Below are 113057 nucleotides of genomic sequence, written 5' to 3' on the forward strand. Positions count from 1 at the left end.
GTTGTTGTGGCGCCAGCGTTCAAAATGAACCCCTTTGGGGTTTTGCCGCATAAACAGGTAATTTTCGAAATCCGCGTTATCAGACCCCGGACCAAAGCGTTTCAAATGCGCTTCGCCCCCGGCATGAAATTCGGTTTCTTCTGCAGTTACGTTGCAGCAAGGGCATGTGAGGACAAGCATTACGCGGCTCCTGTCAGGGTGTCAGACATGCAAAAGGCGGACGCCGTGAAGCGCCCGCCTGAAGCAGATGTGATGTTGGTTGGTTTATTCAGCAACAGCCGGAGCTGCGGGATCGACCGCTGGAGCGCTTTCAAGCGTTGCGGGTGCTGCCCCTTCTTCGCCTTCGGGCACTGTGCCGCTACCGATGAAGGACAGAACAAAGATGAAGGCCGCAAGGACAAGCACTGCCACCAGAAGGCCTTTGGCGCTGATGCCTTCGCTGCGGGAGATGTTTGAGTTCGTGTAATCGGACATTTGACGTTCTCCTGTGTTGAGACCGTCATCAAACCACCTGTCCCCCCGCACTCAACCTTGAGCGTGTGAAAACGTGAAATCCGGCGAAGGATGGCGCAAAACGCGGTTTGCGCTGCGCCGATCCTTGCCGGATTTTCTACTTTTGGCTGTGTTCGGCGATTATTTGCCTGACACGTCGTCTGCTGCGCCTTCGATGCTGATGTTGACGCCACCGCGCCTGCCATCAGCGCCTGGAAACATGAACCACGCAAGTACCGCGACCACGACGACAAGAGCCCCCACAACAAAGGCCAAACCGCTGTTGCCGCCTGACGTGCTTGTTGCTGTTGTGTATGTTGCTGTTTCGTCTGACATTGCGTGTCTCCTTCGATTTCTTGTGTCGAAAAGAGAACCCGCGCAGGCACCGAATGGTTCCAAGTTTTTTCTTGGCGATCAACCGAACCCTGCGCTACAGATGTGTCAATCAAAGTTGACACAAGGAATTTGTCATGAGCAAAGAAATGGGTGCCGTTGCCGTCTTTGGCGCGATAATTGTAGTCGCTGTCATCATGCTGTTGCTGGAACGGCGCGGCATGGCCAAGCGCAAGGCTGCGCGCGGTGGCCGCGACATCGACGTCAGCAATCTGATCGCTTTTGGCAGTGCTGCAGGCGAAGGGGAAAAGACCCGAACACCCAACTGATCCTGCCAAATCCATGACGGTTTTCATTAGTGCGCAACCCCGGCCGCGACGCTTTCGTCGATGAAGCGGCCTTCGATAAAGCGCTCCATTCCAAATTCATCCGTCAAAGGCGAATGTCCCTTGGCCATCAGTTCTGCCATGGCCCAGCCAGACCCCGGGATCGCCTTGAACCCGCCTGTCCCCCAACCGCAGTTGATGAACACGCCGTCCACTGGCGTTTTCGACAAGATCGGGGACCGGTCGCCCGTCACATCCACAATCCCGCCCCACTGGCGCAGCATCTTCAGGCGCGACAGCATCGGGAAGGTTTCGTTCAGCGCGCGCACGGTTTCTTCCACATGATGGAAAGATCCGCGCTGGGTGTAGTTGTTGTAGCCGTCCGTGCCGCCCCCGATGACCATTTCGCCTTTATCGGATTGCGACAGGTAGCCGTGCACGGTGTTGGCCATGATGACCACATCCATCGCGGGCTTGATCGGTTCAGACACAAGCGCCTGAAGCGCCACAGATTCCAGCGGCAAGCGGAAGCCCGCCTTAGCCGCAAGATCACCCGAGTGGCCTGCAACCACGATCCCAAGCTTGTCGCAATCAATCGCGCCTTTGGTGGTATCGACGCCAACGACCTTGCCACCTTCGCGGCGGATTGCGGTGACTTCGCATTGCTGGATCACGTCCATGCCCATGTCGGAACAGGCCCGTGCATAGCCCCAAGCCACCGCATCGTGACGCGCCGTGCCGCCACGCGCTTGCCATAAGCCGCCCAACACAGGATAGCGCGGACCATCAAGGTTGATGATCGAACACAGCTCTTTCACCTTTTGTGGTCCGATCCATTCGGTTTGAACACCTTGCAACGCGTTGGCATGGGCCGTGCGTTGATAGCCACGCACCTCGTGGTGGGTTTGCGCCAGCATGATGACACCACGCGGGCTGAACATCACGTTGTAGTTCAGGTCCTGAGACATGGTTTCGTATAGCGACCGCGACTTTTCATAAAGCGCGGCAGACGGATCTTGCAGATAGTTTGATCGGATGATGGTAGTGTTGCGGCCCGTATTACCGCCGCCCAACCAGCCTTTTTCAAGGATCGCCACATTGGTGATGCCGAAATTCTTGCCCAGATAATACGCTGTGGCCAACCCGTGGCCACCGGCCCCGATGATGATCGCGTCATATTTCTTTTTGGGTTCGGGGGCGCGCCACGCACGTTCCCATCCTGTGTGGTAACGAACGGCCTCACGGGCGATAGCAAAGGCGGAATAGCGTTTCATTTACAAAGCTCCGAATGTGGTCCGAATGTCGGTCGTATTTGGGGTCGGACGGGACTGCGCAGGCAGATGTCATGGATTCGCAAACCGCCCCGACGTTGTGCCTGTTCTGGGTGAGATACCATAAAAACAGGATACCCACCGCGGCACTTTCATGCAGTTTTGCGACAGGACAGTCAATTGGGCGTCATCTGGTGGTCCGTGCGCCCAATTGCCCCTTTTTCTGGCAGCCATAGAAGGCTACATCGGAGAGAATATCGAAAGGGGCGCTATGTTGTTCTGGATTATCACTGGCGGGCTTACATTAAGCGTCGTGGCCTTGTTGTCATTGGCCTTTATGCGGGCCCGTGTCCCGGGCGCCGATGCGGCCACATTCGACGTGCAGGTCTACCGCGATCAACTGGCGGAAGTTGACCGTGATCTGGCACGCGGAGTGTTATCAGAACCAGACGCCACACGCGTGCGCACTGAAGTGTCGCGGCGCATCCTGACCGCCGATGCGACCAAAGCGAACGCGTCAGTCAGCACCGCAGGCGGTGCGCCATTTGTGGCAAGTGTTCTGGTGGCGCTGGCTGTCACTGGCGGCGCGTTCGGGCTGTATCTTCAAATCGGCGCACCGGGATATGGCGATCTGGCTTTGAAAGACCGCATTGAAATGGCAGAAAGCCTGCGTGCGGACCGTCCTGCCCAGCAAGAGGCCGAAGACAGTCTGGCCAGCACACCCGCACTGCAAAATGCGGCGCCCGACTATGTGGCGCTGGTGGAAAAACTGCGCCTGACCGTGGCGCAGCGTCCCGATGATCTGCAAGGCAACGTGCTTTTGGCACGCTCAGAGGCCAATTTGGGCAATTACGCTGCTGCCCACCGCGCCCAGGAAACTGTGCTGCGCCTTAAGGGCAGTTCAGCCACGATTGACGATATCACAGACTACGCGGATATGATGATCCTGGCCGCTGGCGGGTATGTTTCCCCGGAAGCGGAGCGTGTTTTGCAAGTGGCTTTGACACAGGATGCAGGCAACGGCACAGCGCGGTATTACTGGGGTTTGATGAACGCACAAACAGGACGTCCCGATGTTGCATTCCGGATTTGGGATCAGCAATTGCGGGCCGGACCACCTGATGCCCCATGGATCGCGCCGATTTTGCAGCAGATCGAAGACATGGCCGCAAGATCCGGCGTCAACTACCAAATCCCGACAGTCGGTGACGGCGTGACGCGTGGCCCCTCAGCGGATGATATCGAAGCTGCGGGCGACATGACCGGCGCCGAGCGAATGGAGATGATCGAAGGCATGGTCGAGGGCCTGTCAGAACGGCTGGCCAGCGAAGGCGGCACACCTCAGGAATGGGCGCAACTGATCGGGGCCTTGGGCGTCTTGGGTCGCACACAACAAGCGCGGGCCGTTTACGACAATGGTGTCGAAGTGTTCAAAGAGGACCCTGCCGCACTTGATTTGCTGAACCGCGCAGGCGAACGGGTCAATGTGGCCGAATGATCTATGATGACGTCACAGACTTTGCGGGTATTTTGCCGCCCATGCGCCCGTTGATCGGTCTGGATTTGGGCACTGTCACAATCGGTTTGGCCGTCTCCGATACCTTTTTGGGCATCGCCACACCGCTTGAAACAATCAAACGCAAAAAGTTCGGTGTAGACGCCGAAAAGCTGCTGGCAGTCATGAAGGCCCGTGACATCGGGGGGCTGGTGTTGGGACTGCCGCGCAATATGGATGGCTCTGAGGGGCCGCGGTGCCAATCCACACGCGCTTTTGCCCGCAATCTGGAAAAACTGTGGGCCGGGCCAATCACCTATTGGGACGAACGTCTCAGCACCGTTGCCGCAGAACGTGCATTGCTTGAGGCGGATACGTCACGCAAACGTCGCGCCGAGGTCATTGATCATGTGGCTGCGGGATATATCTTGCAAGGACTGTTGGATCGTTTGGGCGTTTTGCGCCGTGAAGGAAATTAGATGACTGTACCGGTGTGGACACGCAAAGAAATCGAAAGCCCGTGCATCCAGATCTGCGTGGTGCATCCCGAAACGCGCTTGTGCACCGGTTGCGCACGTTCCATCGATGAAATCACCCAATGGTCAAAGATGAGCGCCGAGGCCCGAAGCCAGATTATGGCTGAATTGCCCCTGCGCGAAGCGGCCCCCAAAGGCCGACGCGGCGGACGTGCAGCGCGTTTGAAACGATAACCGGGCGGAAACTTTATAAGTTTCCGGTACGTTTTCTTTTCAAGAAAACGATCCTCCCAGCCAGTCGCGGCCGTCGCTGTAAGCGGGCCGGAAAAACGCAATCGCGCGGTGCGTTTCGTTTACCGTGCTGGCGTCGGATGCCCAGACCTCTGTACCGTGTAATGCAAAGCGGTGTATCAACGCCGCCTGCCCCACAGTCATCGTCAGCGGTACCATTTCGCATGTTTCGAACACATGACGCCGCGCGTTTTGGTAGGCTTCTGTCACGTCCACTTGCCCCGGATTACGCCCGCCAATTGCGTCTTTCAACGCACGCTGCATAATCACATGACTGCCCCGCCACACCACAGTTGGGGCGGCTGCGCAATCATGCAACGGAATACCCAGAATATAGGCGTGTAGTTCTTGTGCGAAGCGACGCTTGTGCACCCCCACAGGCAGCAAACCATCCACATGCGCCGCCTTGCGCGTGATCCTGAAACGGTGATTGCCGGGGCTTTCGTCTGCGCCTTGCAGCGGATAGCCCGGATAGACCACGGACAATTGTGCGCGGTGCAAAGCCATATCAGGCACGTGTGCCTGCCACGGCCCCGTCAGCGGCACACCGTCCACCGTCCCTGCGTCGTCATTGGGAAGCGCGTCCAACCCGACAAACCAAGTGCGGCCATGGCGCAACTGGTCCTGTGGCACAGACCGGTCACTGTGCACATCCGGAACATGCCCATAAGCCGTTTGCGCCCAACGCTGAACTCCTGCGTCGTGGCCAAACACAACAAATCCGTCACGTTGCATCATCCAAAGAACGCCTTTCGTATCATATTCAAAGCCACCAGTACCAAAAACACACCAAATGCGCGTTTCAACGGCTTGGGGTCCATTGCATGGGCCAATTTCACGCCCCACGGGGCTGTGATCAGGGTCATGGCAATAATGATGCCGAAGGCCACCAAATTGACTGCGCCGATCGTCAAGGGCGGCACGGCCATTGCCATGTCCACAAACAAGAACCCGACAACCGCAGGCACCGCGATCACCACACCGAAACCGGCAGCCGTGGCCACGGCGCGGTGGATTGGAGTGTTAAACAGTGTCATCACCGGCACCCCGAAGCTGCCCCCGCCAATGCCCATAAGGACCGACATAAAGCCCAGTACAGGGGACAAGACCATGCGCAAAGGCCCACGCGGCATCGCATCTGCCAAACGCCAGTCTGCGCGTCCGAAGGTCATGTACAGCCCCACGATCAGTGCCAAAACGCCAAAGATAATCTGCAAGGTGACGGATCGCAGCTGCGCCACGACCAGCATCCCGATCACCGCCCCCACAACAATCCCCGGCGCCCACGTCCGCAAAATGTCCCAATCCACAGCGCCCTTTCTATTGTGGCTGTGAACAGAGCGCACCGAAGTCACGATAATCGTGGCAAGCGACGTCGCCAAGCACATCTGCATCAATTGCGGACCATCGTATCCAAGCGTTTGAAATGCATAGAAAAACGCAGGCACCAAAACGATCCCTCCGCCCACGCCAAGCAATCCGGCCAGCACGCCCGCAAACGCACCAATCCCCAACAAAAGCAGTGTCATTTGAAGCAGCAAAACGGTCTCAGGCATTGCTTTGTTCCTTTTCGCTTAACGCGTCTTCGGCATTTTGGATCACGGTCTGGACCTGCGCCAAGGCAGCTTCCACGACTTCAGGGCCCGCACCGGGTTTGTGCGCTTCTTCTGACAATATGCGCCGCCACAACCGTGCCCCGGGACGCCCTGCAAACAAGCCAAGCATATGCCGTGTTACCTGATTGAGACGCCCCCCCGCGCCCAGATGGCTTTCAATGTAGGGCAACATTTGCAGCACTGCATCTTGGGCTGTGGTCTGTGTATCTGCGCCATAAATGCGCTGGTCCGCGGTGCCCAAAATATCAGTGGGCTGGTGGTAGGCTGTGCGCCCGATCATCACCCCGTCCAATCCAGCATCCAGAAAACCCTGCGCCGCATCCAGACTTTCGATGCCGCCATTCACAGAGATATGCAAGTTCGGAAACAACCCTTTCATCCTGTGCACCAGATCGTAGTCCAGCGGCGGAATATCCCTGTTTTCCTTTGGCGACAAACCTTGCAGCCATGCTTTGCGGGCGTGGATTGTCACGCGTTCGCACCCTGCCGCCACGATCCGCGCCAAAAACTCTGGCAGCACATATTCGGGGTCTTGGTCGTCTACGCCAATACGGCACTTTACGGTGACTTCGATGTCCACGGCCGCACGCATTTCTGACACACATGCCGCCACCCGTGCGGGGTCTTTCATCAAGACAGCACCAAACGTGCCTGATTGCACACGATCCGACGGGCAGCCTACGTTCAGGTTTATCTCGTCATACCCCCGCGCCTGCCCCAGTTTGGCAGCCTGCGCCAGTTCTTGCGGATCAGATCCGCCAAGCTGCAAGGCCACGGGATGTTCTGCCGCGTCGAATTCCAACAACCGCAACGCGCCCCCACGCACCAAAGCCGCAGACGTCACCATTTCCGTATACAGCAATGTGTCCGCGCTGAGCAGTCTGTGCAGATAACGACAATGCCTGTCCGTCCAGTCCATCATAGGCGCCACAGAAAGGCGGGCATGATGGTGTAAATTATATCTTTTATGTTCAGACACTTACGGACCCGCGAATTAAAAGTTCGATAGGATGTGTAATTAGTGGAAAATTCGACCGACAACAATAGGCAGGGGGAAACCCGTGCGCGTGCGCAGCGCTTCGGCAAGGGAGTGTCAAAAGACGCTGTCGCAAATTGAAAAATGCCAACATTTGTGCGCCCCTGTTGAAGCATGATACAGCACCCCCACCACGCAAGCCTGCAACACTAGGGTGTTACGCCAATGATCTCTTACGTCACAGTCGGTGTCGAGGACATGGATCGCGCAAAGCGGTTCTATTCTGCATTTCTTCCCGCCTTGGGCTACGGGCTGGAAGAAGGACCAGAGGGCTTAAGCTTTGCCTTGCCCGTGCCCGAAGGACAGCGCCCCGTTTTGCCTGACTTTTACGTCAAACCAACGTTCAACGGACAGCCCGCCACTGCGGGAAACGGCACGATGGTAGCGTTTGAAGCCCGCAATCAGGCCCAAGTCCGCGATCTGCATGCGGCGGCTGTTGACGCGGGTGGGACCGACGAAGGTCAACCTGGATTTCGCGCATCTTACGGGCCACATTTCTACGTCAGCTATCTGCGGGATCCACAGGGCAACAAAATAGCGGTTTTTTCATGTGATCCGAACGAAGCGGGGCGCGACGGGTGATGCGTAGCCAGTAACGAGTGATACTCGCTTCTGTGGGAACAGCTTGGAAGAACGGCGCATCTGTGCACATAGTCCGCCACACTGTCAGCCTTCACTTTATTCCCCGAAAGGACACCCCATGAGCGCATTTGACGAAGACCTATTTTTGACCGGTTTGGAGCAACGCAAAGCCACCTTGGGTGCGGCCTATGTTGAAAACAATCTGGCAGCGGCAGATGACTTCACACGCCCCTTTCAAGAAGCCATGACAGCATGGTGCTGGGGCTTTGGCTGGGGGGATGATGTGATTGATGCAAAGACGCGGTCGATGATGAATCTGTCGATGATCGGGGCCTTGGGCAAGATGACCGAATGGGAATTGCATTGCCGTGGCGCGATCAACAACGGTGTCACCAAGGAAGAAATTCGCGCAATCATTCATGTCATCGCTATCTATTGTGGTGTCCCGCAGGGTCTGGAGTGCTTTCGTGCTGCAAAGAAGGTTCTGGAAGAACAATCAAAGACTTAACATCATAAATCCACTCAAGACCTGACCACCAAACGAGGCAACGTCGATCTTCATACAAAATTAGTGATTTACCAAACTGCACTTCAGGTTGTAGCTTTGGGGTATATTGAGATTTTTTATTAAAAGGTGATGTTGCCATGAGTGCAGATATTGAACTGGCTGAATTTATCTCGAACCTGCGGGCGGAACTGGAAACCGCTTTGGCCGCATCAAGTGATGCCGAAGTGCGCTTTATTCCAAAAACGCTTGATCTGGAACTGTCAGTGGTCGCTGAAAAATCAGCAGAAGCCAGCGGCAAAATCAGTTTCAAGATTTTCTCGGTGGGCGCAGAAGCAGGCGGGGGCGGTACACTCAGCAACGCTTCGACCCAGACCATTAAACTGTCATTGGAACCTGTAGGCAAAGACGGCGAACAGATCTTTATCACCAGCTCAGGCAGCACCACACTTTAAGGGGCGTGCTGTGAAACGGATCCGGCAACACACAGTTCAGTTACGCCACCCCGGCGGTGGCGTAGGGACAGGTGCGCTTGTCGGGGAAGGGCTGATCCTGACGGCGCTGCACTGTGTCTTCCCGATGGAAGATGGCGCACCCCTGCCGGACATCGTTCCCCAAAACGTCCCCTGCCCTCAGGTCCGTCTCATTGCGGATCTGGCGTCTGCATTGGGTGAAATGCCAGACCTGATGAACTTTGATTTTCGCCGCATAAATGTGCCCCAGTTTGTGGCCCACCCGGGTGCGGCCTTTCACGACTGTACATTGGTCTGGCCACCGGCTGGCGCACAGATGCCCAATGTTGATGTGGCAATCTTAAAAATGACGCCGGACGCAATGGCACAATCGAACGCTGCAAATGCAGCGCTCTCGTTCAAAATCGGGGCTGCTGAGGGTCAGGAAATGACGTTGGTTGGCGAAGGTTTCCCTGATTTCGCAACCATTCATCTGGGCCCGAACGCTTTGGATTTCCGCGAGGTCTACAATCTGTTCGGTGCCACACGCAGCACCCGGGGCGTGTTTTCGGGAATGCAGATGAATGTGCAAAGCGCGCAGCCCGAAAACGTGCGCGATTGGGCCGGTTTGTCAGGCACCGTCTTGTGGCAAGACAACATCGGGCAACCTTTGGAATTGATCGGCGTCGTCAGCAACACCAAATCGCGCATCCGTCAAAACAACGCGTTGTATTTCACCAGCTTGTCGCAATTGAAAAGTGACCCCGTATTTTGGGATGTGCTAGGCAGAACCATCGACGACACACAAAACACACCCCCGAACCCGGCAGAACAGCTGATCACCTTTGACCGCACCATGCCCCGGCACTTTTTAAGCGAATGGATGCGTCAGGATTTGGCGATGCCTGCCCGCGATAACCGCCGCGATACGGACACCGAACAATTGGCGCCCTTGGTGGTTGTATTGACCGGACACAATGTCGACGAACTGAACCTGTTTGTGTCCTCGGCCTTGCATGAGATGGAAAGAAGCGTGGGCTTTGCAATGGGGGCCGAGGCCCCGACCCTCAGCGTGCGGTACTTGCCCGGTGCGCCCCCCGACACGGCCCTGCAAGCGGCCCTGCTGGCATGGGGGCGTGGCTTGGGGTTGCACGAACCGGGGCAAATTCCCGATCCCAACGCCATCGCCCGTGCACTTGAGGACGAAACCCAGCCACAAGTTGTGGTGATGGAACACATCGACACCGACATTTCTGAGAGCTGTTTGGCGGTCTTGCGCCAAGTTTTGACAGTGTTCAGCAGCGTCCGCCCATCTGTCTTGACCGGCCGCACGCCGCCTGTTCTATTTTTGGCCTTTTCAAAGGGGCGCGACAAACTGGGCGTGGATGAAGGCTTTCAGGCCGGTGCGCTGTTTGATGACAAAATCAACGCTTTGCCTGCGGTTCTTTCAGACTTGAAAGCAGAGTTTCCAAGACTGAACTGGAGCCCGGATTTTGACCTTTGTGTCCCCCAATGCACGCATTTCGACATGGCGGATTGGCTCGACGCCCTAGAAGACGCGGGCCTGCGCGTGTCCGGGCGTCTGCGTATGAAAATCGAAGACCGAACGCTTAATCAGGACATGTTTCCAATGTATTTCGCACGCCATCTGATCAACGAAACCTTCAGCACGGACATCGACGAATAGGAGCCTCAAAATGACAGACAACTCACTGGCCAATCTGTTGATATCCGGTGTTGCGGGACTGACCCGCGATTTGATCGATACTTTACCCGTGGCCTGGCGCCATCGTCCGCGCACAAACAATGGCTACGACTTTGACGATGATCAGCTTGTCACAGCCTCGAAAGCCGCGATGCTGTTGTCGCAGCCTTTGATCCTTGCGGGCGAACCCGGCGTCGGCAAAACATCCTTTGCACGGGCTTTGGCGCATAAACTAGAGCTGCCGTTTTTACCCCCCATTCACGTAAAATCCACCACGTCCGGAATGGATTTGTTTTATTCCTTCAACGAAGTGGCCCGCTTTCGCGATGCGTCCAATCCCAGCAGCACGGCAGGATTGCTGGACTATGTGGTTTTGTCCAGTTTGGGCCGCGCCATCGTTTTGTCCGCAGGCCCGGACGCAGTGGTCCGATTAACCGACAAAGGCCCCGATGCCTTGTTTGGGGGCGCATATCACGGATTGGAATCCTCGCAAGAGGTCACACTGGGCCAGCTTTTCGCTTATGTCTTTCGTGACGCAGGCGATGTCAGCCACCCCCAACGCAGCATCGTTTTGGTCGATGAACTGGACAAGGCGCCGCGCGATGCGCCCAATGATGTTCTGGCCGAATTCGAAGACATGCGCTTTACCATCTCAGAGCTTGGCATCACCTTGCAGGCCGCCCCCGAAACCTTTCCTGTTGTGCTTATCACCTCTAACTCAGAACGCAGTTTCCCGGACGCGTTTTTGCGCCGCAGTGTGTTCCACTGGATTGAAACCCCGACGGATGCGCGATTGTGCCGGATCATCGCAAGCGCGTCCGCCGCCGATGGCACCTTGTCCCCTTCAGACCCGTTGGTCACATCTGCCGTCGATTATTTCATGATGATCCGCAAAACCATCGAGAACAAAAAACCCTCTACAGCAGAACTGATTTCCTTTGTCTCCGCCCTTGCGACCGCTGGTGTGCAGCCCACGGAAACCATCAGCGACGCCCACCCGAAAGTGCGTGCTTTCAAAGGTATTTTGATGAAGACCCGTATTGATCTTGAGGCGGAATAGACAGGTGACCTTGGGACTTTCCATATGACGGAAACGGCCGAAACCCTTGCTTTGGCCACACGCCACGCATCACAGCGGAAGCAGCCGCTGCCGCAAGGCTGGGATCTGGATATCATCGTGGCCCGTTTGCGCGAAGCCGGCGTCACCATCAGTCTGGACCGACACACCCGCGCCCACGCATTGTTTGCGCAATTGCATGACATTGGCGTGCAAATGACCCCGAATGAAGCCACAAACTGGCTGGTCAGTGTGCTCTGCGCCGCCCGCGAAGACGCCGCTATTCTGCGCAGTTTGCTACAGCCTGTCCCTGTTTCCAAACCTCCAAAAGTTGACGTTGGCACAGTCGTAAGCTGGGCAAGCCGCAAACAGATTTTGCGCTTTGCCGTGATTGCGGTCGGGGTGGTTCTGGTAATGGGTGGTCTTCTGTTAAGTTTGGGCAATTTGGCAGATATTACCCCCGCAGATAAAACCACCATAACCGAGCCCGGTCTTGCAGTTCCACAAGGGGCACAAACCGATGTCGTGGACGGCACCATCTTTGTGACGGATCGCGCCGACCTGCCCCATGAGAGGGTGTTGCGCTTTGCAATCGGGCGCATTTTGCAGCCCCTGTATCTGATGTTGCCGTTCTTGCTTGTGGCTTGGTTTGTGCTGGCTGGCCGCCGTGCGCAACGTGCGGCTTTGACCCGTAAAACCGAATTGGGCCGCGAATTCCAAAACATGGCCGTTCCAGCGCGGGACTTGGCCCTGTCGCGCACTCCGCATTTGCGGTGGGCGATGGAACGCTTCAAAGCGCCACGATTGGAACAGGGCAAAAGGTTGGATATGCGCGCCACTGTGGCCGCCGCCACAAAACGCCCCGGCCAGTTGGAAGTGTCCTATCTGGATGAACGTCGCAACACCGAGTATCTGCTTTTAGCCGAAGGGCGATCTGTAAACGCGCACCGGCGCCTTGTAATCCGCCGCATTCAACAGCGGTTGCAAGCCAATGATACCTCTTATGCCCAATATGATCTGGGGGCGGCTGTGGACAAGGCCGTTTTCGCCGAAGGAAAACGTGACGGACCACGGCAGGAGGCCTTGTCACAAGTCTTGAAACGGTATCGCGGGGGGCGCTTGATCCTGTTCGGCACAGCGCATGATATCTTGGCCCGCCAACGCCGCGCATCCGATGCAACCCGTATCGACGCCATGGTGGAAGACTATCAGATTGTCATGGCTTTCATTCCCGTGCCCAAAGGCCGGTGGGGCCGGTCCGAGCGGATGCTGAAGGCGATGGGTGTCACCCTGTTCGAGGCCAGCGATGCAGGCGTCGTGGCGGCAGGCCGGGCGCTGGACGCATTTTCCAACGATGGCCAAATGCCCAAAACCCGCATCTACCAAAAACGCGACGACCGCTTTTTGGCGTCCTTGCGCATCAATGCGCCGCGTTACCTGTCCGACGTCGCACCCAGCCCGCAAGAAACCGATGATCTGGTCCGCCAGATTTTTGGCTATCTGGGCAGTCGGGACGGCGTGACCCTATGTGCGGCCCTCGCGGCGGTGCCCAGTTTCAACAACGACATGGTGCTGTATCTAAGCGGTGAAGTCCTGGGGCGTCCGCTGGATGACGATCTGTCCATGCGCCTTGCAGGGCTGCCATGGATGGACAATCACCGCTTTCCCGATTGGCTGCGTCTTGCGATTTTGCGGCACACCCCGAAACAGACAAAAGATGCCTTGCGCGAACAGCTGGCCTTGATGTTTGCCGGACTGATGGAGCAATCAAACGAAAGCTACAGCGACACCACTGTCTCAATCCTGAAATCCTTGAACTACCTCGACACAGTCAAGGACCGTCTGGGAATGGGCGCAGGCCTTGTGGCCGGAGAAGGCGTATTTTTGCGATTTCTGGATGATGATCTGACCGAAGACAACGCGCTCGATCAAGACATCGGCGACATCAAAATGCACATCACAAACACACGCCTTATGGCGGGCTTTGGCATCGTGGCATTAGGGGCTGTATTGCACACCCAGATCAAGGATGCATTGGCGACCATGTCCTTTGTGACGCCCACATCTTTGACGGGTATGATTGATACCGTATGGCCCCCCTTGTTGCTGATGGTCCAGGTTCTGGGCATCGCGGCCCTTAAAGCGGGTGATCCGATCCTGACCCGGCGGCGCTGGTTGCTTTGGCCGGGATCTGTTCTGGTCTACTTGGCGGCTGTATTCACCGTTGTTTTTGTTCAAGATTACCTTGCAGGCAATGAGGTCGCGGATTGGGACGCCAGCACATTCGCGTGGTTGCCCATTTTGACATTGATGACCCTGCCCGCGGTCACATTGGCCTGCCATGTGGCTTGGGACCAACAGGCAAAACATGCACAAAGGCTACCCAGTTATCCCAACGCGCACGGGCGCACGCATATCGTGTTGATTGTTTTGGTTGTGCTGATCATTCTTCAAGTCAGCGGCGGTATGGATTTGATCACCCATCAAGGCAGTTTGCCCGACGATCTAGCATTCCATATTATCACAAACGCCATTTTTGGGAGCTATTTTGCAGCCGCCGTGGTTGCAGTCTTTGTCGTGCAGAATGAGCACGTTCAAACCATCCAGCGCAACGCCCGACGCGGCATGTTGCGCAATGCGGGCGCGATGATTGCACAGGTCGCCATCGCCAGCAGTGTCATTTTGATCGCCGTAATTTTTTGCATAACTCTTGTAGAACAAAACCAGGATTTTTTTGGCGGGTTCAACATTATCTCCGGTCTGTCTATGATTATCTGGGCCATACTTCTTGCAACAGCCGCCCTAAGCCGCGCGGGCCTGTGGCGACTGGTCGTTATACATGCCGCTTTGACAGTTGGGTCTTTGGTTGTCACGCACCCGCTGTCCGACTTCATCATCGAGTTTTCAAACACGTCGGACCTTTTGGCTGATCTTTCGTTCTTGTTTTGCGCCTTTGGCCTGCTTGGGATCGCGCTGTTTGTCGATGGGCTGATTGCGGGCCCCGTCAATAGCTATATCAGCCGTGTTTTCCCGCAATATGCGCAGGTCGCATCATGAGCGATCCTTTAGCCTCCAGCGCACAAGACACCAAATACGAAAAACGCAAAACGCCGAACCCCGAACCGGTCAATAAACCAGACCCAACCCCTGACCCCAAGCCAGCACGCCCGAAACGTGCACCGAACCACAACGCATGGACACGCGCGTATCTGGACACGCCCGCCCTGCTTTTGTTGCTATATCCCCTCTGGCTAGGTGCTGAGAGGTATCTGGGTCTGACATTAAACCTGTCCATATTGACGCTGGCAGCAAGTGCCATAGCGGGACGTCGCTGGGGGTTGCGCGCCCTGCCTGCGCTGATGGTGCTAGGCATGCCATTTTTGCTGGGCTGGACGCAATCAACCGTCAGCACCGTGGTCACAACCGGCGAATTCTGGACAATTGCCGCAATGGTTCTGGTGTTCCGTCTGACAAGCGTTCCGGAAGCGTTTGGGGAAATCTCGAACCGTCGCTGGACCCCGACAGACTGGATAATCCTGTTGGCCCTTTGTGTCGCTGGCTCTGTGACCACCAAGGCCTTCAGCATCGACGATGTTTTGCTTTTGGAACAATTGGACGCGGAACAGGTGTTCAAGGCGGTCATCCACCTGCGCCCTGAATCCAATCTGCTGCCTGTTCTGATGATTGTTCTGGGCATGTTACAAGCGCCCCGCTGGCCCGTTATGGCCTGCCTGACCGCAGGATTGATCTGTGCCGTTGCATTGTCCCCGTTTTGGCCTGTACCCACAAGCTATGCCGTTTATCTCACTGCCTTTCCCGGTCTTTGGCCGTCCGATTTTCTGACACTGGTACTGATCTTTCTCGCAACGCACAAAGTCATACAGCTGCGCCGCACCCACCAGACCAATACGTCACACAGGATGTATTTGCTGGTGATGCAGTATCTTCTGGTGCCTGCTTTGTTCTTGATGTGCATAGGGTTCGAATTCACTGTAAATCTGGCGCAATCACAACGCCCGTTCTGGACCTTTGGCAAAGATGTGTCCGGCCCCTTTGTCCAGTTCTGGACCGTTTTCGCAGCGACCCTTTTGGTCATGACATCTTCCCAACGCAGACCCGTGTTTTCCGTGATCTTGATGTCGGTGCAAGCCGCCGCGCTGCTGGTTGTTTTGTTTTTCATCGAAGGGTTGTTACCATCCGGAAATACATGGACCTCTCGAACCATCACGACACTGGTGCAACAAGCGTCCATCTTTTTTGGCACCGGTTTCGACTTGGCAGACTTGGGCCCCACGACCATTTTTTCCATCAGCGACGTATTTTCCATCAGGTGGCGCCCGCACATGCCTTTGGCTGATCTGGCGTTTGCGGCAGTTTTGCAAGCGGTGGGCGTTGTTTGGGCCTACAGGGCGTGGGGGACGTTTTCGACAGGGTTTGTAGCGCCTGCGCAGGGCACAGAAACAGTGCCGCCGGGGGGATATTTGCACGGCCTAATCGGATCCGCATTCGGGTGGTTGGCCATTGGCGTTGTGGTTTTCAATCTGACGTTTGTGGGTGTCGCCAATTGGTTCATTGAAAATGCGGAAGATATCGAAGCTGTTGAACTGGTGTCGCAGTCACAGTTGGAGGATCAGCTGACCCGTTTCAACGACGTCGTGTCCTTGGTCCGGGAAATTCAGCAATCGACATCCAAGGGGGATACGCAGGCGATAGACTTCGAAGACGTCATAAAAGTCTTCAAAAGCAACCTTGAGCGGATCGGCGCAAGTCAAACTGCCTTGCAAGATGCGCAAATCGAACCAGTACGCAACAGTGTTATGCGCAGCCTGAACAGCTTTTACGAGCTCAACGAGTTACTTTTAGAGCAGCTTGAGGATCTCGTTAACCAAGAAATAGAACGGCTGAATTTGTATCCCGGACAGCGTTCCGCAGATTGACGCACCCTACAATTACTTCAAACATAAAATATTAAAGCTTGAAGTGAATCGCCCATCTTCCTATCATCTTGAAAACAGCACCCTAGATAGATGAAAGTGGCTTAACATGCGCATCGCTTGCCTTGGTGGCGGACCTGCCGGCCTGTATTTCGCAATCTCGATGAAGCTGCGCGACCCGGCCTGCGAGGTTGTGGTTCTGGAACGCAACCGCGCCGATGACACCTTCGGGTGGGGCGTTGTCTTGTCGGATGAAACGCTTGGAAACCTACATGCCAACGATCCCGTAAGTGCCGCAACCATCCGGACACATTTCGCCTATTGGGACGATGTCGCGACGCTTCATATGGGGCAAAAAATGCTGTCTACGGGCCACGGGTTTTGTGGCATCGGGCGCAAACGCCTTTTGATAATTTTGCAAGAACGCGCCATTGAGCTGGGTGTCGACCTGCGATTTGAAACCGAAGTCGGGGCAGCCTCTGACTATATGCAGGACTTCGACGTGGTTGTGGCTTGCGACGGGTTGAATTCGAAAACGCGGCTGGAATTTGCCGACACATTCAAACCCGACATCGACACGCGGCTGTGCCCTTTTGTCTGGCTGGGCACACATCAAAAGTTCGATGACGCCTTCACTTTCATCTTCGAGCAAACGGACAAAGGTTGGGTGTGGGCGCATGCCTATCAATTCGACGATGACACCGCGACCTTCATCGTCGAATGCAGCCAAGCCACCTATGATGCCTACGGCTTTGCCGATTTGTCCCAACACGACAGCATCGCCATTTGCGAAGAGATCTTCAAAGACCACTTGGGCGGACACGCCCTAATGACCAACGCCAACCACATTCGTGGTTCAGCCTGGATCAAATTCCCCCGCGTGTTGTGCGAAACCTGGAGCCACCACAACGTCGTTTTGATGGGCGATGCAGCAGCGACCGCGCATTTTTCCATCGGATCGGGCACAAAGCTGGCATTGGAAAGCGCCATCAGTCTGGCCGAACACCTGCACAACAGCCCCACCCGCGCGGAGGCTTTCGCCGCTTACGAAGACAGCCGCCGCCTTGAGGTGTTGCGCCTGCAATCGGCGGCGCGCAATTCGGTGGAATGGTTTGAAGATGTCGAACGCTATCTGCATCTGGACCCTGTGCAACTGAACTATTCCTTGCTGACGCGCAGCCAACGCATCAGCCACGAAAACCTGCGTGCACGCGATCCCAACTGGTTGGCGTCCGCCGAAAAGTGGTTTCAGGATCAAGCGGGTGCGCCCCCTTCGACCCCACCGCGCGCGCCCATGTTCGCCCCCTTCCAGCTGCGCGATATGCGCCTGAAAAACCGCGTGGTTGTGTCCCCTATGGCGCAATACAAAGCCACAGACGGCACCCCCGGCGACTGGCATCTGATCCACTACGGCGAACGTGCCAAGGGCGGCGCAGGGTTGGTCTATACCGAAATGACCTGCACATCGGCCAACGGGCGGATAACACCGGGATGCCCGGGCCTTTACGCCCCCGAACATGAAAAAGGATGGGCGCGACTGGTTGATTTCGTCCACTCTGAGACCGACGCCAAGATCTGTTGCCAGATCGGCCACGCCGGGCGCAAAGGGTCTACAAACATCGGTTGGGAAGGCATGGACACGCCGCTTGAACATGGAAACTGGCCGCTTCTGTCCGCCTCTGCCCTTCCATGGAGCGTCGCCAATGCCACCCCCCGCGCCATGACCCGTGCAGATATGGACAGCGTGACAGCCGAATTTGTGGCGGCGGCGCAAATGGCGGATCGCGCGGGCTTCGACATGATCGAATTGCACGCGGCACACGGCTATCTGATCTCGTCATTCATCTCGCCCCTGTCGAACATCCGCGAAGATGCGTACGGCGGCAGCTTGGACAATCGCATGCGGTACCCGCTTGAGGTGTATGACGCCATGCGCAAAGTCTGGCCAGCCGCCAAGCCTATGTCCGTGCGTATTTCGGCCAATGATTGGGCAGGAGACGACGGTTTGACGCCGCAAGATGCCGTGGCCGTGGCAAAGATGTTTCAGGACGCAGGCGCCGACATCATTGATGTGTCAGCGGGGCAAACCTCGATCCAAGGGCAGCCAGTGTATGGCCGCATGTTCCAAACACCGTTTTCGGACCGTATTCGCAACGAAGCGGGTATTAAAACCATGGCCGTTGGTAACATTTTCGAAGCCGACCATGTCAATTCGATCCTGATGGCGGGGCGTGCCGATCTGGTCTGTCTTGGGCGTCCGCATCTGGCCGACCCCTATTGGACCTTGCGCACAGCAACAGACCTTGGTGACCGGCACGCGACATGGCCCCTACCCTACGAGGCCGGCCGCGATCAGGCATGGCGTCTGGCGGACAAACAAACTGAAACGGGAGGCACAAGATGAAACGGGTTTTGGTGACGGGCGGCGGGTCAGGCATCGGGCGCGGGCTGGCACAGGCCTTTGCGGATGCAGGCCATGCCGTGACAATAACGGGACGTCGCGCAGACGCATTGACCGAAACCGCCACCGGGCGCGACATGACGTGTATCACAGCGGATGTCTGCGACGAAACCGCCATTGATGCGCTGTTTGAACAGCCTTTCGACATCGTGGTTGCCAACGCAGGCATGGGCCGCGCAGCCCCCTTGACCGACGTGTCACTGGATGACTGGAACCAGACGTTGGCCGTCAATCTGACCGGCACCTTCCTGACATTTCGCGGGGCCTTGCGCACAATGAAGGCAGGCGGGCGATTGATTGCCATTGCATCCACTGCCGGATTGCAAGGCGGTCCTCGCATCGGGGCCTATTGCGCCTCAAAACACGGCGTCATCGGCCTTGTGCGTTCCGTCGCTCAGGAAGTGGCCAGCGCAGGCATCACCTGCAATGCGGTCTGCCCGGGCTTTGTGGAAACCGACATGGCCAAAGCCGCAGTTGCATCTGTGATGCAGGCGCGTGGCGTTGACGAAGCTCGCGCCACAAAGATGGTGGTGTCGGGCAACCCGATGGGGCGTATGATCGACGTGGACGAAGTGGTGTCTGCCGCACTTTATCTGGCCTCGGACGGGGCATCCAGCATCAACGGACATGCATTAAGCGTGTCAGGAGGCGAGATATGAACAAAACCCGACCCGAAACCGACACAGATCCTGCATCAAAAGAACGCTTGCGTCTTTGGCTTCGCTTTCTGAAAGCCAGCCGCGCCATCGAAGCGCAATTGCGTGAAAACCTGCGGGTGGAATTTGCCTCGACCCTGCCGCGTTTTGATTTGATGGCGGCCCTCAGCCGCTATGAAGACGGTCTGAAGATGAGCCAGCTTTCAGGCGTTTTGAAAGTGTCCAACGGCAATGTGACCGGCATTGTGGATCGCTTGGCCGAAGACGGCATGATTGTGCGTGTGCCCGTCCCCGGTGATCGCCGCGCCACATTGGTGCGATTGACCACACGGGGCCACGAAGAATTCGCCATTCAGGCCGCCGCCCACGAGACATGGATCAACGATATGTTGGTAGATTTTTCAGGTCAGGAGGCACGCGACATTGCTGGCCGGCTTGAGCAGCTCGACACCAGCCTACAGGAGAAAACCAAATGACCATGCGCACCGACGTCGAACACTTCAGCTGCACTTTGCAAGACGGCATCGCCACGGTCAAACTGGATCGCCCCGACCGCAAGAACCCGCTGACCTTTGACAGCTATGCAGAACTGCGCGACTGGTTTCGCGATCTGGTTTATGCGGATGATGTGAACGCAGTGGTGTTTGCATCCAATGGCGGCAATTTCAGCTCTGGTGGGGATGTGCACGACATCATCGGCCCCCTCACCAAAATGTCCATGAAAGAGCTTTTGACCTTCACCCGCATGACAGGCGATTTGGTCAAGGCCATCGTGAACTGCGGCAAACCCGTGATCGCAGCTGTTGACGGCGTCTGCGTGGGGGCTGGCGCCATCATCGCCATGTGCTGCGATCTGCGCGTGGCCACCCCTGCCGCCAAATGCGCGTTCCTGTTTACGCGCGTGGGTCTTGCGGGATGTGACATGGGGGCCTGCGCGATCCTACCCCGCATCATAGGCCAAGGCCGCGCCGCTGAACTTTTGTATACCGGTCGGTCCATGACCGCCGACGAAGGGGCGGCTTGGGGGTTCTACAACAAACTTGTGGACGCGCCAGCGCTTGAGACGGAGTCTCAGGCTTTGGCAGCGCGTATTGCATCTGGTCCCAATTTTGCCAACATGATGACCAAAACGATGCTGGCGCAAGAATGGTCGATGTCCATCGAACAAGCCATCGAGGCGGAAGCCCAAGCGCAGGCGATCTGTATGCAGACCGCCGATTTTGAACGCGCCTACACCGCCTTTGTGTCCAAAGAAAAACCGGTATTCGAGGGCACCTGATGGCAGACAAAACCTTTCTGAACTGGCCGTTTTTCGAAGACCGGCACCGCGATCTGGCCCAGCGCCTTGATGCTTGGGCCGCAAACAATCTGGCCGGTATAGACCATACTGATACGGACGCCGCCTGCGCCGCCCTGGTCGCGGCTTTGGGCGATGGCGGGTGGTTGAACTTTGCAGCTGTTGATCCCGACAGCGCCGCGCCGCTGGACGTGCGCAGCCTGTGTTTGATCCGCGAAACGCTGGCGCGCCATGACGGCTTGGCCGACTTCGCCTTTGCCATGCAAGGGTTGGGCACCGGCGCGATTTCACTGTTCGGCACCGATGACCAAAAGCGGCAATGGTTGCCACGCGTGCGCAGCGGTGCTGCTGTGTCAGCCTTTGCGCTGACAGAACCGCAATCAGGGTCAGATGTCGCGAACTCTACCATGACAGCCGTTCAGGATGGCGAGACCTATGTGTTGAACGGAGAAAAAACCTGGATTTCCAACGGCGGGATTGCGGATCTCTACACCACATTCGTGCGCACAAGTGACGGCCCCGGCGCCAAGGGGCTATCGGCCTTTATTGTACCCGCCGACACCGCGGGCCTGACTGTGGCAGAGCGTCTGGACACCATCGCCCCGCATCCCCTTGCCACGCTGCGCTTTGACAATGTGCGTGTGTCTGCATCCGCCATGCTGGGCCACAGCGGCGACGGCTTCAAAATAGCGATGGCAGTTCTGGATGTGTTTCGCTCAACCGTTGCTGCAGCCGCACTTGGGTTTGCGCGCCGCGCCTTGGACGAGGCGCTGACCCGCGTCACCACACGCCATGTTCAGGGCGCACCTTTGTTTGATTTGCAAATGGTGCAAGGTCACATCGCAGACATGGCAATGGACGTCGATGCCAGCGCCTTGCTGGTCTACCGCGCGGCCTGGACCAAAGATGCAGGTGCGCCGCGCATCACCCGCGAGGCCGCAATGGCCAAACTGTTTTCCACCGATCAAGCCCAAAAGGTCATCGACAAGGCTGTGCAATTACATGGTGGCGATGGTGTCCGGTCCGGTCAAACCGTCGAGAAACTGTACCGCGAAATCCGTGCCTTGCGCATCTACGAGGGCGCGTCCGATGTTCAACGCGTCATTATCGCCCGTCAAACGCTTGGCGCACACACCTAGCGACACCCCGCCCTTAGGAGAAGCCTCATGTCTGGACGAACCGCACATATCGATACCTTTGCGCGTGACAACTTGCCCCCGGCTGACAGGATGCCGGACTTTTTGCTGGACGGGTTCGATTACCCTGACCGATTGAACGCAGGCGTCGAGTTGACGGATGCCATGGTGCACAAGGGATATGGCGACCATACCGCGTTGATCGGCAACGGCAGGCGGCGCACCTACAAAGAGTTAACGGATTGGACCAACCGTCTGGCGCATACTCTGGTCGATGATCTGGGCCTGAAACCCGGCAACCGCGTGTTGATCCGGTCGGCCAACAATCCCGCCATGGTCGCCTGCTGGCTGGCCGCCACCAAAGCAGGTGCCGTCGTGATCAACACCATGCCCATGCTGCGTGCCGCTGAGCTGGTGCAGATCGTTGAAAAGGCGGAAATCACTCACGCCCTCTGTGACACACGCCTGATGGACGAAATGACCAAATGCGCTGACCAATGTCCGCATTTGGTCCGCGTGACGGGCTTTGACGGCACGTCGAACCATGATGCGGAACTGGACCGTTTGGCCTTGGAAAAGCCTGTGCAATACAGTGCTGTGGCCACTGCGTCGGATGATGTGGCTTTGCTGGGGTTCACTTCTGGCACAACGGGTGCGCCCAAGGCCACGATGCACTTTCACCGCGATCTGCTGATTGTGGCGGACGGATACGCCGCGGAAGTTCTGAAAGTCGATGCGCAAGACGTCTTTGTTGGCTCACCCCCTTTGGCCTTTACCTTCGGGTTGGGGGGACTGGCCATTTTTCCACTGCGCTTCGGGGCGACAGCGACCCTGCTTGAAGACGCATCGCCGCCCAACATGGTCGAGATCATCCAAAAGTACAAAGCCACCGTGTGTTTCACGGCCCCCACCGCCTACCGCGCGATGTTGGCGGCGATGGATGCAGGCGCCGATCTGTCCAGCCTACGCGCAGCTGTTTCTGCGGGTGAAACCCTACCTGCGCCCGTGTATCAGGACTGGATTGCAAAAACCGGCAAACCCATGCTGGACGGCATAGGTGCCACAGAGATGTTGCACATCTTCATTTCCAACCGTTTTGACGACCACAAACAAGCCTGCACCGGCCGTGTTGTGATGGGATATGAAGCTAAAATCGTGGATGATGCAGGTGCGCCCGTGCCTTTCGGAACGCCCGGCCGTCTGGCGGTGCGCGGCCCAACGGGGTGCCGCTATCTGAACGACGACCGGCAAGCGGGCTACGTGAAAGACGGCTGGAACATCACCGGCGACACCTTCACGATGGATGCCATGGGGTACTTGTATTTCGCCGCACGCAACGACGATATGATTGTCAGCGCAGGTTACAATATTGCAGGCCCCGAAGTGGAAGCCGCTTTGTTGTCGCATGAAGCTGTCGCGGAATGTGCCGTCATTGGCGCGGCCGACGATGCGCGTGGCATGATCGTGCAAGCCCATGTTGTTCTGGCCGCACACACCCCGTCACCACAGATGGTCCAAGCGCTGCAAGACCATGTCAAAGCAACAATTGCGCCTTACAAATACCCCCGCAGCGTTGTGTTTTGCGACGCGCTTCCCAAAACACAAACCGGTAAGATCCAGCGTTTCCTGCTGAAACAACCGGCCCCTGTCACCCAAGTAAAGCACTGATTTTTCATGGTGTTCTCCATCCCTCAAAAAGTGCTTTTCAAGCACTGTGATCCCGCCGGACTGGTGTTTTATCCGCGCTACTTCGAGATGATAAATGATCTGATCGAAACCTTCTTCGACCATGTCGGATATCCCTTTGAAACGCTGCATGGTGCCTATGCTGTGCCCACTGTCCAGATCGATGTGACTTTTCCCGCCCCCAGCAGACATGGCGATCATCTGGAACTGGCCCTGCAAATACACCGTCTGGGCACCACCAGCGTGACGTTCGAATGTCGCGCAACAGCCAGCGACAGATTACGCTTTGAGGGCACATCGACCCTTGTCCACATCACCAAAGATGGACAGCCCACACCTTGGCCCACCACAACACGCGCGGCATTTACCCCCTATATCCGGAGCACAACATGACTGCCAAAAACATTCACCCCGAAGGCTGGGCGCCGGCCAAAGGCTATGCAAACGGCATGCTGGCACGCGATGGCACGTTGTATATCGGTGGCCAGATCGGTTGGACCGCCGAAAAGCAATTCGCGTCACATGATTTTATCGGCCAGATGGAACAGGCCCTGCGCAATATTGTGGCCATCGTGGAAGCTGCAGGCGGATCGGTGACAGACATCACGCGGTTGACGTGGTTTGTGATCGACAAAGCAGAATACGCTGCACGGCAACGCGAAGTCGGCGACGTCTACCGCCGCGTCCTTGGTAGACATTTCCCGGCCATGTCGATGTTGGTTGTGGCGGGATTGGTCGAAGATGATGCCTTGCTGGAAATCGAAGCCACAGCCTTTGTTGGAACAGCACCGTCGAACGCCCTGCCCTAGGCTCAGAACCCTTTTGGTCACATTTGAAAACAGGTTTTCCATGCCGCCCTTTATGCCTTAGGCTCAGTGGAAATGGAGACCGAGATGACCAAAAAGCTGACGTCCTCAAAGCGGACCAAGATACGCAGTTTTGTCGCCAACACGGATTTCCAACGCCTCGACGACTATTTGCAAAAACTGGACCGCAGCACCGTTGATGTCGCGGGTGTGCCTTTCCAAATTCTGGACTGGGTTCTTTCTGACCATGGTCTTTCCGACTGGACCAGCTTATCCGCGTTTGGAAAATTCACATCCGGTGCCCAACCCCGTTTGTTCGCGGCCATTTTGCAAGATCTACAAAACACCGCACCAACAGAGTTGGTTGCGATTTCAAGGGATGCAGACGCGCACCCAATGACACGTTTCGAGGCCATGGGATGGGCCGTCTACTGTCAGCATGGTGCGCATACGTCGAAAGCTGGCGCCAGCGCGGCAAAGGGGGCGGACGTTTTTCAATTCTGGGACCAAGACGCGCCCCCCGCAGATGTCGCGGGCGCCATTCAGGAATGGCGAGGCTGTTCAAAAACTCATCACTTGTATTCGGATGTATCCGCCGCCGCCTATATTCGGGAATATTTCGGGGCCTCTGCAGCGTCGGAATTCGCGGCGCTGGATCATCCGGCACTTCGATCAGATGTATTTCGGCTGTATCGGCTGGCGCAAGACGGTGGGCTGTATTGCGATGCGGACAGCTACCCGCAATTTGCAGCAGCCGGTTTTGCGGGCCAAGAGGTCGGCGACACATGGGCCGCGTCCATGACCAGATACCCGAACTGCGCTGCAATCAACGGCTTTATGGCGGCCCCCGCGAAATCCCCGTTCATTGAAATGTATCTGGATCAGGTTTTGCGCAACATCAAAGACGCCAGAGTGCGTGGGATTTTCTGGCTTTCTGGCCCCGGTGCACTGACGACGCTTTTGTTTGAAAAACGCGGCGCGTTGGATGTTAAACTGCTTCCATATGGCGCGTTAACAACCAACTACTTCAAGCAATTCGATGCGTCTTACAAAACGACGCCAAAAAATTGGCGGGTGTTCGAACACAACCAGGGCATCGGGAACAAACAAGGATTACAAATCGCTTTGAAACAGGCAGATCATCCAAGTGACAAGAACGGCGACGGCGAAAAACTGCGACGCGCGGCACGACACAGCTTTGAGGTACTGACACCGCGTATCGGACAAGATGCGACACCTTACAAATGCACTCAGGAATGGTTGAAAAACGATCCAAACAGGTTGCATATATTGCAGCGCTACGATGCCACGAACGCTAAAACCTTGATGCTGAAACACGCGGCCCGCCCAATGGACGAGGCTGCATTTTCAGACATTCTGACAGCGCATAATCTTGCCCAAACCGCACTTGAAACATCCCCCGTTGCAGGTGTCCCAAAAATATTGGTGCAAGACGCATCCCGCCAATCCTACGTGATGGAATACATCCCCGGAGACACAGTTCTGTCTTTGTGTCGCGAACAAGAAGACCACACCGCGGCCCTGAAAAAAGTAGGGGCATGGCTGGCCGCCTATCACAAAGGCACGTTTCAGGAGGAAAGAACATTTCAGCCCAAGTTTATGGCCCAACATGTGTTGCACTTGGCCGGTCAGCTGGAGCGTGGGGAAAGAAACATAGACGGAAAGAAACGCTTTATTGAATTGGCAATGCAGCTTCAGGACCATGTGCCTGCTGCTTCGGGACACACGACAAAAATTGCAGCAAAGCACGGCGACCTGAACATCCACAATTTGATGATTGCGGGGCAAAAAACCTATGCAATGGATTTTCTGGGCATCAGCTATGCCCCCGTGGCCTATGACATCGCACGGGTCCTTTTAAGTTATGTGCAGATGGTTGGGGACGTGGATCAAATCCCAAACGGCCAGATTGTTCCCCCCGACATTACGCAAGCCTTCTGGTCAGGGTATGATTTTATCGATCAAGACGATCCCTCTGTTCAATTTCTACAGAAGACCCAAATATTGATGGACTGGAACCGTATGCCCCGCAACAAAAGCCTAGATCGCGAAATCCGCTTTGCGCGTTTGAAAAAAATCGCGCGGCGTGCGTTTGGCTCTGCAAAGCCGGACCGCCCGACATAAAGACCACCACCGTTTTGCACATCAATACACATCTCTTTGATAACGATGTGCTTTTCGCAACGCGTCTAAATAAGCCTTTGCCGCATCTGCGTCCAGTTTCTCGTATTCTGCGACAACACGGTGGATCGCGGCATCAACGTCGGCCGCCATCCGAAGTGCATCACCGCAGACGTAAATCGCCGCCCCGCGGTCAAGCCATGCGAAAAAAGCGGCACCATCCAGTTCGATCAAATGTTGCACATAACATTTGTGATCAGTGTCACGCGACCACGCCAAGCTGAGTGTATTAAGGTGACCGTTCGCGTCCCAGGCCTCTAGCGCGTCTTTGTAAAAGTAGTCATTGGCTGCGTGTTGATCACCGAAGAACAACCAGTTTTCTGCGGTCACACCACGGGCCTCACGATCTTTGCAGAAACGCGTGAAACGGTGCGATGCCAGTGCCCGGCCCGATCATGATCATGATCATGATCAAAGGGACAGTATCATCATCCAGCAGGTGAAAATGGGGGGCTTTGTGCACATAAACGCCCACGGCGCCACCCACTTGCAGACGACCGGCCAGATAGGTCGATGTCACGCCTTTGCCTTTGCGCCCGTTGTGGGTTTAATGCATTTCGCCGATCGTCAAAGGCACCTCGTCGGGGTGTTTCTGGGGGCTAGAGGAAATCGAATAAAGGCGGGGTTGTAGCGTGCGCGACCCGTCGATCAGGCTTTGTGCGGTTAGGTCTGTCAGATGCGGGATCAGAACCGTTTGCCAGACGGTCAACCGGATGTCGTTGCGGCCATGCACCATCGCGATCCGCCCCAAACTGCGCATTTGATCACAAGACAGACGCCCCGTTTCCAGCGCAATCCCTGCGTATTCGAAACGTGCATCAGATTGTGGGTGCACACCATCCCGGTTTCGCATGTGAGGTCGCGGTGCCCCGAAATACCCTCCAGCCCGATACGGCAGTAAATCCCCGGATCAACCGGCGCGTCTTTACCCACTTTGACGGCTTGGAACGCGATGTCATTACGGCGGGTGTGCGGGGCAAGGTTGATCAATTCGACCGGATCAAACCCCGCTGCGGGGGAAGTCGTCAGATTGCGTTCGGAATCCGCGCCGGACCCTTGGCACGACAGTCCCGCTTCGGTCAGCGCATCCATCACGTTCAGCACATCTTTGGGTGCGATTTCACGCACCTGAAGGTTTCCGCGCGTTGTCACATGGGCATGGCTTGGGCCATAGGTGTCGGCAATCTCAGCCATCGCCTGCATCTGATCGCCACGCATCTGGCAGGCAGGCAGGCGCAGACGGATCATATACCCTCGGCTTGCGGGTTCGACATTGAAAAACCCAAGGTGGCGCAGCAAGAACTGATCCAGACCCGTCGCGATTTCATTGCGCACGGTCAGGTCCAGCTTTGTCAACGCCGACATCAGGCAGGCAATTGGGTCCTGCGTGAACCCGTTGTCTGTCTGTTCCGTCACCAGATCACCACGCATTATATGCAAGGTATTTCCCAGACAGTTCAATCTTCACCCGAGCGCCTTTGTCATGTTTGACCCGTGCCACGGACATCTCGAAATCAATAGCCGACATAATTCCATTGCCAAATTCTTCTTCAATCAGCGCCTTAAGGGTCGGGGCATATACGCCAACAATTTCATAGAAACGGTAAATACATGGATCGTTGGGCATTGCCGGTGTCGGGTCCTTTGCGCACTTCAATTGAAATTCCTGCCAATGCCGCCGGGACAATCATGCAGGGTGCTGACACAATCGGTTTCGAAATCGCCACATGCGGCAAACCGTCGTCACAAAAGCTGGACTATCGCGCTTTGTCATCTCGGGATCAGGCACCAACGTTTGTGCATCTGTCGCAACTTAAAGGCCGCTCGCTTTCGGTTGTGGCCGGGCGCTTTGCTGAACAAATCCGAAAATTATACGCGCAGCCGTGACATCGTCCACATCACACTCGCCCATTCAAAGAAAGCGTTTGGATCGTTTTGTCACTGGGTTGAACTGGGTTGGGCTTTGGCCCCTCGCGTTTTGCTATTCAGTGTTCAACAAAGCGATCACCGCATTCTTACTCAGCCTCTTTTCGCACCGGAAAGCAAATGCTTGGCGGTCGTGGTGTTGCGATATGGACGCTGCACACAGCGCTCACATCTCATCCTCTAGGTCAAAGATTGGGTCAAGAACCAGAACCAGCCGCGTCTCGCCTGACCCTTCAATCGGAGGCGAGCGGTGCAACACCCCTGTGGGTGTTTGCTGCGGCCATAACGCGCCACGCAACAGGATCGGTGCACCGGTTGGAACCGTGTGAATAACGTCAGGGTCTGCGTGTTCCCTAGAGGTGCCATATTGCGTGCCGGTGCCGCGGTAAGTGCACACCAGCCGCGCCGTGATGGCATCAACATGGAACTTGCGGCAGGCATTGGTCGTGACACGGTCCAAACGCAAGCGCATGTAACTGACGTCCATTATATCGCGGAACCGGTGCACTAGCCCTGCGATGTCATTGATAAGGTGTTGACGATGCGCAGAATTTTCCATGCCAGCATCACAGCAGGCGTTCAATACGGCAGCCCGCACGTCTTGCGTTTGCACGACCATGCGCGTGGACGGCAAATGATCAGGTTCTAACCCGTCGATCCACGCCTGAAAGGGACTTGGCATGTCGCGCTGCCAGATCACGCCCGCACACTCCGGGTGGGTTAGCATGTTCAGGTCTTGGGGGTTTTGCACGACACCAATCCCGGCGGTGCCGTTTGGCAAAACCTTTTGTAAAAATGTCATGCTGCCCGCTCATTCATGCGCCATTGGGGAAAGGGATCGGGGAAGTCCGGCAAACGATCAGGCGATGACGCCACATCCTTAGACACAAGCGCCCCATCAAGGTTCGCTTTCAGCTCCGCCCAATTGATACCTGCACCGATGAACACAAGTTCTTGTCGACGGTCCCCCCATGGCTCTTGCCAGTGTTGGGTCATGTAGTTTTGCACACTGTCTTGCGGCGGCCAGCTTTCTTTTGGCACAGAAGCCCACCACGTTCCCAAGGGCTTGATGGACGACAAGGCCCCCGCCAACGAAAATTCCACCACCCATTTCGGACGCGTCGCAATCCAGAAATGCCCTTTGGCACGGATCACGCCTGGCAGGTCGCCGTTCAAAACCTCTAGGATCTTTTCTGGCTCAAACGGTCTGCGGGCACGGTAAACAAATGAGGCAACCCCGTATTCTTCGGTCTCGGGGACGTGGTCGGCAAATCCGTAAAGCTCTTTTGCCCACATCGGGTGATCATGGGCCTTTTCAAAGTCAAAAAGCCCCGTATCCAAAATCGCATCCGCAGGAACATCAGAATGATTGGCTTCGATGATACGCGCATCTGCGTTCAAGCTGCGAATGATCTGACGTGCGGCTTCAACTTGGTGGGGTTCCGCGTCGGCAACTTTGTTCAGAACCACAACATCGGCAAATTCAATTTGTTCCACCAGCAAATTGACCAATGTGCGTTCATCGTCTTCGCCCAAAGTTTCACCGCGATCACTTAGAAAATCGTGGCTGGAATAGTCGCGCAAAAGGTTCACAGCGTCCACAACAGTCACCATCGTATCCAGCCTAGAGACATCGGACAGGCTTTGCCCGTCTTCGTCCCGAAAATCAAAAGTGGCCGCAACGGGCAAGGGTTCAGAGATACCGGTGGACTCGATAAGCAAATAGTCAAAGCGGTCCTCGGCCGCCAGACGTCGCACCTCGGCCAACAGATCATCGCGCAGCGTGCAACAGATGCACCCGTTCGACATTTCGACAAGGGTTTCATCCGTGCGGCTCAGTTCCGTGTCTGCACGCACAAGGTCCGCGTCGATGTTCACTTCGGACATATCATTGACAATCACCGCAACACGCCGGCCATCGCGATTGTTCAAAACCCGGTTCAAAAGCGTCGTTTTTCCCGCGCCCAGAAAGCCGGACAAGACAGTGACAGGTAGTTTTTTAGTCATGGTTGGATTTCCTTTTCCAGGGAAGCGGCGGTTTCATTTGTTTGCCAAGCGCGCAACATATCAAGACTGCGGGCCAGTTCCGGGCGGGTCATGTCCCGGGCGATGACGACAATCCGGGACTGTTGGTTGCCCGCCGGCCAATCGTGCAATGGCACAGGTGGATCAAAGAGGTGTTGGACGCCGTGAAACACAAACGGCGTATCCACGCCCTCGACATGCACAATGCCTTTGACGCGCAAGATGTCTGGCCCGCGCAGTTTGATCAGCGTATCAAGCCAAAGATCAAAGGCATCGGCAGAAATCGGACGTTCCAGCACGATAGAGGCCGAACCGATGCGCGCGTCATGTAGGTGTGAATGCGCCGCAAGAGGCGGGGCAGAAACGAAACCCGATAAGTTGCTCAACGGATCATCAGGTGTGGGGGGTGTATTCGGCATCAGCCAGTCCATGACCGGTTCGGTTTTGCCTTGACGGTGCATGCCACTTAGCCCCCAAAGCGCCTCTGTGGGCACCCCACCATTTTGGGTGCGCAAAATTTTTGCGGTGGTGTTCAGGGTCTTCAGTCGTGCCTCAAAGGCTTGGGATGCGGCGTCTGGCACAAGGTCTGTTTTGCTTAGAACAAGCAAATCTGCCATCGCAACCTGCGAAACGGCCTCGAATTGGCGGTCCAATGTATCTGGACCCATTGCAGCATCCACGACCGTCACAACGCCGTCGATACGGAATTTTGACGCCAAATAGTGATCCGCTAAAAAAGTCTGAAGAATAGGACCCGGATCCGCAAGGCCTGTGGTTTCGATTACGATACGGTCAAATTTGACGCGCCACGTCTTTCGACGAAACATCAGGCTTTGCAAGGTGCGCGATAGATCACCGCGAATAGAACAACAAAGACACCCCGACTGCATCAGCACAACGTCTTCATCCACAGCCTCGATCAGATCATGATCCAACCCCGCCTCACCAAATTCATTCACGACGACCGCAATCTTGGGACCTGCCTTGGTCGACAGGATCGTGTTGAGCAAGGTGGTTTTCCCAACTCCAAGAAAACCAGTCAGCAATGTCACGGGCAGACGTTTTTCAGTGGGTGGCATGGGCGTGGCTCTCGTCTAAGGTTCCAATTTGTTATGTTATAACATTGCAAATTTCTGCATTGCAATACTTCAATGACAAATTGTGTGCGTACCCGCACTGCCGCCATCATCGCCCCATAAACGACGTGAAAACCTGCGTTGCCACATCGATAATCCCAGCCACGTCAAGCAAGGGCAGTTTGTAGACTTGCCTCTTCTATCATTTCCCGGGTTTGCCCTTGCCGCGCAGACAGCAGATTGTGACAAAATGGCGTGAATGCACGCTTGCACTCAGACATTTGATTGGAAGTGCGCACGTTCCCAACGACCTAACGAAATTGCAGCGAAAGACGGTTCAACAGTTTGCACGCAACCAAACGACACTGCTTTAAGCAATCAAATGCTGCAAAAATGGTCAGGGGGCGGGGGTACTATCAAAGCAAGCACAGACAGCACCGGTTGATCGTAGCAGACTACTAAATCAGGAAAGGGGCGGAAGAACTGCCTTCCATGTAAGGCCTATAAGCAACTGGCGATATTAGATAAAAAACAAAGTACAAAGGATGTACCACATAAAGTATCTCACAGCGTTAGAGATATGACTATTCCAGGTCGGCCACTATCGGTCCGCCAGAAATCAACTAAACGCAGTAACAATCGCAACTGCCCACTGCGCAAACGGGCTTGAACCCGTAGATCTTATTTTGTGCGCCTCTCCCAACGATCCTCATCGTAGCGCCATACAAAATCTGTGTATTGAACAGTTGCCACATGCCCAAGCCAACAAGGTCAAATATCTGCGACCCAATGCGCTGGCGGCATACCTTGAACAGTTTAATGAACGAGAAACCACCTTGATCCGTGGATACGAGGTGTTGGTGAAGACCGCGCCCAGTGACCCAGAAGACGTGGCGTACAGGGAAATGCGAATACAGCAGTTGATCAGATCAATGCAAACGTAGGCTAATATAGGACTTCGATTCCCGATTTGAGATAATTATATATGATCAATTGTGGGGCAAAGCGTGGGGCTTGGATTGCGCCCCCGCACCCAAGCATACGATTTTAAACCACAAAAACGATAGTCGTGGCGGAGGAACAGGGATTCGAACCCTGGGAGGACTTTCACCCTCGTCGGTTTTCAAGACCGGTGCATTCGACCACTCTGCCACTCCTCCGACGTCGGTATCTCTAAAAGGGTCAATCCGATTCTGCAAACCCCCAATTGCAAAGCTGTAAGCTGCGGTTTCGTTGGGGATTTTTGCCGATTGTGAGTGCTGCGCCTTTTCAGAACGACCATGACGCGCTAGGATGGCGCAAAGATCCCCGTCAGGGGGCTATTTAACGTGCCAAAAATCGGCACATCCGGCGCGGGCGGCGTCGTAACAGGCTAGGATGACACAAGCGATGGGCAGCGCAACACAGGCACACAACTCAGGTTTTTCAAACGCATTGCGTGTGCAAAAACGACTAATGGCAGCAGCCTTGGGGCTGGCCTTGATGGCAGGCTGCGACGGGGCCGGCAACTTCCAGTTCCCGCAATCCCTACGCGGCAACGCTGCGGACGCGGATGGCGCACCACGCAAAGGGGCGCTGACCAAAACTACAGAACGCGACATCGAAGCACCGGATGTATTTTCCGCAACAGAAGCAGGGCTTTGGGACGGGCGGCCGTCCTTGGGCGGCGTTTGGGTCGCGCATCCCGATGTCACCGATCCGGAACGCGTCATCATCCGCAATACGACAAACGGCAAATTCGTCGTGGGCGCCTTATTCCGCCGCGAACGTGACATTCCAGGACCGCGGTTGCAGATTTCCTCAGATGCAGCGGAAGCGCTTGGTATGTTGGCGGGCGCACCGGCTGAATTGAACGTCACAGCCTTGCGCAAAGAAGAAGTTCCCGTCGAAGCGCCAGCGCCTGAAACCGTGGACGGTGTGGCAGAACCTGCGGATGTGTCCGAAAGTGCCCTTGATCCGATAGCAACAGCGTCCGCCGCAATCGACGCTGCGGCCCCTGCCCCAGCCACCGCATCTGCCGCAGCACCCGCGCCCAGACCCGTTGCATCAAACCTCGATAAGCCGTTTATCCAGATCGGTATCTTCTCGGTTGAAGCAAACGCAAATCGCACCGCCCAGCAAATGCGCAGCGCGGGCATGTTGCCCACGATCAAACGCGGCGAAAACAACGGCAAACCCTTCTGGCGTGTCGTGGTAGGCCCCGCCGCCACAGGATCAGAGCGTAAAGCCCTGCTGAAAACCATCAAAGCGCAAGGCTTTTCCGATGCCTATGCCGTCACCAACTAAGTCAGACGTGAACCACAGACCCAAAGGACATGTGCCCTTATGATCCGTTCCATCACTGCCATCTTCGCTTTGATCATGTCGACGACGTTGCCGCTGCATGCCTTCGAGACACGGGCCACAGCCGCATATGTGATTGACCAAACCACCGGCACCGTCTTGCTAAACAAAAACGCAGACACACCCTTGCCGCCTGCATCCATGTCCAAATTGATGACACTTTACATCGCATTCGAGGCCGTGAAACGTGGCAAAAACAATGGCGGTCTTGATCTGCTGGAAGAATTGCCCGTCTCTGCGCAGGCGCAAAAATACGGCGGCTCGACCCTGTTTTTGAAAGCAGGCGAACGCGTCAAAGTCGAAGACTTGTTGCGTGGCATCATCGTATTATCAGGCAACGACGCATGTGCGGTGATTGCCGAAGCCCTCAGCCCCGATGGCACCGAAGCGGGGTTTGCCCGCATGATGACCCAGCGCGCCCAACAGATGGGCATGACCAATTCCACCTTCGCCAATTCCAACGGCTGGCCTGCCGCAGGACACCGCATGTCGATGCGCGATCTTGCCTTGTTGGCCAACCGCCTGATCGAAGATTTCCCCGAATTCTATCCGATGTTTTCCCAAAAGGAATTTCTGTTCGACCAAAAGGAAAGCTCCAACCGGTTCAACCGAAACCCGCTGTTGTCGTTGAACATCGGCGCGGATGGGTTGAAAACCGGGCACACCCAAGAAGCAGGCTACGGTCTTGTTGGATCCGCTTTGCAGGGCAACCGACGGGTCATTTTTGTGGTATCCGGTCTTGAGTCTGCCGCGGCACGCGCTCAGGAATCTGAATCCATTGTCAACTGGGCCTTCCGCCAGTTCGCCCAACGCGGTCTGGCCAAAGCAGGTGAACGTCTGGCCACAGCAGATGTCTGGATGGGCGCGGTCCCTAAAGTCGGGTTGGTTCCGGCAGAAGATGTTTCTGTGCTGTTGCCAGTCCTTGCAGGCTCTGAAGTTGAAGCCGAAGTGGTCTACACCGGCCCCATCCAAGCCCCCATCGAAAAAGGCCAACCCTTGGCAGAACTTGTGCTGTCCCCCGAGGGCCTACCGGAAACGCGCATTCCATTGGTTGCGGAATCCGATGTCGCCGATGGTGGCTTTATGGCGCGTCTTAGCACCGCAGCGCAGCAGTTGATTTCGCGTTTGAATGCAGGGCCAACCGGATCGTGACCACACCATTTACGACCTCTGAAAGCACGGCGCAAAAGCCCGCAGGTTTGTTTATCTCATTTGAAGGCATCGACGGGTCTGGCAAGTCCACACAAGTCCGGCTTCTGGCCGAACACCTGACGGCTTTGGGGCGCGACGTCATCGTCACGCGCGAACCCGGTGGAAGCGCGGGCGCCGAGGAAATCCGCGCCCTTGTATTGCAAGGCGATCCTGACCGTTGGTCTGCCGAAACAGAAATTCTGTTGTTCACAGCTGCCCGTCGCGACCATATGGAACGCACCATACAACCTGCTTTGGATGCAGGGAAAATCGTGATTTGTGACCGTTTCGCCGACAGCACCCGTATGTATCAGGGCCTGTCGCGTGGCGACCTGCGCAGCACAGTGGATCAGTTGCACGATCTGATGATCGGCCGCGAGCCTGACCTGACAGTATTGATCGACATGGATCCCGAGGTCGGCCTGTCACGCGCCCTCTCGCGCCAAGGCGTCGAAGAGCGTTTTGAGACTTTCGGGTCGGATTTGCAAAAACAGATGCGCGCCGGTTTTCTGGCCCTCGCACAAGAGTTTCCAGACCGTTTTGTCGTGGTTGACGGTGCGCATGACGTGGCCAGCGTGGCAGACGCCTTGCACAGCACCGTCATGCCACGGCTTTAGGCGTTAGCCCAAAAGCCACGCATCATAGTTTCCATGTGTGTCGCTGCCTGCGAAGTGTTCGATGGAAAAGTCGTCAACAGACGCGTTCTTGATGATGATACGCACGTTCCCGTCAACGATCCGCACCTTGTCCCCTGCGTCGGTGGCATGTTCTGAAAACCATGAAAAAGCATCGGCTTGGGTCAAAGTGTTGTTGTAGCCCACGCCAAATCGCAGCACATCTTCGGAAAAATCAAAATCGCGTACGACATTTCGTCCGGTTTCGATCGTATGCGCGGCAGCTGTCGTGTCCTCAGTGGCGATGTTGAAGATGAACATATCCGCGCCGGCCCCTCCACTCAGTTGGTCGCGCCCGGCCCCGGCAATCAGATAATCACGACCACTGCCGCCCAGCACCCAATCATCGCCTGCACCGCCGCGCAGACCGTCATTGCCGCTTTGCCCGTAAATCTTGTCGTCGCCCGCCTGCCCTTCGATACTGTCGTGGCCGGAACCACCGCGCAAAATGTCGTGGCCATCCGCACCAATCAGATGATCGTCGCCTGCTTGCCCTTTGAAGCGCACAGGGCCACCGGTCGCGACCATATAATCATCGCCCCACCCTGCACCAAACCAACTGCTGTCGTCGCTGACCTTGATCACATCGTTGTTTCGGGTGCCAGACGTCTGCCCCCCGGGTGCATTGGCCAAAATCGACACACCTGCTTCTCCTGGCAAGCGCCCTGTTGTCAACGACACCAAAGCCAACAACATATAGCTCATGCCGATGGCAGGCGTGTCATACTGATCAAACAGATCTGACAGGTCCTGCGTGGGTCCCGTGTACTGCAAGACAGGGTGCAACACGGTATCGCCGCCATCGGGTTCTGTGTATTCCAGCTCAAAAGAAATCTGATTGTACAGGCCATCAACTGGCGTGCGTGCCTCACCGAACTCAAAATCAGACCCGGAAAACCGCATCTGATAAAAGAACTCTGTGCCTGTCGCCGCATCAAGATAGGTCGACAGAACATACGTAAACCCTGTGGTCGCTTGATCGGTAAAAAATCTATCAGCCATGTGCAGTCACCCTTTAGAAACTATTTAACTCGTCCAAGGTATCAAAATGCCTATCGGTACAAAGGGGAAAAGTTCACCCCACGAGGCTTGGAAGCCAAAGCACAATCCCCGGAAACGCCACCAGCATCGCGATGGTCGCAGCATCCGCCAGAAAGAAAGGTGTCACACCTTTAAACACATCCTGCACCGTCAGATCATCGCGCACGCCCGCAACCACAAAGCAGTTGAGACCGATGGGCGGCGTGATCAAACAGAATTCTGCCATCTTGACCACCAATATCCCGAACCAGATCGCGCACATTGGCCCCGACATCCCGAACGCACTGTCCGCAGCCGCTACGTTTTCGCCTCCGTTCAGCGCCATGACTGCCGGATAGACCACAGGCAACGTCAGCAGCAGCATCCCGATCGCATCCATGAACATCCCCAGAACGGCATAGGCCAAAAGGATGCACACAAGGATCAGCATCGGCGACATTTCCAGCGCTGTGATCCAGTCCGAAAACGCATCAGGCAGCTTTGCAAAGCCCAAAAACCGCACATAGATTAGAACGCCCCAGATGATGGTGAAGATCATCACCGTCAGCTTGGCAGTGTCCAACAACGCCTCTTTCAGCGCGGGCCAGCGCATGCCGCGATAAAGCGCCATAAGGAAGATGATGAAGGCTCCGATGGCCCCGCCTTCCGTCGGCGTGCCCCACGCATCGCCAAAGGGGTTGTAAACAAAGAAGATGATGATCACGACCACGGCCACGATGGGCAAGGCAGGCGGCAGACTTTCAAAGCGTTCTTTCCACGTAAAGCCCGACACAGGCGGGCCGACACTTTTGAAAATGACCGCAATCCCGATGATCAGACCTGCATAGACAATGGCCGAAAACGCACCGGGGATGAAACCGGCCAGCAGCAGTTTGCCCACGTCCTGTTCCACGATGATGGCATAGATCACCAGGATCGCTGACGGCGGAATAAGCGAGGCCAACGTGCCCCCCGCCGCCACGACGCCTGCCGCGAATTGCTTGTTGTATCCGATCTTCAGCATTTCCGGGATCGCAATGCGTGCAAAAACGGCGGCTGTGGCGACAGACGCGCCAGACACAGCGGCAAATCCTGCGGTGGCAAAGACGGTAGACACCGCGAGCCCCCCCGGCACCCATGCGATCCAGCGCTTCGCGGCCTCGAACAGCGCCGTGGTCAGGCGGGCGTGATAGGCCATGTAACCGATCATGATAAAGACAGGGATCAGGGACAGAACCTGCGCCGAAACTTTAGAATGGGGGACTTGGCCCGCGATCAGGAACGCTTTGGCAAGGGCCCCATCCCAAATCTCGCGTCGTTCATTCCAAAACAGCAACGCATCCCACGCATAGTCTTTCTTTTCCCAGAAAATCCAGAAAATGCCGACAAAGCCCGCCATGCCAGCGGCAAAAGCCACACGCATGCCCAAAATGACCATAACCAGCATGCCGCTGGACACCCAAAGGCCGATTTCAATAGGATCCATCAGTCGGCCCCTTCCAGGCTTTCGGCCTCAATGCGGGCTTGCTCTGCCACACTGAGGTTCAGGGGCACCGCCACAGGGCTTTCAAGGCCCAACACAAGGGCGCGACCATAGCCAACGGCCTGCAAAACCAAACGCATGACCAGAACCGCAAAAGCGACCGGAACCACCAGTTTCGAAGGCCAGATGGGAATGCTGATGTCGATGGAACTGTCACGACTGCACAGAGGGCGTGCACAATCGAATGACCGCTCAAAATGCTCCCATGCGCCCCACGTCAAAGCGGCCATCAAAATGAGGATCATCAAAACAGAGATCAACTCAAACAACCACAACAGCCGCCCCTTGAGAGCGGACACAAACATGTCCATGCGAATATGGGTGCCATCGCGCTGCACATAGGACACGCCCATAATCGCAATGATGGGCATGGCGGCTTCGATGTAGTCCACATAACCCGCCAAAGGAGAGGCAAAGAACTTGCGACCGATGACCGAATATGCGGCCAGAAACATCAGCGAAAATATCGCAAGACCGCTCAGCAAGGCACAGAATTTTTCAAGTGGAAGCAACGCCCTGTCGAGCTTGCTTAAAAGGCTGCTGTCCTCAAGAACAGCGGCTGAACCTGCCATCGTTTATCCCCCCGGTCACGACGTTTTTTATGGACAAGGCGCACGTGTTTCGGCGCGCCCTGTCGTTTTTTTCGCGTAAGGTGCACCTTGGTGCACCACCCCGCTTAGCTTCCGGATTTGGCGTCGGCCAATGTCTTCACAACCAGATCATACAGCTCTTGGCCCGGCAGGCCTTGCGCTTCCATGTCTTTGATCCAAGCATCACGGATCGGATCAGCAGCCGTGGCGCGGAATTCGGCCAGAACAGCTTCGTCGATCTCAACCTTGGCGACACCTTTTTCTTCCAGAACGCTGTCCCATTTTTTCAGCAATTCACCGTAGTTGGCCAGGTAATGGTCCAGCGCCTCGTCGATTGAGCTGTCCAAAGCCTCGCGGTGTGCGTCGCTAAGGTCTTCATAGGCGTCGATGTTGGCAACAACAGGGCAGTTCACGGTGCCGGGGTTCAGGTTGGCGGTCCACCAATCGGCCTGGTTGATTGTACCAAAGCTAAGGTGCGCGTGCTGGGCGAAGGCCACTGTATCAACAACACCCGATTCCATGGCTTGGTAGGCTTCGGTGGCCGTCACAGATGTTGGTACACCACCAACGGCTTTGAATGCATTGCCAATACCACCTGTTGCGCGCACACGCATGCCTTCAAAGTCGGCCAGTGTGGCGCGTGGATCGCCTGTGCCAACCAGATTGTATTGTGGCATAGGCGATGTCATCAGCAGTTTCGCATTCCACTGTTCCATTTCTTCCGCAGCGGCAGGGTGCGCATACACGGCCTTGGACACCGCGACTTCTTGCGCCAGGTTCTCAACACCAAGGAATGGCAGTTCCAGAACCGTCACAACACGGTTTTTATCGCGGTGATAGCCTGCACAGAACTGCGCCATTTCGAACGCACCGATGGAAATACCATCAAGGTTTTCGCGGTTCTTCGACAATCCGCCATAGCTGATGTTCATGGTGAATTCGCCGTTTGTCTTTTCGGACACCAGCTCGGCCAGCTTTTCAACGTGCTCTGTAAAGGCGCGGCGCTTGCCCCAGACGGATACGTTCCATTCTGTGGCCGCAGCTTCGATGGCGAAGGCAAATGTAAGCGTGCTGGCAACAGCACCCAGTGCAAATTTGTTCATGATGTTCTCCCTTATATGCGCAAGCAGATCTGCGCTTGAAAAAGAAGCTAACGCGGCACTGTCCCACTGCCAAGAAGAACTTGCGCAAATCCCCGCGTTAGGTGTCGTGCTGTTCCGGCTTCAAGCCGCTTTGATTCTGCCAAAAACCCATCCACGACTTTGGTCGCGCAACAAAATGTCACGCACTTCAAGTTTTGTTTTCGAAAGTAATCACGAGAATTATGCGCACTGGCAGGTGGCACGCCCGGCCTGCTTTGACAAACAAAACACCGAAAACACGCAAGATTTCCTAGTTGCCACAAGACGCTTTACAAAAAATTCAGATAAAAGAGAAAATATTTACAACGAAACCGTTATATTTCGGTCACTTATTCCTTTCTTTTCAAATGGCGCTATGATCCGCCCAAGGGAGAAGGCTGGGATCCACACACATTCGTGTGCGAATGGCAGCCCGACGAATACCAAGGTCAAAAAGGGAGGAGCCTTTATATGTCCGACACATTCCCACCGTCCGCCGAAATGGCAGCCAATGCACATGTCGACGCCGCGAAATACGATGAAATGTATGCGGCCTCTATTGCGGACCCTGAGGCGTTCTGGGGCGAACATGGCAAGCGCATCGACTGGATGACACCATACACCCAAGTCAAAGATGTCTCGTATGACTTTGGCAATGTGGGCATCAACTGGTATGCCGATGGCACGTTGAATGTGTCTGCCAACTGCGTCGATCGCCATCTGGCCACGCGCGGCGACCAAACAGCCATCATCTGGGAACCTGACAGCCCGACCGACCCATCCCTGCACATTACTTACAACCAGCTTTCGGCCGCTGTGAACAAAATGGCCAACGTCCTGAAAGATCTGGGCGTCGGCAAAGGTGACCGCGTCGTCATCTATATGCCCATGATCCCCGAAGCAGCCTACGCCATGCTGGCATCGGCACGCATCGGCGCCATCCATTCCATTGTTTTTGCAGGATTTTCACCCGAAGCCTTGGCAGCGCGTGTTCAGGGTTCCGAAGCCAAGGTGGTCATCACCGCAGACGAAGCCCCCCGCGGCGGACGCAACACGCCTTTGAAGGCAAATGCCGACAAAGCGCTGTCCACCTGCGACGCATCTGTTCAATGTTTGGTTGTGCGCCGTACCGGCGGCGATGTGGCGTGGGATGACGCCCGCGACCGCGACTATAACGTCCTAAGCGCTGCCGCATCCGACGTCTGTGCGCCCGAAGAAATGAACGCCGAAGACCCGCTGTTCATTCTGTATACATCCGGCTCAACAGGGATGCCCAAAGGCGTGGTCCATTCCACAGGCGGCTACATCGTTTATGCGTCGATGACCCACGAGATCACCTTTGATTACAAAGAGGGCGACATTTTCTGGTGTACCGCAGATGTGGGTTGGGTCACCGGCCACAGCTATATTGTCTATGGCCCGCTGGCCAATGGCGCCACCACGCTGATGTTTGAAGGCGTGCCCACCTATCCCGACGCCAGCCGCTTCTGGCAGGTATGTGAGGAACACAAGGTCAACCAGTTCTATACCGCGCCCACAGCCCTGCGCGCCCTCATGGGCCAAGGCAACAGCTTCGTTGAAAAATGTGACCTGTCCAGCTTGCGCCTGCTTGGCACCGTGGGCGAACCAATCAACCCCGAAGCCTGGAACTGGTACAATGAAATTGTCGGCGGCGGGCGTTGCCCCATCGTAGACACATGGTGGCAGACCGAAACCGGCGGCCATTTGATGACCCCCCTGCCCGGTGCCCATGCCATGAAACCCGGGTCGGCCATGAAGCCGTTTTTCGGCATCGAACCTGTGGTGTTGGAACCGACAACCGGCGCAGAGATCGAAGGCAACGACGTCGAAGGTGTGTTGTGCATCAAAGACAGCTGGCCCGGTCAGATGCGCACGGTTTGGGGGGATCACGAGCGGTTCGAGAAGACCTACTTCAGCGACTACAAAGGCTACTATTTCACCGGTGACGGCTGCAAACGTGACGCAGACGGCGACTATTGGATTACCGGCCGCGTGGACGATGTGATCAACGTCTCGGGGCACCGTATGGGCACAGCTGAAGTCGAAAGCGCCTTGGTCGCCCACCCCAAAATCGCCGAAAGCGCCGTGGTGGGCTATCCGCATGACATCAAAGGGCAAGGCATCTATTGCTATGTCACATTGATGGGCGGCGAAGAGCCATCCGAGGAACTGCGTAAGGAATTGCGCACATGGGTGCGCACCGAAATCGGCCCCATTGCATCGCCCGATCTGATTCAATGGGCGCCGGGCCTGCCAAAAACACGCTCTGGCAAAATCATGCGCCGCATCCTGCGTAAAATCGCGGAAAACGATTACGGCGCGCTTGGCGATACCTCGACGTTGGCCGATCCGTCCGTTGTGGACGATCTGATCGACAACCGCATGAACCGCTGAAGGAGACGAATGATGGATGCTTCTGGTAGGACCAAACCGGCTGTTCTGATTTTGCTTGGCCCCCCCGGGGCCGGCAAAGGCACCCAAGCCCGTTTGCTGGAAAAGAGCTTTGGGTTGGTGCAGCTCAGCACCGGTGATTTGCTGCGGGCCGCTGTGGCTGCGGGCACGGAGGCTGGCAAAGCCGCTGATGCTGTGATGAAAGCGGGCGATCTGGTCAGCGACGAGATCGTCATCAACATTCTGCGCGATCGCATGGCGGAACCCGATTGCGCCCAAGGCGTGATTCTGGACGGTTTTCCGCGCACGGACGTGCAGGCTTCGGCACTGGATGGTCTGCTGGCCGAAAACGGGATGAAAATCGACGCAGCGATTAGCCTTGAAGTTGATGACGCGGCGATGGTTGAACGTGTTTCGGGGCGCTATACCTGTGCTGCATGCGGGGAAGGCTATCACGACAGCTTCAAAATTCCCGCCAAACCCGGCGTCTGCGATGGGTGCGGCAGCACCGATATGAAGCGGCGCGCGGACGACAACGCGGAAACTGTCGCGGGACGCCTATCGGCCTATCACGCGCAAACCGCCCCCTTAATCGCCTACTACGACCAGCAAAATGCGCTGCAACGCGTCGATGCGATGGGTGATATAGACGGGATCGGCGCTGCGATGTCAAAAATAGTAGCTGACATCACGGGATAGCGCGTCACACGCACGTTTCAAGATGTGGACATTTCATGCGCGCCGTGGCACCGCTGAGCTCATGACTGATCACGTTGAATTCACGCCCGACACCACCAATACGCTGCAATTGCGTGACGCTTTTGGCCGCTTTGCCACCGGCGTCACCGTGATCACGGCCCAAACAGCGGTTGGGCCTTTGGGCATGACGGCAAACTCCTTTTCTTCTATCTCGCTTGATCCGCCTTTGGTGATGTGGGCGCCCGGCAACGGATCGCGGCGCCATGATGCGTTTGTTGCGGCCCCGAGGTTTTGCATCCATGTGCTGGGCGCTGACCAGTTTGAGCTGGCCGCCCATTTCGCCACACGCGGTGACGGGTTCGACGCCTTTGAAACGCATCTTGATGATCAGGATTTGCCCCTTTTCAACGATTGCATCGCACGGTTCATTTGCGAACATCACGCGGCCCATCCGGCGGGCGATCACACGATGGTTCTAGGTCGGGTGGTTCAGGCCAGCTTTGCAAGCCGTCCCGGTCTGGTGTTTGAACAAGGGCGTTACGGACAATTGGCCGTCAACGCCTGATCTTGCGCATCACGCCACCTGTCTAACAATTCACGCCACCCACTGGTGAACCACGCCCACGCCTGTACCATGGGATCCAACAGGAGTTCCCAATGGCCCCATCCCAACCCCGCTACAAAATCGCATCGACCCTGCCGCAATTGTGCGGGTTGCTTGGCATTTCTTTGGACAATGTCATTCGACGCACCGGCATGTCCGGTGACATGACCACCCCCGACGCCCGTGGCGTCACCACCGAAGAATATTTTGAAGGGTGGTACGCCATCGAGGCAGAGGCAAATCGGGATGATTTGCCATTGGCCCTTGGCAAAGCCTATGCGCGTGGGCCGTTCAACCCCGCCTTCTTTGCCTTTACCAGCAGCCCGACGGTGCGCATCGGGCTAGAGCGTCTGGCTGTTTTCAAACCCATTGTGGGGCCGCTGATCATGGCGATCCGGCCCACGGATCTGGGGATTCAGATTGTGAAATCCGCAAACCCTCCGACGGTGTCATTGCCTTTAAGCTTTTCCGCCACCGAATTTGTGTTTTTTGTCGAGGCCATTCGCAACAGCAGCGGGGCACACATCGTGCCAACCTCGGCCACATTGCCTGCGCGTATGACCTGCCATGCAGAACTTGAGGATTTTCTGGGCTGTCCGATCAAAATCGGTGAGCCCGCAGAATTGACCCTGTCGCAGGAGGATGCTGCCCGCCCGCTGTTGTCGGTGAACCCCGATCAATGGGCCACGATGGAACCCGCATTCAAACGCCAACTTGCCACTGTGACCGACCACATGACAACCACCGCAAGACTGCGCAATGCCATCACCGAAATGCTGCCCAGCGGGTTGTGTGACATCGATGAAGCCGCAAGGCGCATGCGTCTGAGCACCCGCAGCTTGCAACGCTATCTGTCGGCAGAAACCACACGATTTCAACATGTCCTAGATGGCACACGCCGTGATCTGGCCCTGCATTACCTGCGCAATTCAGATCTGAATATCGAAGAGATTTCATATCTGCTGGCCTATCGCGACCCGAATTCCTTTTACCGGGCCTTCCATATCTGGACGGGAATGACCCCAAAGGAAGCACGGTTGGGTAGCCCCAAAAAAACTTAAACGGGCGCATGCGCTGCGCCCGTTAAGATGTTGTTCGTTAATTGTAGTTTGGATTACTTCCAGCCAACGCTATTAAAAACCTTCTGGGCAGTTGGCACGTTTTTGGCCACGTCTGACAAATTGACAGTATCGCCTTTGTAGTCGCCAAGTGCCGCAACGGACGGGCTAAGTTCTACCCCTTCAACCGCCGGATATTCGTCGTTCCCGGATGAAAAATAGACCTGCGCCTGATCAGATGCGAGGTATTCAAGAAACTTGATCGCGTTGTCTTTGTTGGGGGCATTCGCAGCCACACCCGCCCCGGACAAGTTCATATGCGCGCCTTCTGCGTCTTGCGCTGGAAACACCCAACCGATGTTATCCATCGCAGCTTTGTCCAGACCTTTGACGTCTTTGCGCAACGCGCGTGCGAAGTAATAGGTGTTGGAGATCGACACCTGACATTCGCCTGATACCAACCCACGCAACTGATCGGTGTCACCGCCCTGCGGGTCGCGGGCAAAGTTGTCGACCACGCCTTTGGCCCATGCTGTTGCGGCTTCTTCACCGTGGTTTTCGATCACAGCAGATAGCAACGTCTGGGAATAGACGTTCGAGGACGAGCGGTGGCACACCATGCCTTTGTAGGCAGGGTCGGCCAAGGCAACGTAATCCATGGGCGGGTTTGCAACGTCGGCTTTGTTGTAAAAGATGATGCGTGCGCGTTGGGAAAACCCAAACCACTGATTGTCGGCGTCTTGCAGATTGGACGGGATGCGTTCTTCAAGCGTTGCATTTTCGATAGATTGCAAAACGCCTGCGTCTTTTGCGCGCTGCAGGCGTGTGGTGTCCACAGTCAACAGCACGTCGGCTGGCGAATTGGTGCCTTCGGCTTGCATCCGCGCAATCAGTTCGTCGCCTTTGCCTTCAATCCGGTTGATTGTGATGCCCGTGGCCTCTGTAAAGTCCGAATACAGGCGTTCATCCGTATCGTAGTGGCGCGATGAATACAGGTTCAGCTCACCCTCGGCCAGTGCGGGGGCTGCAAAGGCAGTTGCGGCGATAACTGTCGTGAGTGTGCGGTTGATCGACATTGCGGATCTCCAAGCGTTTAAATCTGATAAAAACAGTAAGTCTATCAGTGCACCCATCTTGTCAATTGTTTCCGACTAAATTAGTCAACATTAGAATAGCTCTAAAGTCACAACGTATGCAGGCGGTGTTTTTCCAACAATTCAAGGATCATACGCTTGGCCTGATCCCGGTGCCGCGTGTGAATGCGCCGTGCCAACGCACCATCACCCGCCCCTATCGCATCCAGCACACCGCGGTGATCCGCATTGGATTGCGTCGGTATCGGGCGAATGTACAACGTCGTGGCGCGTGCGCGGCGCACCTGATCCTGCATCATCCCGACAATGGCAACAGCGCGGGAATTGCGGCCAAGACGCACAAGTTCAGCATGAAAACGATCGTCCGCCTCGGCCCAGTCTTCCAGGGCGCGGGCCTCTACGGCTTTGTCCATATCCGCAATAGACGCGGCCAATGCCGTCAAGTCATCGTCGCCGTATCCGTATCCGGCTGCACGTTCGGCTGACAATCCTTCAAGCTCTGTCAGCACATCGTAAATTTCACGCATGTCATCTGCGGACACCGGCAAAATACGCACACCTTTGCGCGGGCGCATTGCCAACAACCCCTGGCTTTCCAACATCAACGCCGCCTCGCGCACAGGTGTGCGCGACATGTCAAGCCGCTCGGCCAGTTCGCTTTCCAAATGGTCAGAGCCCGCAGGCAGGACCCCCGAAAAAATCAATTGCCGCAATTCGGAAATGGCACGTTGGGTGCTGGATTGTGACATAAAACGGCCTTTGCGTTACTGGTCTAACGCGATTTTCCGCGCCTCTTCCGCCGAAGCGTAAATCGCCTGCTCGATCTCTATCACTTTCAAATAGGAATCGGCAGTGTTTTCCAACATTCCGTTGTCATGCAGCGCGTCCACGACATGGGCCTGCAAATGATGCACGCAATCACCTCCAAAGCCGGGCCACACGCTGGGGGCCAACATCTCGGTGTCTTCCACCGCCCCGAACCGCCGGTGCATCACAGCCCCGCTGCCCAAAAGCTTTAGCGTGCCTTCTGTTCCCTCCACCAATGCCTCACCCATGGTGCAGCGGTGATTGTCTGCCGCATGATCCAGATGGCGGTTGCCATCAAAAATCGTGCGTATGCCTTCGGGATGGTCAAACATCACCACCCCCGCATCTTCGCCGGCAATCACAGGATTGATCCGCCGCAAATCGGCGTAAACGGCTGTGGGATCACCAAAAAGATAGCGAAACGTATCGACCCAATGCACGCCAGTCTCATGGATCAGAAACCGTGGCATGGTCTGGAAATATGGTTGTCGGTCCAAGTAGGCCATCGCCCCTTGCCCGTCACCGGGGCGCAAGCGAAAGGTCATTTGGAGAACCTGCCCGATCGCGTCTTTAGCCAACAGTTGTTTGATGCAGCGATACCACGGTTGAAACCGGAAGTTTTCGTGGATCACGATTTGCGCCCCTGCCGCTTGGGCTGCATCGGTCATTTCGCGGGCTTCAGTCAAAGACATGCAAAAGGGTTTTTGACAAATGATGGTTTTGACGCCTGCGTCCAAAGCACTTTGAATGGCCCGCGCATGCCCCAATGGCGGCAAAATCACGTCCAGCACATCGGGTTGGGTGTCCGCCAGCATCTTGTCCAGATCATCAAAGGCCTGCGCCCCAAGCGGGGCAGCCTTCGCGGCGGCTTTTGCCTTGTCCAGATCGCAGGCCCCCACCACACGCACCCCCTTCAAACGACGCCAACTGTCATAGTGGAACTGGCTGAAAAAACCGGCCCCGACGCAGGCTATCTTCAGGGTCTGCGTGGTCATGCAAGTGCACCCCAAACGGCGTCTGCGGCCTGCGTTGTGCTGGCACCCCCGCCAAGATCGCGCGTTAGGATGGCCCCTTTGGCCACAACAGTTTCAACCGCTTCGCGCAGACGCACCCCATCTGAAACCATTGCCGGATTGTCATAGCGCAAGCCCAGCCAATCCAGCATCATCGCCGCCGACAAAATCATCGCCATCGGGTTTGCCGCGTTCTGGCCCGCGATATCGGGGGCCGAGCCATGACATGGCTGAAACACCGCATGATCCAACCCTATGTCAGCAGATGGCGCCAACCCAAGCCCGCCCATCAGGCCAGCCCCCAGATCGGACAGAATGTCGCCGAACATGTTTTCAGTGACCATAACGTCGAAGTCCCATGGCTTTTGCACCATCCAAAGCGCTGTTGCGTCCACATAGGCGTGGTCGGCCACAATGTCGGGATGTTTTGCAGCTTCGGCATCGAACATTTCACGAAAGAACGCAAAGGCGCGGAACACATTGGCTTTGTCCACACATGTCACTTTGCCCGGGCTGCGGCCCGTGGATTTCCGGGTTTTGGCCAGATCAAACGCAAACTTGAACAGTTTTTCGGAAATGTCACGGGTGATCAAAAGGGTCTCACGGGCTTCGTCTTTCGTGACCTCACCGCGGCCTTGGGTGTGGAAAAGCCCTTCGGTGCTTTCGCGGATCAAGACGAAATCGACCTCGCGGCCTGCGGGCAAATTCAGCGGTGTGGTTTGGCCGGCCTTGATGGTGACAGGGCGCACACCGGCAAACAGAACCAGTGCTTTGCGCAGATCGATTTGAGGCGAAATTTCCGTGCCATCGTCATAGCGGACATTGGGCAACCCCATGGCGGACAATAAAATCGCATCCGATTGCCGCGCAATGTCCATCGACGCCTCGGGCAAAGACGCGCCTGTTTTTGCGTAATGTGCGGCCCCTGCTGGCGCATCTTTGAACGTCAATTCATATGCGCCCGACTGTCCCGCCAATTTCTGCAAGATCTCGACTGTGGGTTGGGTGATTTCAGGGCCGATGCCGTCGCCTTCAAATACCGCGATGTCAAATGTGTGTTTCATAACGTCCTCAAATATAAGCAGACCAACCCGCCCGCCTTATGACAATTGCAAAGTCGTGACTTGAAATTTAATGTATACATTACTTGCCAGCTGTGCCATCCCGAAAGTCGAAATTGTTTTGGAGAATGACCAGCGCCGCTTTTAGAGTGGGTCAGATGTTATATGAAAGGCCGCCTATGTTTGCTGTTGTTGTCACACTGAACTTCGATCCCGCAACCGAGGATGAATTTATGCCCTTGATGCGTGAAAACGTCCGCGCCACGTTTCACAATGAACCTGGTTGCCGTCAGTTTGATTTGTGCACAGACCCCGACCGGCCCGGCGAAGTGTTTCTGTATGAAACCTATGAAGACGCTGCAGCCTTTCAAACGCATCTCAAGACACCTCACTTTCTGGCCTTTGATGCGGCCGTCCAGCATTTGGTGACGGGGCGCGATGTGCGCACCTTTGCAAATGTCAGCGCACACCCCAACCCGAACGCGGTCACACAATGAGCGATTGGGAAATTCACGCTGTAAAATATGCGGACCGCAACGCCCGCACGCGGGTCGACAGTTTTATTTTTGATGACAACCACAATGCCCCCCATCCGATGGACTATTATATGTGGCTGCTGCGGCGTGGCCGCGATGCAATTCTGGTAGACACAGGATACGACAACACCGAAGCCGCATCACGCGGGCGCCCGATCCGCTTGGATCCTGTCGCAGCCCTTGCCCCTTTTGGAATTGCCCCCGAAGACATCACCCACGTTATTGTCACACATCTGCACTATGATCACGCGGGGGGGCTGCACCTGTTTCCCAATGCCAAGCTGCACCTTCAAGCGGCTGAAATGGCCTATGCGACAGGCCCGTGTATGTGTCACGACACATTGCGCATGCCCTTCACAGCCGACCATATCTGCACCGCAATCAAACGGCTGTATGCCGGAAAGGTCGTTTTCTACGACGGCGAAGCACAAGTGACCGACGGGGTCACTGTACATTGCATAGGCGGACACAGCCGCGGATTGCAGGCGGTGCGGGTGAAAACCAAATCGGGATTTATGGTGCTTGCGTCAGATGCGGCGCATTTTTACGAAAATGTTATGGCCCGCAAACCCTTTCCCATTGTCGTGGACTTGCAAAATATGTTGGACGGTTTCGAGACGCTGCACCAACTGGCCTCTGCACCTGAGCTGATCATTCCCGGTCATGATCCACTTGTGCGCCAGCTGTTTGCCGAAGGCATCGCGCCACACATCACACGACTTGATACCGGCCCCATAAAGCCGATGCCTGATTTTGGTTCTGTGTCAGACACTTAAATCCTAGACTGCCATCCAGACCATAGCGATGTAAGTCCATTGATGCGCCAATTGATCCATACCGAAAGCGCGCCAATATCCGGCGTCCGTCGTTGTGAATGCAGTGCGTTTGGACCACCAGCCTTTGCCGAAATCGATATGGTAGTGCAACACCCATTCCACCGCCAAAAGCCCCACAACCAGCGCCCAGGATAGGCCGGCCAAAAGACCAAAAGGCAGCAACACCAAAAAAGATCCGACAACATGCACCACTGCATGCTGCGCACGGCCCGCATGGACATAGATCGCCCCCGCAGACAGCATTTTGGGTGTTTGCAGGTAAAAGTCCGCAAACAGGTGCTTTACCTGAAATAAGGCCAGCATCACCAGCATGAGCGTTATCTGATCCACGTTTTGCGCCTTTCTGTGTAACCGCAGCTTAGGAACGCAAATCTCATTTCGCAATGGATCACATGCAAATCCTTTGAAAATGGCGCACGCGTCGGGAAAACGATTTGCGCCCCTTGTCACGATCTTGTTAAGTTTTCGCAGGGTCACACGTGGGGATGGCGGCCCGGACGCCTGTTTTGGCGCAAGATATGAATTGGACGATCCCATCGACCGCACGATCTTTGCCTTCATCTGGAAACACTCCAAACGCGATCAACTGGTGTTGTTGGCGGTGACGCTGACGCTGTTTCCGCTGCTGTACCTGACGTTGGAGCTGCCCAAGCGGATCATCAACGATGCCATTGGTTCTGGTGAAAGCCGCATTGAGGCCTATGGGTTTACGTTCACACAGATTGAATACCTGTGGCTGTTGTGTGGTGCATTTTTGCTGGCGGTGTTCGCGCATGGCATTATGAAAATGCGCATCAACACCATGAAAGGTGTGTTGGCAGAACGGCTTTTGCGCCGCTTTCGCTATTCGCTGATTGCGCGCATCCTTCGCTTCCCACAACCCTATTTCGAACGCACCAGCCAGGGCGAACTGGTGTCGATGGTCACTGCCGAATCCGAACCTATGGGCGGGTTAATGGGCGACGCTGTCGCCCAACCTGTGCTGCAAGCAGGGCAAATGCTGACCATTTTGGGGTTCTTATTTCTGCAAAGCTTCGCCTTTGGTCTGGCGGCTTGCGCCCTGATCCCGTTGCAAGCCTGGCTGATCCCAAGGCTGCAAAAGCAGATCAACCTGTTGAACAAAAAACGCGTCATTCAGGTGCGGGCCTTGGCTGCCGAAATCGGTGAAGGGGCCACAGGGGCTGCTACATTGCGCCTGAACCACGGTTGGCGTTACCGGATGGCGATGATCACGGACCGGTTGGGCCGGTTGTTCGAAATCCGCTTTATCATCTTCCAAAAGAAATTTTTCATGAAGTTTATCAATAACTTCATTACACAACTGACGCCCTTCCTGTTCTTTTCAATCGGCGGCTATCTGGTCATTCAGGGCGACGTGACATTGGGGGCTTTGGTTGCGGCCCTTGCCGCCTACAAAGACCTGTCCAGCCCGTGGAAAGAGCTGTTGGCCTACTACAACCAATCCCAAGACATGCAGTTGCGCTGGGAAACGATCACCGAACGGTTTGCCCCCACAGGCATGATCGATGAAGCGCTTTTTGACGGAGAACCCGACACCATGGTCAGCCTGAACGGGGACATCACGTTGGACAGCGTGACGGTGCGCGACGAAGACGGCAATCCGGTGCTTGAAGACATTTCGGCCACGTTCCCCAAAGGCTCTACCATCGCAATCGCAGCCCCATCCGAGGAAGACCGTCGCGCCCTATCCGCCGTTTTGACCCGCGAGGCCATGATAAGCGCAGGCAAGATCACCATGAACGGGCATGATCTGGCACAATTGCACCAAAGCACCTTGGCGGCACGCATCGGGCACGCCACGTCGCGCCCTGTGATGTTCATGGGCAGCTACGGCGAAAACATCATGATGTCGGTTAAAAACCGGCCTCTTGGTGCCGCGGAAACGTCTGCGTTTGCCGCTGAATCGGGACGGGCAGGCAACAGTCTGGATATGCTGGACTGTGATTGGGTCGATCCCGCCGTTGCAAGCGTTGGCAGCACCAAAGATTTGCGGGAATGGTGGTATGAACTGGTTCAGGGGTTGGGCACCGCCGGGGCCTTGGCCCGCCGCGCCATGGACCAAAGCTATGACCCAACCGCGCACCCGAACCTGTCCCAAGCCCTCATTGATCTGCGCCCCAAAGTGCGCGACGCAATCATCGCGGCAGGACTGGACCGCTACGTTTCTGCGTTCGATCCCGATGCCTACAACCCCAGCCTGCCCATCGGGGAAAATCTGTTGTTTGCAACACCACGCATCGTTTTGACGCCGGATATTCTGGCCGAAAAGCTGGAATTTCTGCGCAGCCTGAATGAAATGAATTTGGGCGAAGACCTGTTGATGCTGTCACGCGATTTGATCGAGTTGTTGCGCCAGATTTTCGGCCCCGGAGGGTCCGACCACCCGTTGTTCCGCAAACTGGGAATAACCGTCGACGTCTACGATGCCGCTGTGGATCTGGTCCGCCGCACCGCCCCTGGCGACAAACTGACGGATCAGGAAATGGCCCTTCTGCTCAGCGTGCCGTCTTCGATCTCGGCGGAACAAATCGGCCCCGCCTTCCCCGAAGAAATCAAGGCCCGTGTTTTGTCGATCCGGCAATCCCATGGCGAAACCCTGCGCCACCAGATGGAAGATCTTTACGCCCCCATTGCGCCCGACGCCCATGTGATGGGTCTAAGTGTCTTGGAAAATGTGCTATACGGTAAACTTTCTGACGCGGCCGGCCCCCGCGGTGAAGACCTGCGCGGTGTTGTCGCCGAGGTGCTGGACGCGGAAGGTGTCAGCCCCCTCGTCTTGCAGCTTGTGTTTGATTTACCCATCACATTGGGCGGCGCGAACCTGTCTGCCATGTTCTCGGAACCCTTGGCTGTCACCCGCGCCACAATCAAGCGCCCTGACATCGTCATTTTGGAAAAAGTCCTGACCAGCTTTGGTCCTGAAACCCACATAAAGCTGCGCGAAAACCTGCGTGACTTGTTGCCTGGCGCCTTGCTGATTTTTATCGACGATACATTCGACGATGCATCGAATTTTGATGTCCACATCGAAGTTCAAAATGGCCGTCTTGTCGGCAGTGAGATCACCAGCGAAGATGGCAAAGACAGCGATGTGGGTGCCGATCTGGCCCGCAAGGTTGCTGCTTTGAAATCTGCGCCGATGTTTGCCGATTTGGCCGCAAAGCAGTTGCGCCTGCTTGCGTTCGGGGCGCGGTGGTACACAGCCCAAAACGGCGAATATGTGTTCCACAAAAATGACGCCCCGGATGACGGCGCTTATATGATCATTGACGGCGAAGCAGAGCTGCTGCTGCCAGAGGACGGTGCGCAGGACAAGCTGATTGCGACAGTGGGCACGGGTGCGCTGGTCGGCGAATTGGGTCTGATCCGGCAAGAACCGCGCGCATTGGACATGCGCGCCAAAGGCGAGTTGCATTGCCTGCGCATCGGGGTCGAAGAATTTTTGGCCGTTGTCGAAAATGACGCCGCCACGGCCTTCAAATTGCTGCAGATCGTAGCCGGCTATGTGAGCACTTAGGCTCAGGACCCATCAATCCGCGTTGAACTTAAACAGGTGTTCGCCACCAATCTGGTAGCCGTCGATCAGCATTTGTGCGGCGTCCGACACCAACCATGTCTCTAGTTTTGCGGCCAGATCAGCCTGCACATGGCCATGTCTGGACTTGCTAACGGGCAGATACGCATATTGATTGAATAGCACCGGATCCCCCGCAAAAAGCACAGCCAGATCGCCTTTGTTTGCGAAGTTTAGCCAACTGGCACGGTCTGCCATAATATAGGCTTTCATGCCTGATGCCGTGTTCAATGCAGCGCCCATGCCCGCCCCCACGGCGCGGTACCATGTGCCGAAATCCTGCACATCCTGTCCGGACGCGTCCCAAAGCGACAGCTCCCTTTTGTGGGTGCCGCTGTCGTCGCCACGGCTGACAAACGCCTTTTCGCTTTCGGCAATCCGGGTCAGGGCTTGGGCCACAGACGGCGCATCTGCGATACCCGCAGGATCATGTGCGGGCCCAACAATCACAAAATCATTATACATGATTTCACGGCGGTGCGGGCCGTATCCTTCGGCGACAAATGCCTCTTCTGCGGGTTTGGAATGGACCAGAATCGCATCCACGTCCCCTGCCTGCCCCAATCGCAGCGCTTGACCGGTGCCTACGATCAACAAGTGCACGGTGATGCCGGTGTCTTGTGCAATGGCAGGCAACAGCACCTCTGACAGGCCCGAGTTATGAAATGACGTGGTCACCGCCAACTTCAGATCGTCGGCTGCGACAGAACCGGCCATCAAAGCCAAACACACAGAAAACGTTTTTATCATTCAACGATATCTCCTTGCAGAAAAGCCCGTGCCTGGGGCGTTTTTGGCGCTTCGAAAAACGCGGTGGCAGGCCCATATTCCAAGACCTTGCCGTCCAGCATAAACACCACGTCCGACGCCAGACGACGGGCCTGCCCGATATTATGGGTGGACATGATAATACGCGTGCTTTGGGTGTGCGCACCCGTCAGCAGTGTTTCGATCTCGCGGGTGGCCGCCCCATCCAGACTGGCGCAGGGTTCATCCAGAAACAAAACATCCGGGTCACGGATCAAAGCCCGTGCCAAGGCCAGTTTTTGCTTTTCGCCGCCCGACAGGCGCGGCGCGGATTGCTGCATCTGATCCTGCAGGCCGATGCGGTGCGCCCAGTCTTTTGCTTCCGCCTCGGCCAGGGATTTTGGTATTCCGGCCAGGGTCTGGGGATAAACCAGATTGGCCAAAACAGAACGGCGCATCATGACTGGCGTTTGAAACACAAAAGCCTGCGCATCCAACCTATGATCTTGCGCCCATGCGATCTGGCCTGACGCCACGCGTTCCAACCCGTGCAGTGTCCGCAACAAAGTGGTTTTCCCGGCCCCGTTCGGGCCAAGCAGAATAGTCACACCCGTTTGGGGCAGCGCCAGATCCACAGGACCCAACACCATCTGGCCGCGTTTTCTGACGCACACAGAATGTAATGAAACCAACGGATGTGCCATCACCATTTGCCCTCGCGTTCTGTCTTGGACACAAAATGGATGGCGATGTTCACCACCAGCGCAAGCCCGATCAGAATAAAACCCAAGCCCAGCGCCAAAGCGAAATCACCCTTGCCCGTTTCCAACGCGATCGCCGTGGTCAACACGCGGGTCGCATGGTCAATGTTTCCGCCCACGATCATGATGGCGCCCACTTCCCCTATGGCCCGTCCAAACCCTGCCAAAGACGCCGTGATCAAGGCCCGTCGCCCATCCCACAGCAGCGTCTTGATGCGCTGCCAGCGGGTCGTGTTCAACGATATCAACAGGTCATGGTATTCAGCCCACAAGTCACGTGTGGACTGGTGCGCGATGGATGCAATCAGGGGCGCAATGATGATGACTTGGGCGATAATCATCGCTGTTGGCGTAAACAACAGACCCAAAACGCCAAAAGGACCGGACCGCGACAACAGCAGGTATACGAACAACCCCACCACGACGGGCGGCAACCCCATCAACGCATTCAGAACGGCAATGGCAAAGCGGCGATACCGAAAACGGCGCACCGCCAGCCATGCCCCAAGCGGCAAGGCAATGGCGGAAGCAATCAGCACCGCGGTCACGGTGACATGCAAAGATCGCAGCGCGATCTCGATCAGGTCCGCATCCAAGGAAACAACCAGCCAAAAGGCGGCCGCTATCCCTTGTCCTATCTCACCCATGATTTTGGTCCGTTGTGGCGCACAGGCAAGTCTGCGCTTGCCCTTTGGTCCTTGTGGATGTCGCACGGGCACGCATCCCGTGCAATCGCACAGCCGTCATATCACTTACCGAATGCGGCAAAGAACGGAGCCTATCGGCTACAAAGCACCTCTTAAATGCCACAGCTCGGGGAACAATTCGACTTCAAGCATGCGGCGTAGGTATTTGACACCGCTTGTGCCCCCCGTGCCCCGCTTGAAACCGATGATGCGTTCCACCGTGGTGACATGGTTGAACCGCCAGCGCCGAAAGTAATCTTCCAGATCCACCAGTTTCTCTGCCAGCTCGTACAGCATCCAGTGTTTTGCAGGGTCTTTGTACACTTGCGTCCATGCTTTAACCACGCTGTCGTCGCTTTGGTGTGGTTGATCCATGGCAAAGACCGCGGCATCAAAGCGCACATCAAGCGCCCCTTCCAACATCCGCAGCGCCACATGGTAAATCGAGGGCTGCGTCAGCTCATATTGCAGCATCTTGTGCAGGTCGGTGCGATGTTCATGCACTTTCATCATCGCCTGATTGCGGTTGCCCAGCATAAATTCGATCAAGCGATATTGATGTGACTGAAAGCCCGACGACGCGCCTAAATCCTCCCGAAACGTGGTGTAATCGCTGGGCGTCATAGTGCGCAGAACATCCCAGGCGTTGTTGAGTTGTTCAAAGATACGCGCCACGCGGGTCAGCATCTTGAACACCTGATCGGCATGGCCCTGCAGCATCAGTTGGCGGGCCGCGTCCAATTCATGCAAGATCAATCGCATCCAAAGCTCGGACGTTTGATGCTGAACAATAAAAAGCATTTCGTCATGGGCTTGCGACAAGGGTTTGGCAGCACCCAGAATGCCATCCATTCCAAGGTAATCACCATAACTCATGTCCTTGGCAAAGGACATCTGAGCCCCTTCAGCGGCGGGATTGTAGGCGCTTTGGCGGGGGTCTTCGGGGGCGTCGGCCATGGCAAATTCCTTTCGAATTTGGGGCCAGTTTATGCCTTGACGCAGATTACTTCAAGCATGAAGCTTTAGGCGTGAAGCAAGTACACGGATGCTCTTTCTTGGACTTAAACCGCAGCGCTTTGCGCCTGAATGTCCTGCGTGATTAAGTCCTTGTAAAGCTCTCTGATCCGCGCTGTGACGGGTCGATGGCCATCACCGATGGGTTTACCATCAATCTCTGCCACAGGGGTTTGCGCCCCAAACGTGCCGGTCAAAAAGGCTTCATCCGCGCCATATGCCTCATACAGCGAGTAGTTTTTCTCAAAAACTGGAATGTCGTTGGCGCGGCACAGATCTATGACCTTCTGGCGGGTGACACCGTTCATGCAATAGTCCCCCGTCGACGTCCAAACAGCCCCCTTGCGCACTATGAAAAAGTTGCAAGCGTTGGTGGTGTTCACAAACCCATGGGGGTCCAGCATCAGCCCCTCGTCGGCCCCCGCCTGTTCGGCTTGCAAACAGGCAATGACACAGTTCAGCTTGGAGTGGCTGTTGTACTTGGCGTCCTGCGCCATAGGCAAACCGCGCACTTGGGGCACTGTAGCCAAGCGGATGCCTTTGGATTGCAGGGCATCTGCGGGTTTGGAATGCTCCATAATGATGACCAGCGTGGGGCCAGAACGGCTGAGCGACGGATGCTGGAAAGGTTTGACCTTTACGCCGCGGGTCAGCATCAGGCGGCAATGCACATCGGTGTGCATGTCGTTGGCACGCGCCGTTGCGGTCAAAGCCTCCATGATGCCCGCGCGGTCCATGCCAACATCCAGTGAGACGGCTTTGCAACTGTCAAAGAAGCGGTCCATGTGATCATCAAAGAACGACCAAACCCCGTCATACAGGCGCATACCTTCCCACATGCCATCCCCCAGCATAAAGCCGCTGTCGTAGACCGACACTTTCGCGTCGTCGCGGTGCACAATATCACCGTTGACGTAGATCTTGATGTCGTTGTTGCGGGCATCTTCCAGCGCGTCATGGGTGGTATGTGTATCGGTCATGTAGGTCCCTTGGACAGGTGGTGGGCTGAAGCCCACCTTACGAGGTCAAAATCGTAAGGTGCACCTTGGTGCACCCCGCCTTAAAAAGCTTTGAACGTCATGGTCGTCAAAGACCGTTCGATCCCAACAATATCCAGCAAATGATCGTTGATGTATTTCCCGACATCTTCGTCACTTGGAATGTAGGCTTTCATCAGCAAATCATAGTCGCCGGATGTCGAATACAGCTCTGAATGAAATTCGCGTAGCGCAATATCTTCCGCGACTTTGTAGGTCGATCCGGGTTTGCAACGGATCTGGATGAATACACAGGTGCTCATGGGATACTCCTTCAAGCTGTTGCCCATTGCTGACACATCCCCCCAAGGGGGCGCAATCCCAAAGGCTGCATCTTGGCGCGGACGCACAACCTGCCTATAAGCGGGCCAACACCAGCCGGAGAGCCGATATGCGCCAAGCCACCATCACCCGCACCACCGCTGAAACCGAGATTTCAGTGACCGTCAATCTTGACGGCACAGGGATCTACGACAACCAGACCGGTGTCGGCTTTTTCGACCACATGCTGGACCAGCTGGCGCGCCATTCCCTGATCGACATGACGATCCGCGCCAAAGGTGACACCCACATCGACGATCACCACACCGTCGAGGACACAGGTATCGCCCTTGGACAAGCCCTGACCCAAGCCTTGGGCGACAAGCGCGGCATCGTGCGGTACGGCAGTTGCCTGTTGCCCATGGACGACGCCCAAGTGCGCTGTGCGCTGGACTTGTCGGCACGGCCCTACCTGATCTGGAATGTGGATATGCCAACCCAGAAGATTGGCGCCTTCGACACCGAACTGGTGCGTGAATTCTTCACAGCGCTGGCCACCCACGGCGGCATCACCTTGCATATCGACATGTTGCACGGCTTCAACAGCCACCACATCGCCGAAGCCACGTTTAAATCTGTGGCCCGCGCCCTGCGTCAGGCTGTCGAAGTGGATCCACGCAAATCGGGCGATATCCCTTCCACCAAAGGGGCGTTGTAGGCGATGCTCACGGCCATCATCGACTACGAAAGCGGCAACTTACACTCTGCCCACAAAGCCTTTGAACGCATGGCACGCGAATTGGACGCGGGCGAGGTTGTCGTAACATCGGACGCCGATGTTGTCGCACGCGCCGACCGCATTGTTCTGCCCGGAGACGGTGCGTTTCCGTCCTGTCATGCGGCGCTTACCGGCACGGGTGGGCTCTTTGAGGCCATGAAAGAGGCCGTCGAACAAAAGGGGCGCCCGTTTCTTGGAATTTGCGTTGGCATGCAGCTGATGGCCACATGGGGACGTGAGTATCAAAACACTGCCGGCTTGAATTGGGTCGGCGGAGAAGTCGTAGAAATCAAACCCGACAGCGCGTCTTTGAAGGTGCCTCATATGGGGTGGAATGATTTGATCATCTCGCACCCACATCCGGTTCTGGACGGGGTCACATCCGGCGACCACACCTATTTTGTACACTCATTCCACTTTAAGGTAGACGACCCCGCACAACGGCTGGCCTATGTGGACTATGGCACCGATGTCACCGCGGTCATCGGCCGCGACACAATGCTTGGCATGCAGTTTCACCCCGAAAAAAGTCAAGGGGTCGGTCTGCGTATGATCGGGAATTTCTTGCGCTGGGCGCCTTAGCCGCCCCGCGCAAACTGAAACAGGCCCGATCTAAACAGGCCCGATTTTAACAGGCCTGATTTTAACAGGAAGGTGCGCCAAGGCGCACCTTACCCCAACACGAAAGCTGTTTAGTTCACACGCGTCCATGTCTGTTTTTTGCAAATTGGGCCAACGCACCCGGACACTTTCAAAGAATTGCCCGACAAAGACATCTTGGATTTGTAGACCTTATCCGTGGACGGCTGCCAGATTTTGCCCGACGCGTAATACCCGTCACCTTTAGGCACCATCGCCCAAACCAGTTTGCGCCCGACATTGGCTGTCTGGATTGGCCCACTTGCGTCAAACGCTTTGGCGATTGTGCCGCACACTTTGTCACCGCATTTCGCCATTTTGATATGGGCATAGTTGCCATCGTCCACTTGGGTTTTCCATGTCCCCAATACGGGATCCGCCAATGCGCCCCCTGCCAGTCCAAGTGTCAGCGCTGCAGTTGCTATAATAGTTTTCATGTTCGTCCTCCCATTTGCCCCACAGCTTCCCTTAAGTGTCCCCATCTGGCAAGCCTGACCTAAGGTCGCGCTGCACATGTGGCCCCGCGTTGCAAATCGGGCTGGGTCGTGCATAAAGCGGCCTATCATCATCACACAAGGCGCATCCTATGATCCTGTACCCTGCCATCGACTTGAAAGACGGCCAAGCCGTGCGCCTTGTACATGGCGACATGGACCAAAGCACCGTGTTCAACGACGACCCCGCGGCCCAAGCCCGTGCTTTTGTAGAGGCTGGGTGCGAATGGCTGCATCTGGTTGATCTGAACGGCGCTTTTGCAGGCACGCCAGTGAATGCGGCCCCGGTCGAAGCGATCCTGAAATCCTGTCCCGTTCCTGCCCAGTTGGGCGGTGGCATCCGCGATATGGCCACCATCGAAGGATGGTTGGACAAGGGGCTGGCGCGGGTCATCCTTGGAACGGTTGCTGTCGAAAACCCGAATCTGGTGCGTGAAGCGGCCCGCGCGTTTCCGGGCAAAGTGGCGGTGGGCATCGACGCCAGAAACGGTAAAGTGGCGACCAAAGGCTGGGCCGAAGAAACCGATGTCATGGTCACGGACCTTGCAAAATCGTTTGAAGACGCAGGGGTTTCAGCCATCATTTACACAGACATCATGCGCGACGGCGCCATGGGGGGGCCGAATATCGACGCCACAGCACAGTTGGCGCGGGCCGTCTCTATCCCCGTCATCGCCTCGGGTGGTGTGTCGTCGTTGCAAGATTTGACACAGCTGAAAGACACCGGCGTCATTGCCGGCGCCATCTCTGGGCGCGCGCTTTATGACGGGGCGATTGACCTGAATGCGGCCCTCACCGCCTTGAAGGGGTAAGCCGCATGTTCACGGTCTTTGGATTGATGGCCCCTTGTCTGGCCGCACTTGGATTGGCGCGATTTGCCAAAAGCCGGATTGCGGCGCGCTTGCTCATATCGGGGGGACTGTATTTCCTGATCGTACTCTTTTTGTCGGTATTGTTTGGCAATCAATGCATTGGCGGGTCCTTGAACGGGTTCACAGAATGCACACCGTCGTTTTTAACACCTGTCGCGCAAACCCTTGCCGGACCTCTGTTGATCTCATTCTTGGGGTACCTTTTTGTCGGGCCCGCAATTCTGACCGTGGCTGCGATTTTCGAATTTCTCAATCGGCGGGCGCAGGTCCAGTGATGGTCCAAGGCCCTTCCCCCGCCCCCAATTCCAAGCGATAATGCGCCCATGTTGAAAACCCGTATTATTCCCTGCCTTGATGTCGCTGACGGTCGTGTCGTCAAAGGCGTAAACTTTGTCGGCTTGCGCGACGCAGGCGATCCCGTGGATGCAGCCCGCGCATATGACGCAGCCGGCGCTGACGAACTTTGTTTTCTGGACATTCATGCGACCCATGAAAACCGTGGCACGATGTTCGACGTTGTGACGCGCACCGCTGAGCAATGCTATATCCCGCTGACGGTGGGTGGGGGCGTGCGCACAACTGCAGATGTGCGTGACTTGCTTTTGGCGGGTGCTGACAAAGTCAGCTTCAATTCCGCCGCCGTGGCAAATCCCGATGTGCTGGCAGAGGCCTCAGACCATTTTGGCAGCCAATGCATCGTTTGTGCCATCGACGCCAAAACAGTAAGCCCCGGCAAATGGGAAATCTTCACGCACGGCGGGCGCAAAGCCACGGGAATAGATGCCGTGGAATTCGCACGTACAGCTGCGGCCAAGGGGGCGGGCGAAATCCTGTTGACCTCCATGGACCGCGACGGCACGAAACAAGGCTTTAACCTGCCTTTGACCCGCGCCATTTCCGATGCCGTTACAATCCCTGTTATCGCCTCCGGAGGCGTGGGAAATCTGGATCATCTGGTGGATGGTGTGACCAAAGGCGGGGCATCTGCTGTGCTGGCGGCCTCCATCTTTCACTTCGGCGATTACACCATACAAGAGGCCAAACAACACATGGCCGACGCCGGTATCGCGATGAGGCTGACATGACGCTGCAAGACCTGTTCGAGACGATTCAATCGCGCAAAGACGCGGATCCTGCGTCAAGCTGGACGGCACAATTACTGGCCAAAGGCCCGGAAAAATGCGCTGAAAAATTCGGGGAAGAAGCCATCGAAGCGATTATCGAAGCTGTGAAAGGCGACCAAAAGAAACTCGCATCCGAAGCCGCTGATGTGATGTATCACTTGATGGTTATGTTGGCGGCGTGTGATGTGACGTTGGAAGACGTCGTCACAGAATTGGCTGGTCGCCAGTCACAATCAGGGCTCACCGAAAAAGCCAACCGCTGACGGCGACTTTTTTGTCTTATTTGCGAAAAAACCGCGGGGGGCGTCCACAGATCGGGGGGCAGCGCCCCCAAAGCCGTTGTTTGCACCAGAAAATCAAAGCTTGGAACTGATCACTCCGGTCGCGAATCCACCCTGCCGCAATTCTCCGAACAGGCGTTGATATTCAATCTTTGGACACCGGTTTTGGATCACTGCGACACCACGCGCTTGCGCCAATGCCGCGGCCTCGGCGTGTTCAACGCCAATCTGCATCCAGATTGTTTTCAGGTCAGCAAAACACGCCAATGCTTCGTCTACAATCTCGGGTACAGCTTCAGAGCGGCGGAAAATATCAATCATATCAACCGGTTTCTCGATATCGCTCAGGGACCCGACAACCGTTTCACCCAAAAGTGTCTTACCGGCATGGCCGGGATTTACAGGCACGATGGTGTATCCTTTTAGCCCAAGATACCGCGCCACAAAATAGCTGGGGCGTACTGGGTTCATCGACACCCCCACAATTGCAATGCGCTTGGAGCTTTGCAGAACAGTCTTCAAAAACGAGTCAGTGTAAGTCATGGAGAATCTCTACACGTAAAACCACGCAGAAAAAAGCGCCCACAGGCCAAAGCCCGGGGCGCATAAAGTGCGGAACGAGGGACAGTAATGCACCTTCGGGTGTTCCAATCCCGCGTGCTGTAAGTTGCACATATGATGTTTTGTGCGCCTTAAAAGACCCTCGACGGATTGTGTGAACAAAGCGCTAATTTTCGGCGAGTTTTTGCCGAAAATCTCAAGCGCAAAATGCACTAATCAAAAATATCCTCAACAAAATCAACAGCCTCTTCGAGAAAGTCTTTGAAAAAGCTTTTACGCTTTTTTGACTTCTTCTTTTTGGACGGCTTTTTCTCGGATTTGTGCGACTTCACAGGTTTCGGCGACCGCACCGCACTGGGCCGCACCAATTCACGGTCGCCCGCCTTGACCACTGGCAAGCGTTTCAGATCATGCAAAGGTGCCCCGCAACTGCTGCACATCAACTCGTGCCGCCCAGAGTTCTTCAACACCAGCGCCGCGCGTGTGCCGCAATAGCAGCATGTCATGATCTTCGTTGGATAGCCCAAATACCTGTCTCCTAGCCCCTGTTTTGAGACGCATATAGGGCCAAAGCCGCAGCATTTGAGACGTTAAGCGATCCAAATGCACCAGATGCGTCAATCCGCACCAACATATCGCATGTTTCTTTGGTCTTTTGACGCAATCCTGGCCCTTCGGCCCCCAAAACCAAGGCAACGGGGCGGTCCTGAACACCGTCCACGGCCGCTTCGATGGTTTTATCGGCCTCGCCATCCAGACCCAGCACCAGATATCCCATGCCCTGCAACGCCACGATGGCATCCGACAGATTGCGCACCCGCAAATAGGGCTGGCGTTCCAACGCGCCGCTGGCCGTTTTTGCCAAAGCCCCTGTTTCAGGGGCTGAATGGTGGCGCGTGCCAATCACGGCGGATGCACCAAGCACTTCAGCCGACCGCAAGATCGCGCCTACGTTGTGCGGGTCCGTCACGCGGTCCAACAAAATTAAACGCGGCGCATCCCGCCCGATGGCCACATCATCCAGACGCCCCCAATCCAGCGGCTTGACCTCTAACGCGGCCCCCTGATGCACGGACCCCGGATCAAGAGGTGCGTTGAATTTGCGTGGATCCACCAACTCGGGCGTCATTCCCGATGCCGCAATCGCATCTTCCAGCTTGTTTTGCGCATTCAGCGTCACAATCAAACGCAACCGCTTGCGCGCGGGGTTCATCAAAGCATCGCGCACGGCATGCAAACCAAACAGCCAAACCGTCTCGTTCGCTTGCGCTTTTTTGCCCTGTTCCTTCTCAACAACCCACTTTGGTTTTTTCATAAAATGCACCTTTATATTGATGCCACGCCACGTATGCGCATTTCGCGCAATTTCCGTCTTGACGGGCCTTTAGGTCGCTTGTAATCACGCCCTCACGTCAGACGCAACGCGTTAGACAGTGGGCGACAGGCCGCAAGGTGTGGCAGGGGACTGTAACTCCCTCGCGGAGACGCACGCCTGGTTCGATTCCAGGGTCGCCCACCATCTCTTAAACAAATCCAACAGCCGCCTATGACCATCAACGCTGGCAGCTTCGAAGGCCACCTCCAAATCAGTCGTTGCGGTTAAATACGGCCAATATGCCCGCAAACCATCGTTTAGGTGCTGGTCGTTTCATCATAAGTTGCGCGGGCCGCGTCTATGGTCGCCAAATTTCCAAGCGCCCATTGCCCGAGTGCCGCAACAGGTTGGCGAAACGATTCTCCCAATGGGGTCAGGTTGTATTCCACCTTGGGCGGAATAGTCGGATGGTATGTGCGGTTGACCAGGCCATCGCGCTCCAGCTCTTTTAGCGTCAGGCTTAGCATCCGCTGCGAGATCCCCAAATTACGCTTCAGCTCATTGAAGCGCAGCGTTCCATATTGGGCCAACGAAATGATGACCAGAACACTCCAGCGGTCCCCGACACGCGAAAGCACTTCGTTGATACGTTTGCAATCAGGGCAGCCCTGTTCGTCTAGCATGGTGGTTCCTTCTTTGTGACCAAGGTCTATTTTTGTGCCTTCTTGCGGCCCATGTCGGTTCTGAATACATCGTTAGTATAAAATGTATACCGCACACACCCTGTGCCAGCAATAGGACTGTTTATATGACAAAAAGTACCCTGATCGAGCAATTGAACTGGCGCTATGCGACCAAAAAGATGGATCCCGCCAAATCTGTCCCCCAAGAAAAGCTGGACATCATCCTTGAGGCAATTCGTATGGCCCCAACGTCAAGCGGCACGCAGCCCTTCGAGATCATCGCGGTCACCAATCCCGACGTTCTGGCCAAAATCCAAACGGCAGCTGGTGATCAGGCACAAATCACGGAAGGATCGCATCTTTTGGTCTTTGCAGCGTGGGACACCTACACGGCAAACCGCATCGATGAAGTGACCGACCTAAACGTGGCTGCACGTGGCGACTTGCCTATGTTGAACGCCTATTATGACAATCTGAAAAACAGCTACGTGCCACGCGACGCCGAGGTGAATTACGCCCATGCTGCCCGCCAAGCCTATATCGCGTTGGGTATTGCCCTTGTCGCCGCCGCAGAACAAGAAGTCGACAGCACACCGATGGAAGGATTCGATCCAGCCGCAGTGGACGATATTCTGGGCTTGAAGGCACGTGGGTTGCGCTCTGTTGTTTTGTTGCCTTTGGGATACCGCGACCCGACAGCCGACTGGTTGTTGCCAATGGGAAAAGTGCGCAAGCCAGCCGAAACTATCGTCTCTCACGTTGATTGAATTTCCGTAAAATAGACAGCGACCGGGCCGAAAATTGGCGCGGTCGCCTTAAACGTCTTGCCCGCCCTTTGCGCGGTGCGCCTTCAAAACTATGTCGGCAATTGCAATATCATGGGCTGCGATCCCGGTCAGGTCGGCGATGGTGATGTGGCGATCCCCCGACACCTGCGGAAAAGTAATATGCCCAACAGGGGGCAGATTTACCTCACCACGGCTTGTAGAACAAAAAACATCGCGGATGGCGGCGGCCGCCGCGGGCAAATCGATTAGGTCTTCGATTTGGTGTCGATCCAAGATAATCATACGGTGTTGCCCTTTCCTGAAAGCCCCTTTGATAATGCCCACATTGCCTGACTTTCGCCTAGAGACCCACTTTGAAAAATGGGAATTCAAAGCCCGCTATCATATGACGGCATCAGATGCCGAAAGCCTGTCTTTGTGTGATCTACTGGCGATGGCCACCCCGCAAGAACGCGAATCCTTTGAGGGCATGTGGCTGGGATACACCGAAACCTACGGCGCCCCTGACCTGCGTGAAACCATCGCCACCACCTACCAGCGCCAGACTGCGGATGACGTCTTGTGTTTTGCCGGGGCCAGCGAAGGCATCTTTGCCGCCAACAACGTGATTCTTGACCAAGACAGCCACGCCATTGTCGTCACACCAAATTACCAAAGCCACGAAACCCTGCCCCTTGCCATTTGTGACGCCACGGGCGTGCCATTGGACCCCGACGACAACTGGTCTTTGGACATTGACCGCATCAAAGCCGCCATTCGGCCCAACACCAGTCTGGTGACAATCAATTTTCCGCACAATCCGACCGGTGCCATTTTGCCATTGGACCGCTATCTGGCGTTGGTTGATCTGTGCCGCACCCACGGCATCTACATCCTGCACGACGAAATTTTCAACGGCCTGGGTCCGTCCGACGCCACACATTTGCCCTTTGTCGCCGACATCTATGAACGCGGATTGTCTTTGGGTGTGATGTCCAAGTCCTATGGTTTGCCGGGGTTGCGCATCGGATGGATCGCCTGTCAGGACCATGAAGTCCTGTCCAAGATGGAAAGGATGAAACATTATCTGTCCATCTGCAATTCTGGTCCAAGCGAACGTCTGGCGCAAATCGCGCTGACGCACCGCGCCGCCTTGCTGCAACGCAACTGCCAGATCGTGGACGAAAACTTGCCCAAATGGGACGCCTTCTTTGCGCGTCATCCCGATCTTTTCGACTGGCACCGCCCGGATGGGGCCTGCATGGGCTTTCCCAGATACAAAGGGCCGGAAGGCGCACAAGAGTTCTGCCGCGCCCTTGTCGAAGACAGTGGGGTTCTGTTTTTGCCCAGCGCAATTTACAGCTCTGACCTTGGCCCCACCCCCACAGATCGCTTTCGGTTGGGGTTCGGGCGCAAAGGTCTGGATGAAGGTTTGGCGGCACTTGAAGCACATGTGATGAAAAGTAAGCCAAATTAGGCACGCACAAGCGCAAATCTGACCACAAATTTCTACCCGCACCGCCATCGCCCTGCTAGCATTGCATGGAACAGCAAAATGCAACGCGGGACGGATCATATGGAAACAGCGGAACTGATCGTGGCTTTGGCGCGTATTTGGGGCTGGGTTGGCGCGGCTGTGGCTTTGGCATTCCTGACGATCGGCATCGACCGCATCGACGAGGATGCGCAAGGCGCATATGTATTCCGCCCGTTGCTGATCCCCGGTATCTTGTTGCTGTGGCCTTTGGTCTTGTGGCGCTGGTGGCAAATCGAAACCTCCGCCTCCGGTTGGGCCGCGCGGTATCGCCCCGTGCGCCGGGCACATGGTGTGGCCGCAATTGCCATGTGCGCAGGGTTGGCCTTGATCTTGGTCTTTGGCCTAAACGCCCGCCAAAGCTGGCCCGTTGACACCCCCCCTGTCCAACTAAGCACAGGATCGAACCCATGAGCGTCAAATACATCCCCGTTCAATGGAACAAAAATAAATGGCGCTACAATGCCGTCATGCTGGCAGGTGTTGCCGCGTTTCTGGTGCTGTTCATCTACGTCACACCCGATGTCCTGAACCACGACCGCGCCATCACACCGCAAATCCACAACGCCCGCGCCTTTGGGGCCTGTGCCTTCATCATGCTGACGGTCATTTTGTGCATTGGACCACTTGCCCGGCTGGATCGCCGGTTTTTGCCGCTTTTATACAACCGCCGCCACTTTGGCGTTATGACCACCTTTGTGGCGCTGACCCATGCAGGCTACGTCGTGAACTGGTATTTTGCTTTCTCTGCGACCCCGAAATTTGAAGCCGTTCTGGCGGCCAACACGTCCTTCGGGCAGCTTGCCGGTTTCCCCATCGAGGCGTTGGGGCTGTTTGCGTTGCTGTGCTTGCTGGTGTTGGCCACAACCAGCCATGATTTTTGGCTGAAATTCTTGACACCGCCTGTGTGGAAACGCCTGCATTACCTGATTTATGCCGCCTACGTCACCATCGTGGCCCATGTGACCTTGGGGGTATTGCAAGACCAGCAGAACCACCTTTTGACCTTCATCGTGATCGCCAGCGCGGCCGGCGTGGCGGGCACGCATTTGGCAGCTTGGCGGATGGACGCCGCTGAAACGCGGCTACAGGCCAGCGACGCATGGGTCACAATCGGTGATGTGGCGCAGATGCGCGAGGGCTATGCAAGGATCGGATTATTGCCGGATGGTGATCGCGTTGCGGTGTTTTTGATGGAGGGCAAACTGAGCGCCATTTCCAATGCCTGCGCCCATCAGAACGGACCTTTGGGGGAAGGTAAAATCATTGCCTGCCTTGTAACCTGCCCGTGGCACGGGTTTCAGTACGATGTGCGGTCGGGCCGGTCCCCTGCCCCTTTCACAGAAATGGTGCCCACTTACCGTGTGCGGGTGCAAGACGGGGTGGTGCAGGTGCACCCGGATGCCAACCCACCGGGCACCCATGTTGATCCTGTCCCGTTGGCCGCAACACCAGAACCAGAGGCTTTGACATGAAACCCAAACCGTTTTTTGTCGGCTACTTTCCGATCCCGAAAGCCCTGCGGATGTTTTTGCTCTGTGCCGCGTTGTTTGTGGTGACGTTGATGGCCGCCATGGGCTTTGTGATGGGCGCAGTTCAAGACGATCCCGGCGCCGGCGCCTACCGCTTCGACTATGGCCGCCAAACGGTCACAGGCGTTGTCGAACTGACGCCCTATCCTTTGTTGCATGTAACGCAAGGCAACGACCGCATCAAAGCCGGCGATACCTTGATGATGTCGGCGGGAGGCAAAGCCGGGGTCGATGCCCGCGCCGTGTCCCTTGATGGCCAGATGGCGCAGGTGTCAGGCGTGGTACTGGAACGGGGCAGCTTGAACATGCTGCAACTGCGCGGCGGTCGAAATGGCATGCAAGCGGCACAAGGCACAAACCGTGCGCCCGCACCCGTGGATGAAGGCCGTTGGAAACTGACCGGAGAGATTTGCGACGGCAAATGCGTGGCGGGTTCCATGCGGCCCGGGCGTGGATTGGCGCATAAAGCCTGTGCAAACCTATGTTTGCTGGGGGGTGTGCCGCCGGTATTTGTGTCTTCGCAACCTGTTTTGGACAGTGAGTTTTTGCTTATTACCGGTCCCGACAACACGCCCCTGCCACCAGCGGCCTATGACGCGGTGGCGCAGTTCATTTCTGTCGAAGGCCACATCACGCGCCGCGGCAGCCTGCTGGTCTTTGCCATCGACACAGACACATTGGAGCTGGTGAAATGATACGACGTCTGGTGGCTTTGTCTGTGGTCGCATGTCTTGCGATTGCCCTGTTTTATGTATCGCGCTTTTGGTTTTTGGAGCTTTGGGGACGCCCGGGCCTGTTTGGCTTCGCAGAACTGCCGGCGCGCGGCGGGCTTTTGGCAGGATGGTTGCGCGGCACGATGTTCGCCCCGTTTGAGCTGTTGATCTGGGGATGCGGCGTGTTTTTGGTGCTGACCTGGGCCGAAAAACTGTTTGCGCGGTTCAAACGCGGCAAAGACCAGCTTTAAGGAATTAAGATGGCGCCGCGCTCAAACCTCGCCTCGTCCACGGTCAAATCATCATAGGTCACACGGACAGACAGGTTTGCAACAGACTGCAAGGCAAAGACGGCATAGGGCAACCCGTCGCTGTCTGTCACGCTGTTGGGTTGCGCTGTGCCAGTGTGACATGCAGGCATGGGCCAAACCGCAAAGCCCGCGTCGTTGACGGACACTTCAATCTGCGCAAGCCCGCAACGCCACGCCCAAAGATGGGTGACATAAACCAGATCCTGCCCATCCCATTCGCGCACAGCAATCCAGTTGCCCCGCGTGACGTTCAGGATTGGTTTAACTTCCGTGGCCGTGGTGAATTTGCCGGTCGGTGTCTGATCTTCCGCCACCAAAGTGCTTTGGGCCTGCGCTGCGACGGCAGCCCCCATCCAAAATGCCACAACCGCTGCTTTCAAACCCTGCATATCGCCCTCATTCAAATCTTACCGCTAAATCGCTTTTTTCGCGGATCATTCCACCCTATACTCTTTCACAAAAAAGAGGCTTAGGTCAGCATGGCACGAAAACCCAGAAAACAACAGAATTTCAACGTGGTGGTCGTGGGCCAATCCGGACGCCTTGGCTATGAAGCCGTGTTGTTTGCGGCCTCGCTGCGCCACCATTGCCCGGATTTCAAAGGCCGTTTGTTGGTGGCAGAACCGCAAGCGGGACCATTGTGGCCCAACGATCCCACAATGAAAGGCCCTGTGCGTGAAGCCTTGGAAGCCTTGGGCGCAGACATCGTGCCGTTTCAGTCGCAGCACTTCGGTGCCGACTATCCCTATGGCAACAAGATCGAAATGTTGCAGGCCCTGCCAAAAGGTGAGCCGTTTGTGTTTTTTGACACGGACACGCTTGTGACGGGTGATCTGACAAAAGTGCCGTTTGACTTTTCACGCCCCACCGCGTCCTTGCGCCGCGAAGGCACATGGCCCCATCCGCCCCTGTATGGCCCGGGGTATAGCGGCATCTGGAAGGCGCTTTACGACCGCTTCGATCTTGATTTTGAAAGCAGTCTCGATCTGTCAGAGCCAGATGAATACTGGAAGCGCTATTTGTATTTCAACGCAGGCTTTTTCTTTTACACCTGCCCTCATGCCTTCGGCGCTGTTTTCTTGGACTATGCGCTGAGTGTCAAAAACGATGTGCCCCCCGAGCTGGCCTGTCAGGAACTTACCCCGTGGCTGGACCAAATCGTATTGCCATTGGTTATTCACAAACTTGGTGGCGGGCGCGACACCCTGCCCCAAGGGCTGTTGGATGGTGCCGTCACATGCCATTATCGTTTGTTTCCGCTGCTTTACGCGCGTGAAAGCGACCAGGTGATCAAGGCGCTGGAAACAGTCGCCGCCCCCAACAAGATCAAGAAAGTCCTAAAGACCTACGATCCTATCAAACGCACTGTCTATCAGGGGCGCGGTCATAAGGTGCGGGCCTTGTTTGACCAAGACAATATGCCACGCCGTGAACAGGCCATTCGCAACAAAATCAAGTCTGAAGGCTTCTGGATGCGTTAAGCCGAAACGATGTTCCGGTTTGGCCTAAGATAACAGAACAAACACGCCATCTGCACCCACGACAAGGCCGTTGGACTTGTACCCCCTGTGCCCTTCCCGTACCCCTGTGCGCAACTGATGTAATCCAATGGAGACCCAAGATGACCGACGGCCCGACATATGGCTTCGACACGTTGCAAATTCACGCAGGCGCACGCCCTGATCCGGCAACAGGGGCACGGCAAACGCCGATCCACCAAACAACGGCTTATGTGTTCCGTGACGCCGACCACGCGGCGGCTTTGTTCAACCTGCAAGAAGTGGGCTTCATCTATTCCCGTCTGACAAACCCTACCGTGGCCGTTCTGCAAGAACGCATCGCCACGCTGGAAGGTGGCGTGGGCGGCGTTTGTTGTTCTTCGGGGCACGCCGCACAAATCATGGCGCTGTTCCCACTGATGGGTCCGGGTTTGAACATCGTGGCCTCGTCGCGCTTGTATGGCGGCACGATCACCCAGTTCAGCCAGACCATCAAACGCTTTGGCTGGGAATGCACTTTTGTGGATTTCGACGATCTGGATGCGGTCAAAGCGGCCATCGACGACAACACACGCGCCGTGTTCTGCGAAGCCATCGCCAACCCGGGCGGCTACATCACCGATCTGGATGCGATTTCCGCCATCTCTGACGACGCGGGCATTCCGCTGATCGTCGACAACACATCTGCCACACCATATCTGTGCCGCCCAATTGAACACGGTGCGACGCTTGTGGTGCATTCCACCACCAAATACCTGACAGGCAATGGCACGGTAACAGGCGGGTGCGTCGTGGATTCGGGCAAGTTTGATTGGTCCGCCAACGACAAGTTCCCGTCGCTCAGCCAACCGGAACCTGCCTACCACGGCCTGAAGTTCCACGAGACCTTCGGCCCACTTGCCTTCACCTTCCACGGCATCGCCATCGGTCTGCGCGATCTGGGCATGACCATGAACCCCCAAGCGGCGCACTACACGCTGATGGGCACCGAAACCCTGTCCTTGCGCATGGAACGTCATGTCGAGAACGCCGAAAAAGTCGCCGCATGGCTCGAAAAAGACCCGCGTGTCGATTACGTCACCTACGCTGGCCTGAAGTCATCGCCTTACCATGACCGTGTGAAGAAGATCTGCCCCAAGGGTGCGGGTGGTTTGTTCACAGTGGCGGTCAAAGGCGGCTATGATGCTTGCGTGAAACTGGTCAATGCGCTGGAAATTTTCAGCCACGTGGCCAACTTGGGCGACACACGGTCTTTGATCATCCATTCGGCGTCCACAACGCACCGTCAGCTGACAGTCGATCAGCAACGCGCGGCCGGGGCCGCCCCAGAAGTCGTGCGGATTTCCATCGGCACCGAAGATGCCAATGACCTGATCGCGGATCTGGATCAGGCGCTGAGCAAAGCCAGCAGCTGATCGTCCACCCCGATCAGCACATCATGGTGCACTCAAAAAACACATTAACGCGCCGCTCTTTTCTTGAGCGGCGCGTTGCTCTATCTTAGGATTGACGCACACGCGCCAACCTTGGTTAGAACAGGCTTAACAGCAACACTCATGACGCCCAAATTCGCGCTCTCATTGTCTTATGACGGCATCCGTCTGGCTTATCGGGCCAATGACGGCTGGCAAACTGTGGGCGACGTGGCCTTCGATACCGCCGATCTGACAGGCGCATTGGCGGATTTACGCGCACAGGCCGAAGATATCGCACCGGGCAATGTGGCGTGCAAACTGATCATCCCCGACGACCAGATCAAGTTTCTAGCATTGGATCACAATGCCAATAACCGCGCGGATGACACGGCCCGCGCCGCACTTGATGGCGCCACACCCTACGCTGTGGAAGACCTGGCATACGACGTCAGCACCACAAAGCATCAGATTTTTGTCGCAGCCGTCGCCAAAGAAACACTCGCCGAAGCGCATGCTTTTGCAACCGAACATAAATTCAATCCCGTCAGCGCCGTAGCACAACCCGACGCCACCGTTTTTATCGGTGAGCCATTTTTTGGGCCGACGGGAGATGCGCAAAACATCAATCGCCACGATGATCTGGTCATCATTACAGGGCCTTACATTGCTCCGGCACCAGCGGTCGTAGAAACCGTAGAAGACGACATCCAGCCTGCACCCACGAAGCCGGATGTGCCTGATGTTGATGTATCTGCCTCTGCTTCACAGCAAACCTTGGTGGACGATGGTGAGCTGCTGACCAAACGGCCCGATGACATTGCGGCGGCATCCGATGCCGAAACGCCCCAAACCGCCACGTCCGATGCTTTGGATGATGACAGTCCCGCATCAAATGCCGACAAAAATCCGCAAAACGTGCCGCTTGCCGTTGGGTTTGCCAGCCGACGCGCCCTATCGGGTGGCGCCCCATCACTGGCGGGTGTAGCGCGCGACGACGTGCCCGCGACAAAAGCGCCAGTCACAAAGCCGGTTCCCGCCACCGCCCCCCAGTCAAAAGCGACGCAAAAACCCAAAGTCGATATTGTCGCCGCGACCATCCCGATTGAAGAAGACACATCTGCAATAGCCAGCGCAGGCGGTGCCGCTTCCACCGCTGCTGCGTCTGCTGCGTCTGCTGCCAAGCAGGCCATGCGGTTTTTAAGCAGACGCAAACCTGCCAAAACCGCACCACCTGTGGCAAAAGCCGCACCAGCTGCAGCCGCGATAGCGACCGCACCGACATCCGAAGCACAACGCCTAACCGTTTTCGGAGCCCGAAAATCCGACCCGATTGTCGTGGGTGGAAAGCCACGGTTTTTGGGATTGATTCTGACGGCCACATTGCTGGTGTTTCTGGCCGGCGTCGCAGCCTGGGCCACAGTGTTTATGGATGACGGACTGGCCCGGTTCTTTGGCAAAGACACGCAAACGCCGACTTTGGCCGCACCTGCGGAGATTATTCCACAGAATGCCACGACGGAAGAGGCAACCACAGTTGTGGCATCGCTGGATCCTACGCTTAGCCCTGAAGACGCGGCTGTGCTGGATGCCTTGCAAGACCCTTTGCCCGAACCCGAACTGGACCAACCCGACCTAAGCCTTGCCGAACAAGAAGCGCGCTACGCAGTCACTGGAATTTGGCCCGTTGCCCCCTCGACCCCGGAACCTGCAAGTCTGGTGTCTTTGGACGACCTGTATGTCACCGGCATTGATCCCTTAAGCCCTGCGCAAGACGCCGTGGCGTTGCCGGATACGGCCTCTTACCAATCCGATCTGGCCTTGGCAGCGGTTCCCGCACCAGCAGCAGCAGGCACCGCATACACGTTGGACGATCGCGGATGGGTCATCCCGACACCCGAGGGTGCTGTGACCCCTGACAATGTCACAGTCTATCTTGGACGCCCCCCCGTTGTGCCCCCAACCAGACCTGCCGCACCCGAAGCGGCACCGGAAATTGACACTGCAACGGCAGCATTGGCAGGGTTTCGCCCCAAATCACGCCCCTCTGATCTGGTTGAAAACACCGAACGGTCCAATCTGGGCGGTGTAACCTTGTCGGAACTGGGCGGATTGCGTCCGCGTTTGCGCCCCGGCGTGCACCGGACCACCGAAGAACAGGAAATTGAAGACGCGCCGGAGGTGATCGAAAACCCGCTGGCAACCGCGACCAAACTGGCAACGGCCGCCTCTGCGCGCCCCGACACGCGGCCCCGCAACTTTGCCAGAATTGTTGCGCGTGCCCGGCAAAAGCAAGCAGACGCGCCTGCGGCCGAAACAACGCGTGTGGCTGCCGTCGCTCCGCGTACTGTGACGCCAAAAATTCCCACAGCGGCCAGCGTGGCCAAAGAAGCCACCGTGCGCAACGCAATCAATCTGGGCCGCGTCAATCTGATCGGTGTGTCTGGCAAACCGTCCAGCCGCCGGGCGCTGGTACGTTTGGCCAATGGCCGTATGAAACCGGTTAAAGTTGGCGACCGCATCGACGGTGGGCGTGTCACCGCCATCGGGGATGCCGAACTGCGCTATCAAAAAGGCAGCCGCAATCTGGTTCTGAAAATGCCCAAGGGCTAGGGTCACAACCTAAAGCCCCACAAAAAAAGGCGCAGGTCATACTGCGCCTTTTGTGTTTTTGATTGGTGGCCGGTCTTATCCCGCCGCAACCTCTGCGTTGATCTCACCATTGTCGATCTGTTCTTGTTCGATGCTTTCAAACAGCGCTTTGAAGTTTCCTTCCCCAAAGCCATCGTCGCCTTTGCGCTGGATGAACTCAAAAAAGATCGGGCCAATCACGGTTTTTGAGAAGATCTGCAGCAGGATTTTTGTCTCGCCGCCGTCCACGACCCCTTCACCGTCAATCAAGATACCATGCGTTTTCATCCGGTCCAGCGGTTCGTCATGGCCCGCAACACGCGATTTGCTGAGATCATAATAGGCATCTGGGGGGGCCGGCATAAACTTCAGCCCGTTCTCGGCGATGATGTCTGTGCTGTTGTAAATGTCATCTGATCCCACAGCGATGTGCTGGATGCCTTCGCCTTTATATTTTTTCAGATAGGCCACGATTTGCCCCGTCTCGCCACGGTCCTCATTGATGGGAATACGAATGCGACCACAGGGCGATGTCAGCGCACGGCTGAGCAACCCGGTAAATTTGCCTTCGATGTCAAAAAAGCGGATTTCTTTGAAGCCAAACAAATCGCCGTAAAAATGGAACCATGTGTCCATGTTTCCTTTGTGAACGTTATGCGTGAGGTGATCGAGATAGAAAAACCCGACGCCTTGCGGCTTTGACTGTGTAATCCAGTCGTATTCGTCGTTGTAAGGCGACGTGTCGAAATACTGGTCCACAAAATAGATCAAAGACCCGCCAATGCCTTCGATGGCTGGCACATCCAACACTTTGCCGTCGCCTGTGTAGGGCGTGGCCCCTTTGGACACCGCATGATCAAAAGCGTGTTGGGCATCACGCACCCGCCATCCCATCGACGGGGCGCATGGGCCGTGATCCGCGATGAACCCATCCGCAAAACTGTCTTTTTCGGCATTCAAAACATACGTGATGTCGCCCTGCTGCCAAAGCTCGATGGCTTGGGTTTTGTGGTTGGCCACATGTTCGTACCCCATGCGCGAGAACAGATCGCGCAATTCTTGTGGTTCGGGGTGGGCAAATTCGACAAATTCGAACCCGTCCGTGCCTGCAGGGTTTTCTGCTGTGATTTCGGCGCGCGGTGCGCTGTGCGGGAAAGGACCCATGTGTGCGTCTCCAAGAAAAAACTGTGTCTGATTGCGAAGATACGGCCAAAACGATGCGCAGTGTGCGCAAAGTGCAGCGTATGGATGGACAAATATGCGCCCATTGTGCAAATATTTCCCGAAAACCATAAAAGTGACGCATCATGTTGGACCCCACTGACCGCGCCCTACTGGCAGCACTGCAAAACGACGCACATTCAACCGCAGGACAGCTTAGCGATATGCTGCATTTGTCGGCCAGCCAAATCAGCCGCAGACGTCAACGACTAGAGACGGAAGGGTTCATTCAAGGCTATTCTGCAAGGGTCGATGCGACGCGCATGGGTTTAAGTGTGCAAGGCTTTGTGCAGGTGCATTTGGCCACGCATGGTCCCGACAATTCAAACAGCTTTGCGCGGATGGTTGATCTGCGTCCAGAGATCACTAGCGCATGGACAATGACCGGCGATGCCGATTATCTACTAAGGGTCTACTGTGCCGATCTGGCCGCGCTGAACACCTTGATACATGACGTTTTGCTACCCCACCCTGCTGTGGCACGGGTGCAGAGCCAAATTGTGATGGACCAATTGAAACGGGATGGGCCACTGCCAACAGGGTGACGCCCAAAATATAAGGAAACCCCATGGAAGGGTTCTTTTACCAAGCCTCGATCTATCTTGCCGCCGCTGTCATAGCCGTGCCCATCGCCGCCCGTTTGGGGCTTGGGTCGGTGCTAGGATATCTGGCCGCCGGTATCGTCATCGGACCTGTGTTGGGTTTGGTGGGTGCCGAAACCAAAGATCTGCAACATTTTGCAGAGTTTGGTGTCGTGATGATGTTGTTCCTGATCGGGTTGGAGCTGGAACCACGCGCCCTTTGGGATATGCGGCACCGGCTGCTCGGGCTTGGGGGCATGCAAGTGGTCCTCAGCACAGCCGCTTTGATGGGTGTTGCTATGGCTTACGGCCAGCCCTGGGGCACAGCGCTGGCCATTGCGCTGTCCCTGTCTTTAAGTTCGACCGCGATTGTCCTGCAAACCCTGTCTGAAAAGGGTCTGATGCAAACCACTGGTGGGCGGTCGGTGTTTTCCGTGCTGTTGACGCAAGACATCGCGGTAATCCCGATCCTTGCATTTTTACCGCTTTTGGCTGTGACCCTACCGGCGCAGGTTAACCCGGACGGATCTATTCACCGCATTGCCGTCGAAGATCACGGCGATGGCCACCATGCCGCCGCCATGAGCCTTGTGGAAGGTCTGCCAGCTTGGGGCGTGACCGCTGTGACGATTGGCGCTGTGGCGGCTGTGATCTTTGTGGGGGTGTTTCTGACGCGACCCGTGTTCCGCTTTATACACGCGGCCCATCTGCGCGAGATGTACACGGCATTGGCCCTGCTTATTGTGGTTGGTATTTCATTCCTGATGACGCTTGTGGGCCTGTCTCCGGCGTTGGGCGCGTTTATCGCGGGTGTTGTTCTGGCATCCAGCGAATTCAGACACGAATTGGAATCCGACCTTAACCCCTTCAAAGGTCTGTTGTTGGGGTTGTTTTTTATCACCGTGGGGGCCGGCATCAACTTTGCGCTGCTCTTTTCAAACGCACCTGCCATCATAAGCATGGCATTGTTGGTGATATTGCTGAAGGGCTTGATTTTATGGGTGCTGGGGCGCGCCTTTAAACTGAAAGGCCGCGATCATTGGTTGTTTGCACTTAGTTTGGCACAAGCGGGGGAATTCGGGTTTGTCCTTGTTGGGTTTTCTGCATCGCAATCTGTGATTTCACCGGGCGTGGCCGATACGTTGTTGCTGGTCATTGCCTTGTCGATGTTGATTACGCCACTTTTGTTCATTTTGTACGAGATGATCAGCCGGTCGATGAAGGACACTGCCACCGAACACGAAGCTGACGAGATCGACGAAGAAGGCCCTGTGATCATCGCGGGGATCGGGCGGTTTGGACAAATTGTGAACCGTCTGGTTCAGGCATCCGGTTTCAAGACTGTGGTTTTGGACCACAATATAGAAACCATCCAGTTGATGCGCCGCTTCGGCTTCAAAGGCTTTTTGGGCGACCCGACACGCCCTGACATCCTGCATGCCGCCGGTTTGGATCAGGCGCGGGTGCTGGTGGTTGCCTTGGACGACAAGGCCGCCGCCATTCGTTTGGTTGAAGTGGCGCGCAAGATCAGACCCGATCTGCACATCGTGGCCCGCGCCTATGACCGCAGCCACACCTACCGCCTGTATCAGGCAGGTGCCAACGACATTGTGCGCGAAATGTTCGACAGCTCTTTACGGGCGGGCCGGTATGTTCTGGAAAACATCGGCCTGAGCGAATTTGAGGCGGCAGAAGCTGAAAAGGTGTTCTATCACCATGACCGCGAAGCCGTGAAAGAGCTTGCAGCCCTTTGGAAGCCCGATGTGTCAGCGGCTGACAATGAAGCTTATGTGGCCCGCGCCAAAGAGCTGCAAAAGGATCTGGAAACGGCCTTTCTGGCCCAGACAGACGAGCGCAAAAAAGCCTGAATATTTGACGAAGGGGTGCGCCAAGGCGCACCTTACCCCGTTCCGCACATACTGTGTTTAGGCGCCCGAAACGCCTGCCTCTGCAAAGGTGGCCATTCCGCTGTGGCAGGCTACGGCCCCTTGCAAAACGCCTATCGCAAGCGCCCCACCGGATGCCTCGCCCAATCGCAGCCCAAGCTGCAACAAAGGCGCCTTGCCCAAAGCCTGCAACATGCGTGCGTGGGCCTGTTCGTCGCTTTGGTGCCCTGCGACTGTATGATCCAATGCGCCCGGATGTGCCTTTTCAAGGCAGGCGGCCGCAGCCGTGCAAATGAACCCGTCGAGGATCACAGGGATGCGCAATGTACGCGCCCGCAAAATCGCCCCCGCCATAGCCGCCAGTTCGCGCCCGCCCAAGGCCCCCAGCAGCGCCAAACCGTCGCCCGCCGCGCCGTGCAGGGCCACGCCGTCGGCCACAACTTTGGTTTTTGCATCAAGTGCCGCCCCGGCCACGCCCGTGCCTGCGCCCGTCCAATCGGATGCAACACCCCCAAACAATGCATGCCCCAAAGCCGCAGCAGATGTTGTGTTGCCGATGCCCATTTCGCCCGTCACCAACAGGTCTGCATCCACATCAACCGCATCCCAACCCGTTTGAAGGGCTGCACATAGCGCTTGTTCGGACATTGCAGGCCCTTGGGTGAAATCGTCCGTAGGCGTATCCAGCGACAACGCATGCACATCCATCTTCGCACCAAACGTCCGGGCCAACTGGTTGATCGCGGCCCCGCCATGTTGAAAGTTCAACACCATCTGTTCCGTCACTTCAGGCGGAAAAGCAGAAACACCCCGCGCCGCGACCCCGTGGTTGCCCGCAAAAACAATGATCTGCGGAGACGTGATTGCCGGCCGGTCCGTGCCCCGCCATCCGGCATACCAGATCGCCAAATCCTCAAGCCGGCCCAAAGCGCCGGGGGGTTTGGTCAACTGTCCGTTGCGCGCTTCGGCCCCCGTGATCGCATCCGCATGCGCCCCCGGCAGTGCCACCATTACATTGCGCACATCCGTCAATGTCTTGAATATCGCAGTCATTCTAGATCCTATCGCTTGCCAGAGGCTTTGCGCCTGTTTACCCAAAGCAACAGCCCCTGCAACAGTTGAAAAAGGCGCAGATATGCAAAAAAGCGACCCTTCACGATCTGTGTTCTGGCAAGCCATCGCGGCTGGCGCACTTTTGACGCGCCTTCCCTTGCCACATGCCCCGGACGACGTGTTCCGCCATCAAGCACGCACGGTCTGGGCCTATCCTGTCTGGGGGGTGGTTCTTGGGTTCTTTGGAGTGGCCATCGCTTTGGCCGCGCTGTGGTTGACAGGCTTGCCACTGGTTGCCGCAATCGCGGGCCTTGGCGCCGCCATGATGATGACCGGTGCCATGCACGAAGACGGGTTGGCTGACAGCTTTGACGGATTATGGGGCGGTTACACCCCCGAGCGACGTCTGGAGATTATGAAAGACAGCCACATCGGCACATACGGCGTTTTGGCTTTGGTCTTCAGTTCTGGCGCACGGGCTGTAATGATCGCCCCGCTGCTTGTGACGGCCCCAATGGCCGTGATCGCGGCCATGAGCCTGTCACGCGCGATGATGCCCGTGGTCATGGCCGCCCTGCCCCACGCACGGCGCACAGGATTGTCACATAGCGTCGGCCAACCTGTTGTTTTTGCGGCAATGCTGTCCGTGGTTTTGGGCGGATGTATATCAGTTGTCCTGGCAGGATGGGTGGGATTTGCGGCGACGCTGTTGGCCGGTCTGGCCACCTATGTTGTCATCTGCGTGGCGCGAGCGAAGATCGGCGGACAGACAGGCGACATCGTCGGGGCCACGCAGGTCATCACGGAATTGGTGATTTTAGGCGTTATGGTGTCTGCCTTCACCAGCCTGTAACCGCTAGGCAAGACATGAATAGGCAAGGCATGAAAAAACCCACGCTTGAAAGCCAAGCATGGGTTTTGTCGACATCAGATATTGCCGTCCGCTGACGCTTAGGCCGCAATACGACTTTGCAAGACGTCACCAATTTGTTTGGCGGCTGCCAGTTCGTCGCCACCGGCCACGGCGGACACTTCGCGTGTCAGACGTTCAAGCGCTGCTTCGTACAGTTGACGTTCCGAATAACTTTGCTCACGTTGGTCATCGGTGCGGTGCAAATCACGGACCACTTCAGCGATGGCAATCAGATCACCGGAGTTGATTTTTTGTTCGTATTCTTGCGCACGGCGTGACCACATGGCGCGTTTGACTTTGGCTTTGCCTTTCAGCGTCTTCATGGCATGGGCGATCACGTCAGGCGAGCTGAGGGCGCGCATGCCAATTTCAGTGGCCTTGTTTGTCGGGACACGCAGGGTCATCTTGTCTTTTTCAAAAGAAATCACAAACATTTCCAGCGAAAACCCTGCGACTTCCTGCTCTTCTACAGACACGATCTGGCCAACGCCATGTGCCGGATAAACCACAAATTCATTTGGGCGAAAGTCGAGCTTCTTCGATTTGGTCATTCATTTTCCTCTTGGGACATATAGCCTGTCAAAACAGTCAAAACCGCATGTACGCGAAACGCTTGGGTTTCGGCATGACGCGCGGGATTTCAGGTGATGTTGATAGGTGATCCAGCTTTTAGATCACGCAAAGGCCAATTCCGTTCTTTGGTTACTGCAAAGACGATACCACAAAAATGACCCTAACGAAAGCTGACCTGAGGTTAACTTTCGCCAAATTTAGAAAAATCGGATCATTTTCAGCGCGTTATTGGCTGTTTTGCCCGCCACCGCCGCAAACTTCAGGTGATTCGGTTATCCACCCTCGCCGGGTGTTTCTGAAAAGTACTTCTCAAGCTTGCCTTGTTCGCCGTCACGCTCTTCAGCGTCGGGCAACGGGTCTTTCTTGGTGATGATGACCGGCCACATCTCGGAGTACTTGCGGTTGAACTCAACCCATTTCTCCATGTCAGGCTCTGTGTCGGGACGGATCGCATCCGCCGGGCACTCGGGTTCACACACACCGCAGTCGATGCATTCATCGGGATGAATGACCAACATGTTTTCGCCCTCATAGAAGCAGTCCACAGGACAGACTTCGACGCAGTCGGTGTATTTGCAGGCAATGCAGCTGTCGTTGACGATATAGGTCATGAAGGCTCACTCATGTATCAAATGTTAGACAGTCGCTAAATGAAATGGCGCAATCATTCAAGACGGTCAAAGGTCTGAGATTTCAAAAGGTCCGCTTTACGGCGATCACGTTTTGTTGGGCGACCTTTTCCCTCATAGCCCGGATTTTCGGGTGGTTTGTCCTCGGGCTTGGGCGGTGGCGGGGACAGGTCGGTGTACAGATCTTGCGCTTCGGGGGCTGGACCACGCCGTGTGCCCAAGGCGTCGATCTGGATCACCTTGACGTTTTTGCCAATCACAAAGGTCAAAACGTCGCCCGGTGATATGGTCGTGGCGCGCTTGGTGACGGGTTCGGCGTTGACACGAATGGCCCCTGCCCCAACCTTGCTGGCCGCAAGCGAACGGGTTTTGAAAAAGCGCGCGAACCACAGCCATTTGTCCAGCCGTAGCTTTTCGCGCGCTTGATCCATCACTTGTTGTTTTTGAGGCCCATCAAGGCCGCTGCAAACGGGTTGTCGGGGTCGATGGCTTTTTCCTTCTTGGGCGGACGTGCCGAGAAAGATTGCTGCGCTTTGCCACCCGGCTTGCCCTTACCGCGTGGGCCACCTTTGCCTTGCGGTTTGCCACGGCCTTTGCCTTGGGGTTTGTCGCCCTGACGTTGCTGCGGACGGTTGCCACCACGTGCGGGCTGGCGGCCCCATGTGAAGGTATAGAACACTTCCATCTCCGGGGCGGCACCGGCATCTGCAGGCGCGCCAATTTCCGCCTTGGCAGCGGCGGCATCGGGGATGGCGGCGGCCACCTCGGGATCTTCGGCAGGTTCCGCCGCGATGGGGGCTGTACCCTCATCGGCAATCTGATCCACAGGCGCGGATTCAGGCGCTTGCGCGTCTGCTTCGGCCGGTGTCACAGGTGCGGCTATCGCAGCATCAACGGCTTTGATTTTCTCGCGCTCGCCTTTTTCCGCCTTGTAGCCCAATCCGGCCATAAGGTCGGAAAACTGTTCCAACGTCATGCCCGTGATAGACAACATGTCTGCTTTGGCTTCAAAGCCGCCGCGCGAATCCTCTGACCGCAGCATGTCTGCCAGACGTTCCAGCATATCGATGCGAATGGCACGCGTGCCAGCATTGCGGTATCCTGACATGGTATCGGACCCTGCGGCAGCGCCCGCTTCAACCGGGATTGTCACCAATCCGGGGGGCGGCGATTCCGGGAAGATGTCCAAGCCTTTGTGCAAAGACCAAAGCACCAGACGCAGGCGAGTTGGTGCGGGTTTCAGCACCAAAGGCATGAAAATGGTGAACTGACCAAAGCGAATGCCGTGCTTGCGCAGCGCACTACGGGCGTCTTGATCCAGTGCCTTGACGTCATCGGCCACAGTCGTACGGGGCAGAACGCCCAGACCCTCGACCATCTGAAAGGCGAAACCACGGGCCAGCCCCGTCAATTCTTCGTCACGGCTTAAGTTCAAAAGCGGTTCAAACAGGGCCGCAACCTTGCGGTCGATGAAATGCTGCAAACGGCGCTGCACCTTCTGGGTCACATCAGGACCTGCGACGTCGTCGACAAACACCTCAACCTGAGGCTTCATCGCATCGGCGCCAGCCACAAGCTTGCCCACAGCATCTTTGCCCCACATGAGGCCACCTTGTTCGGTGAAATCAATCTCGGTGTCGGGAGCATTGTAGAAACGATCCGCCCGCAGATGGAAATGCGGTGCCAACGCTTGCAGCGATGCCGTTTTGATCGTTTTGGCCTCAGCCGCCCCTGCGCCTTTGTCCTGGCTAAAGCGGAACCCGTCCAGCTTGCCTACAAATTCGCCCTCAATGGTCACTTCACCAGCGTCGTTTACGTCTGCCACTATGGCTTCCTTCTGTCCCAACCGGCGCAAAAGCACGGATGTGCGCCGGTCTACAAATCTTTGGGTCAAACGCTCGTGCAGCGCGTCCGACAGTCTGTCTTCTACGACACGTGTCTCGCCGCGCCAATGGCTTTCGTCGTCCGTCCACCCTTTTCGCTGTGCGACATAGGTCCATGTGCGGATAAACGCCAATCTTTTGCTAAGCGCATCAATGTCCCCGTCGCTGCGGTCGATGCGCTTGATCTGACGCGCAAGCCAGTCATTGGGCAACGTTCCGCTTTGGTGGAGGTAGTTGAAGATGGTCGCCGCCAAATCGCTGTGTTCACCGTGGCTGATGCCCCGAAAGTCGGGGATACGGCAGACATCCCACAGCAGTTTGATAGATGGCCCGTCAGACGCACGCGCTGCGACTTCGGTGATTTCGGCAAGGGTTTTTAGCGTTTTCAGATCATCCGCTTCGCGTGCTTTGACCAGCCGTTCATGATCGGCTGGCGCTTCCAGCGACCGGACCAAATGATCAATAGATCCGAATTTCAGGGCATGATTGCGGTAGTTCAATTTGGATTGTGGCGTAAAGCGGTGGTCCATGATCGCTTGTGCCATGCCATCGTCCAAAGGCCGCGCATCCCCCGTCACACCAAATGTGCCGTTTTTCAATCCGCGCCCGGCACGGCCCGCAATTTGCGCAAGCTCGTTCGGGGCCAAGGGGCGCATGCGGCGACCGTCAAATTTGGTCGTGGCGGAGAATGCGATGTGATCCACATCCAGATTAAGGCCCATTCCGATGGCGTCTGTGGCCACCAGATAGTCGACTTCGCCGTTTTGATACATATCGACCTGCGCATTGCGGGTGCGTGGGCTCAGGGCCCCCATCACAACGGCTGCACCGCCCTTTTGGCGGCGGATCAATTCGGCAATAGCGTACACATTTTCAACCGAAAACCCTACGATTGCCGAACGAGGCTTCATTCGGCTTATCTTTTTCTGACCAGTATAGGTCAGTTCGCTCATTCTGTCGCGGCGCAGGAATTGTGCGTGTGGCACAAGGTCCGCAATGGCGCCGCGCATCGTGTCAGAGCCCAAAAATAGCGTCTCGTGCTGGCCTCTGGCCCGCAGCAACCGGTCGGTGAAGACATGCCCGCGTTCTGGATCAGCACAAAGTTGAATTTCGTCGATGGCTAAAAAATCGGCGCCCATACCGTCCGGCATCGCCTCAACGGTGCAGACCCAATATTGGGTGCGTGGCGGCACAATCCGTTCTTCGCCAGTCACCAACGCCACAACAGACGGCCCCCGCAACGCCACGATGCGGTCATAGACTTCGCGCGCCAACAAACGCAGCGGCAGACCGATCACACCAGTACGGTGTGCCAGCATGCGTTCGATTGCATATGTGGTTTTGCCAGTGTTGGTGGGGCCGAGCACGGCCACAACACGCCCTTGGGTGGTCACAAGTTCATCCCCTTCGCCTTCGTCCCAAGCGGTGGGCGTTAAAGCGTACGCCCAATGCCTTCACGCTCCAGACGCTTTAGCGCATCGGTGGCGTTTTGATGATTGGGATGCAAGTCCAAAACAGCTTGAAAGGCTTGTTCGGCCCGGTACAGATCGTCAAATTCGCTGAAAATAACGCCCAACCCGAAGATCGCGTTGTAGTTGTCGGGGTTGAACTGCAAAACCTTTTGCAGATCGACAATCGCGGGGCCGTATTTGCCGGACTGGAAATAGGCGGTCGCCCGCCCATGGTAGCCTTCGGCAAACTCGGGGGCGTGGTCCACAAGTGCAGTAAAGTGCTCAATCGCGGCCGTGTAGTCTTGCGATTCCATCGCATCACGGCCCCGGCGCAGCAGCAAATCCAGCGCAGTAGAGCCCGATTTGGACCATGCCAATTCAAGGGCGCGTTCCACCTGTTTGGCCTGCGTGGCGTCAGCCGTTTTCAGCTGGCCCAACAGATCGGGAACAGTCCCTTCCGCGCCGAGGGGTAAGGAAAAACTGACTACAATTGCGGTTGCCGCAACGATAGGTTTGAGATTGCGTGTAATGATGCCCATACTATCAATGTAACAGGCGGCTTGGACATTTCCAGTGATCCTTTCCCGCCGCACATCACAATCAGGCCAAAAGGGCATTAAAAATGAGCGACGTAGTCTCCCAAGCTGTTGAAGCATTGAACGAAAAACTTGGTGGTGACGGTTTTTCCGGCACAGCAAAATTCGAGATCGAAGGCGAAGGATCGGTCATTATCGATTCGAACGGGGCGCGTGCCGGTGATGAAGACGCCGACGTGACCATGACGGCAGACGTCGAAACCTTTCAAGGCATCATGTCCGGCGACACAAACCCGACAAGCGCCTTTATGACAGGCAAGCTGAAGGTCGACGGCGACATGGGCATGGCAATGTCTTTGGCCTCTTCTTTGGCATAAACGATATGTCCCTTTCCATTGCCCCCCTGTTCACCGACGTTTGTGCAGGTCCCCCAAGCGGAGCTGCGTTTTGGGTGCACACCGAAGACGGTTTGCGCCTGCGCTTCGGGGCATGGAACCGCGAAGGGACCAACAAAGGCACCATTCTGGTGTTTCCCGGTCGCACCGAATACGTCGAAAAATACGGGCCTGCAGCGTGCGAATTCGCGGCCCGCGGCTATGCAACGGTGGCCATCGACTGGCGCGGCCAAGGTTTGGCTGACCGCATGCTGGATGATCCGCGCATTGGTCACGTTGGTGATTTTGAAGATTACCAAAAAGACGTAGCGGCCATCATGGACGCATTGGACCAGCTTGATTTGCCCAAGCCCTACTTCATGGTGGGCCACTCCATGGGTGGGTGCATCGGTTTGCGCGCCCTCTACAACGGCTTGGACGTGGCGGCTTGTGCGTTTACGGCCCCCATGTGGGGCATCCGCATATCACCCTTTTTGCGCCCCCTCGCTTGGGCTTTGGGGCATTCTATGCCTGTTATGGGGCAGGATCACCGGATCGCACCGACCACCTTTCCCGAACCCTACGTGCATATCGCGCCCTTCGAAGACAACAAACTAACCACAGATCCCGACACCTACACGCGCCTGCAAGACCAGCTGACAGCGCACCCCGGTCTGGCATTGGGGGGGCCAAGTTTCGCATGGCTGCGCAAAGCGTTGTTCGAAACCCAGGACCTTGCAAAATTGCCTGCACCGAACCTGACTTGCGCCACATTCCTTGGCACAAACGAACGTATCGTACACGTCCAGCGCATTGAGGACCGTATGGCAGGCTGGGAAAATGGCACGCTTGTGATGGTCGAAAACGGCGAACATGAGGTCTTGATGGAAACGCCACAAATGCGCGCCAGCGTGTTTGACGGCATCGCAAAGACATTTCGATCGGTAAAGCCGCCCGCAACCTGACCCCTGCGCCCCACGATCTTGCGCAAAACATCCCCTAGAAAACTTGCCTGTCCACGCTAACTTAATGGCATGAAACCATTGGCCCTGACCTTCACCGACCGTGGCATTTATTGCGCTGCGGGCGATTTCTACATTGACCCGTGGAAGCCCGTCGCGCGGGCCCTGATCACGCATGGGCACGCCGACCACGCGCGGTCCGGTCATGGCTCATATCTGTGCACCGATCTGGCAGCCCCCGTTATGCGGCACAGATTAGGCGACATCAAGATCGACACAGTGCCCTACGACACGCCCCTGCGCATCGGCGACGCCACGGTGTCTTTCCATCCTGCCGGACATGTCCCCGGCAGCGCCCAAATCCGCGTCGAAGTGAAAGGCGAAATCTGGGTCGCATCAGGTGATTACAAGGTTGAAGACGACGGGCTGTCCACGCCTTTTGCCCCCGTCAAATGCCATCACTTCATCACCGAAAGTACCTTTGGTTTGCCAGTGTTTCGCTGGCAACCCCAAGCCGTAATTGCCGACCAAATCAACACATGGTGGGCCGCGTGCCGCGACGCAGGCCAAACTGCGTTTTTGGGGGCCTATGCATTGGGCAAAGCGCAGCGGTTGCTGTCCATGCTTGATCCCGACATTGGCCCGATTTTGACGCACACCGCGGTTGAAAATACCAATGAGATTTTGCGCGGGCAAGGTATTCGTTTGCCCGATACGATCCGCACCGATGCAAGCCTTGATCCCAAGGCGCACCCCGGTGCGCTGGTGCTGACGGTGCCATCCGCTTTGGGCAGTGCTTGGGCGCGAAAATTCGGACCGCAGCAGACCGCATTTGCCTCAGGCTGGATGGCCATGCGCGGTGTGCGCAGACGACGCTCGGGCGACCGTGGTTTTGTCATTTCGGACCATGCTGACTGGGACGGGTTGCTGTCTGCCATCCAGCAAACGGGTGCAGAAAATATATATGTAACTCATGGTTACACGGACATCTTCACACGTCACTTGAATGAAAGCGGTTGGACCGCCCAAGTGATCCCAACACAGTTTGAAGGCGAAAGCCTTGATGCCAGCGCCGCAGAAGAAGACGCAGCATGAAGCAGTTTGCCACCCTGTTTTCCGCCATCGACCAAAGCACGAAAACAAACGCCAAGGTTGCGGCCATGGCACAGTACTTCACACAGGCCAGCGACGCCGATCGCCTTTGGACAATCGCGATCTTTTCCGGCCGCCGCCCAAAGCGCGCCGTCACCACCACCAAACTGCGCGAATGGGCGTCCGAGCGTGCAGGCATACCCCTGTGGCTCTTTGAAGAATGCTATCCGGTCGTGGGCGATCTGGCCGAAACCATCGCACTGGTTTTACCCCCCGCCACCCATACTATTGACCGATCTCTGTCCGAATGGATCACCATTTTGCGTGACCTGAAAGACACGGAAGACGATGCCAAAAAGCAAACGGTTCTGGACGCATGGGACGGGTTACCGACAACGGAAAGATTTTTGTTCAACAAGCTGATCACAGGCGGGTTTCGGATTGGTGTCAGTCAAAAACTGATGACCCGCGCATTGGCACAGGCCACCGACAAGCCAGAGGCCGAATTGGCCCATCGCTTGATGGGCGACTGGACGCCAGACACGATCACATGGCACGCCTTGATCGAAGCAGAAGATGCCAGCGCACATGCCTCGCGCCCGTATCCATTTTATCTGGCCCATGGGCTGGAAGACAGTCCTCAGGCTTTGGGGCCACCAGACGACTGGCAAGCCGAATGGAAATGGGATGGCATACGCGGGCAGCTTATCTTGCGCGACAACCGGTATTTCGTGTGGTCGCGTGGTGAAGAACTGATGACCGACCGTTTTCCCGAATTGGCCCGCGCACTTGATCTGCTGCCGCAGGGCACCGTGCTGGACGGCGAAATTTTGGTATGGGGTGAAGGTGGGCCGCAATCATTCAATGCCTTGCAAAAACGCATCGGGCGCAAAGCCGTCCCGAAAAAGCTGCTTCAGGACGCACCGGTGGTTTTATATGCCTATGACGTTCTGGAATGGGGCGGGAAGGATCTGCGCGAAACCCCTTTGGCGACGCGGCGCGACATTTTGGAACGCGCCCTCTCTGACATGCCAGATGATGCACCTGTGCGCCTGTCCCCCACCGTGCCCTTTGCCGCTTGGGATGATCTGGCCGCGATCCGTGCCGACGCGCGTGCCGCCAGCGCAGAAGGCTTGATGCTGAAACGCAAAGACAGCCCCTACAGGATCGGGCGCAAGAAAGGCGATTGGTGGAAATGGAAGCTGGACCCGCTGACAATCGATGCCGTGATGATTTATGCTCAGGCCGGTCACGGGCGACGGGCCAATCTGTTTACGGATTACACCTTTGCGGTCTGGAACGGCAATGAACTGGTGCCATTCACCAAAGCCTATTCGGGGCTCAAAGATGACGAGTTCCGCAAAATCACCGCTTGGGTCAAAAAGAACACGCTGCAACGCTTTGGACCTGTGCGGCAAGTGACCCCGCACCATGTGTTTGAAATCGCCTTTGAAGGTATTCAAGCCAGCACACGTCACAAATCAGGGGTCGCGCTCAGGTTTCCACGCATGCTGCGTTGGCGGCAGGACAAACCTGTGCAAGAAGCAAACACACTGGATGACTTGAACGAGATGCTTGCGACCTATGGATAAACCCGACGCACAAATGCCGCCACGACCCACGGCCCCCAAAATACCGTTGCCGAAAGGCGCCTGTGACGCCCATGTGCATCTGGTGGCAGGCCGCGATGACTTTACCCTTTGGGAGGGCCGCGTTGAAAACCCCGCCCCCGGACCAAACTTTAACCAATGGTTAAGCTTGTACCAGCAACACCTTGATACAATGGGGTTTGAGCGCGGCGTAATCGTGCACTCGATCCTTTATGGCACGGACAATTCAGTCACGGTCGAGGCTGTGCGACGCATGGGGAACAACTTCAAAGGTGTGGGCCTGCTGCCCGACGGGGCGACGGAAACACAAATCGGCCAATTCGCCGAATGGAACATGTGCGCCGTGCGGTTGAACTATGTGCATGGCGGCGTGCTGACGTGGGACGGGGCCAAAGCCATGGCGCCCGCACTGGCCGAGCGGGGCCTGCACATCCAAATGCTCTGCCATGCCGATCAGCACATGGACGCCTTGGCGGCAGACATCAAATCCTTGCCTGTGCCAGTGGTCTTCGATCACATCACATGGCCCACACAAGGGCTCGCCGCAAATGGAAAAGGCATCGACACGCTCTGTGCCCTTCTGGACAGCGGGAAGATCTGGATCAAACTGTCGGCGCTTTACCGCATGTGCGACGCCCCCTTTGATGCGGCGGCCAAACTGGTAGAACGATTGATCAAAACAAATCCGGATCGTTGTCTGTGGGGGTCGGATTGGCCCCACCTGATGCTCAACGGCGCGGACATGCCCAATGGCGCAAACTTGTTGGACGCACTCGACAACGTCGCATCGACACAGGATCGTCAAAAGATCTTCGTGGACAATCCAAACGCACTTTTCAAATTCGCAGATTGATTTCTTCTTGCCAAAAATATCCCGGGGTGTGCGCGGAACGCGCGAGGGGCAGCGCCCCTGCCGACGCAGCTGACACGCGCAAATCTTACGTTTTAACCTTGCCCTAACGCCATAGGCTTCATACCTATAAATCTGAAAAAAACGGCAGCTCGTACACGCAGTTGTCGACCCCAAAGAAAGGTTTCCTTCAATGTTCCAACTGTCCTTCCCCGTTCGCGATGCACATGCCGACACCGGGGGCGAACCGCTGGGCAATTTGCCCGAATGGAACCTTGATGACCTTTACACCGGCGAAGATGCGCCCGAGCTGAAGCGTGATCTGGACTGGCTGGAACAGGCCTGTGCTTCATTCGCCACAGACTATGAAGGCAAATTGGACACACTCGACGCCGCTGGCCTGTTGGACTGCGTGCTGCGCAACGAAAAGATCAATCAGGTCGCAGGCCGGATCATGTCTTACGCGGGCTTGCGCTACTACCAGCTTACCACGGACGCGGGTCGCGCAAAGTTCATGTCTGACGCGCAAGAAAAAATCACCAACTACACCACGCCGCTGGTCTTTTTCACGCTGGAACTGAACCGCCTGGACGACAGCCATATGGAAGGGTTGCTAGCTGAAAACGCGGACCTCGCCCGCTACAAACCCGTCTTTGACCGCATCAGGGCCATGAAGAAATACCAACTTTCAGACGAGCTGGAAAAATTCATGCACGACCTCGGCGTGGTCGGGGACGCATGGGAACGGCTGTTCGACGAAACCATTGCCGGGCTTGAATTCGAGGTTAACGGCGACGCGCTGAACATCGAAGGCACGCTAAACCTGCTGACCGACCCCGACCGCACCACCCGCGAGGCTGCCAGCCGCGAATTGGCTGCTGTCTTTGGCAAGAACATCAAAACCTTTGCGCGTGTGCACAACACACAGGCCAAGGAAAAGGAAATCATCGACCGCTGGCGCGGCATGGAGACGGCCCAAACCGGACGGCACCTCAGCAACCATGTCGAGCCCGAAGTCGTCGAGGCCCTGCGCAACGCGGTGGTCAACGCCTACCCCAAACTCAGCCACCGCTACTATGAGCTGAAACGCAAATGGCTGGGGCTGGACAAAATGCAGGTTTGGGACCGCAACGCCCCCCTGCCCATGGAAGACACCCGCGTCGTGGACTGGGCGCAGGCCGAAACCATGGTGATGGACGCCTATAACGCTTTTGACCCGCGTATGGGTGAAATCGCGGAACCGTTCTTTTCCAAAGGGTGGATCGACGCGGCTGTGAAACCCGGCAAAGCGCCCGGGGCTTTCGCCCACCCGACCGTAACAGACGTGCACCCTTACGTGATGCTCAACTATCTGGGCAAACCACGCGATGTGATGACACTGGCCCACGAATTGGGCCACGGCGTGCATCAGGTGCTGGCAGCGGGGCAAGGCGAAATGCTGTCTTCGACCCCTTTAACATTGGCCGAAACCGCATCTGTTTTCGGCGAAATGCTGACCTTCCGCACCATGCTCGACAATGCCAAAACCACGTCTGAACGCAAAGTCCTGCTGGCTGGCAAAGTCGAGGACATGATCAACACCGTTGTGCGTCAAATCGCCTTTTACGATTTTGAATGCAAACTGCATGCGGCGCGTGCGCAGGGCGAGCTGACGCCAGAAAACATCAACGACATCTGGATGTCGGTGCAGGGCGAAAGCCTTGGGCCAGCCTTCGAATTCATGGACGGCTATGAGACCTTCTGGGCCTATATCCCGCACTTCGTCCACTCGCCTTTCTACGTCTACGCCTACGCCTTCGGAGATGGCTTGGTAAACGCGCTTTATGCAGTCTACGCTGAGGGCGACGCAGGGTTTGAGGACAAATACTTCGACATGCTCAAAGCAGGCGGTTCCAAACACCACAAGGACCTTCTGGCCCCCTTCGGGCTTGATGCCTCAGACCCGAAATTCTGGGACAAAGGGCTGTCGATGATCTCGGGCTTCATTGACGAATTGGAAGCTATGGAAGAGTGAACGTCACCCTTTGTCCTCTGACGTCCAATGACCTGCCACGCGTTGCCCATCTGCGCGTGGCCCCCGACCAAATCCGATTTTCTGGCACAGTGCATGAGGCCTTCGCGGCAGCCGAACCACGGGTCGATTTCCATGCCATCGCTGTGGACACAGACACCGTCGGCTTTTTCAAGATCGATCGCGGATACCACAAAAACTACGCCTTTGCAGGCCCAAGCGATGTTGGACTACGCGCATTTCTTATTGACCTGCACCACCAGGGCAAAGGGTTAGGCGCCGCCGCATGCAGCGCCCTACCCGCCTACCTGAACGCCCACTATCCAAACGCCAAGATGTTGTGGCTGACGGTAAATATGATCAACCCGGCCGCCATTCGCAGCTACATCAAGGGTGGATTTACCGACACCGGCGACACATGGCCCCAAGGCGACGCCGGACCACAGCGCATCATGCAGTTTTCCATATGCTAAAGTTGAAACAGCCCCTCATCTTAAAGACCCAAACGAAATCATTGCATTTGACGAGATAGATTTTTACGCTCAGGGAAGTGTAGTCAATTTCGGGTGTTCGATGTCTTATTTCAAACCGCTTTTTGTCAGTGTTCTTATGGCATCCGCCCTTCCTGCCAAGGCCAATGAATGCATGGCCCTTTGGCTTGAACGAAATGCAATTTTCAAAAACGCCGGGTACTGCTTTGGATCTGCATTGGGCCAAGGCGTTTTTGGCAACTCTGGCTGTTTCACCAAAAACCCGAACATTGGCAGTTCAAACAAATCCCGCGTTGCCCGCATCAAAGGCCGCGAATCCGCTTTGGGATGTGCTGCACAGAAAAAACGCTGGTCCGTCAGCGGTGTTCGGAACTACGCGTCGCAATTGGCCGGAACCTCATCGCGCACACCTGCGCCACAGCCGCGCAAACCTGCATGTCGGCAGCAGGCAGAAATTTATTTCAACATCGCAAGCCGGTTGGAAAGCGTCCATGATTTGCAAGTGTCAGCCCCTTGGTATGTGACTGTCAGCGTGTCCGGATCGCAGGCCTTTCTCTATGCCAACGGCAGCAATTGCATTAGCGGCAATTACAAATACAGCTATACGGCAGAAGTTGATGATCTTGGCGACAACCCTGTCAAGCGCTTCTCTGGCGGGTTCAGTCTGGGCAGTCAGACGCGCCACTGTGAGGTGAATATCACCTTCTACAATGGCGCGACGAACCTGTATTGCCAGCAATAGTCCCGCCTGACGGCTTAGCAAAGCCGCCGCTTGCGCCTAGCCTAATGCGTCTGAACAACGCCCGCACACTGCCTCATGCGTGAAGCTGCCGACATCCGGCAACACCTTCCAGCACCGTGCACATTTCTGGCCTTCCGCTTTGGCAAACACGACAGACACACCGTCCACGTCGGGCAAGGTAAACGCACCCTCGGGGGCCGCACCGTCTGTGACCTCGATTGAAGATGTGATGCAAATGTCATCAAAGCGTTCCGCCTGCAAAGCTGCACGCAGCGCATCATCCGCAACGAACACAGTTGGGCCCGCCTCCAACGACGCACCGATCACCTTCTCGGTGCGCTGCACCTCCAAAGCTGCCGTCACAACACGGCGCACGGATCGAATTCCAGACCATTTCTGGGCCAAAGCTTCATTGCGCCACGCCTCGGGGGTTTCGGGCATATCGGTCAGATGCACGGAACTGTCTGCGCCGGGATACCGTTCCAACCAGACCTCTTCCATGGTGAACACCAACACGGGTGCCAACCAAGCGGTCAGCCGGTGAAACAGAATGTCCAGAACAGTCAGTGCGGCGCGGCGCTGCACTGTGTCGCCGTCACAATAAAGCGCATCCTTACGCACGTCGAAATAAAACGCCGACAAGTCTACGGTGGCAAAGGTAAACACCGCCGAGAACACGCGTTGAAAATCGAACGCCGCATAGCCAGTGCGCACCACCTCGTCCAACTCGGACAAACGGTGCAGCACCCACTGCTCCAGCTCCGGCATATCGGCAGGATCCACACGGTCGCTTTCCGTGAAATCGTTCAACGATCCCAGCATATAGCGCATGGTATTGCGCAAGCGGCGATAGCTGTCTGCTACCCCTTTCAGGATTTCAGGCCCGATCCGCTGATCCGCGGTATAATCGGTCTGCGCCACCCAAAGACGCAGGATGTCCGCACCGTATTGCTTGACAACTTCCTCGGGTACGATGGTGTTGCCGATGGATTTGGACATCTTCAAACCCTTGGAATCCAAGGTAAACCCATGTGTCACAACATTGCGGTAAGGGGCCCGCCCCGTGGTACCCACAGATTGCAAAAGTGACGAATGGAACCAGCCACGGTGTTGGTCGGTGCCTTCCATGTACACATCTGCAATGCCATCTTCCGTGCCATCTTCACGATCACGAAGGGTAAAGGCATGGGTTGATCCGGAATCGAACCAAACATCAAGAATATCCGTGACTTGGCTATAGTCATCCACATCCACAAGACCACCCAGAAAGCGTTCTTTCGCGCCTTCGGCATACCACGCATCGGCACCTTCAACTTCAAAGGCCTCGGCAATGCGGGCATTCACGTCGGCGTTGCGCAACAGAAAATCATCCGCCGTCGGCAGCGCGCCTTTCTTGGTGAAACAAGTCAGCGGCACACCCCAGGCGCGTTGGCGCGACAGAACCCAGTCAGGCCGCGCTTCCATCATCGAATGTAGCCGGTTGCGGCCCGCTTTCGGCGTCCAGTTCACATTGTCGATCTCGGTCAGCGCACGTTCGCGGATCGTTGTGCCATGCGTGTCCAATCCATCGCCCACAGGCTTATCAATCGCCGCAAACCACTGCGGCGTGTTGCGATAGATAACAGGCGCTTTTGAGCGCCAGGAATGCGGATAGCTGTGCTTGATCTTGCCCCGCGCGAGCAAACCGCCAACCTCGACCAGCTTGTCGATGACGGCTTTGTTGGCATCCCCTTCACCGCCTTTGCGCGACAGGATGTACTTGCCGCCAAAGAACGGCAGATCATCGCGGAAACCGCCATCGTCTTTGACGTTGTAGGTGATGACCTGAGACAACATGCCCAAATCGCGGTACAGCTCATATTCCTCCATCCCATGGGAGGGCGCACAATGCACAAAACCTGTGCCTTCGGTGTCGGTGACAAACTCAGCGGCGCGGAAATCGCGTGGTTGATCCCACTCTCCTTCGCTACCGTCTGCGCCGTTCAGCGGGTGGGTCAGCGTGATCTTGGCCAAATCGTCCTGCGTCACATCGCACAAACGGCGATACATCGTGTCGTCCAAGCGCGCACGGCCCAGAACGTCAGCCGCCATCTTATCTGCAAGGATGAAACGCTCACCGATTTTGGCCCAGCATTCTTCCGGCCGACCGATGACTTCGTACAGGCCATAAGCCACATCTTGCCCGTAAACGACCGCTTTGTTGGACGGAATTGTCCATGGCGTGGTCGTCCAGATCACAACCTTTGCACTGTCGAGCGTCGCGTCCCCAGTTTCAACAACTTGGAATTTCACCCAAATCGTGAAGCTGTCCTTGTCATGGTATTCAACCTCCGCCTCGGCCAAGGCGGTTTGCTCCATCGGCGACCACATCACGGGCTTTGACCCTTGATACAGCGTGCCGTTCATCAAGAACTTCATGAACTCCTCGGCAATCACGCGTTCGGCGTGGAAATCCATGGTCAGATAGGGGTTTTCCCAGTTGCCGGTGATGCCCAAACGCTTGAATTCTTCGCGTTGGATATCAACCCAACCTGCCGCAAACTTACGGCATTCACCGCGAAATTCGTTGATCGGCACCGCATCCTTGTTCTTGCCCTTCTTGCGGTATTGTTCCTCGATCTTCCACTCGATGGGCAAGCCGTGACAATCCCAACCGGGGATATATCGCGCATCAAAGCCCATCATCTGATGCGAGCGCACGATCATGTCCTTGATGGTTTTGTTTAACGCATGACCGATGTGCAAATGACCATTCGCATAGGGGGGGCCATCATGCAGGGTGAAAGGCTTGCGGCCCCCCTTCTCACGCAAGCGATCATACACCCCAATATCTGCCCAGCGTGCCAACCATTCAGGTTCACGTTTGGGCAGACCGGCACGCATAGGGAAATCAGTCTTGGGCAGGTTCAGGGTTTGTTTATATTCGGGGGTGTCGGCGCACATATCAGGCGTCCTTCGGATCAGGGAATGTCAGGGATGGGGAACGGTGCGATGGCTCAAGCACCTAAGGCCCGGCGTCTCATGGTTCAGAGCGCCGGGGATATAATTCGCATAATGATCATTTGATCAAACATAGGCGCTGTATAAGCAGCGCAAACAAGGCTCACAAGCCCAGAGTTCTTTCCCGCCCCCTTCTTTTCGCCCCAAATATCCCGGAGCGCTAGGCAGCGCCTCGCAGGGCGCGCACTGCGCGCAAAACATAACGTCTGCGCGAAAGCGCAGGCATTTCACAACGGATCAGAGGGGCGCTCGGGGTCTGCAGCCTGTGACGCTTTCGTTAGTGCCCATTTGTTCAGCCATGCAAGACCCGCCAAAGACAGACCAAGCACCAACAAAGAAAACACGCGGGTCAACCCATCCAGCCCCGAGATGTCGACCAAAAACACCTTTGCGACAGCCGCCGCAATGACGCCCAGACCCGCTTTGCGCATCACAGCCGAATTGCGGGCCAGCGAATTATAGAACAAGGCCGCCCCGGCCACCAAAAGCGCGATGGTGTAGCTGTATAGTTCTGGTTGTGACATGCCACGGCCCAGATACAGGCCTTGATCGCCCTGCCAGAAATCGCGAATGACGCAAAACACCCAGTACAAAACCAAACCCGCAGCCACCGCTTTCATGGCCAGCACCAATTGCGCAGGCAACGTAGGAATACGCCAAGCGCCAAGCGCCAGTACCGCTGCAGGCAACAAATACCCGATGATCAGTGAATTGAAGATAGGCAACCCAATGACCTCGGGGGCGCCGCGATCAAACAGCGGCGACAATGGGCCAACAATGGCAAACAGCGACACAGCCCCCAAAGCTGCAAACGCCCCGCCCAAAACAACGCGCATCATCCACAGCCAGCGATGGCTTTGCAGTTGCAGGCGTTGTGCTTGCGCCAACGCGATGCCAAACCAGATTGTGACATACAAACCTATGCCCCAATGGCTTTCAGATCCGTCACTGCCCGCGATGGCTTCAAGTATGCGGAACAACACCACAGACACGAAAATGCCGCCTGTCGACCACAAGGCGCTGTCCAGCATCACTTTTGCGGTAATGCGATTGGCCAAGCCACGCATCAGGTAAAGACTGGCTGCAAGCGCCACAACAGCGCCACCATGGGACAACAACATAGCCCCCAAAGGCGCGTCGATAGCCCAACCAAGACCCGGATCCGCGACCAAGCGGTAGCCGATCGTCACAACCCCTGCAGCGATGTAATAGGACATCGGTTTCAGGTCATACTTCCTGTCCATCGCAGCCGCGGCAACGACAGTCACAGCAAGGGCCGCCGTCAAAGCCGCTTCCGAGAAAATCATCACAAGCGCGAAGCTGATACATGACAACATCGACAACACGAAAAAGGACATGCGCAACCGGTTTTGCGCGCCATCAATCCGCGCAAACCGCTCGGCCCAGAACAGCATCAGCACCGCCAGGGCCGCACCATGCAAAGCCCAAGGATAAGCGCCAATCACCACGGCCGGACGCCAGGTCATTTCAATCAGCACAGCAATCACAGGGGCCGCCAATGCCGCCGCCGCCGCCCATATTGCGCCATGATCCCCACGGCTCAGACTGCGCCACGCAGCCAAGGCCGACAAAAGCCCGGCAATCGCCACCAATATGGTAACGCTCATCGGAAAGGGAGTTTCTGGTCCGGCATTGCCCGCCGCCGCAAAGACGCGGTAGGCATCTTGGTAATCGCCCTGCATCACAACAACAGCCGCAAAAGCCGCGAACGGCAACGCAGCGGCGTCCTGCAAGGCGGGGGCGCGCAAAGACCACACCACAAACAGCGCTGTAAGACCGGCCAAAGCGACGGCAGACAGCCAGAACGCGCTTTCACTGTCCAACGCCAAAGGCACCAACGACCAAGCAGCAACCGCCAAAACAGACACCGCCAGAAGCGTGGGGAAAATAGGCCGCACGTCTTTGTGCGGCTTGGCGACAAAAGCACTTACCATCAGACCACCATGATCGGGAAACAACGAACGCGCGGGAATTGCAGTTGCGACGACAGCCAGCAAAACCAGAAACAGCTGAAACGCCAAAATCAAACCACTGTCCGATAAGAATAGCGCCCACCCAACCAAGAACGCCAAAACAACCGTCAGAACCGATACCCACGCCCATCGGCGCAGCGTATCAACGCCCAAGCCCACAATTGTGACAATCCCAAAGTAGACATACAGGGCGCTGGCATCCGAATTGGACCCGCCCAACACCACAGGGGCAGAAAACGCGCCGATAATGCCAACTGCCGCCAAAAGCGGGCCATGAAACCACCCCAACACCAATGCGACGCAAGCCACGACAATCATGCCCAACAGGCTCATTTCGGGGCCAATCAGACCGTATAGCATACGCGCCGACAACACGCCCCCGAACAACGACACGATACCCGCGCCCGAAAACACCGACGGAAGATAGGCCGTTGTGCTGTCCTCTGCTTCGCCAAAGCGGCGGCGGATAAATTCCCCTGCCCCGATCAATGCGGCCCCGAACACCAAAGCCGCAGCGACCCTCGCGGCGGGGGGCAACAACCCGTTTTCCATGCCGTATTGCACCAAAAACAAACCGGCCAATGCCAGCGACAAGGCCGAAATCGCGTAAAACCAATTTTCGACGATCCATCCCAAAAAGCGATCAAACACCGGGGGGTCTGTCGGAGACAACGGTGGTGGCGACTGTGGACGCGTCGGGGGCTTTTGGCTGGCGCTGGACGCGTTGGACGACATCGGAGTGTCTTTGGACACCTGTTCTGCGCGGGCAGCATTGCGGGCTGCAATCACACGGGCTGCGGGCGGCAGATCTTCCAACGCAGGCTCTGCCGGTTGGTCGGATACCGAAAGTGCTGCAAGGTCAGGCGTATCCGCATCATCAGCCGCAACAGGTTCCACATCTGTAGCGTCTTGCCCATCTGTAAGGTCCGGTTTCGAGGCCCTGTCCGCTGCGCCATCGGGGGCTTTTGACACAACGGGATCAACACGCGGCGCCACATCTTCGATGGAAGCCACAGGCACACCTGTGCGGCGCAGAACCGCTATTTCGCGTCGCAGTTCAACGACTTGGGATTTCAAACCTGAATGGCTGACCAAAAGATATAAAACCGCAATCGGGATGGCCAAAACCAACAACCCGAGCAAAATTAACAAACCTTCCAAGGTGCACACTCCAAGCAATCATCCCGACGCCAAGGTTAACGTGAAGCGACGGCAGCAAACAGTCTGAAATTCCAGACCTTTTGCACAAAGCCCCCGCAGGCTTGGATTTCAGGTTCCGTTGTTAAACAGCCCTGCAAGCGCCTGTTTGACAAGCACACGTGCCTTGGGGCGATCCAATGCATTGAATGCCATCGGGCGGCAGACTTCAATGGCCGCGACACCGACACGCGCAGTCAGCGCGCCATTGACCAAGCCTTCGCCAAATCGTCGCGACAGCTTACCCAAAATGGATCCGCCCAAGATAGGCTCAAGCATATCATCGCCCACAGCCACAGCCCCCGTCGCCACCAAATGTGTCATCACTGCACGGGTCAAGCGCCAACTGCCAAACAGCCCAGAGCGCCCGCCGTAAACTTCCGCCACGCGGCGGATCATGCGCAGATTTGCGGTAAGTGCTGCCACAACATCCGCCAGCGCCAATGGCACAAGCGCTGTCACTGTCGCCACTTGGCGTGCGGCGGCCTGCACCTCGCGGGCTGCAGCGGTATCCAAAGATGCCAGCACTTCGCGTTCTGTAAGATCCAGCAGCCCCGACGCATCAAGTTGATCGCCCTGCAACTGTGTCACCCGTTCCCTGCCCCACCGCGTGTCTTCGCGCCCTTTGTACAGCGCCAAGACACGGTCAGATGTGGCACGGGCCGCCTTCAAGTCCTTGGTTTCGCGGGCTTCCAGCGTCGCGTGCCGCAACCCATCAATGCGGGTCAAACGACCCAAAGCCGCAAGTTCGCGCACCGCCATCAGCGCAAGCAGGATCACAAACAGCGCCATCAACCCTGAAAAGACAAGCCCAAGCAACGGGTACGTTGCCATCACATCCGTCACAAAGTTCCACGCAGACAACGATACGATGCCACCCAGCAAAGTCAGTGTCACAAACCAAAACAATCGCGCCAGCCGTGACGGTTTGCCCGATGCGATCTTAGCGGCCACTTGCATCGCTTGGCCTTTGGGCGCTGCCACGTCCAAATCCGGCACAGGCGGGGCCGCTGCCACATCTATTTGTGCGGCGTCTTCCGGTTCAAGATCAATCAGAACAGGTCCTTTGGCCATCACGTGCCCTTTCTTGTCCATTGCAACCGGATGTCGGGCAAACCTTCGTCGTTGTTTGACCCGTCTGTGCGTTCGATTTCTGTAAACCCCGCCGCTTTGTAAAAGTCCTGTGCGCCCAGGTTGCTTTGGAACGTCCACAAATACAAAACGTCACACTGCGCCTTTTCCCCGTCTAACAGACAGGTACCTATGCCCTGCCGGTGCGCCGATGTCGCAATGTAAAGAGAATGGATTTCGCACCCGTCGCGGGCCACAAACCCTTGCACACCTTGCGTGTCTTCCGCCACCGTTACCCAGTCATTGGCGATCATGCGCCCTGCATGTGCCAAATCCTCAGCCCGCGTGTAGAGGCGCGGCATCCAAGGGGTTTCATCAATGAACTGGGACAAGATGGCACCCACGGCACCTGCATCGGTGGATCGCGCCTTGCGCAGATGAGGGGTCACAATTTGTCTCCAATCAGGAATTGCGCGGCGCGGTCCAGTCGCAGATGCGGCGGCCCGTCGCCGGGGCGCAACGTCAAAGGCGCAGGCGCAAAACGCATCACTTGGTAATCCTGATCCAACCACGCCTCTGCGCCATCGCGTGCAGGGCCAAGAAGATGGTTGGGATCATTCGGCAAGGCCCCCGGATAGAATGCCGCCGCCTTGCTTGTGCTTTCCAAAATACCGCGCACAACATCAAGATCAGCGCCCTCATGGGCCACAGTATCTTCGGTGGTGGCGCGCAACGATGCAATCGCCATGGCTTCGGTTTTTGCCCCTGCAAACTGTGCGCGATCACGGGCATCGCGGATCAAGGCTTGCATGATTGCGGACAATTGCGGGTGCTGACTGTGGTGCAAATGATCAGCTTTGGTCGCCGCAAACAGGATTTTCTCGACCCGCTTTCCGCGCAGTAAATTCGATAGAAACGCATTACGCCCTGGACGGAACGCCGACAAAATATCTGTCATGGCCCCGCGCATGTCTTCCACTGCTTGGGGGCCGTTGTGGATGGCGCCCAGCGCATCCACCAGCACGACCTGACGGTCAATCCGGCTGAAATGATCCCGAAAGAACGGGCGCACGACTTGGGATTTATATGCCTCAAAACGCCGCTCCATCTCGCGGATCAGCGATCTGCGCGGGCTGGCGTCGGTCGCCGGCAAAGGCGCAAAGGTCAGCACAGGACTGCCCGCCAGATCACCGGGCAAAATAAATCGCCCCGGCGTGCAGTCATAAAAACCGGCATCACGCGCGGCATTCAGGTAAGCGGCAAAGGCCGTCGCCAGCCCTTGGGCCTGCGGCTCTTCCAGCTTAGCTTGCGCGTCTACGGCTTGGGCTTGTGCCAGAAATGCAGCAGCTTGGGGGCGATTTTCGATCCGTTCCAGCACTTGGGCCGACCATTGGGCGTAACTCAGATCCAGCAACGCGAGATCCAGCAGCCATTCCCCGGGATAATCAACAATATCAAGGTGAACCGTGCGCGGCCCCTGCAATCCTGCCAACAAACCGTTGGGCTTGATGCGCAAAGAAACACGCAATTCACTTATCGCCCGCGTGCTGTCGGGCCAGCTTGGCGTTTTGGACGTCAGAGCGCCCAAATATGTCTCATAGGCAAAGCGTGGCACCGTATCATCGGGCTGCGGTTGCAAAAAGCTTGCCACAATGCGCCCTTCCGCAGCAGCCAGCAAATGTGGCATGCGGCCATTGTCCAGCAGATTGGCCACCAACGACGTGATGAACACCGTCTTGCCCGACCGCGCAAGACCTGTGACGCCCAAACGGATCACCGGCTCGAACAGGGTTTCGTTGACGGTGTCCTGCACCGTCTCGACACCGCGCCAAATCCCGTCTGCGATTGCTGTGATAACCACCCTGCACTCTTTCTTTAGCCCTTTGACCGCAACATAGGGCTGCAAAGGGACCGCTACCAGTGGGGATTGCGTAAGGCTTTTCCCCGCGCTAGGTCGGGGCATGCCCCGTTACGCCCTTAAAGTTGAATACCATGGCGCCCCCTTCGCAGGCTGGCAGCGCCAAAAAGACCACCCGTCCGTGCAGGGCGCGATCGAAAGCGCATTGGCGAAACTGGAACCCCGCGCCCATACCATTGCCGCGGCGGGACGCACGGATGCAGGGGTACACGGATTGGGTCAAGTGGCCCATTGCGATATGGACAAAGACTGGGATCCGGACCGTTTGGCCGGGGCGTTGAACTTTCATCTCAAACCCGCGCCTGTGTCCATCGTGGCCTGTGCGCAGGTGGCTGAGGATTGGCACGCACGTTTTTCCGCGCTGGAGCGACAGTATTTCTTTCGCATTTTGTGCCGCCGCGCACCGTCTACCCATCAAGCGGGGCTTGTGTGGCAAATCGGGCACCAGCTGGACGCCGCATCGATGCAAGACGGGGCGAACCACCTGATCGGCAATCATGATTTCACGACGTTCCGGTCGTCCATTTGTCAGGCCGAAAGCCCGGTAAAAACCTTGGATGCTTTGCGCATTGAAACCGTTGACACACGCTGGGGACCCGAAGTGCATTTTCATGTGCGCGCACGGTCATTTTTGCACAATCAGGTGCGCAGCTTTGTGGGGACTTTGGAACGTGTTGGGGCGGGTGCGTGGGCACCGGCACGGGTGGGCGAAGCCCTGTCCGCCTGCGACCGCGCGGCCTGTGGCCCTGTCTGTCCGCCACAAGGTTTGTATTTGGCGGCCGTGCGCTATCCGCAAGACCCATTTTCCGACACGTAAAGCAAAGCTGACGTTTGTTGTCGCAGGGCGGAACAGCCTTTAAAGCCCCGCGATCCGCTTCAAACAGCGACGCAGTATAACGCCTTCCTCAGCTGAGAATAACCGCGCGAAATCAGCATTAAAATCTTGTGCCGCTTTGTTGAGTTCCCCAAACACCCGCGCACCTTGCGGTGTCAGACTGAGTTTTTCCAAACGTCGGTCTGAGGTGTCAATTTCGCGCTTTAGGTAGCGCTTGCTTTCCAATGCTCCGACACCGCGGCTGATTTTGGTCTTGTGCATGTTGGTGCGGTTACAAATTTCCTTGGCGGTCATCGCACCGTAGCGGCCAAGGTGAAACACAATCCGCCATTCGGTCCGCAACATTCCATAGCGGGCTTTGTAAAAATGTTGGAATTCTATGCTGGTCGCCTCAGCCGCCTGATTCAACAAGTAAGGCATAAAGTCGACAAGATCGAAGCCCAAGTCATCCGAATTTTCTGACATTTTATTCATCTCGGCGCTTGTTAGTTACAAAAACAACTAATATTCGATGTGAAACCTTGTCAATCATTTCCAGGGATCTTCATCATGACCACCAGCTTTGCCCCCAGCGCCCTGCAACAAGCCACCTCGCCGCTAGGCACAACAGCAGGTTACATGCCCGGCTTTGGGAATGACTTTGAAACCGAAGCCCTGCCCGACGCGTTGCCTCAAGGCATGAATTCACCCCAGAAAGTAAACTACGGGCTATATGGTGAACAACTGTCTGGCACAGCTTTCACGGCCCCCTCACACCAGAATGAACGCACATGGTGTTACCGCATTCGTCCTTCGGTAAAACACACGCACCGCTTTCAAAAAATCGACCTTCCCTTGTGGACATCTGCCCCCAACGTCGATCCAGACATAATTTCCTTGGGACAGTATCGCTGGGACCCGATTGAACATTCAAAAGAGCCTCTGACATGGTTGACTGGCATGCGTACGATGACAACTGCAGGGGACGTGAACACTCAAGTGGGCATGGCAAGCCACGTCTATCTGGTGACCCAAAGCATGGTCGATGCCTATTTCTATTCTGCCGATTCCGAGATGCTTGTCGTGCCCCAAGAGGGGCGCATGCGCTTTTGTACGGAACTGGGTATTATCGATGTGGAACCACAGGAAATCGCCATACTGCCGCGCGGGCTTGTATACCGTGTCGAGGTTCTGGACGGCCCATGCCGTGGTTTCGTGTGCGAAAACTACGGTCAGAAATTCGAACTGCCCGGCCGTGGGCCTATCGGGGCCAACTGCATGGCAAATCCGCGCGATTTCAAAACCCCTGTGGCCGCATTTGAGGACCGCGATGCGCCCTCCACCGTCACCGTCAAGTGGTGCGGCCAGTTCCACGAGACCAAAATCGGCCACTCGCCGCTGGATGTGGTGGCATGGCATGGCAACTACGCGCCGTGCAAATATGACCTACGGACATATTGTCCGGTCGGCGCGATCCTGTTCGACCACCCCGATCCCTCAATTTTCACAGTGCTGACCGCGCCCTCTGGCGTCGAAGGCACTGCCAACATCGATTTTGTGCTGTTCCGGGATCGCTGGATGGTGGCAGAGGACACATTCCGCCCGCCTTGGTACCATAAGAATGTCATGTCCGAGCTGATGGGCAACATCTTTGGAATTTACGATGCCAAACCAAAGGGTTTCATTCCCGGCGGCATATCTTTGCACAACATGATGTTGCCCCATGGGCCGGACAAGATTGCATTTGAAGGTGCGTCGAATGCTAACTTGCAGGCCGAAAAACTGGAAAACACCATGTCCTTCATGTTTGAAACCCGCTTTCCACAGCACCTGACATCCTTCGCTGCCAAAGATGCCCCCCTGCAAGACGATTACATCGATTGCTGGGCCGACATTGAAAAGAAATTCGACGGCACCCCCGGCAAAAAATAGGGGTGGGCCAAGCCCCACCTTACCTCACCTCTCAAACCGTGCCACTTTGCGGCGCAACACGGGGGGCTCCGACGCCACCTGACACAAAGGAACGACAATGCCATTGATGAAAAGCTGGGTGGCCTCGGCCAATACACCCGACACCCCCTTTCCGCTCAACAACCTGCCTTACGGCGTGTTTTGCAGCACGGGATCCGATACGCAGCCCCCCTTCGGCCCCTATTGTGGCGTCGCAATCGGCAATATGATCCTTAATATTACTGACCTCGAACACGAGTATTTTCAGTACAACGTCGATCCCGTCTTCGATATCGGATGCTGGAATGAATTTATGGAACTAGGTCCAGACACTTGGGCCGAGTTCCGGGCCAAGTTGATCGAAATGCTGTCGGAAAACTCACCCTACCAACCCGAAATCGAAACCCATCTCGTGGCGCAATCCGATGTCGAAATGCTCATGCCTTTTGTCGTTCAAGAATACACCGACTTCTATGCGGGTCGCCAACACGCCGCCAACATGGGCGCAATCCTGCGTGGCAGCCCCGACCTGCCTGCCAACTGGCTGCACATTCCTATCGGCTACAACGGACGGGCATCTTCCGTGGTGGTATCGGGCACCGACATCCACCGCCCCAACGGCCAAATGAAAGCGCCAGACGCCGAAATGCCCAGCTTTGGCCCTTCCAAACGGCTTGATATTGAACTTGAAATGGGGGCCATCGTTGGCACTGCGTCAGAGTTTGGCAAACCCATCACAGTGGACGAAGCCGACGCCATGATCTTCGGGTACGTGCTGCTCAACGACTGGTCGGCGCGTGACATTCAGGGGTGGGAATACCAGCCACTGGGACCGTTTCAGGGCAAAGCATTTGGCACATCCATCAGCCCGTGGATCGTCACCTCAGCCGCATTGGAACCGTTTCGCGCCCCCACACCACCGCGCGAAAAAGACTTGCTGCCCTATCTCAACAGCACCGTTGACGGGCTCTACAACATCGACCTTGAAGTGCTGATGCAGCCACAAGGGGCCACAACCGCCACGTCATTGAGCAAAACAAACTACAACCGCATGTACTACTCAGCTGCAGAACAACTCTGCCACCACGCGGTCGGCGGATGCGGCATGAACGCAGGCGACCTGCTTGGCTCCGGCACGATCTCGGGACCCGACAAATCCGAATACGGATCACTGATGGAAGTCTCATGGGCAGGGCGCGAACCCTTCACACTCGACACCGGTGAAACCCGTACTTTCATCGAAGACGGGGACAAGCTGACATTGCGCGGGGCGGCCAAAGGCGACGGCTACCAAATCGGGTTCGGCGATTGTGCAGGCACTATTCTGCCAGCGGTAAAGCACCCCTGATCCGGACTTCATCTCGCGAAATAAACCTCCGCCGGAGGCATCCAACAGCGCCACCCGGACCAAACCCAAACGACAAAACATGAAGGCAACTGCAACACGCAAGCCAAAGCCCCGGAGACCACACAACATGGCTAATGTCACCTTATGGGACTATCCTAAATCCTCTGCCAGCTACCGCGTGCGCATTGCTTTGAACTTGGCGGGGATTGCCTATGATATTGAAACGGTGGATTTACAGGCCAAAGACCACCGGAACCCGGACCACCTTGCGCGAAACCCGCAAGGGCTGGTGCCTGTGCTGGACATAGACGGGCAACGCTTCACACAATCCATGGCCATTCTGGAATACCTCGACAGCACCCGCAGCATGGGTCTTTTGCCAAAAGACGCAGGCCCACGCGCCCATGTTCAAGCCCTGGCACATATCATTGCCATAGATTTGCATCCGGTGTGCAATATGTCCGTAATGATGCACGCAACAGGCGGGGCCGACCCTGCACGCACAGACTGGATGCATCACTTTATTGCCCCGCGCCTGCACGAATTTGAAACTGTTCTGGCACGTTTCCACCAAGCGCCCTTTGCGTGCGGCGCAGCGCCGGGATTGGCTGACATTTGCCTTATCCCACAGCTTTACAACGCCAAACGCTGGGGGGTGCCTTATGGCAATTGCCCCCGTATTTGTGCGATTGAGGCGGCCTGTGCAGATCTGCCTGCTTTTTCAATGGCCCATCCGGATCAGTAGGATGGGGTGTCTAACACAATGTGGCGATCACTATTGCGGGTGTACCGTTGGGGGCGCCCCCCTAGAGGGACTGTGATTTGGCGTATACCCATCCAAACCTGACAACACCTAAGCCCCCCTCACCTTCGCGCCCCACATCAACAAGACGTGTCGCGATCCTTGGATTTGACGCTGTTCTGATGATGGATATAGCGGGCCCTGCTCAGGTCTTTGGATGTGCCAACACCATTTTGAGCTATCCCGCTTATAGCTTGTCTGTTGTCACACGCGACGGTGCCGATCCAGTCACAGACACCGGTTTAACCATCGGAACCAGCGACAGTTTTGCGACCATGCGCGCGTCAAAATCCGATTGGGATGATATTGTGGTGCCCGGTGGGCCCGGTGTCGATGCGATATTGTACGATGCGCATCTGCAAAGTTTCATCAGAAACATGGCCCATCGCGCGAACCGCGTTTTGTCCATCTGTTCCGGCAGTTTACTGACCGCTGCAGCAGGATTACTGGATGGTAGATCCGCGACATCGCATTGGGAACGGTCCGCCCAAGCGCAGAACCTTTTCCCGCAGGTGCATTGGCACATGGACCGGATCTACACCTCAGACGGCAAGTTCCATTGCTCTGCCGGGGTCACAGCTGGCATCGATCTGACATTGGCGATGCTAGAAGCAGACCACGGCCGCAAACTGGCATTGGATGTGGCGCGCGAAATGGTGGTGTTTTTGCACAGGCACGGCGGGCAGTCGCAGTATTCACATCCCCTTAAGGCTCAATCGGCCTCCAATCAAAAACTGGGTGGGCTTTACGCAAAGATCGAAGCCGAACCTGCGCGAAACTGGACAGTCCGCGCCATGGCGCACAGTGTGGGCACAACCGAACGCACATTGCACCGTGCCTTTGTGCGTGACACCCGCAAAAGCCCGTCGCAATTTGTACAAGACCGCCGCCTTGGCATTGCGCGCAGCTATCTGGAACATAGCGCGATGCCCATCAAGGACGTGGCGCGTCAGGCGGGGTTCGGGGATGCGCAATCCATGCGCCGCTGTTTTCAAAACCTTCTGGGCATCACCCCCACCGACTATCAACGCCGCTTTGGTGTAGACCCTCAAGGGCGCGAAAGCCCGGGTTCTGAATAACACCCCGAACAATCGACATATATTGTCCACAGCGCCTACGATCGGGCCATTTTAATCTACCACCCCCTTTTCCCTCGCATCAATCTCACCTACAAAAAAGCCAAGCCACCCTAAGGAGTTTCCATGAAAAAAGTATACGGCTCTGCCGCTGAAGCCCTCGACGGGTTGTTGTTCGACGGCATGTTTATTGCCTCTGGTGGGTTTGGCCTGTGCGGCATCCCCGAATTGCTGCTGGACGCAATCAAGGATGCAGGCACGCAAAACCTGACTTTTGCGTCAAACAACGCGGGCGTAGACGATTTTGGGATCGGCATTTTGCTGCAAACCAAACAGGTCAAAAAGATGATCAGCTCTTATGTCGGCGAGAACGCAGAGTTCATGCGTCAATATCTGTCGGGTGAGCTTGAACTGGAATTCAACCCGCAAGGCACATTGGCAGAGCGGATGCGATCCGGCGGTTGCGGCATTCCGGGGTTTTACACAAAAACAGGTGTGGGCACAGTGATTGCCGACGGCAAGGAACACAAAGACTTCCCGACCGGGGAAAACGGCGCACCCGAAACCTACATTATGGAAGAAGGCATCTTTGCCGATCTGGCCATTGTAAAGGCGTGGAAAGCGGATGAAACGGGCAACCTTGTGTTTCGCAAAACGGCCCGCAATTTCAACCCGCCAGCCGCTATGTGTGGCAAAACCTGCGTGGTTGAAGTCGAAGAAATCGTCCCCACAGGATCGCTTGATCCGGACAGTATCCACTTGCCCGGTATCTATGTGCACCGCCTGATCCAAGGGGATCACGAAAAACGCATCGAACAGCGTACTGTTCGGCAAGGTTAAGACAGAACAACCGACACAAAACTACGCCCAAGTCCTGCAAAAAGGATCTTCCCATGCCCTCACCCTATGCAAATCTACCATCCCGTGCCTATTGGCGCTCTGCTGTGGGGGAACGGGCATCGCTTGATCCGGGCGACGTGTTCCAGCCCAAATTTCCAATCACCAAGGAAATGAAAGTCACCACCGCGGGGTCCTGTTTTGCCCAGCATGTGGGCCGCGCCCTGCGTGGTGCCGGTTTCAATGTGCAAGACGCAGAACGCCTGCCCCCGGTGGTCAGCGATGCTGTCGCCACGCGCTTTGGTTACCGTTTGTATTCGGCCCGGTATGGCAACATCTACACTATGCGCCAATTGCTGCAGCTGAACGATGAAACAAAAGGCACAGCCACCCCTGCCTTGCCTGTCTGGGAAAAAGACGGTCGTTTCTTTGATGCCCAGCGCCCCTCTGTGGAACCCGAAGGGCTGGCATCGGAGGCGGATGTCATGACCCACCGCGCCTCGCATTTGAAACATGTGCGCGCAACTTTTCGCAATTCCGATCTGTTTGTCTTTACCTTCGGGCTGACAGAGGCTTGGGTTCATAAAGAAACAGGCACCGTTTACCCCACCGCCCCCGGCACGATCGCCGGCGCATTCGATCCGGATGTTTTTGAATTCAAAAACTTCTCATATAGCGAAATTCGCTCTGATTTCCTGACCTTCCGCAAAAAAATGATGGCCGCAAATCCTGACATGAAGTTTCTGATCACTGTGTCACCGGTGCCGTTGACCGCCACAGCCAGCGGACGGCACGTCGAAGTCGCCTCAAGCTATTCAAAGTCCACTTTGGTGGCGGTCTGTGGGGCTTTGCGCGAAGAATTCGACAATGTAGATTATTTCCCCTCATACGAAATTATCACCTCCCAAAACGCGCGCGGTGCTTACTATGCGTCCAACAAGCGTGAAGTCAGCAGTCAGGGTGTGGCAACCGCGATGGGTGTCTTCCTGAAAAGTCACGGCTTTGCCCCAAGCGCTCCGCGCCCCACCGAACGCCAGACCCGCAGTGCCATGGTGCGCAGCTATGATGCGTCGGCAGGGCGCGCAGCTGCCGCATCGCCCAGCGCCGAAGAGACCGCCGAAGACGTTGTCTGCGAAGAAGCGCTTTTGGACGCATTTTCGAAATGAGCCGTATCCTGTTGATCGGAAACTCACATCTGGCAGCCTTTCGTACAGGCTGGGACATGATCCGTGCCGCAAACCCTGATGTATCGATCGACTTTTTCGCCCAGCCCGGCCCAGAATACTACCACATGACTTTGAACCGGAAACTGTCACAGTTCGGCGCCATAAACGAAGCGCGTTTTACCCTGCAACAATTGGAACGGCTGGACAAATTCAACGGCAAGCGCATCGTGTCGTTGGATGGGTATGACCGGATCATGGTTGTGGGCAACCAACATGGAATGGCAGATGTGCTAAAACTGGTGGCGCACCGTGATGTGGTGGGACTGCGCGATACAGGGTCTGCGCATTTCCTGTCGCGTCCGGCGTTTGATGCTGTTGTCGACGATATTGCCGCGTCCTTTATGCCGCATCCGGCATGGGAACATTTTTCGGCCACGCCTGTCACTTTTCACGCAATTCCGCGTCCGGCCGAAACGGCCTTTGACAAAGTAGACCGCGACAGCAACGTGGGCCGCACCTATGCCAAAATCGAAGCCTGCGCAGACGGCATAAAAACCGCTCTGGACCAATTGGCAGACGTTTTCACGCACCACATGGACGCGATCGGCTTGCGTTTTTTGCAGCAGCCGCAAGACACGATGAATGCCATAGGCTTCACAAATGCGCCCATGAACACAGAATTGGAAAGTTTCACGGGGCACTCAATGCCTGCCAAAGACTTTCAACACATGAACGCCAGTTATGGCGCCGCGTGCCTCTGCGCGGCCTACCCCGACATTCTACCAAGCCGCGACGCGGCTTAGACACATCGACATACGCACATAGCAAGGAGAGACCCTTATGGCTTGGGATCGCAATCAAATGGCAGAACGCGCAGCACAAGAGCTGCAAGACGGCTGGTACGTGAACCTTGGCATCGGTATCCCGACGCTGGTCAGCAACTACATCCCCGAAGGCATCGAAGTGACGCTGCAATCGGAAAACGGCATGTTGGGTATGGGCCCCTTCCCTGTTGAGGGATCCGAGGACGCCGACCTGATCAATGCAGGCAAGCAAACCATCACCGAATTGCCCCAAACCGCCTATTTCGACAGCGCCCAAAGCTTTGGCATGATCCGTGGCGGCAAGATCGCCATGGCAATTTTAGGCGCGATGGAAGTGGCCGAAAACGGTGACTTGGCCAACTGGATGATCCCCGGCAAGCTGGTCAAAGGCATGGGCGGTGCCATGGATCTGGTGGCTGGTGTGGGCCGCGTGGTTGTGGTGATGGATCACACCAACAAACACGGCGACAGCAAAGTGTTGCCCGCCTGCACCCTGCCCCTAACAGGCAAA

General features: G+C 56.3%; 116 protein-coding genes and 2 tRNA genes (2 of these 118 running past the window's edge). 67 read left to right on the forward strand and 51 right to left on the reverse strand.

Going from position 1 to position 113057, the window contains the following annotated elements; genetic code table 11:
• The 3 genes from ABJL60_RS08240 to ABJL60_RS08250 all read right to left on the reverse strand — a co-directional run.
• A protein-coding gene (locus ABJL60_RS08240; RefSeq protein ID WP_108827939.1) for a sarcosine oxidase subunit delta crosses the window boundary here: on the reverse strand, positions 1-180 show its 5' portion. The gene continues 150 nt to the left of window position 1, outside the view; 180 of the gene's 330 nt are visible here — the first part of the coding sequence; the start codon lies at positions 178-180; its stop codon lies off the left edge, out of view.
• A gap of 84 nt (positions 181-264) precedes the next feature.
• On the reverse strand, positions 265-474 hold the full coding sequence (locus ABJL60_RS08245; RefSeq protein ID WP_348290222.1) for a hypothetical protein: 210 nt from the start codon (positions 472-474) through the stop codon (positions 265-267).
• Positions 475-633: 159 nt separating this feature from the next.
• A complete protein-coding gene (locus tag ABJL60_RS08250) occupies positions 634-828 on the reverse strand; it encodes a hypothetical protein (RefSeq protein ID WP_348373810.1) in 195 nt (64 codons plus the stop codon).
• Between the two features lie 134 nt (positions 829-962).
• Here ABJL60_RS08250 and ABJL60_RS08255 point away from each other — a divergent pair, with 134 nt between their 5' ends.
• Complete coding sequence (locus ABJL60_RS08255) at positions 963-1154, forward strand: hypothetical protein (RefSeq protein WP_348290218.1); 192 nt, start codon at positions 963-965, stop codon at positions 1152-1154.
• Between the two features lie 26 nt (positions 1155-1180).
• Here the strand turns inward: ABJL60_RS08255 and ABJL60_RS08260 are convergent, their stop codons facing one another.
• Positions 1181-2425, reverse strand: coding sequence for a sarcosine oxidase subunit beta family protein (locus ABJL60_RS08260; protein ID WP_348290217.1), 1245 nt, complete (start codon positions 2423-2425; stop codon positions 1181-1183).
• A 268-nt stretch (positions 2426-2693) separates the two neighbouring features.
• On the opposite strand from ABJL60_RS08260, the gene ccmI reads away from it, so the two are divergent.
• Genes ccmI through ABJL60_RS08275 form a run of 3 tightly spaced genes read left to right on the forward strand, consistent with a single transcriptional unit; the run spans position 2694 to position 4627 of the window.
• Positions 2694-3920 (forward strand): c-type cytochrome biogenesis protein CcmI, encoded by a 1227-nt coding sequence (ccmI, locus tag ABJL60_RS08265; protein WP_348373811.1) that lies wholly within the window; start codon positions 2694-2696, stop codon positions 3918-3920.
• Positions 3917-4396 carry a Holliday junction resolvase RuvX gene (gene ruvX / locus ABJL60_RS08270; RefSeq protein WP_348290213.1) on the forward strand — a complete coding sequence of 160 codons (480 nt, stop codon included), beginning with the start codon at positions 3917-3919 and terminating at the stop codon, positions 4394-4396. Before ccmI ends, ruvX begins: the two co-directional genes overlap by 4 nt.
• The gene (locus ABJL60_RS08275) at positions 4397-4627 is read left to right on the forward strand and encodes a DUF1289 domain-containing protein (RefSeq protein WP_108827932.1); all 231 of its coding nucleotides are present in this window, start codon (positions 4397-4399) and stop codon (positions 4625-4627) included.
• Positions 4628-4666: 39 nt separating this feature from the next.
• Here the strand turns inward: ABJL60_RS08275 and ABJL60_RS08280 are convergent, their stop codons facing one another.
• From ABJL60_RS08280 to dusA, 3 genes are read right to left on the reverse strand one after another with little or no spacing between them, the layout of a single operon-like run.
• Positions 4667-5422 carry a hypothetical protein gene (locus tag ABJL60_RS08280; protein WP_348373812.1) on the reverse strand — a complete coding sequence of 252 codons (756 nt, stop codon included), beginning with the start codon at positions 5420-5422 and terminating at the stop codon, positions 4667-4669.
• The gene (locus ABJL60_RS08285) at positions 5419-6240 is read right to left on the reverse strand and encodes a sulfite exporter TauE/SafE family protein (RefSeq protein WP_348373813.1); all 822 of its coding nucleotides are present in this window, start codon (positions 6238-6240) and stop codon (positions 5419-5421) included. The genes ABJL60_RS08280 and ABJL60_RS08285 overlap by 4 nt, the downstream gene beginning before the upstream one ends.
• Positions 6233-7279 (reverse strand): tRNA dihydrouridine(20/20a) synthase DusA, encoded by a 1047-nt coding sequence (dusA, locus tag ABJL60_RS08290; protein WP_348373814.1) that lies wholly within the window; start codon positions 7277-7279, stop codon positions 6233-6235. Before dusA ends, ABJL60_RS08285 begins: the two co-directional genes overlap by 8 nt.
• Positions 7280-7501: 222 nt before the next feature.
• Between dusA and ABJL60_RS08295 the strand changes: the two genes are divergently transcribed.
• The 16 genes from ABJL60_RS08295 (at position 7502) to ABJL60_RS08370 (ending at position 26758) form a co-directional block, all read left to right on the forward strand.
• Positions 7502-7918, forward strand: coding sequence for a VOC family protein (locus ABJL60_RS08295; protein ID WP_348373815.1), 417 nt, complete (start codon positions 7502-7504; stop codon positions 7916-7918).
• Between the two features lie 118 nt (positions 7919-8036).
• Positions 8037-8426: a carboxymuconolactone decarboxylase family protein gene (locus ABJL60_RS08300; RefSeq protein ID WP_108827928.1), complete on the forward strand. Its 390-nt coding sequence runs from the start codon at positions 8037-8039 to the stop codon at positions 8424-8426.
• A gap of 137 nt (positions 8427-8563) precedes the next feature.
• A complete protein-coding gene (locus tag ABJL60_RS08305) occupies positions 8564-8878 on the forward strand; it encodes a trypco2 family protein (RefSeq protein ID WP_348290203.1) in 315 nt (104 codons plus the stop codon).
• Positions 8879-8888: 10 nt separating this feature from the next.
• Positions 8889-10562: a hypothetical protein gene (locus ABJL60_RS08310; protein WP_348373816.1), complete on the forward strand. Its 1674-nt coding sequence runs from the start codon at positions 8889-8891 to the stop codon at positions 10560-10562.
• Between the two features lie 10 nt (positions 10563-10572).
• Complete coding sequence (locus ABJL60_RS08315; protein ID WP_348373817.1) at positions 10573-11640, forward strand: MoxR family ATPase; 1068 nt, start codon at positions 10573-10575, stop codon at positions 11638-11640.
• Positions 11641-11664: 24 nt separating this feature from the next.
• Complete coding sequence (locus ABJL60_RS08320; RefSeq protein ID WP_348373818.1) at positions 11665-14694, forward strand: hypothetical protein; 3030 nt, start codon at positions 11665-11667, stop codon at positions 14692-14694.
• Positions 14691-16574: a hypothetical protein gene (locus ABJL60_RS08325; RefSeq protein WP_348373819.1), complete on the forward strand. Its 1884-nt coding sequence runs from the start codon at positions 14691-14693 to the stop codon at positions 16572-16574. The genes ABJL60_RS08320 and ABJL60_RS08325 overlap by 4 nt, the downstream gene beginning before the upstream one ends.
• 106 nt (positions 16575-16680) lie before the next feature.
• Positions 16681-18975 (forward strand): bifunctional salicylyl-CoA 5-hydroxylase/oxidoreductase, encoded by a 2295-nt coding sequence (locus ABJL60_RS08330; protein ID WP_348373820.1) that lies wholly within the window; start codon positions 16681-16683, stop codon positions 18973-18975.
• On the forward strand, positions 18972-19691 hold the full coding sequence (locus tag ABJL60_RS08335; RefSeq protein WP_348373821.1) for an SDR family NAD(P)-dependent oxidoreductase: 720 nt from the start codon (positions 18972-18974) through the stop codon (positions 19689-19691). The genes ABJL60_RS08330 and ABJL60_RS08335 overlap by 4 nt, the downstream gene beginning before the upstream one ends.
• On the forward strand, positions 19688-20164 hold the full coding sequence (locus ABJL60_RS08340) for a MarR family transcriptional regulator (RefSeq protein ID WP_348291537.1): 477 nt from the start codon (positions 19688-19690) through the stop codon (positions 20162-20164). Before ABJL60_RS08335 ends, ABJL60_RS08340 begins: the two co-directional genes overlap by 4 nt.
• 2 nt (positions 20165-20166) lie before the next feature.
• Positions 20167-20967 (forward strand): enoyl-CoA hydratase family protein, encoded by an 801-nt coding sequence (locus tag ABJL60_RS08345; RefSeq protein WP_348291587.1) that lies wholly within the window; start codon positions 20167-20169, stop codon positions 20965-20967.
• Complete coding sequence (locus tag ABJL60_RS08350; protein ID WP_348373822.1) at positions 20967-22124, forward strand: acyl-CoA dehydrogenase family protein; 1158 nt, start codon at positions 20967-20969, stop codon at positions 22122-22124. Before ABJL60_RS08345 ends, ABJL60_RS08350 begins: the two co-directional genes overlap by 1 nt.
• A gap of 27 nt (positions 22125-22151) precedes the next feature.
• Positions 22152-23789, forward strand: a complete 1638-nt coding sequence (locus ABJL60_RS08355) for an AMP-binding protein (protein ID WP_348373823.1) — start codon at positions 22152-22154, stop codon at positions 23787-23789.
• Positions 23790-23795: 6 nt separating this feature from the next.
• Complete coding sequence (locus ABJL60_RS08360) at positions 23796-24200, forward strand: thioesterase family protein (RefSeq protein ID WP_348291543.1); 405 nt, start codon at positions 23796-23798, stop codon at positions 24198-24200.
• The gene (locus tag ABJL60_RS08365) at positions 24197-24616 is read left to right on the forward strand and encodes a RidA family protein (protein ID WP_348373824.1); all 420 of its coding nucleotides are present in this window, start codon (positions 24197-24199) and stop codon (positions 24614-24616) included. Before ABJL60_RS08360 ends, ABJL60_RS08365 begins: the two co-directional genes overlap by 4 nt.
• A gap of 84 nt (positions 24617-24700) precedes the next feature.
• The gene (locus ABJL60_RS08370) at positions 24701-26758 is read left to right on the forward strand and encodes a phosphotransferase (RefSeq protein WP_348373825.1); all 2058 of its coding nucleotides are present in this window, start codon (positions 24701-24703) and stop codon (positions 26756-26758) included.
• A gap of 21 nt (positions 26759-26779) precedes the next feature.
• On the opposite strand, the gene ABJL60_RS08375 is transcribed toward ABJL60_RS08370, so the two are convergent.
• Genes ABJL60_RS08375 through ABJL60_RS08395 form a run of 5 tightly spaced genes read right to left on the reverse strand, consistent with a single transcriptional unit; the run spans position 26780 to position 28442 of the window.
• On the reverse strand, positions 26780-27145 hold the full coding sequence (locus ABJL60_RS08375; protein ID WP_348373826.1) for a hypothetical protein: 366 nt from the start codon (positions 27143-27145) through the stop codon (positions 26780-26782).
• A gap of 10 nt (positions 27146-27155) precedes the next feature.
• Positions 27156-27335 (reverse strand): hypothetical protein, encoded by a 180-nt coding sequence (locus ABJL60_RS08380; RefSeq protein ID WP_348373827.1) that lies wholly within the window; start codon positions 27333-27335, stop codon positions 27156-27158.
• 27 nt (positions 27336-27362) lie between these two features.
• A complete protein-coding gene (locus ABJL60_RS08385) occupies positions 27363-27611 on the reverse strand; it encodes a hypothetical protein (protein WP_348373921.1) in 249 nt (82 codons plus the stop codon).
• Entirely contained in the window at positions 27521-28246 is a 726-nt protein-coding gene (locus tag ABJL60_RS08390) for a hypothetical protein (protein ID WP_348373922.1), read from the reverse strand. The genes ABJL60_RS08385 and ABJL60_RS08390 overlap by 91 nt, the downstream gene beginning before the upstream one ends.
• A complete protein-coding gene (locus ABJL60_RS08395; protein ID WP_348373828.1) occupies positions 28236-28442 on the reverse strand; it encodes a hypothetical protein in 207 nt (68 codons plus the stop codon). Before ABJL60_RS08395 ends, ABJL60_RS08390 begins: the two co-directional genes overlap by 11 nt.
• Between ABJL60_RS08395 and ABJL60_RS08400 the strand changes: the two genes are divergently transcribed.
• Positions 28427-28702, forward strand: coding sequence for a hypothetical protein (locus ABJL60_RS08400; RefSeq protein WP_348373829.1), 276 nt, complete (start codon positions 28427-28429; stop codon positions 28700-28702). The genes ABJL60_RS08395 and ABJL60_RS08400 overlap by 16 nt on opposite strands.
• Before the next feature lie 205 nt (positions 28703-28907).
• Here ABJL60_RS08400 and ABJL60_RS08405 read toward each other — a convergent pair whose 3' ends face one another.
• The 4 genes from ABJL60_RS08405 to ABJL60_RS08420 form a co-directional block, all read right to left on the reverse strand.
• On the reverse strand, positions 28908-29543 hold the full coding sequence (locus tag ABJL60_RS08405; protein ID WP_348373830.1) for a DUF1826 domain-containing protein: 636 nt from the start codon (positions 29541-29543) through the stop codon (positions 28908-28910).
• The gene (locus tag ABJL60_RS08410) at positions 29540-30748 is read right to left on the reverse strand and encodes a GTP-binding protein (protein ID WP_348373831.1); all 1209 of its coding nucleotides are present in this window, start codon (positions 30746-30748) and stop codon (positions 29540-29542) included. Before ABJL60_RS08410 ends, ABJL60_RS08405 begins: the two co-directional genes overlap by 4 nt.
• Positions 30745-31845, reverse strand: coding sequence for a GTP-binding protein (locus ABJL60_RS08415; RefSeq protein ID WP_348373832.1), 1101 nt, complete (start codon positions 31843-31845; stop codon positions 30745-30747). The genes ABJL60_RS08410 and ABJL60_RS08415 overlap by 4 nt, the downstream gene beginning before the upstream one ends.
• Positions 31846-32912: 1067 nt before the next feature.
• Positions 32913-33002, reverse strand: a tRNA-Ser gene (locus ABJL60_RS08420).
• Between the two features lie 229 nt (positions 33003-33231).
• Between ABJL60_RS08420 and ABJL60_RS08425 the strand changes: the two genes are divergently transcribed.
• The 3 genes from ABJL60_RS08425 to tmk are packed head-to-tail and all read left to right on the forward strand — an operon-like array spanning position 33232 to position 35993.
• Positions 33232-34128, forward strand: a complete 897-nt coding sequence (locus ABJL60_RS08425; RefSeq protein ID WP_348373833.1) for an SPOR domain-containing protein — start codon at positions 33232-33234, stop codon at positions 34126-34128.
• A 39-nt stretch (positions 34129-34167) separates the two neighbouring features.
• Complete coding sequence (locus ABJL60_RS08430) at positions 34168-35337, forward strand: D-alanyl-D-alanine carboxypeptidase family protein (protein ID WP_348291563.1); 1170 nt, start codon at positions 34168-34170, stop codon at positions 35335-35337.
• On the forward strand, positions 35334-35993 hold the full coding sequence (tmk, locus tag ABJL60_RS08435; protein WP_348373834.1) for a dTMP kinase: 660 nt from the start codon (positions 35334-35336) through the stop codon (positions 35991-35993). Before ABJL60_RS08430 ends, tmk begins: the two co-directional genes overlap by 4 nt.
• A gap of 3 nt (positions 35994-35996) precedes the next feature.
• On the opposite strand, the gene ABJL60_RS08440 is transcribed toward tmk, so the two are convergent.
• The 4 genes from ABJL60_RS08440 to ABJL60_RS08455 form a co-directional block, all read right to left on the reverse strand.
• Positions 35997-37052 carry a hypothetical protein gene (locus tag ABJL60_RS08440; protein WP_348373835.1) on the reverse strand — a complete coding sequence of 352 codons (1056 nt, stop codon included), beginning with the start codon at positions 37050-37052 and terminating at the stop codon, positions 35997-35999.
• 73 nt (positions 37053-37125) lie between these two features.
• The gene (locus tag ABJL60_RS08445; protein ID WP_348291569.1) at positions 37126-38556 is read right to left on the reverse strand and encodes a TRAP transporter large permease; all 1431 of its coding nucleotides are present in this window, start codon (positions 38554-38556) and stop codon (positions 37126-37128) included.
• The gene (locus ABJL60_RS08450; protein WP_348291571.1) at positions 38556-39185 is read right to left on the reverse strand and encodes a TRAP transporter small permease; all 630 of its coding nucleotides are present in this window, start codon (positions 39183-39185) and stop codon (positions 38556-38558) included. The genes ABJL60_RS08445 and ABJL60_RS08450 overlap by 1 nt, the downstream gene beginning before the upstream one ends.
• A gap of 104 nt (positions 39186-39289) precedes the next feature.
• Entirely contained in the window at positions 39290-40306 is a 1017-nt protein-coding gene (locus ABJL60_RS08455) for a C4-dicarboxylate TRAP transporter substrate-binding protein (protein WP_108827901.1), read from the reverse strand.
• A gap of 489 nt (positions 40307-40795) precedes the next feature.
• Between ABJL60_RS08455 and acs the strand changes: the two genes are divergently transcribed.
• From acs to ABJL60_RS08475, 4 genes are all read left to right on the forward strand, one after another.
• Positions 40796-42739, forward strand: a complete 1944-nt coding sequence (acs, locus tag ABJL60_RS08460; protein WP_348373836.1) for an acetate--CoA ligase — start codon at positions 40796-40798, stop codon at positions 42737-42739.
• A 12-nt stretch (positions 42740-42751) separates the two neighbouring features.
• Complete coding sequence (locus tag ABJL60_RS08465) at positions 42752-43435, forward strand: adenylate kinase (protein WP_348373923.1); 684 nt, start codon at positions 42752-42754, stop codon at positions 43433-43435.
• A gap of 61 nt (positions 43436-43496) precedes the next feature.
• Positions 43497-44000, forward strand: coding sequence for a flavin reductase family protein (locus ABJL60_RS08470; protein ID WP_348291575.1), 504 nt, complete (start codon positions 43497-43499; stop codon positions 43998-44000).
• A 92-nt stretch (positions 44001-44092) separates the two neighbouring features.
• A complete protein-coding gene (locus ABJL60_RS08475; RefSeq protein WP_348373837.1) occupies positions 44093-45100 on the forward strand; it encodes an AraC family transcriptional regulator ligand-binding domain-containing protein in 1008 nt (335 codons plus the stop codon).
• Positions 45101-45153: 53 nt separating this feature from the next.
• On the opposite strand, the gene ABJL60_RS08480 is transcribed toward ABJL60_RS08475, so the two are convergent.
• From ABJL60_RS08480 to ABJL60_RS08495, 4 genes are all read right to left on the reverse strand, one after another.
• Complete coding sequence (locus tag ABJL60_RS08480; RefSeq protein ID WP_348373838.1) at positions 45154-46173, reverse strand: extracellular solute-binding protein; 1020 nt, start codon at positions 46171-46173, stop codon at positions 45154-45156.
• Between the two features lie 107 nt (positions 46174-46280).
• The gene (locus tag ABJL60_RS08485; protein WP_348373839.1) at positions 46281-46940 is read right to left on the reverse strand and encodes a GntR family transcriptional regulator; all 660 of its coding nucleotides are present in this window, start codon (positions 46938-46940) and stop codon (positions 46281-46283) included.
• Positions 46941-46955: 15 nt separating this feature from the next.
• Positions 46956-47993, reverse strand: coding sequence for a Gfo/Idh/MocA family oxidoreductase (locus ABJL60_RS08490; RefSeq protein WP_348373840.1), 1038 nt, complete (start codon positions 47991-47993; stop codon positions 46956-46958).
• Positions 47990-49075 carry an isocitrate/isopropylmalate family dehydrogenase gene (locus ABJL60_RS08495; protein ID WP_348373841.1) on the reverse strand — a complete coding sequence of 362 codons (1086 nt, stop codon included), beginning with the start codon at positions 49073-49075 and terminating at the stop codon, positions 47990-47992. The genes ABJL60_RS08490 and ABJL60_RS08495 overlap by 4 nt, the downstream gene beginning before the upstream one ends.
• A 176-nt stretch (positions 49076-49251) precedes the next feature.
• On the opposite strand from ABJL60_RS08495, the gene ABJL60_RS08500 reads away from it, so the two are divergent.
• Together ABJL60_RS08500 and ABJL60_RS08505 are read left to right on the forward strand one after the other, a co-directional pair.
• Positions 49252-49569 (forward strand): putative quinol monooxygenase, encoded by a 318-nt coding sequence (locus tag ABJL60_RS08500; RefSeq protein WP_348373842.1) that lies wholly within the window; start codon positions 49252-49254, stop codon positions 49567-49569.
• Positions 49566-50384 carry an N-acyl homoserine lactonase family protein gene (locus ABJL60_RS08505; RefSeq protein ID WP_348373843.1) on the forward strand — a complete coding sequence of 273 codons (819 nt, stop codon included), beginning with the start codon at positions 49566-49568 and terminating at the stop codon, positions 50382-50384. The genes ABJL60_RS08500 and ABJL60_RS08505 overlap by 4 nt, the downstream gene beginning before the upstream one ends.
• A 3-nt stretch (positions 50385-50387) precedes the next feature.
• Here ABJL60_RS08505 and ABJL60_RS08510 read toward each other — a convergent pair whose 3' ends face one another.
• Positions 50388-50774, reverse strand: coding sequence for a DUF3307 domain-containing protein (locus ABJL60_RS08510; RefSeq protein ID WP_348373844.1), 387 nt, complete (start codon positions 50772-50774; stop codon positions 50388-50390).
• 193 nt (positions 50775-50967) lie between these two features.
• Between ABJL60_RS08510 and ABJL60_RS08515 the strand changes: the two genes are divergently transcribed.
• A complete protein-coding gene (locus ABJL60_RS08515) occupies positions 50968-53982 on the forward strand; it encodes an ABC transporter transmembrane domain-containing protein (RefSeq protein ID WP_348373845.1) in 3015 nt (1004 codons plus the stop codon).
• 12 nt (positions 53983-53994) lie between these two features.
• Here ABJL60_RS08515 and ABJL60_RS08520 read toward each other — a convergent pair whose 3' ends face one another.
• The 6 genes from ABJL60_RS08520 to ABJL60_RS08545 form a co-directional block, all read right to left on the reverse strand.
• On the reverse strand, positions 53995-54789 hold the full coding sequence (locus tag ABJL60_RS08520; protein ID WP_348373846.1) for a substrate-binding domain-containing protein: 795 nt from the start codon (positions 54787-54789) through the stop codon (positions 53995-53997).
• Entirely contained in the window at positions 54786-55496 is a 711-nt protein-coding gene (locus ABJL60_RS08525; RefSeq protein ID WP_348373847.1) for an ATP-binding cassette domain-containing protein, read from the reverse strand. Before ABJL60_RS08525 ends, ABJL60_RS08520 begins: the two co-directional genes overlap by 4 nt.
• Positions 55490-56194, reverse strand: coding sequence for an ABC transporter permease (locus tag ABJL60_RS08530; RefSeq protein WP_108827890.1), 705 nt, complete (start codon positions 56192-56194; stop codon positions 55490-55492). Before ABJL60_RS08530 ends, ABJL60_RS08525 begins: the two co-directional genes overlap by 7 nt.
• Before the next feature lie 138 nt (positions 56195-56332).
• The gene (locus ABJL60_RS08535) at positions 56333-57190 is read right to left on the reverse strand and encodes a tryptophan 2,3-dioxygenase family protein (protein ID WP_348373848.1); all 858 of its coding nucleotides are present in this window, start codon (positions 57188-57190) and stop codon (positions 56333-56335) included.
• Between the two features lie 104 nt (positions 57191-57294).
• Positions 57295-58227, reverse strand: a complete 933-nt coding sequence (locus ABJL60_RS08540; protein WP_348373849.1) for an aminotransferase class IV — start codon at positions 58225-58227, stop codon at positions 57295-57297.
• Between the two features lie 80 nt (positions 58228-58307).
• On the reverse strand, positions 58308-58547 hold the full coding sequence (locus ABJL60_RS08545) for an Lrp/AsnC ligand binding domain-containing protein (RefSeq protein ID WP_108830051.1): 240 nt from the start codon (positions 58545-58547) through the stop codon (positions 58308-58310).
• A gap of 128 nt (positions 58548-58675) precedes the next feature.
• On the opposite strand from ABJL60_RS08545, the gene hisB reads away from it, so the two are divergent.
• Both hisB and hisH read left to right on the forward strand, forming a co-directional pair.
• Positions 58676-59263 (forward strand): imidazoleglycerol-phosphate dehydratase HisB, encoded by a 588-nt coding sequence (gene hisB / locus ABJL60_RS08550; protein ID WP_348373924.1) that lies wholly within the window; start codon positions 58676-58678, stop codon positions 59261-59263.
• 3 nt (positions 59264-59266) lie between these two features.
• Positions 59267-59905, forward strand: coding sequence for an imidazole glycerol phosphate synthase subunit HisH (gene hisH / locus ABJL60_RS08555; protein WP_348373850.1), 639 nt, complete (start codon positions 59267-59269; stop codon positions 59903-59905).
• Positions 59906-60015: 110 nt separating this feature from the next.
• On the opposite strand, the gene ABJL60_RS08560 is transcribed toward hisH, so the two are convergent.
• Entirely contained in the window at positions 60016-60399 is a 384-nt protein-coding gene (locus ABJL60_RS08560; protein WP_348287277.1) for a DUF2147 domain-containing protein, read from the reverse strand.
• A gap of 149 nt (positions 60400-60548) precedes the next feature.
• Between ABJL60_RS08560 and hisA the strand changes: the two genes are divergently transcribed.
• Genes hisA through ABJL60_RS08580 form a run of 4 tightly spaced genes read left to right on the forward strand, consistent with a single transcriptional unit; the run spans position 60549 to position 62715 of the window.
• Positions 60549-61268 (forward strand): 1-(5-phosphoribosyl)-5-[(5-phosphoribosylamino)methylideneamino]imidazole-4-carboxamide isomerase, encoded by a 720-nt coding sequence (gene hisA, locus ABJL60_RS08565; RefSeq protein ID WP_348373851.1) that lies wholly within the window; start codon positions 60549-60551, stop codon positions 61266-61268.
• Between the two features lie 5 nt (positions 61269-61273).
• Positions 61274-61603 carry a hypothetical protein gene (locus ABJL60_RS08570; RefSeq protein ID WP_348287273.1) on the forward strand — a complete coding sequence of 110 codons (330 nt, stop codon included), beginning with the start codon at positions 61274-61276 and terminating at the stop codon, positions 61601-61603.
• A gap of 48 nt (positions 61604-61651) precedes the next feature.
• Positions 61652-62413: an imidazole glycerol phosphate synthase subunit HisF gene (gene hisF, locus ABJL60_RS08575; RefSeq protein ID WP_348287271.1), complete on the forward strand. Its 762-nt coding sequence runs from the start codon at positions 61652-61654 to the stop codon at positions 62411-62413.
• The gene (locus ABJL60_RS08580) at positions 62410-62715 is read left to right on the forward strand and encodes a phosphoribosyl-ATP diphosphatase (RefSeq protein ID WP_348287269.1); all 306 of its coding nucleotides are present in this window, start codon (positions 62410-62412) and stop codon (positions 62713-62715) included. The genes hisF and ABJL60_RS08580 overlap by 4 nt, the downstream gene beginning before the upstream one ends.
• Positions 62716-62808: 93 nt before the next feature.
• Here ABJL60_RS08580 and ABJL60_RS08585 read toward each other — a convergent pair whose 3' ends face one another.
• The 3 genes from ABJL60_RS08585 to rlmB all read right to left on the reverse strand — a co-directional run bounded on the left by ABJL60_RS08585 (position 62809) and on the right by rlmB (position 64609).
• Positions 62809-63276 carry a CoA-binding protein gene (locus ABJL60_RS08585; RefSeq protein WP_348373852.1) on the reverse strand — a complete coding sequence of 156 codons (468 nt, stop codon included), beginning with the start codon at positions 63274-63276 and terminating at the stop codon, positions 62809-62811.
• 230 nt (positions 63277-63506) lie between these two features.
• Complete coding sequence (locus ABJL60_RS08590) at positions 63507-63821, reverse strand: hypothetical protein (protein ID WP_348373853.1); 315 nt, start codon at positions 63819-63821, stop codon at positions 63507-63509.
• A gap of 11 nt (positions 63822-63832) precedes the next feature.
• Positions 63833-64609 (reverse strand): 23S rRNA (guanosine(2251)-2'-O)-methyltransferase RlmB, encoded by a 777-nt coding sequence (gene rlmB, locus ABJL60_RS08595; RefSeq protein WP_348373854.1) that lies wholly within the window; start codon positions 64607-64609, stop codon positions 63833-63835.
• 120 nt (positions 64610-64729) lie between these two features.
• Between rlmB and ABJL60_RS08600 the strand changes: the two genes are divergently transcribed.
• Positions 64730-64813, forward strand: a tRNA-Tyr gene (locus tag ABJL60_RS08600).
• Positions 64814-64926: 113 nt separating this feature from the next.
• Here ABJL60_RS08600 and ABJL60_RS08605 read toward each other — a convergent pair.
• Positions 64927-65292: a helix-turn-helix domain-containing protein gene (locus ABJL60_RS08605; RefSeq protein WP_348373855.1), complete on the reverse strand. Its 366-nt coding sequence runs from the start codon at positions 65290-65292 to the stop codon at positions 64927-64929.
• A gap of 125 nt (positions 65293-65417) precedes the next feature.
• Here ABJL60_RS08605 and ABJL60_RS08610 point away from each other — a divergent pair, with 125 nt between their 5' ends.
• Positions 65418-66059: an NAD(P)H-dependent oxidoreductase gene (locus ABJL60_RS08610; RefSeq protein ID WP_348373856.1), complete on the forward strand. Its 642-nt coding sequence runs from the start codon at positions 65418-65420 to the stop codon at positions 66057-66059.
• A gap of 48 nt (positions 66060-66107) precedes the next feature.
• On the opposite strand, the gene ABJL60_RS08615 is transcribed toward ABJL60_RS08610, so the two are convergent.
• On the reverse strand, positions 66108-66362 hold the full coding sequence (locus ABJL60_RS08615) for a hypothetical protein (protein ID WP_348373857.1): 255 nt from the start codon (positions 66360-66362) through the stop codon (positions 66108-66110).
• 34 nt (positions 66363-66396) lie between these two features.
• Here ABJL60_RS08615 and ABJL60_RS08620 point away from each other — a divergent pair, with 34 nt between their 5' ends.
• The 5 genes from ABJL60_RS08620 (at position 66397) to ABJL60_RS08640 (ending at position 70089) form a co-directional block, all read left to right on the forward strand.
• Entirely contained in the window at positions 66397-67536 is a 1140-nt protein-coding gene (locus ABJL60_RS08620) for a pyridoxal phosphate-dependent aminotransferase (protein WP_348373858.1), read from the forward strand.
• A gap of 78 nt (positions 67537-67614) precedes the next feature.
• On the forward strand, positions 67615-68007 hold the full coding sequence (locus ABJL60_RS08625; protein WP_348373859.1) for a hypothetical protein: 393 nt from the start codon (positions 67615-67617) through the stop codon (positions 68005-68007).
• On the forward strand, positions 68004-69068 hold the full coding sequence (locus tag ABJL60_RS08630) for a Rieske 2Fe-2S domain-containing protein (RefSeq protein ID WP_348373860.1): 1065 nt from the start codon (positions 68004-68006) through the stop codon (positions 69066-69068). Before ABJL60_RS08625 ends, ABJL60_RS08630 begins: the two co-directional genes overlap by 4 nt.
• On the forward strand, positions 69065-69820 hold the full coding sequence (locus ABJL60_RS08635; protein ID WP_348373861.1) for a hypothetical protein: 756 nt from the start codon (positions 69065-69067) through the stop codon (positions 69818-69820). The genes ABJL60_RS08630 and ABJL60_RS08635 overlap by 4 nt, the downstream gene beginning before the upstream one ends.
• Positions 69817-70089 carry a hypothetical protein gene (locus ABJL60_RS08640; protein ID WP_348373862.1) on the forward strand — a complete coding sequence of 91 codons (273 nt, stop codon included), beginning with the start codon at positions 69817-69819 and terminating at the stop codon, positions 70087-70089. Before ABJL60_RS08635 ends, ABJL60_RS08640 begins: the two co-directional genes overlap by 4 nt.
• Here the strand turns inward: ABJL60_RS08640 and ABJL60_RS08645 are convergent.
• Positions 70086-70538, reverse strand: coding sequence for a hypothetical protein (locus ABJL60_RS08645; RefSeq protein WP_348290455.1), 453 nt, complete (start codon positions 70536-70538; stop codon positions 70086-70088). The genes ABJL60_RS08640 and ABJL60_RS08645 overlap by 4 nt on opposite strands.
• A gap of 90 nt (positions 70539-70628) precedes the next feature.
• Between ABJL60_RS08645 and ABJL60_RS08650 the strand changes: the two genes are divergently transcribed.
• The 3 genes from ABJL60_RS08650 (at position 70629) to ABJL60_RS08660 (ending at position 75673) form a co-directional block, all read left to right on the forward strand.
• Positions 70629-71630, forward strand: a complete 1002-nt coding sequence (locus ABJL60_RS08650; protein WP_348290453.1) for a hypothetical protein — start codon at positions 70629-70631, stop codon at positions 71628-71630.
• Positions 71631-71770: 140 nt separating this feature from the next.
• The gene (locus ABJL60_RS08655; protein WP_108827867.1) at positions 71771-73063 is read left to right on the forward strand and encodes an O-acetylhomoserine aminocarboxypropyltransferase/cysteine synthase family protein; all 1293 of its coding nucleotides are present in this window, start codon (positions 71771-71773) and stop codon (positions 73061-73063) included.
• A gap of 141 nt (positions 73064-73204) precedes the next feature.
• Entirely contained in the window at positions 73205-75673 is a 2469-nt protein-coding gene (locus ABJL60_RS08660; RefSeq protein ID WP_348373863.1) for a hypothetical protein, read from the forward strand.
• Between the two features lie 75 nt (positions 75674-75748).
• Here the strand turns inward: ABJL60_RS08660 and hppD are convergent, their stop codons facing one another.
• Entirely contained in the window at positions 75749-76855 is a 1107-nt protein-coding gene (gene hppD / locus ABJL60_RS08665) for a 4-hydroxyphenylpyruvate dioxygenase (RefSeq protein ID WP_348290449.1), read from the reverse strand.
• 143 nt (positions 76856-76998) lie between these two features.
• Between hppD and ABJL60_RS08670 the strand changes: the two genes are divergently transcribed.
• Together ABJL60_RS08670 and ABJL60_RS08675 are read left to right on the forward strand one after the other, a co-directional pair.
• The gene (locus ABJL60_RS08670) at positions 76999-77457 is read left to right on the forward strand and encodes an Lrp/AsnC family transcriptional regulator (RefSeq protein ID WP_348373864.1); all 459 of its coding nucleotides are present in this window, start codon (positions 76999-77001) and stop codon (positions 77455-77457) included.
• A 23-nt stretch (positions 77458-77480) separates the two neighbouring features.
• On the forward strand, positions 77481-79361 hold the full coding sequence (locus tag ABJL60_RS08675) for a monovalent cation:proton antiporter-2 (CPA2) family protein (protein ID WP_348290445.1): 1881 nt from the start codon (positions 77481-77483) through the stop codon (positions 79359-79361).
• A 57-nt stretch (positions 79362-79418) separates the two neighbouring features.
• Here the strand turns inward: ABJL60_RS08675 and cobT are convergent, their stop codons facing one another.
• The gene (gene cobT / locus ABJL60_RS08680; RefSeq protein WP_348373865.1) at positions 79419-80432 is read right to left on the reverse strand and encodes a nicotinate-nucleotide--dimethylbenzimidazole phosphoribosyltransferase; all 1014 of its coding nucleotides are present in this window, start codon (positions 80430-80432) and stop codon (positions 79419-79421) included.
• Positions 80433-80514: 82 nt separating this feature from the next.
• Between cobT and ABJL60_RS08685 the strand changes: the two genes are divergently transcribed.
• Complete coding sequence (locus ABJL60_RS08685; protein WP_348373866.1) at positions 80515-81285, forward strand: adenosylcobinamide-GDP ribazoletransferase; 771 nt, start codon at positions 80515-80517, stop codon at positions 81283-81285.
• A gap of 98 nt (positions 81286-81383) precedes the next feature.
• Here the strand turns inward: ABJL60_RS08685 and ABJL60_RS08690 are convergent, their stop codons facing one another.
• The 5 genes from ABJL60_RS08690 to ABJL60_RS08710 all read right to left on the reverse strand — a co-directional run bounded on the left by ABJL60_RS08690 (position 81384) and on the right by ABJL60_RS08710 (position 86420).
• The gene (locus ABJL60_RS08690; RefSeq protein ID WP_108827861.1) at positions 81384-81896 is read right to left on the reverse strand and encodes a CarD family transcriptional regulator; all 513 of its coding nucleotides are present in this window, start codon (positions 81894-81896) and stop codon (positions 81384-81386) included.
• 294 nt (positions 81897-82190) lie between these two features.
• Positions 82191-82529, reverse strand: a complete 339-nt coding sequence (gene fdxA / locus ABJL60_RS08695; protein WP_108827860.1) for a ferredoxin FdxA — start codon at positions 82527-82529, stop codon at positions 82191-82193.
• 53 nt (positions 82530-82582) lie between these two features.
• A complete protein-coding gene (locus ABJL60_RS08700; protein WP_348290437.1) occupies positions 82583-82978 on the reverse strand; it encodes an RNA-binding S4 domain-containing protein in 396 nt (131 codons plus the stop codon).
• The gene (locus tag ABJL60_RS08705) at positions 82978-85824 is read right to left on the reverse strand and encodes a helicase-related protein (RefSeq protein WP_348373867.1); all 2847 of its coding nucleotides are present in this window, start codon (positions 85822-85824) and stop codon (positions 82978-82980) included. Before ABJL60_RS08705 ends, ABJL60_RS08700 begins: the two co-directional genes overlap by 1 nt.
• A 38-nt stretch (positions 85825-85862) precedes the next feature.
• Positions 85863-86420 carry a tetratricopeptide repeat protein gene (locus tag ABJL60_RS08710; RefSeq protein WP_348290432.1) on the reverse strand — a complete coding sequence of 186 codons (558 nt, stop codon included), beginning with the start codon at positions 86418-86420 and terminating at the stop codon, positions 85863-85865.
• Between the two features lie 83 nt (positions 86421-86503).
• Here ABJL60_RS08710 and ABJL60_RS08715 point away from each other — a divergent pair, with 83 nt between their 5' ends.
• From ABJL60_RS08715 to ABJL60_RS08750, 8 genes are all read left to right on the forward strand, one after another.
• The gene (locus ABJL60_RS08715) at positions 86504-86794 is read left to right on the forward strand and encodes an SCP2 sterol-binding domain-containing protein (protein ID WP_348290430.1); all 291 of its coding nucleotides are present in this window, start codon (positions 86504-86506) and stop codon (positions 86792-86794) included.
• Between the two features lie 5 nt (positions 86795-86799).
• A complete protein-coding gene (locus tag ABJL60_RS08720) occupies positions 86800-87756 on the forward strand; it encodes an alpha/beta hydrolase (RefSeq protein ID WP_348373868.1) in 957 nt (318 codons plus the stop codon).
• A gap of 69 nt (positions 87757-87825) precedes the next feature.
• Positions 87826-88848: a ligase-associated DNA damage response exonuclease gene (locus tag ABJL60_RS08725; protein ID WP_348373869.1), complete on the forward strand. Its 1023-nt coding sequence runs from the start codon at positions 87826-87828 to the stop codon at positions 88846-88848.
• The gene (locus ABJL60_RS08730; RefSeq protein WP_348373870.1) at positions 88845-90437 is read left to right on the forward strand and encodes an ATP-dependent DNA ligase; all 1593 of its coding nucleotides are present in this window, start codon (positions 88845-88847) and stop codon (positions 90435-90437) included. The genes ABJL60_RS08725 and ABJL60_RS08730 overlap by 4 nt, the downstream gene beginning before the upstream one ends.
• Positions 90430-91308 (forward strand): amidohydrolase family protein, encoded by an 879-nt coding sequence (locus tag ABJL60_RS08735; protein WP_348373871.1) that lies wholly within the window; start codon positions 90430-90432, stop codon positions 91306-91308. Before ABJL60_RS08730 ends, ABJL60_RS08735 begins: the two co-directional genes overlap by 8 nt.
• Positions 91309-91498: 190 nt before the next feature.
• Complete coding sequence (locus ABJL60_RS08740; protein ID WP_348373872.1) at positions 91499-93319, forward strand: M3 family oligoendopeptidase; 1821 nt, start codon at positions 91499-91501, stop codon at positions 93317-93319.
• Complete coding sequence (locus ABJL60_RS08745) at positions 93316-93789, forward strand: GNAT family N-acetyltransferase (RefSeq protein WP_348373873.1); 474 nt, start codon at positions 93316-93318, stop codon at positions 93787-93789. Before ABJL60_RS08740 ends, ABJL60_RS08745 begins: the two co-directional genes overlap by 4 nt.
• A 100-nt stretch (positions 93790-93889) precedes the next feature.
• A complete protein-coding gene (locus ABJL60_RS08750) occupies positions 93890-94549 on the forward strand; it encodes a YARHG domain-containing protein (protein WP_348373874.1) in 660 nt (219 codons plus the stop codon).
• Between the two features lie 36 nt (positions 94550-94585).
• Here ABJL60_RS08750 and ileS read toward each other — a convergent pair whose 3' ends face one another.
• From ileS to ABJL60_RS08775, 5 genes are all read right to left on the reverse strand, one after another.
• On the reverse strand, positions 94586-97492 hold the full coding sequence (gene ileS, locus ABJL60_RS08755; protein ID WP_348373875.1) for an isoleucine--tRNA ligase: 2907 nt from the start codon (positions 97490-97492) through the stop codon (positions 94586-94588).
• A 284-nt stretch (positions 97493-97776) separates the two neighbouring features.
• On the reverse strand, positions 97777-100704 hold the full coding sequence (locus ABJL60_RS08760) for a DUF2339 domain-containing protein (protein ID WP_348373876.1): 2928 nt from the start codon (positions 100702-100704) through the stop codon (positions 97777-97779).
• A gap of 108 nt (positions 100705-100812) precedes the next feature.
• Positions 100813-101814, reverse strand: coding sequence for a TIGR01620 family protein (locus ABJL60_RS08765; RefSeq protein WP_348373877.1), 1002 nt, complete (start codon positions 101812-101814; stop codon positions 100813-100815).
• Positions 101814-102260, reverse strand: a complete 447-nt coding sequence (locus ABJL60_RS08770; RefSeq protein WP_348373878.1) for a GNAT family N-acetyltransferase — start codon at positions 102258-102260, stop codon at positions 101814-101816. Before ABJL60_RS08770 ends, ABJL60_RS08765 begins: the two co-directional genes overlap by 1 nt.
• Positions 102257-103672, reverse strand: coding sequence for a YcjX family protein (locus ABJL60_RS08775; RefSeq protein WP_348373879.1), 1416 nt, complete (start codon positions 103670-103672; stop codon positions 102257-102259). The genes ABJL60_RS08770 and ABJL60_RS08775 overlap by 4 nt, the downstream gene beginning before the upstream one ends.
• Before the next feature lie 100 nt (positions 103673-103772).
• On the opposite strand from ABJL60_RS08775, the gene truA reads away from it, so the two are divergent.
• Positions 103773-104546, forward strand: coding sequence for a tRNA pseudouridine(38-40) synthase TruA (gene truA / locus ABJL60_RS08780; RefSeq protein ID WP_348373880.1), 774 nt, complete (start codon positions 103773-103775; stop codon positions 104544-104546).
• Positions 104547-104585: 39 nt separating this feature from the next.
• Here the strand turns inward: truA and ABJL60_RS08785 are convergent, their stop codons facing one another.
• Positions 104586-105029 (reverse strand): MarR family winged helix-turn-helix transcriptional regulator, encoded by a 444-nt coding sequence (locus ABJL60_RS08785; RefSeq protein ID WP_348373881.1) that lies wholly within the window; start codon positions 105027-105029, stop codon positions 104586-104588.
• Between the two features lie 153 nt (positions 105030-105182).
• Between ABJL60_RS08785 and hmgA the strand changes: the two genes are divergently transcribed.
• The 8 genes from hmgA to ABJL60_RS08825 all read left to right on the forward strand — a co-directional run.
• Positions 105183-106475 (forward strand): homogentisate 1,2-dioxygenase, encoded by a 1293-nt coding sequence (gene hmgA / locus ABJL60_RS08790; RefSeq protein WP_348373925.1) that lies wholly within the window; start codon positions 105183-105185, stop codon positions 106473-106475.
• A 97-nt stretch (positions 106476-106572) separates the two neighbouring features.
• Positions 106573-107841 carry a fumarylacetoacetase gene (gene fahA / locus ABJL60_RS08795; protein WP_348373882.1) on the forward strand — a complete coding sequence of 423 codons (1269 nt, stop codon included), beginning with the start codon at positions 106573-106575 and terminating at the stop codon, positions 107839-107841.
• A 127-nt stretch (positions 107842-107968) separates the two neighbouring features.
• Positions 107969-108586 (forward strand): maleylacetoacetate isomerase, encoded by a 618-nt coding sequence (maiA, locus tag ABJL60_RS08800; protein ID WP_348373883.1) that lies wholly within the window; start codon positions 107969-107971, stop codon positions 108584-108586.
• Positions 108587-108663: 77 nt separating this feature from the next.
• Positions 108664-109722 (forward strand): helix-turn-helix domain-containing protein, encoded by a 1059-nt coding sequence (locus ABJL60_RS08805; protein WP_348373884.1) that lies wholly within the window; start codon positions 108664-108666, stop codon positions 109720-109722.
• Positions 109723-109845: 123 nt separating this feature from the next.
• A complete protein-coding gene (locus ABJL60_RS08810) occupies positions 109846-110559 on the forward strand; it encodes a CoA transferase subunit A (protein WP_348290394.1) in 714 nt (237 codons plus the stop codon).
• A 53-nt stretch (positions 110560-110612) separates the two neighbouring features.
• Entirely contained in the window at positions 110613-111722 is a 1110-nt protein-coding gene (locus ABJL60_RS08815) for a GSCFA domain-containing protein (protein ID WP_348373885.1), read from the forward strand.
• The gene (locus tag ABJL60_RS08820) at positions 111719-112525 is read left to right on the forward strand and encodes a hypothetical protein (protein WP_348373886.1); all 807 of its coding nucleotides are present in this window, start codon (positions 111719-111721) and stop codon (positions 112523-112525) included. Before ABJL60_RS08815 ends, ABJL60_RS08820 begins: the two co-directional genes overlap by 4 nt.
• Before the next feature lie 37 nt (positions 112526-112562).
• Positions 112563-113057, forward strand: partial view of a 3-oxoacid CoA-transferase subunit B gene (locus tag ABJL60_RS08825; protein ID WP_348290388.1) — the 5' portion only. Its footprint extends 132 nt past the window's final position; the window shows 495 of its 627 coding nt (coding positions 1-495); its start codon is at positions 112563-112565; its stop codon lies off the right edge, out of view.

Origin of the sequence: Ascidiaceihabitans sp., from assembly GCF_039986515.1 — a bacterium.
Taxonomy (GTDB): domain Bacteria; phylum Pseudomonadota; class Alphaproteobacteria; order Rhodobacterales; family Rhodobacteraceae; genus Ascidiaceihabitans.

Excerpts from the sequence above, each read along its gene's own strand:
- ABJL60_RS08245 (WP_348290222.1), bottom strand. The coding sequence starts at position 474 with ATGTCCGATTACACGAACTCAAACATCTCCCGCAGCGAAGGCATCAGC.
- ABJL60_RS08250 (WP_348373810.1), bottom strand. The coding sequence starts at position 828 with ATGTCAGACGAAACAGCAACATACACAACAGCAACAAGCACGTCAGGC.
- ABJL60_RS08255 (WP_348290218.1), top strand. The coding sequence starts at position 963 with ATGAGCAAAGAAATGGGTGCCGTTGCCGTCTTTGGCGCGATAATTGTA.
- ABJL60_RS08260 (WP_348290217.1), bottom strand. The coding sequence starts at position 2,425 with ATGAAACGCTATTCCGCCTTTGCTATCGCCCGTGAGGCCGTTCGTTAC.
- ccmI (WP_348373811.1), top strand. The coding sequence starts at position 2,694 with ATGTTGTTCTGGATTATCACTGGCGGGCTTACATTAAGCGTCGTGGCC.
- ruvX (WP_348290213.1), top strand. The coding sequence starts at position 3,917 with ATGATCTATGATGACGTCACAGACTTTGCGGGTATTTTGCCGCCCATG.
- ABJL60_RS08275 (WP_108827932.1), top strand. The coding sequence starts at position 4,397 with ATGACTGTACCGGTGTGGACACGCAAAGAAATCGAAAGCCCGTGCATC.
- ABJL60_RS08280 (WP_348373812.1), bottom strand. The coding sequence starts at position 5,422 with ATGATGCAACGTGACGGATTTGTTGTGTTTGGCCACGACGCAGGAGTT.
- ABJL60_RS08285 (WP_348373813.1), bottom strand. The coding sequence starts at position 6,240 with ATGCCTGAGACCGTTTTGCTGCTTCAAATGACACTGCTTTTGTTGGGG.
- ABJL60_RS08295 (WP_348373815.1), top strand. The coding sequence starts at position 7,502 with ATGATCTCTTACGTCACAGTCGGTGTCGAGGACATGGATCGCGCAAAG.
- ABJL60_RS08300 (WP_108827928.1), top strand. The coding sequence starts at position 8,037 with ATGAGCGCATTTGACGAAGACCTATTTTTGACCGGTTTGGAGCAACGC.
- ABJL60_RS08305 (WP_348290203.1), top strand. The coding sequence starts at position 8,564 with ATGAGTGCAGATATTGAACTGGCTGAATTTATCTCGAACCTGCGGGCG.
- ABJL60_RS08315 (WP_348373817.1), top strand. The coding sequence starts at position 10,573 with ATGACAGACAACTCACTGGCCAATCTGTTGATATCCGGTGTTGCGGGA.
- ABJL60_RS08320 (WP_348373818.1), top strand. The coding sequence starts at position 11,665 with ATGACGGAAACGGCCGAAACCCTTGCTTTGGCCACACGCCACGCATCA.
- ABJL60_RS08325 (WP_348373819.1), top strand. The coding sequence starts at position 14,691 with ATGAGCGATCCTTTAGCCTCCAGCGCACAAGACACCAAATACGAAAAA.
- ABJL60_RS08330 (WP_348373820.1), top strand. The coding sequence starts at position 16,681 with ATGCGCATCGCTTGCCTTGGTGGCGGACCTGCCGGCCTGTATTTCGCA.
- ABJL60_RS08335 (WP_348373821.1), top strand. The coding sequence starts at position 18,972 with ATGAAACGGGTTTTGGTGACGGGCGGCGGGTCAGGCATCGGGCGCGGG.
- ABJL60_RS08340 (WP_348291537.1), top strand. The coding sequence starts at position 19,688 with ATGAACAAAACCCGACCCGAAACCGACACAGATCCTGCATCAAAAGAA.
- ABJL60_RS08345 (WP_348291587.1), top strand. The coding sequence starts at position 20,167 with ATGCGCACCGACGTCGAACACTTCAGCTGCACTTTGCAAGACGGCATC.
- ABJL60_RS08350 (WP_348373822.1), top strand. The coding sequence starts at position 20,967 with ATGGCAGACAAAACCTTTCTGAACTGGCCGTTTTTCGAAGACCGGCAC.
- ABJL60_RS08355 (WP_348373823.1), top strand. The coding sequence starts at position 22,152 with ATGTCTGGACGAACCGCACATATCGATACCTTTGCGCGTGACAACTTG.
- ABJL60_RS08360 (WP_348291543.1), top strand. The coding sequence starts at position 23,796 with ATGGTGTTCTCCATCCCTCAAAAAGTGCTTTTCAAGCACTGTGATCCC.
- ABJL60_RS08365 (WP_348373824.1), top strand. The coding sequence starts at position 24,197 with ATGACTGCCAAAAACATTCACCCCGAAGGCTGGGCGCCGGCCAAAGGC.
- ABJL60_RS08370 (WP_348373825.1), top strand. The coding sequence starts at position 24,701 with ATGACCAAAAAGCTGACGTCCTCAAAGCGGACCAAGATACGCAGTTTT.
- ABJL60_RS08390 (WP_348373922.1), bottom strand. The coding sequence starts at position 28,246 with ATGCGTGGTGATCTGGTGACGGAACAGACAGACAACGGGTTCACGCAG.
- ABJL60_RS08400 (WP_348373829.1), top strand. The coding sequence starts at position 28,427 with ATGGATCGTTGGGCATTGCCGGTGTCGGGTCCTTTGCGCACTTCAATT.
- ABJL60_RS08395 (WP_348373828.1), bottom strand. The coding sequence starts at position 28,442 with ATGCCCAACGATCCATGTATTTACCGTTTCTATGAAATTGTTGGCGTA.
- ABJL60_RS08405 (WP_348373830.1), bottom strand. The coding sequence starts at position 29,543 with ATGACATTTTTACAAAAGGTTTTGCCAAACGGCACCGCCGGGATTGGT.
- ABJL60_RS08410 (WP_348373831.1), bottom strand. The coding sequence starts at position 30,748 with ATGACTAAAAAACTACCTGTCACTGTCTTGTCCGGCTTTCTGGGCGCG.
- ABJL60_RS08415 (WP_348373832.1), bottom strand. The coding sequence starts at position 31,845 with ATGCCACCCACTGAAAAACGTCTGCCCGTGACATTGCTGACTGGTTTT.
- ABJL60_RS08425 (WP_348373833.1), top strand. The coding sequence starts at position 33,232 with ATGGGCAGCGCAACACAGGCACACAACTCAGGTTTTTCAAACGCATTG.
- ABJL60_RS08430 (WP_348291563.1), top strand. The coding sequence starts at position 34,168 with ATGATCCGTTCCATCACTGCCATCTTCGCTTTGATCATGTCGACGACG.
- ABJL60_RS08440 (WP_348373835.1), bottom strand. The coding sequence starts at position 37,052 with ATGGCTGATAGATTTTTTACCGATCAAGCGACCACAGGGTTTACGTAT.
- ABJL60_RS08445 (WP_348291569.1), bottom strand. The coding sequence starts at position 38,556 with ATGGATCCTATTGAAATCGGCCTTTGGGTGTCCAGCGGCATGCTGGTT.
- ABJL60_RS08450 (WP_348291571.1), bottom strand. The coding sequence starts at position 39,185 with ATGGCAGGTTCAGCCGCTGTTCTTGAGGACAGCAGCCTTTTAAGCAAG.
- ABJL60_RS08455 (WP_108827901.1), bottom strand. The coding sequence starts at position 40,306 with ATGAACAAATTTGCACTGGGTGCTGTTGCCAGCACGCTTACATTTGCC.
- acs (WP_348373836.1), top strand. The coding sequence starts at position 40,796 with ATGTCCGACACATTCCCACCGTCCGCCGAAATGGCAGCCAATGCACAT.
- ABJL60_RS08465 (WP_348373923.1), top strand. The coding sequence starts at position 42,752 with ATGGATGCTTCTGGTAGGACCAAACCGGCTGTTCTGATTTTGCTTGGC.
- ABJL60_RS08470 (WP_348291575.1), top strand. The coding sequence starts at position 43,497 with ATGACTGATCACGTTGAATTCACGCCCGACACCACCAATACGCTGCAA.
- ABJL60_RS08475 (WP_348373837.1), top strand. The coding sequence starts at position 44,093 with ATGGCCCCATCCCAACCCCGCTACAAAATCGCATCGACCCTGCCGCAA.
- ABJL60_RS08480 (WP_348373838.1), bottom strand. The coding sequence starts at position 46,173 with ATGTCGATCAACCGCACACTCACGACAGTTATCGCCGCAACTGCCTTT.
- ABJL60_RS08485 (WP_348373839.1), bottom strand. The coding sequence starts at position 46,940 with ATGTCACAATCCAGCACCCAACGTGCCATTTCCGAATTGCGGCAATTG.
- ABJL60_RS08490 (WP_348373840.1), bottom strand. The coding sequence starts at position 47,993 with ATGACCACGCAGACCCTGAAGATAGCCTGCGTCGGGGCCGGTTTTTTC.
- ABJL60_RS08495 (WP_348373841.1), bottom strand. The coding sequence starts at position 49,075 with ATGAAACACACATTTGACATCGCGGTATTTGAAGGCGACGGCATCGGC.
- ABJL60_RS08500 (WP_348373842.1), top strand. The coding sequence starts at position 49,252 with ATGTTTGCTGTTGTTGTCACACTGAACTTCGATCCCGCAACCGAGGAT.
- ABJL60_RS08505 (WP_348373843.1), top strand. The coding sequence starts at position 49,566 with ATGAGCGATTGGGAAATTCACGCTGTAAAATATGCGGACCGCAACGCC.
- ABJL60_RS08520 (WP_348373846.1), bottom strand. The coding sequence starts at position 54,789 with ATGATAAAAACGTTTTCTGTGTGTTTGGCTTTGATGGCCGGTTCTGTC.
- ABJL60_RS08525 (WP_348373847.1), bottom strand. The coding sequence starts at position 55,496 with ATGGTGATGGCACATCCGTTGGTTTCATTACATTCTGTGTGCGTCAGA.
- ABJL60_RS08530 (WP_108827890.1), bottom strand. The coding sequence starts at position 56,194 with ATGGGTGAGATAGGACAAGGGATAGCGGCCGCCTTTTGGCTGGTTGTT.
- ABJL60_RS08535 (WP_348373848.1), bottom strand. The coding sequence starts at position 57,190 with ATGGCCGACGCCCCCGAAGACCCCCGCCAAAGCGCCTACAATCCCGCC.
- ABJL60_RS08540 (WP_348373849.1), bottom strand. The coding sequence starts at position 58,227 with ATGACCGATACACATACCACCCATGACGCGCTGGAAGATGCCCGCAAC.
- ABJL60_RS08545 (WP_108830051.1), bottom strand. The coding sequence starts at position 58,547 with ATGAGCACCTGTGTATTCATCCAGATCCGTTGCAAACCCGGATCGACC.
- hisB (WP_348373924.1), top strand. The coding sequence starts at position 58,676 with ATGCGCCAAGCCACCATCACCCGCACCACCGCTGAAACCGAGATTTCA.
- hisH (WP_348373850.1), top strand. The coding sequence starts at position 59,267 with ATGCTCACGGCCATCATCGACTACGAAAGCGGCAACTTACACTCTGCC.
- ABJL60_RS08560 (WP_348287277.1), bottom strand. The coding sequence starts at position 60,399 with ATGAAAACTATTATAGCAACTGCAGCGCTGACACTTGGACTGGCAGGG.
- hisA (WP_348373851.1), top strand. The coding sequence starts at position 60,549 with ATGATCCTGTACCCTGCCATCGACTTGAAAGACGGCCAAGCCGTGCGC.
- ABJL60_RS08570 (WP_348287273.1), top strand. The coding sequence starts at position 61,274 with ATGTTCACGGTCTTTGGATTGATGGCCCCTTGTCTGGCCGCACTTGGA.
- hisF (WP_348287271.1), top strand. The coding sequence starts at position 61,652 with ATGTTGAAAACCCGTATTATTCCCTGCCTTGATGTCGCTGACGGTCGT.
- ABJL60_RS08580 (WP_348287269.1), top strand. The coding sequence starts at position 62,410 with ATGACGCTGCAAGACCTGTTCGAGACGATTCAATCGCGCAAAGACGCG.
- ABJL60_RS08585 (WP_348373852.1), bottom strand. The coding sequence starts at position 63,276 with ATGACTTACACTGACTCGTTTTTGAAGACTGTTCTGCAAAGCTCCAAG.
- rlmB (WP_348373854.1), bottom strand. The coding sequence starts at position 64,609 with ATGAAAAAACCAAAGTGGGTTGTTGAGAAGGAACAGGGCAAAAAAGCG.
- ABJL60_RS08605 (WP_348373855.1), bottom strand. The coding sequence starts at position 65,292 with ATGCTAGACGAACAGGGCTGCCCTGATTGCAAACGTATCAACGAAGTG.
- ABJL60_RS08610 (WP_348373856.1), top strand. The coding sequence starts at position 65,418 with ATGACAAAAAGTACCCTGATCGAGCAATTGAACTGGCGCTATGCGACC.
- ABJL60_RS08615 (WP_348373857.1), bottom strand. The coding sequence starts at position 66,362 with ATGATTATCTTGGATCGACACCAAATCGAAGACCTAATCGATTTGCCC.
- ABJL60_RS08620 (WP_348373858.1), top strand. The coding sequence starts at position 66,397 with ATGCCCACATTGCCTGACTTTCGCCTAGAGACCCACTTTGAAAAATGG.
- ABJL60_RS08625 (WP_348373859.1), top strand. The coding sequence starts at position 67,615 with ATGCAACGCGGGACGGATCATATGGAAACAGCGGAACTGATCGTGGCT.
- ABJL60_RS08630 (WP_348373860.1), top strand. The coding sequence starts at position 68,004 with ATGAGCGTCAAATACATCCCCGTTCAATGGAACAAAAATAAATGGCGC.
- ABJL60_RS08635 (WP_348373861.1), top strand. The coding sequence starts at position 69,065 with ATGAAACCCAAACCGTTTTTTGTCGGCTACTTTCCGATCCCGAAAGCC.
- ABJL60_RS08640 (WP_348373862.1), top strand. The coding sequence starts at position 69,817 with ATGATACGACGTCTGGTGGCTTTGTCTGTGGTCGCATGTCTTGCGATT.
- ABJL60_RS08645 (WP_348290455.1), bottom strand. The coding sequence starts at position 70,538 with ATGCAGGGTTTGAAAGCAGCGGTTGTGGCATTTTGGATGGGGGCTGCC.
- ABJL60_RS08650 (WP_348290453.1), top strand. The coding sequence starts at position 70,629 with ATGGCACGAAAACCCAGAAAACAACAGAATTTCAACGTGGTGGTCGTG.
- ABJL60_RS08655 (WP_108827867.1), top strand. The coding sequence starts at position 71,771 with ATGACCGACGGCCCGACATATGGCTTCGACACGTTGCAAATTCACGCA.
- ABJL60_RS08660 (WP_348373863.1), top strand. The coding sequence starts at position 73,205 with ATGACGCCCAAATTCGCGCTCTCATTGTCTTATGACGGCATCCGTCTG.
- hppD (WP_348290449.1), bottom strand. The coding sequence starts at position 76,855 with ATGGGTCCTTTCCCGCACAGCGCACCGCGCGCCGAAATCACAGCAGAA.
- ABJL60_RS08670 (WP_348373864.1), top strand. The coding sequence starts at position 76,999 with ATGTTGGACCCCACTGACCGCGCCCTACTGGCAGCACTGCAAAACGAC.
- ABJL60_RS08675 (WP_348290445.1), top strand. The coding sequence starts at position 77,481 with ATGGAAGGGTTCTTTTACCAAGCCTCGATCTATCTTGCCGCCGCTGTC.
- cobT (WP_348373865.1), bottom strand. The coding sequence starts at position 80,432 with ATGACTGCGATATTCAAGACATTGACGGATGTGCGCAATGTAATGGTG.
- ABJL60_RS08685 (WP_348373866.1), top strand. The coding sequence starts at position 80,515 with ATGCAAAAAAGCGACCCTTCACGATCTGTGTTCTGGCAAGCCATCGCG.
- ABJL60_RS08690 (WP_108827861.1), bottom strand. The coding sequence starts at position 81,896 with ATGACCAAATCGAAGAAGCTCGACTTTCGCCCAAATGAATTTGTGGTT.
- fdxA (WP_108827860.1), bottom strand. The coding sequence starts at position 82,529 with ATGACCTATATCGTCAACGACAGCTGCATTGCCTGCAAATACACCGAC.
- ABJL60_RS08700 (WP_348290437.1), bottom strand. The coding sequence starts at position 82,978 with ATGGATCAAGCGCGCGAAAAGCTACGGCTGGACAAATGGCTGTGGTTC.
- ABJL60_RS08710 (WP_348290432.1), bottom strand. The coding sequence starts at position 86,420 with ATGGGCATCATTACACGCAATCTCAAACCTATCGTTGCGGCAACCGCA.
- ABJL60_RS08715 (WP_348290430.1), top strand. The coding sequence starts at position 86,504 with ATGAGCGACGTAGTCTCCCAAGCTGTTGAAGCATTGAACGAAAAACTT.
- ABJL60_RS08720 (WP_348373868.1), top strand. The coding sequence starts at position 86,800 with ATGTCCCTTTCCATTGCCCCCCTGTTCACCGACGTTTGTGCAGGTCCC.
- ABJL60_RS08725 (WP_348373869.1), top strand. The coding sequence starts at position 87,826 with ATGAAACCATTGGCCCTGACCTTCACCGACCGTGGCATTTATTGCGCT.
- ABJL60_RS08730 (WP_348373870.1), top strand. The coding sequence starts at position 88,845 with ATGAAGCAGTTTGCCACCCTGTTTTCCGCCATCGACCAAAGCACGAAA.
- ABJL60_RS08735 (WP_348373871.1), top strand. The coding sequence starts at position 90,430 with ATGGATAAACCCGACGCACAAATGCCGCCACGACCCACGGCCCCCAAA.
- ABJL60_RS08740 (WP_348373872.1), top strand. The coding sequence starts at position 91,499 with ATGTTCCAACTGTCCTTCCCCGTTCGCGATGCACATGCCGACACCGGG.
- ABJL60_RS08750 (WP_348373874.1), top strand. The coding sequence starts at position 93,890 with ATGTCTTATTTCAAACCGCTTTTTGTCAGTGTTCTTATGGCATCCGCC.
- ileS (WP_348373875.1), bottom strand. The coding sequence starts at position 97,492 with ATGTGCGCCGACACCCCCGAATATAAACAAACCCTGAACCTGCCCAAG.
- ABJL60_RS08765 (WP_348373877.1), bottom strand. The coding sequence starts at position 101,814 with ATGGCCAAAGGACCTGTTCTGATTGATCTTGAACCGGAAGACGCCGCA.
- truA (WP_348373880.1), top strand. The coding sequence starts at position 103,773 with ATGCCCCGTTACGCCCTTAAAGTTGAATACCATGGCGCCCCCTTCGCA.
- ABJL60_RS08785 (WP_348373881.1), bottom strand. The coding sequence starts at position 105,029 with ATGTCAGAAAATTCGGATGACTTGGGCTTCGATCTTGTCGACTTTATG.
- hmgA (WP_348373925.1), top strand. The coding sequence starts at position 105,183 with ATGCCCGGCTTTGGGAATGACTTTGAAACCGAAGCCCTGCCCGACGCG.
- fahA (WP_348373882.1), top strand. The coding sequence starts at position 106,573 with ATGCCATTGATGAAAAGCTGGGTGGCCTCGGCCAATACACCCGACACC.
- maiA (WP_348373883.1), top strand. The coding sequence starts at position 107,969 with ATGGCTAATGTCACCTTATGGGACTATCCTAAATCCTCTGCCAGCTAC.
- ABJL60_RS08810 (WP_348290394.1), top strand. The coding sequence starts at position 109,846 with ATGAAAAAAGTATACGGCTCTGCCGCTGAAGCCCTCGACGGGTTGTTG.
- ABJL60_RS08815 (WP_348373885.1), top strand. The coding sequence starts at position 110,613 with ATGCCCTCACCCTATGCAAATCTACCATCCCGTGCCTATTGGCGCTCT.
- ABJL60_RS08820 (WP_348373886.1), top strand. The coding sequence starts at position 111,719 with ATGAGCCGTATCCTGTTGATCGGAAACTCACATCTGGCAGCCTTTCGT.